This window comes from Sphingomonas sp. P4_D12 (assembly GCF_056401895.1).
The window spans coordinates 56,909-167,483 of the sequence record NZ_JBFUIL010000005.1; the positions used below are offsets into that span (position 1 = coordinate 56,909).

Below are 110,575 nucleotides of genomic sequence, written 5' to 3' on the forward strand. Positions count from 1 at the left end.
CCGACTCTTTCGATCTCGGCGAGCCGCCGCAGCCCAAGGAAACCGCGTACCGCGTGCTCGCGCGCAAGTACCGGCCGCAGAATTTCGATCAGCTGATCGGCCAGGACGCGATGGTCCAGACGCTGGGCAATGCGATCCGGCGCGGGCGGTTGGCGCATGCCTTCCTGCTGACCGGCGTGCGCGGAGTCGGGAAGACGTCGACCGCGCGGCTGATCGCCAAGGCGCTCAACTGCATAGGTCCGGACGGGCAGGGTGGTCCGACGATCGACCCGTGCGGTGTCTGCGACCCTTGCGTGTCGATCGCCGAGGGGCGCAATATCGACGTGATCGAGATGGACGCGGCCAGCCATACCGGCGTCGACGACATGCGCGCGGTGATCGACGCGGCGCGGCTCGCCGCGTTCGGCGCGCGGTTCAAGATCTACATCATCGACGAAGTCCATATGCTGTCGAAGAATGCGTTCAATGCGCTTCTGAAGACATTGGAAGAACCCCCTGAACATGTGAAGTTTCTGCTGGCGACGACCGAGGTGCAGAAGGTGCCGGTGACGGTCCTGTCGCGATGCCAGCGATTCGATCTCAGGCGCATTCCCGCGGACAAATTGGCGGCGCATTTCGCCCACATCGTCGAGTTGGAGAGCGCGGAAGCGGAGCCCGAGGCATTGGCGCTGATCGCGCGCGCCGCGGACGGATCGGCGCGCGATGGCCTGTCGATCCTCGACCAGGCGATCGCGCATGCCGGCATGGAAGGCGGCGGCGTCACGGCGCCTGCCGTGCGTGCGATGCTCGGCCTGTCCGATCGCGCCGCGATTCGCGACTTGTTCGCGCTGTTGCTCGACAGCGACGCGCCCGGCGCGCTCGCGGCGTTGCGCCGGCAATATGATCTCGGCGTCGATCCGCAATCGGTGCTGCGTGGCTTGCTCGAGACCGTGCACGCGGTGACCTTGGCCAAGTTGGGTGGCGATGCCGATCCGGCGCAATCGGCGGAGGAACGCGAGGCCTATCAGGGCTGGGCGCGGCTGCTGTCGTTTCCGGCGCTCCATCGATTGTGGCAATTGATGCTCAAGGGGTATGAGGAAGTTGCGCGCGCCGCGTTGCCGATCGAGGCCGGCGAAATGGCGTTGCTCCGCGTCGTCCATGCCTCCAGCCTGCCAGACCCTGGCGAACTCGCGCGTCAGATCGCGGCGGGCTCCGCACCATCGATCGCACCGCCCTCGACGAGCGCCGCTCCGTCCTCCGCTCCAGCCACGGTCCAGGCGCTGCCCGCCAGTTTCGATGCGATGGTCGAACTGGTCCGCGCCAATGGCGGCGGCGCATTGCTGTCGCACCTGACCGCCAATGCCCGGGTGGTACGCTATGAGGCGCCCGAACTGGTGCTCAGCACCTCGCGGCCCTTGCCCGCCGACTTGCCGACGACCCTTGCCGCACGGTTGGGCGAACTGACCGGCGCGAAATGGAAAGTGACGACCGAGGACGCCGAGGGCGAGGCAACGCTTGCCGAACGCCGCAAGGCCGAGGAAGAGGCCGAACGCGCCGCGGTCATGGAAACCCCCATCGTGAAGGCAGCGTTGGAGACATTCCCCGACGCGGTGCTCGAACGCATCAACAAGGAAGCACTGGGATGAAGAGTCTCGAAGACATTATGGCCATGGCGCAGAACGTCCAGGCCGAACTGGCCAAGGCGCAGGACGGGCTCGACCAGATCGAGGTCGAAGGCGCGTCAGGCGGCGGCATGGTCAAGGTGAAGGCGTCGGCCAAGGGTCGGATCATCGGCGTCGACATCGATCCATCGCTGCTCCAGCCGTCGGAAAAGCAGATGCTGGAAGATCTGATCGTCGCCGCGTTCAACGACGCGCGGGCGAAGGCGGATGCGGCATCGAACGCGGAAATGGCCAAGATGACGCAAGGCCTGCCGCTGCCGCCGGGGTTCAAGCTGCCGTTCTGAGCCGATCGGAGCGGGCTGCCGCCACGGACCCAGCTGTGGCTCGGATGCGTTTTCCCGATCATGACGCCAAGCGGAATAGAAGGATTCGTCACCCGGGAAGTGACGACCGATCGCGGCATGGTCTTCTGCTACCAAGGCGGGAGCGGCCCCCCGGTTCTGCTCCTCCACGGCTTTCCGGAAACGAGCCTGATGTGGCACCGCATCGCGCCATTGCTGGCGAGCGATTTCGCCATCGTGGCAGCCGATCTGCCGGGCTATGGCCGCAGTGATTGCCCGGTCGATGGCGAAGGCCATAGCGCGATGTCCAAGCGGGCGCTTGCCGCGACTCTCGTCGAGGCGATGAAGGCGCTGGGGCATGAAGCCTTCGCGATCATCGGCCATGATCGTGGCGGCCGCGTCGCCTATCGCGCGGCACTGGATCATCCCGACAGAGTGACCGCCGTCGCGGTGCTCGACGTCATCCCCACCTACGAGGTCTGGGAAAGGGCCGATGCGCGGCTCGCTTTGTCCTTCTGGCCGTTCTCCCTGCTCGCTCAACCCGCTCCCTTGCCTGAGCGGCTGTTGCTTGCAGCGCCGGAGGCGATCATCGACAATGCCTTGTCCGAATGGGGTTCCCCGCCCGAGACTTTTCCGTCGTGGTTGCGCGAAGCCTATGTCGCTGCACTCAGCGATCCCGCCCACGTCCATGCGATCTGCGAGGAATATCGAGCCGCGGCCGGGATCGATCGCGACATCGATCGTGCCGACCTGGAAACGGGGCGCCGCATTCGATGTCCGTTACTGGCATTGTGGAGCGACAAGGGCGGATTGGCCACCTGGTACGACGACGCCGGTGGGCCACTCGGCATTTGGCGCCGTTGGGCGGAGGACGTTCGCGGACACGCCGTATCGGGCGGACACTTCTTTCCCGAGGAACAATCTGAGGCGACTGCACGCGCTCTAAGCGCGTTCCTGAGCGACCGCGCTACGGACCATTAAGCGGCGGTTACCTTGGTCCGTTCCGGAGGGGCAGGTCTCTCCGCGCTACCGCACGCAGCTGTCGAGCCCGTTGCCGCGCACGACATTGACGTACTTCGCCAGCGCATTGCCGTGGCGGCGCACGAAGCCGCGCGGATCGATCGCGGCGCGCTTCTTGGGGAGCGGCAGGACCGCCGCGATCCGTCCAGCCTCGGTTGATGACATGCGTGATGCGTCGTGGCCGAAATAGCGGATCGACCCGGCATTGGCACCATAGGTGCCGATTCCCGTCTCGGCGACGTTGAGATAGACCTCCATGATGCGTCGCTTGCCCCACAGATGTTCGATCAGGAAGGTGAACCACGCCTCGAACCCCTTGCGGACGTAGCCGCCGCTTTGGATGAGGAAGACATTCTTGGCGGTCTGCTGGCTGATCGTCGATCCGCCGCGGATGCGGCCGCCTTTCTGGTTGCGCTGATAAGCCTGGCGCAGCGCACCGAAATCGAACCCGTCGTGCAGGCAGAAGCGCGCATCCTCCCCGGCGATCGCGGCGCGCGGCATGTTGGGATCCATGCGGTCGATCGACATCCACTGTTTGGTGATCAACTGACCATGCAGCACATCACCCAGCATCGTGAAGGTGAAAGGCGGATTGATGAAGCGGTAGATGCCGACCCACAGCACGCTGACGACCACGAAGGCGAGCGCACCTTTCCAGATCCAGCTGAACAGGCGGCGGAGGAAAGGGCGGCGGGGTTTGGCTCTGGCGGGCATGGAGTCGGGATCGGCCTGTGTCGTCGCGATATCGGTCGGGTTGGGCGAGGGCGCCGTCATCAACGGCATGCTTGCCACTATCCGCGGTCGGCGGTCGGCGGCAAGAGCTTCTTCGGCGGCGGCGATGCCGGTCTCGTAGGCGCCATGCGCGGTCGAGAAATCGCTCGCCGAACAAGCCTCGCCGGCAAAGAAGATGCGGTCGTCGTGCGGCTGGGCAAGCACGCGGCGCTGGCCGGATTGCCCGATCCGGGCATGCGAATAGCTGCCGCGAATGAAGCGTTCGGCGCGCCAGCGCGTCCGCGCGAGCGGCTGGAGCCGCAACCGCCAGTCGTTGCCGAGCAGGCGGGCGAGTTCGCCGATCGCAAAATCGGCGGCGCCGAGGTCGCTTTCGCGCTCGATCGCCTCGGCGCAATCGCCGCCGAAGAATGCCTCGACCACTGGGCGACCGAGATAGCCGATCTGATAGCTTGCGGTGCACGCATTGCGCGGATTGCCGATCAGATGCGCATTGTGCGGATAATCGTCGCCGCGAATGCCGAGGAAGATCTTGTCGGCCAGCCCGAGCGGGAGTGCGACGGCGGCCTCGCGCTTGGCATCGATCGGCGGGTCGAATGCCAGGTCGCCATCGGCGATGATCGGGGTCGGCACCGCGACGATCACGCGGTCGGCCTCGATTAGCCCGTGCGGCGTCACGAGGCGCATGCGCGGGCCGCGATGGTCGATCAGCGAAACGGGACAATCGAGCCGGACGGGCAGGCGCTTGCCATGAGCGGCGATGAGCGTGCCATAGCCCTCGACCAGCCGCCAATTGTCGTCGCCCGCGGCGTCTTCATACGCCGCCCAGTCGTGCAGCGAGACGGCGCCGAGGTTGGCACCATTGGCATAGCCCGAAATCGCGTCGATCAGCGGGCGCCACGGATTGTCGGGCGGGATGAAGTCCGACAGCGGCCGGTCGGGGCCGCTGCGATAGGCCAAAGCGCGCTCGCTGAATTGCTGATATGCAGCCTGGAACGCCTCTTGGTCGGCGGCGGGGAAACCGAGATCGCGCCATTGTTCGCGCCAGTGCGCGGGCGTGCGATCAATCTGGAACCCCTCGGCGAGCGCGATCCGCGTCCAGGGGTTGCGGTCGGCCGAATGCAGCCAGGAACAGCCAAGATCGAGCGTTTCGCGGCCAACGCGGACGCTATGCGCCCGCCCGCCGATCCGCCCGCTCGCTTCGAGCAACAATGTATCGGCGCCCGAATCGACAAGGCGCCGCGCGGCAGCGATGCCGGCGGCGCCTCCTCCGATGACGACGAACTTGCTGCTCATCCGCCCTGTATAGGGCGAATCGGGCGGCGGTCAGCCCGCAACGCGAGCGCAGGGCGTCAGAATTTCAGGCCGGCGACATTGAAGGTCATCTGAATGTTGCCACGCTGGAACACCTCAGCCTCGATCATAACCTTTTTGGCGGCCTTCAGCTTGCTGACAATCCGCGAACCCGGATTGATGAACGCAGTACCAAATTCATCGCCCACCGCTCCGGTGCAGCCGAACCGTTCGATTGGGCCATCGTCGAATTTGACAGACACCTGTTTGCTAGTGAGCGAATTACAGGTGAACTGCAGATTGGGGTTGATGATAACGACGTCGTATCCCTTGGCGGCAGTTTGAACCTGTAACGAGGTGGTTTGTTCGTCCGTGCCGAGAACGTTCTGATATTTCTCTTCGCTTCGCGTGGCAGCGTACTTCGTCGATGTGCCCCGCATCGCATCCTTGTTCTCGCCATAGGTCCAGGGTGACGCAGGCGCCGCCGCCGCGCTCTGGCTGTTGCCATCGGCAGCAGAGCCGGAATCGACCGTTGCCGTCGACGTCGATTTGGTCTGGCTTGGCGCCAAGCTCGAGATACCGATGATGGCGCCCACGATCGGCAGGCCGACGAAGATCGCTGCCCCAGTCGCAATGGCGCGGCCCCGCGTGGCATACATTGGCAGAGACGATGACGGCCGAATGATGAACCAGATCGATGCGACGGTTCCGACAAGCCAGATAATTGTAATTAGCGTACCCATGCTACCCCTCCGTTATTCAAGGGGAATATTCTTCAGTACAGGGAACGCGTCAAGAACATCGATCGATTTTGGCGCAATCGCCCCGGCCGCCGCGCACCGCGGCAGCCGGGGGTTGGACAATCAAGCCGCGATCAGCCGCTTTTCGCCGGCCAGCCGCATCATTACCTTCTGCAGCTTCTCGAACGCGCGGACCTCGATCTGGCGAACGCGCTCACGCGACACGCCATAGACCTGGCTCAGCTCTTCGAGCGTCTTGGGGTCGTCGGTCAGCCGGCGCTCGGTCAGAATGTGACGCTCACGCTCGTTGAGACCGTCCATCGCTTCGGTCAGCAGGCTGTGGCGGACATCCGCTTCCTGCGCTTCGGCGACGACCGAATCCTGCAACGGTGCATCGTCCTGCAGCCAATCCTGCCACTGACCCTCGCCATCCTCACGCATCGAGACGTTGAGCGACGTGTCGCCGCCCATCGCCATGCGACGGTTCATCGACGTGACCTCGTCCTCGGTGACGCCGAGATCCTTGGCGATCTTGGCGACATTCTCGGGGCTCAGGTCGCCGTCCTCGAACGCGTCGAGCTTCGACTTCATCCGGCGCAGGTTGAAGAACAGCTTCTTCTGCGCGGCGGTGGTGCCCATCTTGACCAGGCTCCACGAGCGCAGGATGAATTCCTGGATCGAGGCGCGGATCCACCACATCGCATAAGTGGCGAGACGGAAGCCGCGATCGGGCTCGAACTTCTTCACGCCCTGCATCAGGCCGATATTGCCTTCGCTGATCAGTTCCGAGACGGGCAGACCGTAGCCGCGATAGCCCATCGCGATCTTGGCCACGAGACGCAGGTGCGAAGTGACGAGCTGCGCCGCCGCCTCGGTATCGCCATGCTCCGAAAAGCGCTTGGCGAGCATATATTCCTGTTCCGGGGTCAGGATCGGGAACTTCTTGATCTCGGCCAGATAGCGGTTGAGGCTTGCCTCTCCACCGAGAGCAGGAATCGTCGCGGGGACGTTGCTGCGATTTGCCATGACCTAGTCTCCCTTACCTTTCAGCCGGCCTGCCCCTTCAAAAGGCGGCATGCCGCACTGCAACAAAACTCAATCGCTGAGTGTATCGAAGAGTTCCCGCATGTCCGCTGGGATTTCGCTATCGAACGACAAAGCGTTTCTTGTGATGGGGTGGATGAACCCGAGATGCGCCGCGTGCAATGCCTGGCGGCGGAAATTCAGGGTTTCCAGAACCTTCCTGTGAACCTGTTTTGTTCTACCATAAACCGGGTCTCCAATCAAGGGGTGACCGATCGACGCCATGTGCACGCGCACCTGATGGGTGCGGCCGGTCTCGAGCTTGCACTCGACCAGATCGGCTTCGTGCAAGCTCTTGAGCTTGCACCAATGCGTCACCGCGCGCTTGCCGGTGCGAACGATCGCGACCTTCTTGCGGTTCTGTGGACTGCGCGCGAGCGGCGCGTCAATCGTGCCGCTGGCGGTCGTCAGATGACCCGAGACCAACGCGCGATAGCGTCGATCGATCGAATGGTCGGCGAACTGCTTGGCGAGGCCTTCATGGGCGCGATCGGTCTTGGCCGCGACCATCAGCCCCGACGTGTCCTTGTCGATGCGATGGACGATCCCGGGCCGCGCGACGCCGCCGATCCCCGACAGGCTGCCACCGCAATGATGGAGCAGGGCATTGACCAACGTGCCGTCGAAATTGCCGGCCGCGGGATGGACGACAAGCCCGGCAGGCTTGTCGATCACGATCAGATGCTCGTCCTCGAACGCGATTTCGAGCGGGATGTCCTGGGCTTCGTTATGCGCCGGTCGGGGAATGGGCACGGTGACGGTGAAGGTTTCGCCACCAAGGAGCTTGCGGGCGGGGTCGCGCATCAACACGCCCGACGGATCGCTGACCGCGCCCGACGAGATGAGCGCTTTCAGCCGCTCGCGTGACAATGTGGGCACGGCATCTGCCAGCGCCCGATCGAGCCGCCAGCCTTTGGCCGCGCCCGAAACCACTGCTTCGAAGATGGAAACCCCCGGAACCATTCGTGTAGGAAGATGGGAATGAGGTTGGAAATTTCAAGAGAAGTGCTCGCCGGAATCCGGGCTGCGGCCGCTGGCGCGCATCCTAACGAGGCGTGCGGGCTGCTGTTCGGTGATGCGGACCGGATCACCGGCTGGCAGGGAACGCAAAATGTCGCCGAGCGTCCGGACATTGAATTCGAGATCGATCCAGCCGCGCTTTTTGCAGCGCTTCGCGCCGAGCGGGCGGGCGGGCCGCGATTGATCGGCTATTGGCATTCACATCCGAACGGGGTGGTAAAACCGTCACGGCGTGACGCTGAGATGGCGGATATCGACGGCAAGATTTGGGTCATCGTCGCCGGCGACGATGTAGCTGCATGGCTAGCTGTCGAGGAGCCGGTCTATAGCTGGGCCGAGCATTCAGTTGAGCAGCGTGACGGGCAGTGTGTGGCGATACCGACCGTGAGCCATACAATCAGGGGCTTCCAGCACGTCCCAATGGCGACTGGCGAGGTGCGACACCTGATCCCCCGTGACAAGACCGACGAGGACATGGTGCCGCTGATCGCCGCTGCGGGCTATCCCGCAATCGCGCCGATCCTAGATGATTTGATGCGCTGGACCGCCGATGGCAATTGGCCAGTCGCGGGCCCATTGATCGACTATCTGGCGACAATTGGCGAACCGATGCTAGAACCGGTCCGCCGGGTGCTGCGCGGTGATGATGGCGGGCACAAATGGATGTGCATGCGCTTTATCGTCCGTCGGTTGCCGCGGTCAGCTCAGCTTGAGTTGACGAATGATCTGCGCATTCTTGCCGAAGACCCGAGCCAAGATGATTTGCTCGAAGAGGCGGATGTCGAGGCGCGCGAAATCTTGGCCGGACTTGCCGAATCGAGCGCTTAGCAGGTTGCGGGTCGCGTCTCCCTACGCCAGAAGACAGGCAACGATAGGAAAGAAACGTCCGTAATGACCATGACCTCGGTCGATTTCGCCAGCTTGCTCTGCTCGCGTTTGTGCCATGACCTGCTCAGCCCGGTGGGTGCGCTCAATAACGGGCTCGAATTGCTCGCCGACGAGCATGACCCGGAAATGCGTGCGCGTTGCCTCGAATTGCTCAACGAAAGCGCTCGGGCGTCGGCCAACAAGCTCAAATTCTTCCGCCTCGCGTTCGGCGCGGCGGGCGGTTTCGGCGAAAAGGTCGATACGCGGGAGACGCGCTCGGCGATCGAAGGGTTGTTCGGCGACAATGCCAAGCTGACGATCGGCTGGATGGTCGAGGAAGCGACCTTGCCCAAGCCCGCGACCAAGGTGCTGCTCAACCTCGCGCTGATCGCCGGCGACGCCCTGGTGCGCGGTGGGCAACTCGATATCGGCGCCGAGGAGAATGCGGGCAATATCGAGATCGTGGTGCGCGCCGAAGGGCCGCGGCTGGTGCTCGATCAGGAATTGCGCACGACGTTGCTCGGCGAACAGGGCGACACGGCCATCACGCCACGCGCCGCAGCGGCCTATCTGATCCATTCGTTGGTCAGCGAGGGTGACGGTAGTGTGCAGATCTCCGAGCCCGATGCTCCGGTGTTGCTGTTCGGCGTGACAATTCGCGCCGGGTAAACGTCTCTTTTACCACTGCTCGTCCAAGGTCGAACCGCGCATCATGCTCGGGGACCCATGGACGACCTGCTCCAGGAATTCATTGCCGAAACGCGCGAGACGCTAGACGCGCTCTCGGGCGAGATCGTCGCGTGGGAAGCCGACCCGGCCGACCGTGCGCGGCTCGATGCCATTTTCCGTTTCGTCCACACGGTGAAGGGAAGCTGCGGCTTTCTCGACCTGCCGCGCCTGGCGCGCCTGAGTCACGCCGCGGAGGACGTGCTGGCCGCTGTACGGTCGGGCGAGCGGAGCCCCGACCAGAAATTGGTCACCGCGGTGCTGGCGATCGTTGACCGCATCGGCGAGATCGTCGAGGCGATCGATGCCGGTGCCGCGCTCGACGATAGCGGCGAAGAATTGCTGATCGCCGCGCTCAATGCCGGTGCCGAGGCGGTCGCCCCGGCGGCGCAGCAGGCGCCGACGGCTCAGCGCGTCGGCAATCGCAGCGTACGGCTGTCGACCGATCTGCTCGACCGCATGATGTCGGGCATGTCGGACATGGTGTTGGCGCGCAACGAACTCGCGCGCCGCATGCGCGACCAGAATGTCGACCCGACGATCGAAGCCGCGCTCGACCGCCTGTCGCTGACCGTGGCGGAGATGCGCGACACCGTGACGCGGACGCGTATGCAAAAGGTCGACGCCTTGTTCTCGGCCTTGCCGCGCATGGTCCGCGACACTGCGGCCGAAGTCGGCAAATCGGTGCAGCTCCAGATCGAGGGATCCGACGTCGAACTCGATCGCGAGATGATCGAGATGATGCGCGATCCGCTCGTCCACATCATCCGCAATTCGATCGACCACGGCATCGAAAGCGCCGCGGAACGCCGCGCGCTCGGCAAACGCGAAGTCGGCCGACTGGTCGTTTCGGCGCGCCAGTCGGGTAATCAGATCATCCTCGAAGTCGCGGACGACGGCCGTGGGATCGATACCGATCGCCTGGTTCAGAAACTCACGTCGTCGGGCCAGTCGCGCGGCCGCGATCTGTCGATGCTGAGCGAGCGCGCCAAGCTCGACCTGATCTTCGAACCCGGACTGTCGACCAAGGACGAAGTTACCGCGATTTCCGGCCGGGGCGTCGGGATGGACGTCGTCCGCGCCAATATCGAACAGATCGGCGGACGAATCGATCTGGTCAACGCCAAGGACCGCGGACTGCGGATCCTGATCCACGTGCCGCTGACATTGTCGATCATCCCGGCGATCGTCATCGGCATCGCCGGCCAGCGTTTTGCGGTCACGCGCCAGGCGATCGAGGAAATCGTCCATGTCTCCGGTGATGCGATCCGCGTCGATCTGCTGGGCGATACGCCGGCGGCGACGGTGCGCGATCGCCGTATGCCGCTGGTCGATCTCGCAGCGTTGCTCGGCCTGCGCGCCATCGATCCGATGTCGGTCGACATGCTGGCGATCATCAGTGCCAGCGGCGGCAGTTTCGCGGTCGCAGTCGATTCGGTGCTCGATCACGAGGAATTGGTGATCAAGCCCGCGTCGCCTGCAGTGATGGCGACAGGCATCTATGCTGGCCAGACCTTGCCCGACAGCGGCTCGCCGATGCTGTTGCTCGATTGCGCCGGGGTCGCCGCGGCGGCCGGGATCAATTTTACCCGCGATACGGCGGTCGAAGAGGAGGAGGCGATCGAGCCGGAGGCGGTCCTGGCCGACGCGCTGTTGTTCGACGACCTCGATGGCCGTCGCCGCGCGGTGCCGCTGGCAATTATCGACCGTGTCGAAACCGTCGACGCGTCCAATGTGCGGTTCAGCGGTGGCCGGATGCGCTTGTTGGTCGACGATCGCATCGTGCCGCTTGCCGCGCTCGGAGAGATCGAAGGCCATGCCCAACTCGCCGTGCTGAGGATCAAGGATGGCGATGCCGAAATCGCCTATGCGATTGCCGAACCGGTCGACATCGTCGCCATTCCGACCGACATCTCCCCGTCGGCGCAGCCTGGGCCAATCCTGGGGGTCGTCGTGATCGGCGACGAACAGGTGGAACTGATCGATCCGCAATGGCTGCTCGGTCCCGATGCCCTGGATATCGTCCGGGCGGGCGCGCCGCTCTGCCTGATCGACAGCCAGTCGGACAGCTGGATCGCGACTTTCCTGAAGCCGGTGCTCGAACAAGCAGGATATCGTGTTTCGACCAAGGCGAGCGCGGACGAACAGCCGGCGGTGATCCTGACCACCGATGCCGCTCCGGCCGCGGCACGCGACGGCCGCGTGCTTCGTCTCAGCAATGATCGGTGCGATACCGGCGGCGACGATCGCGTCTATCGCTATGACCGCGCCGGATTGCTCGCCGCCGTCGCCAAACGGGTGAATGTGGCATGAGCGAACAGCTTTTCCTAATCGCGCATATCGCCGGCCGCGGAGTCGCGATCGATTCGGCGCAAGTCGAGTCGGTGGTCGATATTGGCGCGGTCATCCCGACGCCGCGCGCGGCGCCGCACATTCGCGGGCTGGCCGCGCTGCGCAGCCGGGTGGTGACGGTCATCGACACGCATGCCGCACTCGGCCTGCCCAAGCTCGCGATTGCCGGATCGCGTGCGGTCATCACGGTCGTCGACGGGCATCATTATGCCGTGCTGGTCGACAGCTTGGAGGATGTCGCGCCGTTCGTCGCCGCGCCGCTGCCGCCGGGGATCGGGCTCGACGCCGGATGGCGCCAGGCCGGTTGCGGCGCGATCGAGCGCGATGGCGAGCCCATTTTGGCGATCGATCTCACCGCGCTGGTCCACGGACCATCAAACGACACGAATGCAATCAATTAACCGGGTGATCACGGTTTGGCGGGTAAGCCCTTCGATGGGCCTAGTAACGGGGTGTTTCGGTCATGAAGACGTGTCTGGTTGTCGATGATTCCAAGGTGATCCGCAAGGTCGCCCGCCATATCCTCGAGACGTTGAATTTCGAGGTGAGCGAGGCCGCCGACGGTAAGGAGGCGCTGGACAGCTGCATGGCGTCGGTCCCCGACGTGATCCTGCTCGACTGGAACATGCCGGTGATGAGCGGGATGGATTTCCTGCGTGCGCTCCGCGACACCGCGCTGTCGAGCCGGCCCAAGGTTGTATTCTGCACCACCGAGAACGGCATGGCCTATATCCGCGCCGCGATCGAAGCGGGTGCCGACGAATATGTGATGAAGCCATTCGATCGCGAAACGCTGGAATCGAAGCTCCAAATCGTCGGCCTGGCATAAGCGCACCGGTGCCGTGGTGGCGAGCAAGCCTTTTCCCGATTTCGAAGCGCCGCCCTCGGTCCTGATCGTCGACGATTCGGTCGTTGCACGCGCGGTGATCGCGCGAGCGATCGACGGCGGCGACCGTTTCCTGGTGGCTGGCGCGGTACAGGACGTCAAGGCGGCGCTGGCGTTCCTGGCGCGGCATCGCGTCGACGTGATCCTGCTCGACATCGAAATGCCGGGGGTCGATGGCCTGACCGCCTTGCCCGACCTGATCGCGGCGGGGCAGGGCGCCCGCGTGCTGATCGTGTCCTCTGCGTGCGCCGATGGCGCCGCGTCGACGGTCCAAGCATTGGCGCTGGGCGCGGCGGACACCCTGGTCAAACCCGAAGTCGGCGCCTTTGCCGGGCGCTTCGGCGATCAACTCAACGAACGACTCGTCCGACTGGTCGAGGCTGATGAGATCGTCGCACCGCGGACGCCGGCGGCGGCCAGCGCGCCGGGGAACGACTATGATATCGTCGCGATCGGCGCCTCGACCGGGGGCATCCACGCGCTCAGCCAATTGCTCCGGGCAATCCCCGCCGAGTTCCGCTTGCCGATCCTGATCACCCAGCACCTGCCCGAATCGTTCATGCCCTATTTCGCCGCGCAGGTCGCGGTGCTGGCCAATAGACCATGCGAAGTGGCGGAGGACCGCGTCCGCGTGCGTCCCGGCCGCATCCTGATCGCGCCGGGTCGCGCGCATATGCGTTGCGTGGCGATGGGCGATGGCGTGGCGATCCGTCTATCGACCGCGGCATCAGTCAGTGGCTGTCTGCCGTCGGTCGACCCGATGCTGCAATCGGTGGCTGAGGTGTATGGCGCGCGCGCGCTCGGCGTGATGCTGAGCGGGATGGGCCGCGATGGCGCCATCGGGGCTGGGCAGTTGTCCGCCGCCGGTGGCAGTGTCGTCGTCCAGGATCGTGCGTCCTCGGTGGTCTGGGGTATGCCCGGTGCCGTGGTTGCCGGTGGAGTCGCCGACGCGATCCTGCCGCCGGACGAGATCGGCCAATTGATCGCGCGCCGTCGGCGGCCTTCATGCTGACCCCGCGCCCCGCCGGCGCGGTCGCGGAATTCATCGCGCTGCTAGAGGCGCGCACCGGGCAGCAGATGGGCGCCAACCGTAACTGGCGCATCGAAACCGCGCTGAAGCCAGTGATGCGTGATACGGGTCACGATACGCTGGAGAAGCTTGCCGAAGCGACCCGGGCGGATCGCGGCGGACCGCTCGCCGACCGCGTGGTCGACGAATTGCTCAACCAGGAGAGCTCGTTCTTCCGCGACGCAGCGGTGTTCGACATCGTCGAGCAGGCAGTGTCGGCGATCCCCGATACGCGCCGCCCGCGAATCTGGTCGGCGGGCTGCTCGACCGGGCAAGAGCCGCTCAGCTTGGCGATGCTGTTCGCCGAAAAGCTCGATCATCAAATGCCGGAGATACTGGCCACCGATGTCTCCGAATCGGCGCTGCATAAGGCACGCGCTGGACGTTACACCCAGTTCGAAATCCAGCGCGGCCTGCCGATCCGCCGGATGATGCAATGGTTCGATTCGGTCGACGGCGACTGGATCGCCAATCCGGGGCTGACCCGGATGGTCTCGTTCCGCCGGATGAACCTGGTCGCAGACTCGCTGCCGATCGGCCGATTCGATGTCATCCTGTGCCGCAACGTGCTGTTGTATTTCTCGCTCGACATGCGCCGCGCGGTCCTCGGTCGGCTCGCGCAAGTGCTGCGGCCCGATGGGGTATTGGTGCTTGGCGCCGGCGAGACCGTGATCGGCCAGACCGACGCGTTCCGCCCCAGCCAGCGCTATCGTGGACTGTACGAGCCGAACTGGGCCGCCGCCGCGGCTGCGTGATTCCGGAAGCAGCGGGACGGTTTACTTTCGCCGCGCTTCGCCGCAATCCAGCGGGCGTGAGCATCGTCGAAACCCCGTCGCCCAATTTCAACGAGCGGCAGCTGCCGGTTTCGATGATCGTGCTGCATTATACCGGCATGCAAAGCGCGGGGGCCGCGCTGGCGCGCCTGACCGATCCAGCGGCGGAGGTGTCGGCGCATTATCTGATCGACGAGGATGGCACGATTCATCGTCTGGTGGCCGAGGACAAGCGTGCCTGGCACGCCGGGCAATCGCATTGGCGCGGGATCACCGACGTCAATTCGGCCTCGATCGGGATCGAATTGGTCAATCCCGGCCACGAATTCGGCTATCGCGAGTTCGCGCCCGCGCAGATCGAGGCGCTGGTCCCGCTGCTGGCCGAGATCAAGGATCGCTACGAGATCACCCGCGGCAACATTGTCGGCCACTCCGACATCGCGCCGACCAGGAAGCAGGATCCCGGCGAGCTTTTCCCCTGGGCCCAGCTGGCGCGCCTGCGTCTCGCGCTGCCGCGCCCAACCAAGAATCTGATGGACCCGTTGTGGACCGACGCCGGCTTCCTGCTCGCGCTCGAACGGTTCGGGTATGAGGTCACCGACAAGCTCGCCGCCGTCGTGGCGTTTCAGCGCCGCTTCCGCCCTGAACTGATCGACGGCGAGATCGACGGCGAATGCCGCTGCCTGCTGCTGGCGCTGCTGCTGCCGAAGCCGCAGGGGGATGAGTAAGCGATCGATCGAGCGCGTGCTCGACGAGTACGCCACCGCAACGACCGGTTCGTTCGTCGAGCGATCCGAAGCGGTATCGAGCGAAAAGCTGCTCGGACCGTTCCTCGATATGTTTCCCCCACCGCCCGCGCGCATCGTCGATATCGCCGCTGGCACCGGCCGGGATGCGGCGTGGCTCAGCCGGCGAGGATATGAGGTGACCGCGGTCGAACCCGTCGCGGCGCTGCGCGAGGTCGGGATGCACCTGCACGGGACCGCCAGGATCGACTGGTGCGACGGCATGCTGCCGGACCTTGCCATTTCGCCGCCACCGGCACGCGGATTCGACGTCACCCTCCTATCCGCGGTGTGGCAGCACCTCGACGATCGCGATCGTGCGCGATCGATGCCCAATATCGTCGAGCTGACGGTGGCTGGAGGCCTGATCCTGATCTCGCTGCGACAGGGGCCGAGCACGCCGAGCCAGACCCTGCACGAGGCATCGGTGCCTGCGACCGTCGATCTGGCGAGCGCGAACGGCTTGCAGATGGAACGCGAAGTGCGGATCGAATCGATGCAGGCGGCGGATCGTGCCGCGGGCATTTATTGGACGTGGCTGGCCTTTCGGCGATTGGCGCGCTAGGCCGCGCCTGCCAGAGGGTCGGGCGGCCGCGTGGATGCTTGCATCCCCGAGGAAAGTCCGGGCTCCGCGGAACGACGGTGGCGGGTAACGCCCGCCGGGGGTGACCCCAGGGAAAGTGCCACAGAGAGCAGACCGCCAACCCGGTTCGCCGGGAGGTAAGGGTGAAAGGGTGCGGCAAGAGCGCACCGCGCTTCTGGTAACAGCGGCGGCATGGCAAACCCCACCGGGAGCAAGACCGAATAGGGGCGGCATATGGGTGTGTTCCCACCCGTCGCCCGGGTTGGTTGCTTGAGGCGGCGCGCAAGCGTCGTCCTAGAGGAATGGTCGCCCATCCGCGCGAGCGGTGGACAGAACCCGGCTTACAGACCCTCTGGCGCTCATGCACGGCGATTAGCGGAAGCTAATCGCCGGCACGCGAAGCGTGCGCATGAGCGCGGCCGGCCTCGCACAGCGAGGACCGACGGCATGCGATTTACTCGCATGCCGCGACACCCGCATTTGTACGGAACGCTCAATTTCCAACCTATGCCGGTGGCAATCCGCGGCGCGTCTGCCTATGTCGCGCACATGGCGCGTCCGACCCGATCCGATAACTGGGGCTTTCCCCGCTGGGGCAGCTACGGCTCGACGCGCGAGGCGACACGGGTGCGGATGTGCGACCGCCATGGGTGCGATCAGCCCGGCAATTGCCCGGCGCCCAAATCGCCCAATAGCCCCGAGCGCTGGTATTTCTGCCAGGACCACGCCGCCGAGTATAATCGCGGCTGGAATTATTTTGAGGGCCTGAGCGCAGAAGAAGCGGCCGAGCGCGAAGCGGCCGAGACGCGCACGGCGAACGGTTATGCCGAGGCACGGCATTATGGTTGGGGCGGATCGGGCGACGGCAGCCGATCGCGCGACGAAATGCGCGCGCTCGACGTGCTCGAACTCGATTCGGACGCCGATTTCGATGCCGTCCGTGCCGCATGGCGCAAGCTAGCCAAGGAATGGCACCCGGACGTGCGCCAAGGGGACGAGGAAGCGGCAAAGCGCTTTCAGGCGATCCAGGCTGCCTATGACGTCTTGCGTGCCGCCGAGGAAAACCGCGCGTGGCGACCGACGAGCTAGTTACCCCCCAACTCGGCGCGCTGGGTCGGGGGATCGAGAGTCGCTGGTCGGGGGCGATCCTGGTCTGCTCGAAATGTTCCAAGAAGCTCGACGGCGGGTTTGGGCGCAAGGGCAGGACCAGTCTCTGCAAAGCGTTGCGCAAGCGTTTTGGGCTCAAAAAGGGACGCAAATCGCCGGTGGGGCTGATCGAGGTCAAATGCCTGGGCGTCTGTCCCAAAGGCGCAGTGACGCTGGTCGATACCAGCCGTCCTGGCACGTGGCGGCTGGTGCCCGCCGGCGCCGATGTCGAGGCGATCGGCCGCGACCTCGGACTCGAGCCGGGGGCTCAGGCGCCGCGCCGCGCCATCACGTCGAGATAGGTCTGCAGCACCTTTTCGTTGACCGGACCCCAGACATAGGCCTGCGCCTTGGCATGTCCCGATGCGCCGGCCGAGGCGCGCAGCGGATCGTCCTCGATCAGCCGCTGGATCGCGTCGGCATAGGCGTTGACGTCGCGCGGCGGGACGAGAAATCCGTTGACGCCCTCTTCGACCAGATCGACCGCGCCGGTCGCGCGCGCGGCAACCACCGCGACCCCCGCCGCCATCGCTTCCGAGGTGACATTGCCGAACGTCTCGGTGACGGAAGGATTGAAGAATACGTCCATCCCCGCCACCGCTCGGCCGAGATCGTCGCCGCTCTGGAAACCGGCGAACACCGCGCCGGGCACGCGATCGGCGAACCAGTCGCGCGCTGGGCCGTCGCCGACCACCAGCACCTTGTGACGGATGCCGCGCCGGGCCAGCTCGTTGACCACGTCGGCGAAGATGTCGAGGCCCTTTTCGAGCACCAGCCGGCCGAGAAAGCCGACCGCCACTTCGTCATCGGCGATGCCCAGCGAGCGGCGCCAGGCGAGGTCGCGCCGGCCGGGATTGAAACGCTCGTGATTGACGCCGCGCGACCAGATGCTGACCGGAACCGTCACGCCCCATGACTTGATCAGATCGGCGACCGAGGGTGAGGGCACGACCACTTCGTCGACCCGATTGTAGAAGCGCTTCAGCATGCCGATCAGCAACGGCTCGACGAAGCCGATGCGATAATAACGCGGATAGGTTTCGAACCGCGTGTGGAAAGAGGCGACCGAGGCGAGGTTGTTCCGTCGCGCCCAGGTCACCGCGCGGTGACCAAGGATCTCCGGCGCGGATACGTGGACGAGGTTGGGGGCGAACGCCTCCAGGTCGGCGCGCACCTTTTTCGGCAAGCCGCGGGCCAATTTATACTCCGCACGGCCGGCCGGCATCGGGATTGCCGGCACGCTCACCAGGTCTCCGGTCGGCGGAAAGGCGGGTTCGTCGACTGTCGGCGAATAGACACGCACCTTCACCCCGCGATCGAGCAAATGCCCGACCAGCAGATTGAGCGCCTGATTGGCGCCGTCCCGCGTGTAATTGTAGTTACCGCTGAACAGCGCGACACGAAGATCGCCTGGTTGCATCCAACGCCCATAGCGGTGCGCGGGCGGCTTGCCTATCTACTCCCCAGACCCAAGCCCAGGGAGATGCCGTGTGGCCGATCTGTCGTCCTTTCCGATCACCAAGAAGTGGCCTGCGGCCGATCCGAATGTCCTCCAATATTACGGCCTGCCAACGCCCAACGGGGTGAAGGTGACGATCATGCTCGAAGAAATCGGGCTGCCTTATGAGGCGCATCTGGTCGATTTCGCGACCGACGATCAAAAGTCGCCCGAGTTCGAGAGCCTCAATCCCAACGGCAAAATCCCCGCGATCATCGATCCAGATGGACCCGGCGGCAAACCGATGGGGCTGTTCGAAACCGGCGCGATCCTGCTCTATCTCGCCGACAAGAGCGGCAAGTTCATCCCCGCCGACGCCGCTGCGCGGTGGGAGACGATCGCCTGGTTGATGTGGCAGATGGGCGGCGTCGGACCGATGTTCGGCCAGCTCGGCTTCTTCAACAAATTCGCCGGCAAGGACTATGAGGACAAGCGTCCGCGCGACCGCTACGTGGCGGAAAGCAAGCGGCTGCTCGGCGTGCTCGACGGACGGCTGGATTGCCGCACCTGGATCATGGGCGACGAGTACACGATCGCCGATATCGCGACCTTGGGCTGGGTGCGGAACCTGATCGGCTTCTACGAAGCGCGCGACCTCGTCGAGTTCGACACGTTCAAGAATGTCGCGGCCTGGCTGGAGCGTGGTCTGGCGCGACCGGCGGTGCAGAAGGGGCTGACGATCCCGGCGCGGCCGGCAAGCTAATCGTCCGGCGACGATCCCTTTAACGGCAAGGGAATATCGATGTTCCCTAATCGTTCCGTTTCGGATAAACACCGCGCCATGGCCAAACCTCAGAAACGGTACGTCTGTCAGGCTTGCGGATCGGTCGCGACCCGGTGGCAGGGGCAGTGCGTTGATTGTAGCGAATGGAACACGTTGGTCGAGGAGGTCGGCGGCAATGTCACGCCGTTCCAGGCCAAGCATAATCTGCAATCGGGCGGGCGGGCGATCGCGCTGATCGGGCTCGATGCCGAAGTGACGCTGCCCGATCGCCTGGTGACGGGGATCGCCGAACTCGATCGTGCGCTGGGTGGCGGATTCGTCGAAGGATCGGCGACCTTGATCGGCGGCGATCCGGGGATCGGTAAGTCGACGCTGTTGCTGCAGGCGGCGGCGTGTCTGGCGCGGCGCGGCGAGCGTGTCGTCTATGTGTCGGGTGAGGAAGCGGCCGATCAGGTGCGGCTGCGCGCGCGCCGCCTCGGGCTGGGCGACGCTCCGGTCGAACTGGGCGCCGCGACATCGACTCGCGATATCCTGACGACCCTGGGGCAGGGGCCGCGGCCGGCGTTGCTGGTGATCGATTCGATCCAGACGATGCATTCGGACTTGATCGAGGGCGCGCCGGGGACGGTCAGTCAGGTGCGCGCGTCGGCCCAGGAATTGATTCGCTTCGCCAAGGAACGCGGCAGCGCGGTGGTGCTGGTCGGGCATGTCACCAAGGACGGCAGCATCGCCGGCCCGCGCGTGCTCGAGCACATGGTCGACACCGTGCTCAGCTTCGAGGGCGAGCGCAGCCACCAATATCGCATCCTGCGCGCGATCAAGAACCGTTTCGGTGGGACGGACGAGATCGGTGTATTTTCGATGGAGACGTCGGGCCTGAACGAGGTCGCCAACCCGTCGGCCTTGTTCCTGACCCATCGCGAGGACGGAATGACCGGCGCGACCGTCTTCCCCGCGCTGGAGGGCACGCGCCCGGTCCTGGTCGAGATCCAGGCGCTGGTCGTCCGGCTCGCTTCGGGCGCGACGCCGCGGCGCGCGGTGGTCGGCTGGGATTCGGGCCGGCTGGCGATGATCCTGGCAGTGCTCGAGGCGCGGTGCGGGCTCAGCTTCTCGACCTGCGAAGTCTATCTCAACATTGCCGGCGGTTATCGCGTGCAGGATCCGGCGGCGGACCTTGCCGTCGCGGCGGCGTTGATCTCGGCCCTGAGCGAGCGGCCGGTGCCGGCCGATGCGGTCGCGTTCGGCGAGATCGCGCTGTCGGGCGAAGTCCGCCCGGTCGCGCATGCGCCGCTCAGGATGAAGGAGGCCGCCAAGCTGGGGTTCGACCGCGCGCTGGGGCCCGCATCGACCAAGAGCGAGAGCGGAATCAAGATCAGTGGTTTCCGCACGCTCGGTCAACTCGTTGACCATATGCTGGGTCGGGGCTAGCTGTCGGACCGGGTATGGGGCTGACTGGATTAGATATCGCCGTCCTTCTGGGCGTTGGCGCAGCCGCGGCGCTCGGCTGGTGGCGCGGTTTCGTGACCGAGGTTCTGTCGCTGCTCGCCTGGGTGCTCGTGGTGTTCGCGCTCAAGGCGCTGCACACGCCCGCGACCGCCGCATTGACCGGTATTGTCGGGACGAGTTCGGGCGCCGCTATCCTCGCCTTCGCGTTGATCGCGGGAATTGCCTATTTCGGCGGGCGGATGCTCGCGCGTGCGATGGGCCAGCGCACCAAGCAATCGATCCTGGGGCCGCTCGACCGCGCGATGGGATTCGGGTTCGGCGCGCTCAAGGGCCTGATTCTCGCCAGCCTCGCCTTCCTGCTGCTGGTCTTGGTCTACGATACGATCGACGGCGGCCCGAAGCTGCGCCCGGCCTGGCTGACCAAGTCCCGCACCTATCCGTTGCTCAATGCGACCAGTGCGTTCGTCGCCGACTTCGTCGCCAAGCGGCGCAAGGGGCAGCCGATGTTCGGCAGCGACAATGCGAGCGACACCACCGCCAACGCCGACGATGCAGCGGAGCCGGGTAATACGGGCGGTGCCATCGTCACCAACAAGGCCGGCAAGGCGGGGCCGCATCGTTCACATTCTGCGCGCTAATTGGGCCGAAGGGGTCGCGCTTTTCGTTACGCTCGCCTACATGGCCGTCAGGATGAACGCGCCGCTCTACAACACTGAAATCCTGCGGCTCGCGGCGTCGATTCCGCATCATCGGCGCCTCGCCGATCCGATGGGATCGAGCGAGAAACGCTCTCCGATCTGCGGCAGCCGCGTGACCGTCGACGTCAATCTGGCCGCTGGTCGCGTCAGTGAGGTCGGGATGCTGGTGCGTGCCTGCGCGCTGGGCCAAGCCTCGTCCTCGCTACTTGCCGCCAATATCCTCGGCAAGAGCCCGGCCGAACTCGCAACGGCGCGCGACGAGCTGACGGCATGGCTGGCGGGAGAAGGCCCGGCGCCGGGCTGGCCCGATCTCGACATCTTCACCCCCGCGCTGACGGTCACCGCGCGCCATCCCTCGATTCGCCTGGCGTTCGAGGCGGCGGCGGAAGCGGCGGCGATCGCGGCCGCTTCGACCACCGGAAACGACTCCTGATGCACGGCGCATCGATGCTCCGCGACGGCGTCGTCATGCTCGGCGTCGGGATGGTGTTCGTTCTGTTGTTCCGCCGTCTCGGCCTGGGCGCGACCTTGGGCTTCCTCGTCGCCGGCGCGTTGATCGGACCACAAGCGCTCAATTTGATCGGGGACGCCCAAGGGAAGATCAGCGTCGCCGAGCTCGGCATCACGCTGCTGCTGTTCATCGTCGGGCTCGAACTCAATTTGTCGCGCCTGTGGAAGATGAAGCAGGACATTTTCGCGATCGGCCTGATCCAGGTGCTGACCTGCGGTCTGGCGATCACTTTGATCGTCCACGGCATCGCCGGCTTTTCATGGCAGGCCGCTTTGGTCCTCGGCCTGCCGCTAGCCCTGTCGTCGACCGCGCAGGTGCTGCCGATGCTGCAATCGGCCGGGCGGTTGCGCACCCCGTTCGGCGAACGCGCCTTCGCGGTCCTGCTGTTCCAGGACTTGTCGATCGTCCCGCTGATCACGCTGGTGACGATCCTGTCGCGCAACCCGGCGGATCAGCAGGGGCCGCCGGGCTATCTGCTGTTCATTTACACTGTGCTGGCGATTACCGGGCTGGTGCTGGCGGGCCGGTATCTGTTGCGGCCCTTGTTCCGAGTGATCGGCAATCTCGGCGAGCGCGAGATGTTCGTCTTCGCCGCCTTGTTCACGGTCACCGCATCGGCGGCGGTGATGGAATATCTGCATTTGTCGACTGCCCTGGGCGCGTTCGTCGCGGGCGTAATGCTGGCCGATTCGCCGTATCGCCATGAGCTGGAAGCGGACGTCGAGCCGTTCCGCTCGATCCTGCTCGGGCTGTTCTTCCTGGCGGTCGGCATGTTGCTCGATCTCCAGGTGATTGCCGATCGCCCGTTCTTCGTCATCGGTATGGCGCTGGCGCTAATCGCGACCAAGGCGGCGATCATCTTCGCGATCGGCATGGCGTTCCGCATGAACTGGCGCGGGGCGTTGGCGCTCGGCCTGTTGCTCAGCCAGGGCGGCGAGTTCGGCTTCGTCTTATTCGCGCAGGCGCAACGCGCGTTCCTGATCGAGCCCGCGGCGGTCAGCGTCTTCAGCGCGGTGGTCACCTTGTCGATGGCGACGACGCCGTTCCTGATGATGGTGACCGCGCGATTCCGCGAGGCGCCCCAGGTCACGGGCGATCGCGAGGGGCCGCGCGCCGACGGCGCCAACGCGCTGGTCGTGGGTTATGGACGGTTCGGCCAGACCGTGTCGCAGATGCTGATCGCCGCCGGCGTGCCGGTGACGCTGATCGATACCGATATCGAGATGATCGACGTCGCCGCCGATTTCGGCGCCAAAGTCTATTATGGCGATGGGACCCGGCTCGACCTGCTGCGCCAGGCCGGCGCGAGCGAGGCCGAGCTGATCCTGTTCTGTATCGACGGCGACCAGCTCGACGGCGATTTGATCGAGGGCGTGCATGAAGCTTTTCCCAAGGCTGCGATCTTCGCACGCACCTATGACCGGCGCGCGCTGATCAAACTCAAAGGCTCGCCGATCGCCGGTGTTGTGCGTGAAGTAATGGAATCGGCGATCAAGATGGGCCGCATGGCGATGGCGGCGATCGACATCGATCCGGCCGAAGCCGAGCGCGCCGAGGACATGTATCGTGCCCGCGACAAGGAACGACTGAAGGCGCAATATGAAACCGGCGACGTGCGCGCCGCGCGCGACCGCATCATCACGAGCGACGAGCGCGAGGAGATTTTCGCCGCGACTCGCCGCGAGCTTGCGGTCGACGCCGACGCCGCGTCAGAGCCGGTGGGTGCCGAGGAATTGGGGCGAGGGCAGGAACCATGAACTGGATCGCGATCCTGGCCGCGTTGTCGGGTGCATTGGCGGTCGGTGCGGGCGCTTTCGGCGCCCATGGCGCCTCCGGGCAGGCGGCCGAATGGCTCAAGACCGGCGGGCAATATCAGCTGATCCACGCCGTAGCCGCACTGGTCGCGTTGAAGATGGCGGCGAAAGGTCCGGCGGCATTGTTCGTAATCGGCGGGCTAATCTTTGCCGGGACGCTCTACCTGATGGCGCTGGGCGCTCCGCGCTGGTTCGGTGCGATCACGCCGATCGGCGGGCTGGCCCTGATTGCGGGCTGGCTATGGTTGGCGTGGAGCGTTGCGCGCAGCGGCATGTGATACCGCTCGTCGTGCGGTCTATCTCTAATGCGGCATATCCCTATGGGCGCTCAATCGTCATGCCGGGCTCGTCCCGGCATCCACTGCGCAGCAATACCCATCGGCAATTGGGTTTACGGCACGGTGGATGCCGGGACGAGCCCGGCATGACGGTAAGCCTGATCGTACAGCTCATCTATCGCCGCGTGTCGATCTTCGGCGATGGAGCGGGTGGCGCATAAACGGGGCGAAGTCGCCCCTGACGATCGCGGTACAGATAGCGATCCCCGTCTTCGTCGATCGCATGGGGCGAGATGCGATCGGGCGCCGTTGCGAAATGGTCGGCGATCGCCTCAGCCTCGCGGTCGGAACGCCGGCCGCGACGTACCCAGATGATTCCGATCCAGGCCAACACCGGTCCGGTGACAACGATCGGCGCAATCTGGATTGCCGTCGCCAGCACGTTCCAGCCGTTGCAATCGCTGGCGCACCGCCCGGCCAGCCAGTCGAACAACGCCTGGAGTTCGATTGGTCCGGCAACGCGAATGATCATCAAGACCATCGCCGGCAGATAGACCACGCACCCGAGCGTCAGCAGCGCGATGCGAACGAGGTGCTTCCTGGTCACTGCTCGGCGTCGAGGAATGCCTCGACGTCGGCAAGGTCGACCGAATGGTCGAGATAGGTTCGTCCGATTCCGTGCGCGAGCAGGAAGGGCAGGGTGCCCGCGTCCATCTTCTTGTCGTGGCGCATATGGTCGACCAACGTCGCGCCGCTTGCGGTTATTCCTGCGGCCTTGATCCCGTCGGGCAGGCCGACGGTGCGCAGATGGGCGGCGACGCGCCCGGCATCCTGGCTCGGGCAAAGTCCGCGCCGTGCCGAATAGGCGAAGGCCAGCGCCATGCCCGCTGCGACGCCTTCGCCATGGAGCAAGCGGTCGGAAAACCCCGTCTCCGCTTCCAGCGCATGGCCGAACGTATGGCCAAGATTGAGCAAGGCGCGCTTGCCGGTCGTCTCGCGTTCGTCCTCGGCGACGATCCGCGCCTTGGCACCGACCGAATGCGCGATGGCATGTTCGCGCGCCTCTGGGTCGCCGGCAAGCAGCTTTTCGCCATTCGCCTCGCACCATTCGAAGAAGGCGAAATCGTCGATCAGGCCGTATTTGACCACCTCGGCATAGCCGGCTCGGGTCTCGCGTGTGGGCAAGGTGTCGAGAACGTCGGGATCGATCAGCACCAATCCGGGCTGGTGGAACGCGCCGATCAGATTCTTGCCGGCGTGCGTGTTGATCGCGGTCTTGCCGCCGACCGAACTGTCGACCTGGGAAAGCAAGGTGGTCGGTATCTGGACGAAGCCGCAGCCGCGCTTGACGATCGAACAGGCAAACCCGACCAGATCGCCAATCACGCCACCGCCCAGCGCAATGACATGATCGCCGCGCTCGACGCCGTGCGCGAGCAATTGGTCGGTCACTGCCTCAAGTTGCATCCAGCTTTTGGTCGCTTCCCCGGGGGGTAGCACGATCGCTTCGCTCGCGATGCCGGCGGCGGCGAGCGTGGCCTGCAGCGTGGCGAGATGCGGCGCGACATTGGCGTCACTGACGATCGCCATCGACCTGCCGCGCGACAGCGGCTTCAAATGTTCGGCGGCGCGGCCGAGCAGTCCGCGCTCGATCACGATGTCGTAGCTGCGCGAACCGAGCGAAACGGGAACGATGGTCACAGGCCGAGGGCTTTCAGGATGGCGTTGACGGCCGATTCGTGCGGCGCTTGGTCGCTGGCGATGCGAATCGGTGCCTGCGCATAGATCGGATTGCGCACGGCGGCGAGTTCGTCGAGCACCTCGCGCGGGTTGCGGTTGCGCAGCAAGGGGCGTGTGTCGCGGCGGCCGACGCGTTCGGCCAGGATCCGCGTCGGAGCGTCGAGCCAGATCGCGATCGATTGATCGAGGATCAGCGCGCGCGTCTCATCGTTGATGAACGCGCCGCCGCCGGTGGCGATCACCTTGGGTTTGCCGTCGACCAGGCGAGCGATGACGCGGCGTTCGCCGTCGCGGAAATACGCTTCACCGAATTTTTCGAAAATTTCGCTGACGGACATGCCCGCGGCTTCCTCGATCTCGGTATCGGCGTCCGCGAAGGGCAAATGCAGCCGCGCCGCGAGGCGGCGGCCGACGGTCGACTTGCCGACGCCCATCAACCCGACGAGCACGATCGGCTTGCCGGTCCAGGAAAGAAAAGGAGGAGCGCTTTGCAACATGGGTTTGGGGGCTATACAGCGCACCGCACGCTCGGGCACAAGCGCCGAGCCGGGCGGCGTGCCGGTTTGAACGCCGAAAGACTGTAGAGGTTATTGTCGCATGTCGCGAATGTTGGTGGTGCTGATCGTCGTGCTGGTGCTGTTGGTGGGCGGAATGTTCTTCTTGTCGAGCCGAGCGCACGACACGCAGCAGACCCGGGTGGAAAAGGCTGTCTCGCTTGCGAATCTCCAAGGCTAGCGCCGGCGCGTCAGCGCTGGCGATAGCGCTGCTCGCCGCGGGCGGCGTCGCGCTCGCGCAGAAAAAGCCCGAATCGATCCTGCCGCCAGGGTTCGACCAGCCGGTCGCGCCTGCTCCCGCGCCGCGCCCATCGCCGCGCGCCTCGACTCCCGCGCCGACACCGGCGCCCGCGCCCGCGCCGACGACGGCTCCCGCTGTGGGCGCCGCACCGACGGCCAGCCCGGCCGCTCCGGCGATGCCATTACCCACGCCTGCTGCCACCGATCCGGTGACCGGGCTGTCGATCGCGGCGCCGACGCCGACCGCGACCCCTGGCCCAGTGCGTTACACCTTGCCTGAATCGTCGCGCCGCAATCTGGCGATGATCGGCATCCTGCCGACCGCCGAGCGGATGATGGATCCCGCCGCGTTCGGTAATGCCGATGGCCGGTACATCGAGCGGCTGATGCGCGACACGCGCGCGCCGATCGCCTCGCGTTGGGTGTCGATCGCCCTGCGCCGGCTGTTGCTGCAGCCGATCAGTACACCGCGCAACGTCAACGGCGCCGATTTCGCGGCCGAGCGTGCCTGGCTGTTGCTGCGGATGGGCGAATCGGTCGGCGCGCGCGCGATGGTTCAGTCGGTCGACCCGCAGGATTACACGCCCAAACTCTATCAGGTCGCGATGCAGGCCGCGTTGGCGACCGGCGATGTCGGTGCGATGTGTCCCTTGGCCAATGATGCGATCAAGGTGTCGAGCGAGCCGAGCTGGGTGCTGGCGCGCGCGATGTGCGCTTCTCTATCCTCGACGCCGAGCCAGGCGACGCCGCTGATGAACCAGGCCAAGCGCGTCGCCGCGGGTATTGATCTGGCATTGGCGCAGAAGATCGCCGGGCGCGGGTCGAGCAAGGGCGACGTGGTGATCGAATGGGACGGCGTCAGCAATATCAATACGTGGCGCTACGGACTTGCGATGGCTGCGGGCGAAAAAATTCCCGACGCGCTGTTTGAGGGGACCGGCCCGCAGATGCGCTATTGGCAAGTGTTGGCGCCTCAGGAAACGCCGGTCGAACGGTCGCAATTTGCCGATCAGGCGGCTGCCCAGGGTGTCCTCTCCAACCTCGCCTTGGTCGATCTCTACGGTCTGATCGATGCGGGCGACGATCAGGGCAATCCGGCCAACGGCGTCGCCAGCGATTTGCGCACCGCCTATACGGGCGGATCGCGCGATGCCCGGCTCGGCGCGCTGCGTGGGCTATGGGGCCAGAATGTTGACGGCCTGGCGGGCTATGGCCGGCTGGTGCTGACGGCGCGCGCGGCAAAACGCATTCCGGTCGCAGCCAAGACCGATGGCAGCGATCAGCTGGTCGCCTCGATGCTCAGCGCCGGGCTCGATCGCTCGGCGGCGCGCTGGCGTGGCGCGGTGGCGCGTGGCAGCCTGGGCTGGGCGCTGATCCTGGTGTCCAATCCCGACAATAACGCACGATACGGATCGGGAGAGGTCGGCGCGTTTTCGGGCGACGCCGACAAGCAGCGAATGTTCGCGGCCGGGTTGGCTGGGCTCGCCAGGCTCGATCCAGCGGTGGCGCAAAGCTATGGGGCCGATGTGCAGGGGGACAACAAATGGACCCGCGCGATCGACCGTGCCGCGGCGGAAGGCCGCCCTGGTGAGGTGTTAGTGCTGAGCGCTGTCGGGCTGCAGACGCCGGATTGGCGCGGCGTATCCCCCGCGGCCTTGTTCCATATCGTCAATGCGTTGCGGGTCGTGGGTCTGGGAAGCACCGCGCGGATGGTTGCGGCCGAGGCCGTGACGCGGGCCTAGGGTGCAGACCCATTACTAATGAGGATCGAGACAGTCATGTCCGGGATGCTGTGGGAGGAGGAGTGCGAAGAACGGGGGGTTTCCCCCGTTCGAGCGCCCCGACGCGCCACAGGGCCCGGACATGACTGCCGCGAAGCGGTGGGACGAAAAGGGCCGCTGGAGCGGTCGGACGCTTGCCAGATAGGCACCGCTATCTGGCTGCGCGCCCTCTCTCCCAGCGGCCCTTTTCGTCTCCATCTCGACCTCATTAGTAATGGGTCTGCACCCTAATGGCCGCCATCGGCCTTGATGACCGTGCGCTGATCGAGCGCTTTCTCGAGATGCTGGTGGCGGAAGTCGGCGCCGCCAGGAACACCGTTGCTGCCTATGCCAGCGACTTGCGGCTGGCCTCCGAGGCCCTGGACGGACGATTGGTCTCCGCGGAGGTCAAGGACGTCGAACGGCTGGGCAACGGCTGGCGCGATCTTTCGCACGCGACGGTCGCGCGCAAGGCGGCGGCGCTGCGTCGGTTCTTCGCCTTCCTGGCCGATGAGGGCCACCGCGCCGACGACCCTGGCGCCGCCTTGCCGCGACCCGGCGCGCGGCGGCCGCTGCCCAAGGTGCTGAGTCACCAGGATATCGACCGGCTGTTCGCCGCGATCGCCGAGCGGCAAGCGCGAATGCCGCCGGATCCCAACGACCTGCGCCTCTCGGCCTTGATCGAATTGCTTTACGGGTCCGGACTGCGCGCGACCGAACTCGTCTCGCTGCCGCGCAACGCCATCCAGCCCGATCGGCCCTATATCATCCTCAAGGGCAAAGGCGGGCGCGAGCGGCTGGCGCCGGTTTCCGATCGCGCGCGTGCGGCCGTAGCGGCGTGGCGCGCGCATGTCGCGAGCGACCGGCCGTGGTTGTTTCCCTCCGGCAAGACGCATCTGTCGCGCATCCGCCTCTATCAATTGATCAAGGCGCTCGCCGCCGATGCGGGCATCCCGCCTGATCGCGTCAGCCCGCACGTGCTGCGCCACGCCTTCGCCACTCATCTGCTCGAAGGCGGCGCCGACCTGCGCGCGCTCCAGGCGATGCTCGGTCACGCCGATATCGCGACGACCGAAATCTACACGCATGTCGACAGCAAACGGCTGATCGAGCTGGTCAACACTCGCCACCCGCTCGTTGACGTTGCCCCGAGGCGGCCTTAACCCGCCCGGCCATGGCTACCTTCCTTGATTTCGAAAAGCCGATCGCTGAGTTGCAGGGTCGGATCGATGAACTTCGCGATACCGCTTCGGACGGCGCGATCGACATCGATTCCGAGGTCAAGCGGCTGCAGACCAAGTCCGACGCCTTGCTCAAGGCGACCTATGCCAAACTCACCCCGTGGCAGAAGACGCAGGTCGCGCGCCACCAGGATCGCCCGCATTTCGGGGATTATATCGCCGGCCTGTTCGAGGATTTCATGCCGCTGGCCGGCGATCGCGCCTTCGCCGACGATCAGGCGATTCTAGGCGGTTTCGCCACCTTCCGTGGGCAGAAGGTAATGGTGATCGGCCACGAAAAGGGCGACGACACCGCCAGCAGGCTCAAGCACAATTTCGGCATGGGCAAGCCAGAAGGCTATCGCAAGGCGATCCGCCTGATGGAACTCGCCGACCGGTTCGGGCTGCCGGTGCTGACTTTGGTCGACACGTCGGGTGCCTTTCCCGGCGTCCAGGCCGAGGAGCGCGGCCAGGCCGAAGCCATTGCGCGCTCGACCGAGGCATGCCTGAAGCTCGGCGTGCCGATGATCGCGGCGGTGGTCGGGGAAGGCGGATCGGGCGGCGCGATCGCGCTCGCTGCGGGCAATCGCGTGCTGATGTTCGAACACGCGGTCTATTCGGTGATCTCACCCGAAGGCTGCGCGTCGATTCTGTGGCGCACCGCCGACAAGGCGCCCGACGCCGCCGAGGCGATGAAGGTCACCGCGCAGGATTTGAAGGGGCTGGGCGTGATCGACACGATCGTGTCCGAGCCGTTAGGCGGCGCGCATCGCGATCCAGACAAGGCGATTGCGGCGCTGGGCGACGCGATGGCGGACGCGCTGGGCGGGTTGCACAATCTCGGTCCGGACGATCTGCGGCGCGATCGCCGTGACAAATTCCTGGCGATGGGCCGACTCTAAGACTCCGCCTCTCCCGCGCGCGGGAGAGGGAGGGGCCCGCCGCCGAAGGCGGTGGGAGGGTGAGGGTCTTCTTTCTTCTTTTGTGGTTGCGAGCCGCCTGGAAGAAGAAAGAAGACCCTCACCCGGCCTCTCCCGCAAGCGGGAGAGGAGTTCATAACAAAGAAAGGGCGGCGGGACCGAAGTTCCGCCGCCCCTCTTTTCAGCTGTAAGCGTTGGAGCTTACGAAGCCTTCATGTTCGAAGACACGTTGGTGAACGTGGTCTTCAGCTGGTTGCCCAGGCCCTGCATCGCGGCAATCGCAGCGACAGCGATGAGCGCGGCGATCAGGCCGTACTCGATGGCGGTGGCACCCTTCTTGTTGGTGAAAATCTTGCGAACGGTCTTCATATCCGGTCTCCAGTGGTTCGAACTACTTCAGTCACCCGGCTGAACCAGGATATGCCCCCGTCCAGCAGTCCGAATCAGTAGGCCAGGGCGGTTGAGAAAAGCTTAAAGCCGGAATGAAATGTTCCGGATGTCCGAATTAATGTGGGTTCTGGACCTTGTCGGCCACATTATTCCACATGCCGGTTGTCGTGCTGGCCAGCCCTTGCAAAGCGGCGAGCATCGTCAGGACGACCAGCGACAGGATCAGTCCGTACTCGACGGCGGTCGCGCCTCTTCGACTCCTGGCCAGTTGGCGTAGGACATGGATCATCGCTTTTTGCCGCGTACGGCTCCCCAATCTACGTATGATGGTAGGCACGTTTCGTTAACGAATGACCAACGGCGCGGAGGGACGGCACCAAAATGGACTTATTGCCCGTGGTTGCCGTCGCGCTGACCGATGCTCAGGGGCGCGTGCTGATCGCCCAGCGTCCGTTCGACAAGGAGCATGCCGGTTTATGGGAATTTCCCGGCGGCAAGATCGAGCCCGGCGAGTCGCCAGAGGCGGCGCTGGTCCGCGAATTGCGTGAGGAACTGGGCGTTACGGTCGTGGCAGAGCAGCTCGAACCGCTGACGTTCAGCAGCGCCGGTCGGGGAGCGCGCCATCTGCTCCTGCTGCTTTACCGTTGCACAGCCTGGCAAGGTGAGGCGCGCGCGCTAGACGCCGCGGCGATCCGGTGGGTGCTGCCAGCCGCGCTGGCGGATTATGATATGCCGCCAGCGGACCGCCCGTTCGTGTCAGTCCTTGCGGCCGAGCGCGGCGGCTAGTGAGACGGTGGCACTGCCGCGCCGCGCTGGCTTGGGCTGGTCGGGCGAGGGAGCCCAGCCGGTCAGGAAGATCAGGTCGAACCGCTCCGCCGTGCGGCCGTCGGGATCGGCGCGCTCGCCAAACGCTCCGGCGGCCGCGGCCAGCGTGGCCCGAGCGAGCGGCACGCGGCCCCGCAGCACGTTGGTCGCCGCCATGCCGCGCAGATCGCCGATCAGCCGGAACAGGTCGGGATAGCGGACGCTGAGCGTTTCGCTGTCCGCGACCGGCAAAGCGAAGCCGGCTCGGACCAGCAGGTCGCCGGCCGACCGCACGTCGATCATCGGATGAAAGCGGGCGGCGGGACGATCGGCCTCTGCCTGCAGGAAGCTGGCACGCATTGTTGGCAGTGATGTGCCGCCGATGAACGCGCCGAGGAACAAGCCGTCGGGCTTAAGCGCGCGGCGGATCTGGGCCAGCGCGCCGGGCACGTCATTGACATTGTCGAGGACGCCCGCCGAAACGACCAGGTCGAAGCTCTCCGGATCGACTGGCAACAAATCCTCATCCCCCTGGATGCCGCCCGCCTGCGCGGCGAACAGGCGCCCCGCATCGATCCGCGTCACCGCGCTGTTCGGCGGCGGCACGAATGCTCCATCGAAGCAACCGAGATCGAGCACGCGACTGAAGCTGCGCTTTACGCCATTCAACCGTTCAGCAATGCCGTCGAGCATCGCCTCGCGCAGGAAAGCGTGGCTGGCATAGACCGGCGCGGCACGATCTCGGTGGAGGCGCCGTGCCGCGCGATCGAAGATTTCGGGGGAGTCCATCGGCCGCGCTTGTGCCGCCGCGGCGACCGCGCGACAAGAGCGGGATGGGGGTCAAAGAGGTCTTCGCAGATACCGTGTCGCTGGCGCTGCCGCCGCGCTGTCCGGGTTGCGGCGCGGTGGTGAGGGGCGACCACAATTTCTGCGCGGCGTGTTGGGATTCGCTCGATTTCCTCGGCGAACCGTGGTGCGCGACGTGCTGCGCGCCGTTCGAGGTCGACCGCGGGCCCGACGCGCAATGCGGAGCGTGCCTCGCCAAGCCACCAGCGCATGCCGGCGCGCGCGCCGCGGTCGCTTATGGCCCGGTGGCAAAGACCGTCGCGTTACGGCTCAAATATGGCGGCCGGCTCGCCTTCGCGACAACGGCGGCGCGGCTGATGGCGCGACACATGCCTAAGGACGCGACCCTGTTGGTGCCGGTTCCGCTGCATCGCTGGCGGTTATGGGGCAGGGGGTTCAACCAGGCCGCGCTGATCGCCGACGCCTTGTCGGCGGCAAGCGGCGTCCCGCATGATCCGTTGTTGTTGCGCCGCCCGAAGCGAACGCCCGCACTGCGCGGAATGAACCCCCGCCAGCGTCGCGCCGCGGTTCGCGCCGCATTCACTGTCGAACGCCGGATAGAGGAGGGGCACGTCATATTGGTCGATGATGTCTATACTAGCGGCGCGACCGCCGACGCCTGCACGCGCGCGCTGCTCAAGGCGGGTGCCGGCAAAGTCACCATTCTGTGTTGGGCGCGGGTGCTCAGCGACACGTCCGATTGACAAGCCGCCCGACGCTCTCCACCTCTCTCGGACTATGGCCAAGGTAGAAGTCTACACCAAGGCGTGGTGCCCTTATTGCGTGCGAGCGATGAAGTTGCTCGAATCGAAGGGCATCGAGCCGATCGAATATGATGTCACGATGGGTGGCCCCAAAAAGGCCGAGATGATCGACCGCTCCGATGGTCGCATGACGATGCCCCAGATATTCATCGACGGAAAGCATATCGGTGGGTCGGACGATCTCGCCGCGCTCGACGCGCGCGGGGGGCTCGACCCGCTGCTCGCGGCATGACCGCCGCCGGAAAGATCGCGGTCCTTCAGATGACGAGCGGGATCGATCCCGCCGCGAATCGGGCGACGATGGTCGATGCGGTCGCGACCGCCGCGGCGGGTGGCGCGACGATGCTGTTCACGCCGGAAGTGTCCGGACTGGTCGACCGAAATCGCGAGCGTGCGGCGCCGAACCTGTTCAGTGAAGCGGACGACCCCGTGCTGGCGGCGATGCGCATGGCGGCTGCCGATCGCGGCATCTGGGTGCATATCGGGTCGCTGCTGATCCGCCGCGACGACGGCAAGCTGGCCAATCGCGGCTTCGTGATCGATGCGGCGGGCGAGATCCGAGCCCGATACGACAAGCTTCATATGTTCGACGTCGACCTGCCGACCGGCGAGAGCTGGCGCGAATCCGCATCCTATACGCCGGGCGAGGGTGCCGTGGTGGTGACGACGCCGGTCGGCCGCCTGGGCATGTCGATCTGTTACGACATGCGCTTTCCCGATCTCTATCGCGCGCTGACCAACGCCGGGGCGACGATCCTTGCGATGCCCGCGGCGTTCACCCGACCCACCGGCGCGGCGCATTGGCATGTGCTGCTGCGCGCGCGCGCGATCGAGGGCGCCTGTTTCGTCGTCGCCGCCGCGCAAACCGGCGTGCACGAGGATGGCCGCGCGACTTATGGCCATTCGCTCGTGATCGATCCCTGGGGAGAAGTGCTGCTCGACATGGGAGAGGCGCCCGGACTGGGCTTTGCCGAAATCGATCCGGCCTTGCAGGAAGACGTGCGGGCGCGCGTCCCCGCGCTCAAGCATCGGCGTTCGATTCCCGAGGTGGTGCGGGCATGATCGTGTTCGACCTCAAATGCGGCGGCGGGCACGTGTTCGAAGCATGGTTTGGCTCATCGTCGGACTATGACGATCAGCGAGCGCGCGGCCTGGTCAGCTGTCCGATGTGTGGCAATAGCGGGATCGAAAAGGCAGTGATGGCGCCCAATGTCGCGGCCAAGGGCAATCGCCAGGCCGATGCCACTCCTGCCGCGGTGAAGGCGGCGATGGCGACGTTGGCCAAGGCGCAGCAACAGGCGCTGGCCAATTCCGAATGGGTCGGCACCGCCTTCGCCTCGCGAGCCCGGGCGATGCATTCGGGCGAGGAGGACCATGCGGCGATCCACGGCCAGGCCTCGATCGAGGAAGCGAAGGCGCTCGCCGACGAGGGCGTCCCGGTCGCGCCTTTGCCCTTTCCGGTCGTCCCGCCCGAAGCCTGCAATTGACCGGTCCGCATGCGCTCGGTACCAGACCGGGCGTGGTTCCGTAGCTCAGCCGGATAGAGCGCCACTTTCCTAAAGTGGGCGTCGGGGGTTCGAGTCCCTCCGGGACCACCAATCACTTTCGAGTTCGGTTTGTGAGGCTCTGCAGGTTTGCCGATGGTCTGAACAATCAGACGACTCAGTTGTGGACGTGTACCGCAAACGGCATGTCGGGAGCCGATATATGAGAATGGTCTTGTGCTTGCTGCTTGGCCTGATCGCGATGTTCTTCGCATTTATCGGTACAACGATGCCATTGAGGCTCCCCGCGCAGGCTGCGAACGACCGGGCGTACTACGAGCAGTTCAAAGATGCGGCAGCCTCGATTGAAAAAAATCAGCAGGTATCTGCGGAGGAGGTCCTTCGTAGGATTCAGCCGTTCCAAAGCTACCCTTATATTCAATCGTCACCCACGATACCTCTCGATTGTAACCCGTCGTTTAGGAAGGCTCCGACTGACCGCCTGATACTGTCGTTTTGGCGCGGCGAGTGGACGGAGTGCTATGCGATACCCTCAGGACGAACTACCTTGCCCATGAGTGTTTCGGCATATCTGCTATCCGGTCTGGGCATCAGTCTTGCCCTTTACTGGTTGTTTGCTGTGGCCGCGGCTTGGGGAGCGATTCGCTTGCGCCCAAGAAGAAGCGGTTAAATGTTGCCTAGGCCGAACGGCAGCTAAGACCCGAACTCGGACATTCACCAGGGCGAAAAGGTTTGGCCACGTTTCGGGGGTTATCCCGGCGCAATCGTCCGAAGACAAGCCATGCTGGCTACGGCCGCTGCCGCTGCGCGAGCCCGCGCTTCCAGCGCGATCGCAATTCGCCGGGGCGCGCGGGATAGCGTTCGTCGAGAAACTGGGCGGCGACGATGCGGTCGGTGCGGAAGTGGCGGAAATCCTGGCGCAGTTCGCACCAGGCGGCGATCACCCGCGCCTGGTCGAAGAAACCGATGATGACCGGCCAGATCACCCGATCGCTGACCGCTCCGCGTTCGTCACGATAGTCGATGCGGATCTTGCGGCCCTCGCGGATCCAGCTGCGGGCAATTCCCAGGTCGATCGCGTCGGGCGCGGCCTTTAATCGCGGTGGTGTGCCGATCGAGGGATCAGCGATGAACGGCCGCAGGCGCTCGGGCACCACCGACGTAATCTTGGCGATCAAGTCGCGCGCGGCTGCTGCCAGCGCCGGATCGCCGCGTCCGGCCACCCATTGTGCGCCGAGCACGGCGGCCTCGATCTCGTCCGGCGTGAGCATCAGCGGCGGCATGTCGAACGCATCGTCGAGGATATAGCCGAAGCCCGCTTCGCCGCGGATCGGCACGCGCTGGCCGATCAGGTCGGCGACGTCGCGATAGATCGTTCGGACAGAGACTTCGATCTCGGCCGCGATGTCCTGCGCGGTGATCGGGCGTGATGACCGCCGGAGGATCTGGATGATCTGGAACAGCCGATCGGCACGACGCATGACGAAATCTACACCTCCCACTTCCTACTGACAGGATGCTGTCAGGAGGGTGCACTTACAAGCCTTTTCATCGGGCGCGGCGATTTGGCCGCTGCTTCGAAGCGAAGGAGCCGCCGTTATGATTACTCTCTACCACGCCCCGCAATCGCGATCGTCGCGCATGATCTGGCTGCTCGAGGAATTGGGCGTGCCCTATGAGATCCGCCCGGTATCGATCTTTCGGCCGATGACCGGCGAAGGCGTTGGCGATCCCGCCAATCCGCACCCCGACAAGCGCGTGCCCGCGATCGAGCATGACGGTGCATTGGTCGCCGAATCGGTCGCGATCCTGCAATATCTCACCGATGCTTTTCCGAACGCCGGGCTCGGACCGCGTATCGGGACGCCGGAACGCGGCGCTTACCTCACCTGGCTCGCCTGGTATGCCGCCGAAATGGAGCCGGCGATGTTCGCCGCCATGCTGGGCGAACTGGTCGGCGCGCCACGCAAGCAGCGCAGCTATGATGCTGTCCTCGCCAGGCTGGAGCGAGCGCTCGCCAACGGCCCTTACGTGATGGGCAATGATTTCTCGGGTGCGGACTTGCTGATCGGCAGCGCGCTGGCTTTCGCTCGCCACGCTTTCCCGCCGAATGCGGCTATCGACGCCTATATCGAACGCTGTCAGGCACGACCGGCGGCGGAGCGGGCCGGGCTGCTGGACGATGCGTCGGGCATTCAGATCGTGATGACGGCGGAGCCTGTCGCGGCCTGAACGCCTTGCCGACAGCAAAAAGGGCGTCGCACGGTCTCCCGCGCGGCGCCCTTCAGGTCTTTCCGACTTACGCCTTGACGTGCTTCGAGATGTACTTGTTCATCTCGAACATCGTGCACTTGTCGGTGCCGAACACCTTCTTCAGCTTGTCGTCGGCCAGAATCTCACGCTTGTTGGCGGGATTCTGAAGGTTGTTCTTCTTGATGTGGTCCCACACCTTGCTGATCACCTGGCTGCGCGGCAGCGGCGCCGTCCCCACGATCGCGCCCAGCTCGGGCGACGGGGTGACGGGCGCGTGAATTCCGCCGGTCTTGGGTGCAGTAGCCATTGCATTCCTTCCTGTTCATTTGGCCGGTGTTCCGGCCCCAGACTCGTTACGCCTCATGGAGCGCGCGCCTCTTGTGCGCTGCCTTTTTGCGCTTGTCACGCCTTAGGATAGAGCGCGGAGCGACTTTTGACGCCGATATGACATGACCACGATCGGCAGGGCGCTGGTTTGTGCCGGCTCGGCGGGGCGATGAGGGGTGCCGGTGCCAGATCCCGGAACGCGCGATAGTCGGTGTCCGATGCTGTCTCCGCGTATCGTTTCCCGACCCTCCCAACCGCTCGCGCGGCGGCTCGCGCGCGGGCAACGCATACGGTCGTCGAATTCAGGGTATGCTGAAGGTTGCCCCCGCCGCGCGAGCGGTTAGAAGCGGGCGCGACAATTAGGGAGCCGATACCGATGAAGACCCGCGCCGCCGTCGCCTTCGAAGCGAAGAAACCGCTGGAGATTGTCGAGGTCGACCTGGACGGTCCCAAAGCGGGCGAAGTGCTGGTCGAGATCATGGCGACCGGCATCTGCCACACCGACGCTTACACGCTAGATGGTCTTGATTCTGAAGGGATTTTTCCGTCGATTCTCGGTCACGAAGGCGCCGGCATCGTGCGCGAGGTCGGCCCTGGCGTGACCAGCGTGAAGCCCGGCGACCACGTCATTCCGCTGTACACGCCCGAATGCCGGCAGTGCAAAAGCTGCCTGTCGGGCAAGACCAACCTGTGCACGGCGATCCGCGCGACCCAGGGCAAGGGGCTGATGCCCGACGGCACGACGCGCTTTTCGTATAAGGGGCAGCCGATCTTTCATTATATGGGTTGCTCTACCTTTTCGAATTTCACGGTGCTGCCCGAGATCGCCGTGGCGAAGATTCGCGAGGACGCGCCGTTCCAGACGAGCTGCTACATTGGCTGCGGCGTGACCACCGGCGTGGGCGCCGTGGTGAAGACGGCGAAGGTCCAGGCGGGTGACAATGTAATCGTGTTCGGATTGGGTGGAATCGGCCTCAACGTCATCCAGGGCGCCAAAATGGTCGGCGCGGACAAGATTATCGGCGTCGATGTCAACGACTCGAAAGAGGGATGGGGCCGGCGATTCGGCATGACCGACTTCGTCAATCCGAAGAAAGTGGAGGGCGACCTGGTCGCGCACCTGGTCGCGATGACCGATGGCGGTGCCGATTATACGTTCGATGCGACCGGCAATACCGACGTCATGCGCGTCGCGCTCGAGGCGTGCCATCGCGGCTGGGGCACCAGCATCATCATCGGCGTGGCTGAGGCCGGCAAGGAAATCTCGACGCGTCCATTCCAGTTGGTCACCGGACGCAACTGGCGCGGCACCGCGTTCGGCGGCGCCAAGGGCCGCACCGACGTGCCCAAGATCGTCGACTGGTACATGCAGGGCAAGATCGCGATCGATCCGATGATCACGCATGTCCTGAAGCTCGACGAGATCAACAAGGGGTTTGACCTGATGCATGCCGGCGAGAGCATCCGCGCCGTTGTGGTCTTCTGACAAAAAACGTATTCATCTGGGGAGGATAAAGCCATGTTTTCGCACATGATGGTCGGTAGCAACGACCTCGACCGATCGAAGAAATTCTACGACGCGCTGTTCGGCGCGGTCGGTGGGAAAGAGGCCATCGTCGATCCCAAGGGCCGGCTGATGTATTTGCACAATGGCGGCATCTTCATGGTCACCGCGCCGATCGACGGCGCGCCGGCCTGTCACGCCAATGGCGGTACGATCGGCTTTGCGATGGAAACGCCCGAACAGGCGGATGCTTGGCATGCCGCTGGCGTCGCCAATGGCGGCGTCGCGATCGAGGAGGATCCTGGCGTTCGCGAAGGGGCCGGCATGAAATTATACCTCGCCTATCTGCGCGATCCCGACGGCAACAAGCTGTGCGGGCTTCACCGGCTAGGCTAATTGCATGTCGTTGACCGTCAAATCGACCAATCGCGCCTTCGGTGGCGTCCAGGGCGTGTATGAACACGCGTCGGCCGCCACCGGCACGCCGATGGCCTTTTCGGTGTTCGTGCCGGAGCATGAGGCAGGCGCGCGGCTGCCGGTGCTCTGGTATCTGTCGGGGCTGACCTGCACGCACGCCAATGTCACCGAAAAGGGCGAGTTTCGCCGCGCCTGTGCCGAACATGGCGTGATTTTCATCGCCCCCGACACCAGCCCGCGCGGTGACGACGTGCCCGATGACGAGGCTTATGATTTCGGCAAGGGCGCCGGCTTCTATGTCGACGCGACCGAGGCGCCCTGGTCGGCCAATTTCCGGATGCGGTCCTATATCGAGGACGAGCTCCCCGCGCTGATCGCCGCCGAGTTTGCGATGGCCGACATGACACGCCAGGGCATCACCGGCCATTCGATGGGCGGCCACGGCGCGCTGACGATCGCCTTGCGCAACCCGGGGCGCTTCCGCAGCGTGTCGGCCTTCTCGCCGATCGTGTCGCCGCTTCATTGCCCTTGGGGTGCAAAGGCGCTGAGCGGTTATCTCGGTGCCGATCGCGCCGATTGGCGGCCCTATGATGCCTGTGCGCTGATCGACGACGGCGCGCGCCTGTCCGACGTCCTGGTCGATCAGGGCGATGCCGATGCGTTCCTCGCCGATCAGCTCAAACCCGAATTGCTGGCGGACGCCTGCCATCGCGCCGGGATCGACCTCACGCTGCGGATGCAGCCGGGTTATGATCACAGCTATTATTTCATCTCGACCTTCATGGCCGATCATATCGCCTGGCACGCCGCCCGGCTGGGCTAAGCCTTTCCGGCGAAGCAGATTGCCGTCGGGTCGGCAGCGACGACGGCGCGTCTGTTCGCGGTTCCTCGGTCATGATAGCGATCAGGCAAGAAAAAGGCTCCGGGGATGAACCCCGGAGCCTTTGAAATGTGAGGCTGGCGCCTCCGGCGTCAGAACTTGAAGCCGGCAGCGAGACCATAGCGGCGTGGTTCCAGCGTGAAGGCGTTGGTGAACAGACCCGACGACTGGTCGGTCACGTAGAGACCGGTGATCGCGTTGTTATTGGCCACGTTCTGGACGAAGGCGCGAACGTAGAACTTCTCGCTCGGACCGTTCAGCTGAACCTGGGCGTTGATCACTTCATAGCCCTGGATGCGGTTGACGTTGTTGTTGAAGATGCTGCCATAATAGCCGCCGGTATAGGCCAGGTCGACGCGCGGAGTGATGTTCCAGTCGTTGCCGAGTTGACCGGTCCACTGAATGCCCGCCGAGAATTTGTAGTGCGGCGATTGCGGCAGCTCGTTGCCCTTGATGTTCACCGCCACGCCCGACGGCAGCACGGTTACCGGCGCCGCGGTGGCGGCGGCAAAGCCAGTCAGAAGGTCGCAGACGCTGAACGCACCGGTCGTATTGGTGCCGGGGATCGGCGTCGTGCCCTGGAAGTTGCCCGGCTGGGCCGGGATGCCCTGGGCCGCAAAGGCGCCGGCGTTGATCGCCGAGTTCGCCGCGTTGACGAAACCATTCGAGATCGCTGCGTTGCCCGAATTCGATACCACGGCGCAGTTCGAACCGTTGGTGACATCCTTGATGATCACCGCGTCGGCGCGGCCGCCCGACGGATCCTGCGGGTTGCTGAGGAACTTGTCGTTGGAAACCTTGGTGTGCAGGTAGCTCGCCGTCAGGTTGATCAGCACCGAATTGCTCGGCTTGATGATCGCTTCCGCCTCGGCGCCGTAGATATCGGCGTCGACATTGTCGTTGACCGAGGTGCGCGCGACGATGCGGCTCAGCTGGAGCTGCTTGTACTGGTAATAGAAAGCAGTGAGGTTGAGGCGGAGCGTGCCGCCCAGGAAGGTATTTTTCGACCCGATTTCGAACGCGTTGACCGTTTCCGGCCCGAAGGTCAGCGGGACGCTGAACCCAGCCGCCAGCGACGGATTGAGGCCGCCCGATTTATAGCCGCGCGAATAGGATGCGTAGAGCAGGTTGCGCGAGGTGATCTGCCAATCGAGGACCGCGCGGCCGGTCAGGCGCCCGAAGCTGACATTGTTGATTGCCAGTGGCTGGTTGCCCGCGCGTGCAGGATCGGCGTCGTAACAGGCAAAGCCCGGCGCCGAATAGGCGCTCGCCGCGCCCACTGGAACCGGGCAGTTCAGCAGGTTGGTGCGCGACTGATAGTCCTTCTCGTCATGGTTGTAGCGCAGACCGCCGGTCAGCTTCACCTTGCTGCTGAAGTTCACATAGGCTTCCCCAAAGAAGCCGTAGCTCTTCAGATGGTAGAATTCGGAGTCGTTGCGATAGAACGGCGTGCCGAGCACATTGCCGGCTCCCCCGCCGAGCAGACCCGCCGCATAGTCGAGCGCGAACGAGTTCACATAATAGCTGTTGTCAGTGACCTTATAGTCGAGATAGCCGGCACCGGCCAGGAAGTTGAACGGCCCGTCGAGCTTCGACGAGATGATACCTTCTGCGAACCATTGTTTGCCGCGCGCGGTCGAACGGTCGAAGTCGAGGCTGGTCGAAGCGCAGACCTTGTGACCGCTATAGACGCCGGTGCCGGTCGGTTCGGCAAGCGACTGGCAAAGAGTCGAGGTGTTGCCGTTGGGCAGCAGGATGTTGCGGATCGCCAAGTAACCCGGGCCTAGGAGGCCGGCGCCAGCGGCTGCGTTGAAGAGGTTGAGGCCGGGGTTGGTCGCGTAGGAGCGCTCGATGCCGACGTTATAGTCGACCGACGAGTCGGTCATGCCTTCGGTATAGCCGCCATCCAGCTTGAACAGCGCCTTTCCGAAATCCTGCGAGAAGTTGACCAGGACCTGCTTCTCATTGGTTTTGAACGTCGGCAGCGAGTCGATGTTGACCGTGCGCATGTCGGCCGGGTTGACGTAGCCGGTGTAGCTGTCGCCGTCCGAACCATAGACACTGCCCAGCGCGAAACCGGCGAGCGGCGCGGTCGAGGTGCGCAGCCTGAGGAACTGGCTCGACGTCAGTACCGAGGCTAAAGTCGCGTCGCCATTGACCTGCTCGAACCCGAGCCGGTCGGGCAAGCAGCCCAGCACGCCGGTCGGGTCGCGATGGCAGAGTTGTTTCTGGATGCGCGAGCGATCGTCGTTTTCCTTGAAATAATGGGCGACGATGTCGAGCGTCGTGTTCGCGGTCGGCTGGAAGCGCAGCGATACACGGACGTCATACTGGTCGCGGCCATCGATGTTGCTGTTCGTGGACAGGTTCTTGGTGAAACCATCGCGGTTCAGGTAGTAACCCGCGACGCGGACACCGAAGATGTCGCCCAACGGTATGTTGAGCATGCCTTTGACGCGGACGCTGTTGTAATTGCCATATTCGACATCGCCCGAGGCGTGGATGCCCGACAGATCGGGCTTGGCAGTGATGAAATTGATCACGCCACCAGTCGCGTTGCGGCCGAACAGCGTGCCCTGCGGTCCGCGCAGCACTTCGATGCGCTCGACGTCGAAATATTCGTTCTGGAAGATCGGCGAGCCGAGCACTGGCACATCGTTCACGTGGATCGCGGTCGCGGCGTCGCAGGTGACGCCGACGCAGAGGTCGCCGATGCCGCGGATGTTGAACGACGATGACGAGGTGAAGTTGCCCTTGGTGAAGGTAATGTTCGGCAGCGTCAGCTGAAGATCGCTCGTCGTGTTGATCTGCTGTTCTCTCAGCGCCTCGGCGCTGAACGCCGACACCGCGATCGGCACGGTCTGCAGCGTCTCGGACTGGCGCTGGGCAGTGATGACGATGTCGGCGATCTGGTCCTGATCGTCAGCCTGCGGCGCAGCGACCGGCGCTGCGGGTGTGGGTGCATTTTGCGCCATGGCCGGCGTGGCTGCGATCAGCGCGATAGCCGACGCGGCAAGCAGTTCGAATTTCTTCATGGTACATCCCCTCATGCATTCGCCCCGATCTTATGCCGGTTGGCGTGGTTTCCGACGAACTGGCAAGAGCCTAGGTAGCTTGGTCTTGCGGCGTCAATGGGCTTCGGGCACGGAAAACGGCGGGTTTCCTAGTCTGTTGCTTAAAAGAAACAGTATGGACCATACCCAAGGCTCGATTTTGCGGCCCTGCCGTAACGTCACCCAGGTTTGAAAGACCGGATCGACAACCATGAATGACCATGACGATGATTTGAATGACGGCGACCTGGTGGCGGCCGCGCCGAAAATTCCGGTGCCTGACGAGGTGGCCGACGCGGTTCGCACCCTGATTCGCTGGGCCGGCGACAAACCCGATCGCGAAGGGCTGCTCGATACGCCGTTGCGCGTGGCGCGCGCGTGGAAGGAATATTGCGCAGGATACCAGGACGATCCCGCCTTGCATCTGAAGCGCGTGTTCGAGGAAGTCGGCGGCTATGACGACATCGTTTTGCTGAAGGACATTCCGTTCCAATCGCATTGCGAGCACCACATGGCGCCGATCATCGGCAAGGCGCATATCGCTTACCTGCCCAAGAACCATGTCGTGGGCATTTCCAAGCTGGCGCGCGTCCTGCACGGCTTCGCGCGGCGGCTGCAGGTTCAGGAACGGCTGACTGCCGAAGTCGCCGACTGCATCTGGGACAATCTGAAACCTCAGGGCGTCGCCGTGGTGATCGAGGCGAGCCATGCCTGCATGACCGCGCGCGGCGTCCGCACACCCGGCGTATCGATGGTGACCAGCCGGATGATGGGCGTGTTCCGCGATGATGAACGTAGCCGTCGCGAGATTCTGGCGCTGATGGACATGCAGGGCAGGGCGTGATCCGCACGGTCCTCGTCACCGGCGGCTCCCGGCGGATCGGGGCAGCGATCGTCCGCGCGCTGGCGGCGGCGGGGCACCGCGTGGTGATCCACCACCATCATCCGCACGACGAAGATGCCGTGTCGCTGGCGCAGGAACTCGATCCGTCGGGCGACCGCGTCGCGACGGTGGTCGGGGACCTCGCCGCGCCCGATGCCGCCTCGGCGATCCTCCGCGCCGCGCGCAACGCGACGGGCGGGCCGATCGACGGGTTGGTCAATTGCGCGTCGGTGTTCGAGTTCGACCGGCCGCCGTATTTCGATCCTGCCTTGCTGGCCCGGCTGACCGCGGTGAACCTCGCAGCCCCCGCGGCGCTGGCCTGTGCGCTGGCCGAACAGAACGAGTTGGAGGACGGTGCGGTGGTCAATCTGCTCGACCAGAAGGTCGCCAATCTCAATCCCGATTTCTTCAGCTACACGCTGACCAAGATCGCGCTGGAAGGCGCGACGACGATGCTCGCCCAGGCGCTGGCGCCGCGGGTGCGGGTCAACGCCATCTCGCCCGGCCTGACCTTGCCGAGCGGCGACCAGAGCGACGCGGAGTTCGAGAGCGTCGCTGACGAGAATCTGCTGCGTCGACCAGTGCCGATCGAGGAGATCGCGCGCGCGGTCGACTATCTGCTCACCACGCCGGCGGTGACCGGGCACAATCTTTTCCTCGATAACGGCCAGCGCTTTCTCAAGCGGCAGGGCGATGTGATGTTCTCGACACCGGGCCGCCGCGATGGCTGAAGCGACCTACACGATCCGGCTCGACGGGCTTGAAGTGCAGATGGGGCTGGGCATCCACGAGGTGGAGTTGGCCGGCCCGCAGCGTGTCTTGGTGTCGGTGGCGATGACCTGCGCCTATCCGACGGTGCCCGAGGATCGCATCGAGGCGGTGGTCGATTACGACCATATCCGCGAAGGCGTGCTGGCGATCGCGGCCGGCGGGCACGTAATGCTGCAGGAAGTCCTGTGCGAGCGCATCGCGACGCTATGCTTTGCCGATCCGCGTGTCGTCGCAGTGACCGTGCAGTCGGCGAAACCCGACATTTATCCTGACGCGCGGATCGGCTGCGAGATCACCCGGACGCGCTGACCTGCTCACATGAGTCATCCCGGCCCCGTGCCGGGATCCAAACCTCCCCAACGGAATCCAGCCGTTGTTGCGCGATGGATGCCGGGACAAGCCCGGCATGACGGGAGGTCAGGCAGCCCGGTTCGCCGCGCTCAGCACCGCGCGGACGCTCGCGGTCGCGACGTCCTCGTCGATGCCGACGCCCCAGACCGTTCCGCCATCCGCCGCGCGGCACTCGACATAGGCGGCTGCCTGAACGTCGCTGCCATGGCCGATCGCGTGCTCGACATAGTCGACGACATCCAGTTCGATCCCGAACCCGTCGCGGATTCCCGCGAGCACGCTCGAGATCAGTCCGTTGCCGCGTCCGCTCACCGACTTGACGCTGCCGGTTTCGGCGATGCTGCCGGCGAAGATGCGTTCGCCATTGGGCGCGCGCGTCTCGTCATAGGCCTGGAGCTGCAGCCGCTCGCCGCCATAGGGCAGGTAGGTGCGCTGGAAGAGCTGCCAGATATCGTCGGCATCGAGCTCGCGGCTGGTCTGATCGGCCAGGGCCTGGACATGCTTCGAGAAATCGGCCTGCAGGCGCTTGGGCAGCTTCAGTCCCTTGTCCTGTTCCAGGATCCAGGCAACGCCGCCCTTGCCGGATTGCGAATTGACCCGGATCACCGCTTCGTAGCTGCGGCCGAGATCGGCCGGGTCGATCGGCAGATAGGGGACTTCCCAGACATCGTCATTCTGGCGTTCGCGCGCGGTGAAGCCTTTCTTGATCGCGTCCTGATGCGAGCCCGAGAAGGACGTATAGACCAGCTCACCGGCATAAGCATGGCGCGGGTGCACCGGCAAATTGGTGCAATAGGTCACCGTGTTGATGATCTGGTCGATATCGGAGAGGTCGAGCTTCGGATCGACGCCCTGCGTGTACATGTTGAGCGCGACCGTCACCAAGTCACAATTGCCGGTCCGCTCGCCATTACCGAGCAGGCAGCCCTCGACGCGGTCGGCACCGGCCATCAATCCAAGTTCCGCCGCGGCGACGCCAGTGCCGCGATCGTTATGGGTGTGCAGGCTGATAATCACGCTGTCGCGATTGGGGATGGTTCGCCCGAACAGCTCGATCTGGTCGGCATAGACGTTGGGCGTCGCGCATTCGACCGTTGCGGGCAGGTTGAAGATGATCGGTTTATCCGGCGTCGGCTGGAGCACGTCCATCACCGCCGCGCAGACCTCGACCGAGAAATCGAGTTCGGCGGTCGAGAAGGTCTCCGGGCTGTATTCGAACCGCCAGTCGGTGCCCGGCCGCGCCGCGGCGCAGTCGCGCAGCATCTTCGCGCCCTCGACCGCGATCGCCTTGATCTCGTCCCTGGTCATGCCGAACACGATCTTGCGCCAGGCCGGCGAGACCGCGTTGTACAAGTGGACGATCGCTTTGGGCGCGCCGATCAGGCTGTCGAAGGTGGTCTCGATCAGGTCGCGGCGCGCCTGGGTCAGCACCTGCAGCGTGACGTCATCGGGAACGCGGCCCGATCGAACCAGATCCTGGATATAGTCGAAATCGGTCGCGCCGCTCGCGGGGAACCCGACCTCGATCTCCTTGATCCCGGTCTTGACGATGAGATCGAAGAAGCGGGTCTTCTTCTCGGCGTCCATCGGATCGATCAGCGCCTGGTTGCCGTCGCGCATGTCGGTCGACAGCCAGATCGGCGCCTGGGTGATCGTCCGCGACGGCCATTGCCGGTCGGGCAGGTTGATGGGGGGAAAGGGGCGGTATTTGGTCGATGGGTCGCGCAACATGGCTATGGCTCTTCTCGTCGTCAGGAGCGGCGGGGAGGGTCAGGCCCTTAGGCGCGGTGCGCGCCGTCGCCGGCACGCGGGATGAACTACGCGCCTAAGGGCGCGTAAGTCGAAGCAGGGTAAGGCCGAGTCCGATCGTCATCTCAGGTTCAGCCCTAGCCCCCGATGGTTAAGAAAGTCCAGCCCGAAAGACTGATCCACGGCAAGGAAAGGCTGGACGCGTTGTGGCAGCTTTACTGCCCTGTAAGGAGTAGCGTGTGCGTCAAATCATCTATCGCAGCCTCACCACATCGAAAAGCGGCCACGCGGCTGACGACATTCCGGACATCGTTCGCGATGCAGCGGCGCGCAACGGATTGGAGGGAATTACGGGTCTGCTCTACACAGAGGACGACGCTTTCCTGCAGGCGATCGAGGGACCCATCGATAGCGTGTCCGACTTGATGGAGCGGCTGAAAAACGACGCTCGTCATCGCGATCTGACGATTCTCGTCGACCGCCCGATCGAGGAACGCGAGTTCGGGGACTGGACGATGATCTATCGCGACCGCCGGGAATCGATCGACGCGTTCGATGATCGTCTGCGGGTGTTGCTTGCCGGGGTTTCTGACGAAACCGTCCGTCACTTCAGGGCATTGCAGCCCGCCTGACAGTTGGACCCTCTCCCGCTTGCGGGAGAGGGCAGGGTGAGGGTCTTCTTTCTTCTTCCAAACGTGTGCCGAAGCAGAAGTAGAAAGAAGACCCTCACCCTCCCACCGCTTCGCGGCGGGCCCCTCCCTCTCCCGCAGGCGGGAGAGGGCAAGAAAAACGCGAGATTGCGGTTCCTACTTAATCCCCGAACAACGCGTCGAACGGGCTTTTGGGCAGGCACCAGAGGAAGGCGACGAGCGCTGCGGCGGCGATGCCGAGCCATGGCGACACAAAGCTGAGCGCGGCGCCGGCGAGATAGATCAGCACCGCGGCGACGCCCTTGCGCGAGGTCTGGCGGTGATAGGTCTCTGCCTCGGCCCCGTGGACGCCGGTCCGCCGGATTTCGCCCTGTAGCGGAACGTAAACTATGCCCGGCAGGACCATCGACGCCAGGTAAACCAATGTCGCGTCGCGGCTGAAATGCTGCTCGCCGAGATAGGCGGCGGTGAACGGGATCAGCGACAGCGTGAACAGCAAACCCAGGTTCAGCCAGATCAGCAGGTTGGTCACCCGCGAGGCATGGCTGAACAAGCGGTGGTGGTTCGCCCAATAGATGCCGACATAGGCAAAGCTCAGCACATAAGCGAGGAAGACCGGCCAGAGGTGCACGAGCCTGTCGAGCCCCGGCAGTTCGGGCGCGTGCAACTCGAGCACCATGATGGTGACGATAATCGCCAGCACGCCGTCCGAAAAAGCCTCGACGCGCCCGATCCCCGGTCTGCCTTCCCCATCTTCGCTCATTCCGTGTCTAACCCCGCCTTGACGACGGGGGCGACGGTATCAGAAACCAGCGGCACGTCAGTTCTTTTCCTTGTCCACCAGCTTGTTGGCACCGATCCACGGCATCATCGCGCGCAGCTCGCTGCCGATCTTCTCGATCGGATGCGCTGCCGCCGCCTTGCGCGCCGCCTTGAGCTCGGGCTGGCCGGCGCGGTTGTCGAGGACGAAGTTCTTGACGAAGCGGCCCGACTGGATGTCGGCGAGCACGCGCTTCATCTCGGCCTTGGTCTCGTCGGTGATGATCCGCGGACCAGTGACGATGTCGCCATATTCGGCGGTGTTGGAGATCGAGTAGCGCATGTTGGCGATGCCGCCTTCATAGAGCAGGTCGACGATCAGCTTGGTCTCGTGGAGGCATTCGAAATAGGCCATTTCGGGGGCATAGCCCGCCTCGACCAAGGTCTCGAATCCGGCCTGGATCAAATGGGTGATGCCGCCACACAGAACGGCCTGCTCACCGAACAAGTCGGTCTCGCATTCTTCCTTGAAATTGGTCTCGATGATGCCCGACCGGCCGCCGCCGACGCCCGAGGCATAGGCCAGCGCGATGTCATGCGCGTTGCCGCTCGCATCCTGGTGGATCGCGATCAGGCAGGGGACGCCGCCGCCGCGGACATATTCGCTGCGGACCGTGTGGCCGGGGCCCTTGGGCGCGATCATGATCACGTCGATGTCCGACGGCGCTTCGATCAGCCCGAAATGGACGTTGAGCCCGTGCGCGAAGGCGATCGCCGAGCCGGGGCGCATATTGCCCTTGAGGTCGTTTTCCCAGATCGCGGCCTGATGCTCGTCGGGGGCGAGAATCATCAGGATATCGGCCCAGGCGGCCGCATCCCTGTTCGACATGACCTTGAACCCGGCGCCTTCGGCCTTCTTCGCGGTGGCCGAGCCCTCGCGGAGCGCAATGGCGACTTGCTTGACGCCCGAATCGCGCAAATTCTGGGCATGGGCATGGCCCTGCGAGCCATAGCCGACGATGGCGATCTTCTTGTCGGTGATCAGGTTCAGATCGGCGTCGCGATCGTAATAGACACGCATTTCAATCCCTTTCGAAACGTAACCGTCATGCCAGCGGAAGCTGGCATCTCATGAGTTGATTCCCTGGTGGCGCAAGATCCCGGCTTTCGCTGGGATGACGCGATCTGCCGATCGCTACGCCGCGTCTTTCCCCCGCGAAATGGCGACGATGCCGGTGCGCGCAACCTCGATCAGGCCGACCTCGTTCATCAATTCGACGAACTTGTCGATCTTCTCGGTTCCGCCGGTCACTTCGAACACGAAGCTCGATATCGTCGCGTCGACCACGCGCGCGCGGTACACTTCGGCCAGGCGCAACGCCTCGATCCGCGCTTCACCGGTGCCGCGTACCTTGACCAGCGCCAGCTCGCGCTCGACATGCGCGCCCTCGGCGGTGAGGTCGCGGACCTTGTGCACCGGCACCAATCGGTCGAGTTGCGCCACGATCTGTTCGAGGACATGCGGGCTGGCCGAGGTCACGATGGTGATGCGGCTGACCTGCTTGTCCTCGGTGATCTCGCTCACCGTCAGGCTCTCGATATTATAGCCCCGTGCGGTGAACAGACCGGCGATCCGTGCCAGGATACCCGGCTCGTTGTCGACGATCACCGCGAGCGTATGCCGCTCGGCTTTCTCTTCCTTGATGTGCACCTTTGGATCGTCACCCCAGCGAAAGCTGGGGTCTCCCTGTTATAATGGTGTGCGCTTGCGGCACGAGATCCCAGCTTTCGCTGGGATGACGGTAAATACTAGACCAAAGCTTTGGCTTCGTCGTTGAGCGTGCCCGCCACCTTGTCGGTTTGCAGGATCATCTCAACGTGCGACGCGCCTGACGGGATCATCGGGAAGCAATTCGCCAGCTTGGCGACGCGGCAGTCGACGATCACCGGGCCGTCGTGCGCGAGCATGTCGGCGATGCCGCCGTCGAGCTGCGACATTTCCTCGATCAAGATGCCCTTCCAGCCATAGGCTTCGCCGAGCTTCACGAAATCGGGCAGGCTGTCCGAATAGCTTTCCGAATAACGGCTTTCATAGGTCAGTTCCTGCCATTGCCGGACCATGCCCATATATTCGTTGTTGAGGATGAAGATCTTGACCGGCAGCCGGTATTGCGTGGCCGTCGCCAGTTCCTGAATGTTCATCTGGATCGAGGCTTCGCCGGCAATGTCGATGACCAGCGCCTTGGGATTGCCGAGCTGCGCGCCGATCGCGGCGGGCAGGCCATAGCCCATCGTGCCCAGGCCGCCCGAGGTCAGCCATTTGTTCGGCGCCTCGAAATCGAAATGCTGCGCCGCCCACATCTGGTGCTGACCGACTTCGGTGGTGATGATCGGGGCCTGATCCTTGGTCGCTTCCCACAAGGCGCGGATCGCGCGTTGCGGCATAATCTCCTTGCCATTGCCTTCGGGGAAATCGAGGCTCTTGACCGCGCGCCAGCCTTCGATCCGACGCCACCATTCGCGGGTGTCGGGCTTGGGATGCTGGCGCGCTTTCCACACGCGGATCATGTCCTCGAGCACATGGCCAACATCGGCGACGATGCCGAGGTCGATGCGCACGGTCTTGTTGATGCTCGACCGGTCGATATCGACATGGACCTTGCGCGCATTGGGCGCGAAGGCGTCGAGCCGGCCGGTGACGCGGTCATCGAACCGCGAGCCAAGCGCGAGGATCAGGTCGGCCTGATTCATCGCCCAGTTCGCTTCATAAGTCCCATGCATGCCGAGCATGCCGAGCCATTGTGGGCTGGAGGCAGGGAAGGCGCCCAGGCCCATCAAGGTCGAGGTGACCGGCGCGCCGGTGATCTTGGCCAATTCGCGCAGCAACAACGACGCTGCGGGCCCGGAATTGATGATCCCGCCGCCGGTATAGAGGATCGGGCGCTCCGCCGCGGCCAGCATGTCGACGAGCTGCTCGATCACCGCGGGATCGGCCTTGATCTGCGGGCGATAGGTCTTGTGCTGGATCGGCCCGGGCCGGCTGTATTTGGCGGTGGCGACCTGGACGTCCTTGGGAATATCGATGACGACCGGTCCCGGACGGCCCGACGTGGCGATATGGAACGCCTCGTGGATCGTCGCGCCCAGCCGTGCCGGGTCCTTCACCAGATAATTGTGCTTGGTGCAGTGCCGCGTGATGCCGACCGTATCGGCCTCCTGGAACGCGTCCGACCCGATCAGATGCGTCGCGACCTGGCCGGTGATGACCACCATCGGGATCGAATCCATCAGCGCATCGGTGATACCGGTGACCGCGTTGGTCGCGCCGGGTCCCGAGGTGACGAGCACGACGCCGGGCTTGCCGGTCGAGCGCGCATAACCTTCCGCCGCATGGGTCGCGGCCTGTTCGTGCCGAACCAGAATATGCCGCAGTCGCTTCTGCTTGAAGATCGCGTCATAGATCGGGAGCACCGCGCCGCCGGGATAGCCGAACACGACTTCCACGCCGAGATCGCACAGCGCCTCGACCAGGATATCGGCTCCACTTTTTTCGGCCACGACAATGTCCTCCTTCTTCGCATACGCAACATGATTGCAGACGGGCGGCTCTACGTGCATGAAAACTACGCGTCAACCGTCAATGCTGTAATCTTATTGCTATTTCACTAACTAGATTGAAACTATCTGTCTCTTCGGTGCGTGTCCAGTCCGCAGGCGGTTGATTGCGGAACCATGTATATTGGCGTTTGGCATATTGGCGAGTGGCAAGGCTGGCGCGCGCGATCGCGTCATCTAGGCTGATTTCGCTCAGCGCGGCCGCAGCGAGCTCGGGCATGCCGATCGCGCGGCGGATAGGGGCGTCGAGTGGGACGTCCTCGCGGGCGATCAGCGTGGCCACTTCCGCCATGGCGCCGGCGTCGACCATCGCCGCGAAGCGTCGGTCGATACGCTCGTTGAGCCAGTCGCGCGGCGGCAGCAGAATTGTCGCGACCAGGCCGATACGCTCGCCGATCCCGCCGACGCGCTCGCGCCGCCAATCGGCGATCGGGCGCCCGGTCGAGCGGACGACTTCGAGCGCGCGGCAGATGCGGCTGGTGTCGGCCGGGTTGAGCCTTGCCGCTTCCGCCCGGTCGACAGCGGTAAGTGCCGCATTGGCGTCGGAGAGGTTCATCGCGCGAACCTCGGCGCGGATCGCGGGATCGATCTCCGGCACCGGCGCGATCCCGTCGATCAGCGTGCGGAGATAGAGTCCGGTGCCGCCGACCAGGATCGGCAAGTTACCGGCCGCGACAGCGCGATCGATCTCGACCCGCGCTTCGGCCGCCCAGCGCGCGGCGGAATAGTCGGTATCGGCGGCATCGACATGGCCGAACAGGCGATGCGGCGCGCGTGCTTCTTCCTCGGGCGACGGACGCGCCGTGACGATACGCAGGTCGCGATAGACCTGCGCGCTGTCGGCGTTGATGATTGCACCGTGGATTTTCTCGGCAAGCGCAAGCGCGAGCGCAGACTTGCCACTCGCAGTCGGGCCGGCGACGATCGCCACCTTCGGCAGCTCAGTCTTGCTCATCTCCGTTCGCTTCGAACGAAGTAGAGAAGCGCATCCCCACAACCAAAGGTGTCTCGACTTCGCGCGACACGAACGGGTAGGGCGGCGACTTCAAGGAGACCCGGCTTGTTCATCGCGACCCTGATAGCTCCCGATCTGCCCCAGGGCGAGATCACCGCCGCGCGCGACCGGCTCGATGCCGCGGGGTGCCTGCCCGTCGCGCAAGTCTGGGTCGAGAAAGGCGAGGCGATCGATCTCCAGTTCGGCCGCGATCCCGAGGCCGCGCGGGTAGCGCTGGAAGAGCAGGGCTATGACGTCGTCGTCCAGCCGGCTGAGGACCGGCGCAAGAAACTGATCGTCGCCGATATGGATTCGACGATGATCACGGTCGAATGCATCGACGAGCTCGCCGATTACGCCGGGATCAAGGCGCAGATCGCAGCCGTGACCGAAGCGGCGATGCGCGGCGAGCTCGATTTCGGCGAAGCCCTCGACGCGCGCGTTGCGCTGCTCAAGGGGCTCGACGAAAGCGTGATCGCGCGCTGCCTTGCCGAGCGCGTCGAGATCATGCCGGGCGCACGCGAGTTGGTCCGCACGATGCGCGGCTGGGGAGCGACCGCGATCCTGGTGTCGGGCGGCTTCACCCGCTTCGCCGAGCCGGTCGCCGCCGAGATAGGCTTCACCCGCGCCATCGCCAATGTGCTCGAAATCGCTGACGGCAAGCTCGCCGGTACCGTGACCAAGCCGATCGTCGACGCATCGACCAAGCTGGCCACCTTGTCGGAGGCGGTGCTCGACCTCGGCCTGTCGCGAGCCGGAACCCTGGCGGTCGGCGATGGCGCCAACGACCTGGCGATGATCACCCAGGCAGGGCTGGGCGTCGCCTATCATGCGAAGCCGGTGGTCGCTGCAGCGGCGGGTGCGCGCATCGACCACGGCGACCTGACGACGCTTTTGTTCGCGCAGGGTGTTGCGCGCAAGGAATGGATTAGCGAATAGTGAGCGTTAACAAAACTTGAGGGAGAGGGCGATGGACCGACGTAGTGCACTTGCGGTGATGGCGTCGGGGCTGGCCTTGCCGGCATTCGCGGCCGAGCGTCGTCTTTCTCCCGTTACCGGCGGATTGGCGATCGATCGCAACCGCATCGACGCCGCGCTCAAGCAGATGGTCTCCGCCAACCGCGCCGCGGGCGCCTCGTGCCTGGTCTGGCAGCGCGGGGCCGAGCGCTATTTCGGCGCGGCGGGGTTTGCCGATCGCGAGGCCAAGCGGCCAATGGCGCGCGATACGCTGGTGCAGATTTTCTCGATGACCAAGCCGGTGACAGGCATCGCGCTGATGCAGCTTTGGGAACAGGGAAAATTCGGGCTCGACGACCCGCTCGCGAATTACCTGCCCGCTTTCGGCAAAGTGAAGGTGCTGGCGGGTGGCACCGACGCCGACGGCAAGCCGCTGTTGCGCGATCCGGCGCGGCCGATCGTCATTCGCGACATCCTGCGGCACACCGCCGGCTTCTCGTACGGGATGCGCGATACCGTTGCCGACAAGATCTTCCACGAGGTGGATCCGCTGGCGCTCACCAACAGCCTCGACGAGTTTGGCGACAAGCTTGCGAGCGTCCCGTTGCTGTTCGATCCGGGCGCAGAGTGGAGCTACAGCACTGGGGTCGATGTCCAGGCGTTGCTGGTCGAGCATCTGACCGGTGAGAAGTTCGAGCCTTATGTCCGTCGCACGATCCTCGAGCCGCTGGGCATGAAGGACACCGCCTGGACCCAACCGCCGGAACGCCTCGCGCGATTCGCCGCTACTTATGCGCAGGCCGCAGGCGGCAAGCTTGATCGCGTTCCCGACGAGAAAGCGCGTGCGCTCAATTTCGGCCCCCGCAAACTGACGATGGGCGGCGCGGGGCTTGCCTCGACGCTCGACGATTATATGCGGTTCGCGCGGATGTTGCTCGGACGCGGCACGCTCGAAGGGACCCGGATTGTCTCGCCCGACACGATCCGCGTGATGTCGACGGATCAGCTCGATCCGCGGATCACCAAACGCTTCTTCCTGCCCGGCAAGGGGTCGGTCGGGTTCGGTATCGATTTCGCGGTGCGGGTCGCGCCGCCCAAGGACGCGAAGGAGAATCGCGGGGCTGTCGGCGAATTCTTCTGGGACGGCGCGGAAACGACCTTGTTCTGGGTCGATCCCGTCAACGATCTTGCCGCGGTATTCTTCGTCCAGGTTCTCCCGTTCGACGGGACATTGCACCACGACATCCGCCAGGCAGTGTACGGGCCGGACTATACCGGCCCGGCCGCCTGAGGCGGTTGCGGCCAGACGTTACGGATTGACCGGTACGCACTCCGACCCGGCGCGCTTGACCGCGCCGCACAGCCGCACCGCATCGGCCTGCGAGCGGATCGGTCCAGCCTGGAGCTTGGTGATCGGCCCGACGCGACGCAGATAAGGCTGCATGCCGGCAAGTCCGCCGACCTGTCCCTTGAGCCGCGTCCACAGAGCCTTGGCATTGCCCTCGTCGCGGAAGGCGCCGAACTGGACGCGCCAGCCGCCGCCGCTCGCAACCGCTACGGGTTCCGGTGCAGGCCGGACGGGCGCCGGCTTCGGTCGAGGGGCAGGCGGGACTGCATAAACAGGAGGCGGATTGCCGGCCGGCCCGGGATTATAGGCAGGTGACGGATTGTAGCTCTGCGGCGGATTGGCCGTGAGGACCGGCGGCTTGTTCTTGCCCGGCCTGGGTGCCTTGCCGGGCGCCGGATAGCTGGTACCGGGCAGACCATAAACTGGCCCCGGCGCCGAAGACGGTGGAACGTCGGTCGATGCGATGCCGGGGCCAGCCGGGCCGCCGCCGGTAATCTCGGACGCATAATTGCCGTTGTTCGCGACCTGCGTGTCCATCTTGCGCGCGAGTTCGATGCCGCGCTGGCGCTGGTCGGCGGGAATATATTTGTCCATTTCGGCGAGCGTCTGCGATCCCTGCGGCAAGCCGGCGCCCGACGAGCGCGTCATCAGCGCATAAGCGCGTACCCAGTCGCGCTCGATCCCGTCGCCGTTGAACAGCATCGTGCCGAGTACCAGTTCGGCCCGCGGCKCGCCGCGGCCGACCGATTTCTCGAGCCATGGCACGGCATCGGCGCGCTTGCCGTCCTGGAACAGCGCAAGACCGTAATTGTCTTCGGCCTGCGCATGGCCCTGCAGCGCGGCTTTGCGATACCAGCTTTCCGCCATCTGCAAGTCGACCGGCACGCCGCGTCCGAGCTTATAGGCCTGGCCCAGATTGAATTGCGCGTCGGCGTCGCCGGCGATCGCGGCCTTGCGCCATTCGTCGACTGCGGCCTTATAGTCGCCGCGGTTCCAGGCATCGACCCCGGTCTTGGTGTCGGCCATGGCCGGCGCGCCGATGGCGATGGTCGCGGCGATTGTCGCAAGGGAAAGCGCCGCAGCGCCGATCAGCGTTCGCATGTTTACTCGTGTCCCGCCCAACTGCACCGGTAATGAATATCACGCTCTAGCGGTTGAATGGCAAAGAAAAGGTTAGCCACGAGTCTGTTTGAAAACTCGCGGAAGAGCGGGCTGGTGCCGCGAAACGCACTCTCGGCGCGTTTTCAAACAGACTCCACGATCGTTCCAGGTCCCAACTGAATATCACGCCGTTAACCTGTTCTTAGCTCGCACCGTGGCACCTCGCTTCCCGAATAGCGGGGAGTAATAGGATCAATGCGCGTTCTCGCGATGGCATCGCAGAAGGGCGGATCGGGCAAGACGACGCTGTCTGGGCACCTTGCGGTGCAGGCACAGCTCGCCGGAGCCGGCCCTGTCGTGCTGATCGACATCGACCCCCAGGGATCGCTGTCGGATTGGTGGAACGAGCGGGAAACGGAATTTCCCGCCTTTGCCCAGACCACTGTTGCGCGGCTTGCCGCCGATCTCGAAGTGCTGCGCCAGCAGGGCTTCAAGATGGCGGTGATCGATACGCCGCCCGCCATTACCATGGCGATCCAGAGCGTCATCCAGGTGGCCGAGCTGATCGTCATTCCGACGCGTCCGTCGCCGCATGACTTGCGCGCCGTCGGCGCCACGGTCGATTTGTGCGAGCGCGCGGGCAAGCCGCTGATCTTCGTGGTCAACGGCGCGACGCCCAAAGCCAAGATCACCTCGGAAGCCGCGGTCGCGCTGTCGCAGCACGGTACGGTCGCGCCGATCACGATCCACCATCGCACCGATTTCGCCGCCTCGATGATCGACGGCCGCACGGTGATGGAAGTCGATCCCAAGGGCCGCTCGGCTGCCGAAATCACCGAGCTCTGGGCCTATATCTCCGACCGTCTCGAAAAGAATTTCCGTCGCACGGTATTTGCCGCGCCGACGGCGATGCAGCATCCCGGCTTCGGCGCGCGTCCGCAGGCCGGCGGTGGTGGCTTCGGCCGCCGAGTGATGAGCTGAGGGCGGCGCGATGATGAGCGAACCCAAGCCTTTTGCCTCTTTGTCTTCCGGCCTGCTCGCCCGCAAGGGTCAGGCGCGTCCGGCGATGCGTCCGCAAGGTTTCACCGGCGGCTATGCCTCGCTGGCCGGGATCGAGGATCTCGGCTGGAACGACATGGGTCATATCCCCGAGCCGATGGCCGACATCCATCCGCTGCACGAGGATGACCAGATCCAGCCGCCGCCCGAGGGCGTGCCGCCTGTCCTGGCGCAACGCCATGCGCTGAAGCAGGAATTCGAGCCGGTCCTCGAGGAATTGGCGGGCGAGGAGGCTGAGGTTTCAGTCGAAGCGCCGGTCGAGACGCTGGTCACCGCGCCTGTCCCCGTGCTCGAGACGTTCGAACCCCGCCCGATCTCGGTCGCGGCGGCGGGCCGGATCGCCCGCGCCACGCAGCATAAGCACAAGGCGGCCTTCACCTTGCGTCTGGACGAGGAGCGCCATTTGCGGCTGCGCCTCGCCAGCGCGGTCAGCGGTCGTTCGGCCCAACAGATTGTTACCGGGGCGCTCGACGCCTTTTTGGAATCGCTGCCCGAAGTCGCCGAGCTGGCACGCCAGCTCCCGACGCGGGTCAAGGGGTGAATTGGGGGACGTTGCGATGAAGTCGAAGCGATTGACGATGGGCCTCTCGGCGGTCGCGCTTTGCGCTGCTTTGGGTGGCATCTATCAGGGCGCCGCGCTGGCCGGCTCGAAGTCGAGCCAGGTCGATGACAATGCGGCGGCAGCGGATATTGCCAAGGCACGCAAGGCGCTTGCGGACCGCCAGGGCAACAACGCGGTACGCTGGGCCGAGGCCGCGGTGGAACTCCGACCGCAAATCGCCGACTACCGCGCCGTGCTCGGTCAGGCCTATTTGCTGGCTGGTCGCTTCGCCTCGGCTCGCACTACCTTCAATGATGCGCTGACGCTGTCGCCGGGCGATGGCAAGGTCGCGCTCAACATGGCACTCGCCCAGATCGCCGAGGGCGATTGGACGGGCGCGCGCCAGACGCTCGACAGCAATTCGGGATCGATTCCGGTCAGCGATCGCGGTCTCGCCATGGCGCTCGCGGGCGATCCGACAAGCGCAGTCAATCTGTTGTTGCCGGTCGCGCGCCAGCCCGGTGCCGACGCCAAGCTGCGGCAGAACCTGGCCTTGAGCCTGGCGCTGGCCGGCCGCTGGCAAGATGCTCGCGTCGTTGCGGCGATGGATCTGTCCCCGACCGATGCCGACAAGCGCATCGTCGAATGGGCCGCCTTCGCGCGTCCCGCGTCGCGCTACGACCAGGTCGCGGCGCTGCTCGGTGTCACGCCGGCGGCCGATCCGGGCCAGCCGGTCGCGCTCGCGCTCAACGCCAGCACGTCGGTTGTCGCCAGCGCTCCGGCGCCGGTAGATGCCTATATGCCCAAGTCGTCAGCCGAGATCGCGGTCGTTGCCGCGCCGGTCGAGCCCGGTACGATCACGCCCGCTCCCGTCGTCGCGGCCGCGCCAGCGGTCAGCACCGTCGTGTTCGGCCCGCGTGCCGAAGTCGTTCAGCCGCTGCCGGTGCAACCGGCGGTCGGCAGCAAGGCGCCGCTGATCAAGGCGCCGAAATCGGCCATCAAGGCCGCAGCATTTATGAAACCCATGGTTGCTCCTACCACCCCGGGCGCTTCCAAGGTCAGCGTGAGCAAGGGCAATTTCTATGTCCAGCTCGGTGCCTATGACAGCGCGGGCGTTGCCCGTGATGCCTGGGGCCGAGCCTCACGTGCTTATTCCGGCTTCGCTGGCCATGCCCCGACGGGCATGTCGGTGACGGTCAACGGCAAGAACTTCTATCGCCTGTCGGTCGGCGGGTTCGACCGCGCCGGCGCGGCGCAGCTCTGCGCGAATTATCGTGCGAAAGGCGGCACCTGCTTCGTCCGCGAGAATGCCGGCGATCAGGCGGTGAGCTGGAAGAAGTAAAATAGATCCCTCTCCCGCTTGCGGGAGAGGAGGGGCCCGCCGCGTAGCGGTGGGAGGTGAGGGTCTTCTTACTTCCTTTTGGCGTCGACCGCCTAGAAGAAGGAAGAAGACCCTCACCCAACCTGCACCGGGTGAACAGCGCCCCGCGCTGTTCAGGTCATGCCGGGGGCATGACCGACCCGGTGCACCCGCAAGCGGGAGAGGGCTTTTTCTTAAGCGCTGATCTCCTTCCCGCCCTTCCACAGGCGGAGCACCTTTCCCTGGGTCGGTAATCCGTCGAACGGCGTGTTGCCGGCCCTTGCTGTCATGGCCTCCCCGCGAATCTGCCAAGATGCTTGCGGATCGAGCAGCATCAGGTCGGCAGGTTGGCCGGACATTAGCCTGCCGGTATCGACGCCCAGCACCTTGGCCGGATTGACTGCCAGCATCTCGAACAGCCGCTCGATCGGCAGGCCGAATCCCAGACTGAGCGCGAGCAGCGTCTCCGCGCCCGACGCTCCGGGAGAGGCATCGGCGAACGGCAGCCGCTTTTCCTCGGGTCCACGCGGATCGTGGCCCGAGCATAGTATGTCGATCGTCCCGTCCGCCAGCGCGACCAGAGCGGCCTTACGGTCTTCCTCCGAGCGGAGCGGCGGCGATAAATGCGCGAAGGTGCGGAAATCGCTCATCGCATTGTCGGACAGCAACAGATGGGCAGGCGTGATCCCGCACGTCACCCGAACGCCGCGACGCTTCGCCGCGCGCACCAGGTCGAGCCCGGCCGCGGTCGTCACCTGACGGAAATGCAGCCGCGCACCGGTATCCTCCGCCAACGCGATGTCGCGCGCGATCGCCAGTGCCTCGGCCACGGCCGGCGCGGCGGGCAGGCCGAGCCGCGTCGCGGTCTCGCTCTCGGTCGCGACGGCATTGCCGGTCAGGCCGCCATCTTCCGCATGCGTTACAACGGTCAGGTCGAGGTCGCGCGCATAAGCCAGCACTTTGCGCATCACGCCCGAATCGGCGATCCAGCGCCGTCCGGTGCCGACCGCCTTGGCGCCCGCGCCTTTCATGATCGCCATTTCGGCTAGGTCTGTGCCCAGCAATTCCTTGGTTGCCGCCGCGATGGGGTGGATCCACAACAAAGGCTTGCCGACCAGCGACGAGCGCTGGACGATGCCCGGGCCGTCGAGCACCGGCGACTGATCGGGCATCAGCCCGACGCGGACGATGCCGCCGGCGCGGAACGCCTCGCGGTCGATCGCGAACACGCCGAGATCGACGATCCCCGGCGCAAGCAACTTGCCGCGGCAATCAATGGTCTCCGCGTCGGGGGCAGTGTCGACGATGCGGTCGCCGACGACGTGCAATTCGCCTTCCGCGACGCCGTCGGGCCGCACGATCCGGGCATTGACGAAGCGGAGCGCGGTCATGCCCAGCCCTCCACCTTGCGCGCCCGCCGGGTCAGCACGTCCAGGCACGCCATTCGCACGGCAACGCCCATCTCGACCTGCTCGGTGATCGCCGAGCGCTCGATATGATCGGCGACGTTCGAATCGATCTCGACCCCGCGATTCATCGGTCCGGGGTGCATCACCAGCGCATCGGGCTTGGCGAGCGCCAGCCGATCGAGCGTCAGGCCGTAGCGCAGATGGAATTCGCGGGTGGAAGGAATGAACGCCCCCGCCATCCGCTCGTTCTGGAGGCGCAGCATCATCACCACATCGGCACCCTCGAGCGCGGAGTCGAAATCGGCGTACGGCGTCACCCCCATCCGCTCGATGGCCGCGGGCATCAAAGTTGCCGGCGCCACGACGCGGACTTCGGCAGCGAGTGCGGTCAGCGCCAGGATATTCGACCGCGCGACGCGGCTGTGCAGGATATCGCCGCAGATCACCACGCGCTGTCCGGCGATGCTGCCACGCCGCCGCCGGATCGTCAGCGCGTCGAGCAGCGCCTGGGTCGGGTGTTCGTGGCTGCCGTCGCCGGCGTTGAGCACCGGGCAATCGACCTTGCCGGCGATCAGCCGGACCGCGCCGGAGCTCGAATGGCGAATGACGATGACGTCGGCGCGCATTGCGTTCAGCGTCATCGCGGTGTCGATCAGCGTCTCGCCTTTTTTCACGCTCGATTGCGCGACCGCCATGTTGACGACATCGGCGCCCAGCCGCTTTCCGGCGATTTCGAACGAGAGAAGCGTTCGCGTCGAATTTTCGAAGAACGCATTGATCAGGGTGAGACCCGCGAGGCGCTTGTCGGGCTTGGCGCGATTGCGGTTCGCCTCGACCCATTGCTCCGCTTCGTCGAGCAGGAAGGCGATCTCATGGGGCTGGAGGCCGGAGATACCGGTCAGATGCCCGTGCGGAAAGACGGCGCCGCCCTCGATAAGGGCCGCGGGACGATGATCGGAAGGTTGCATTAAAGCCGTCGCCTAGACCCGCTTGGGCAGGGGCGCAAGCGCGCAACCAAGGTTGATCTGCATCAGCCCATTATGGGCTTTCGCTGTTGCCGACTTTTGGACAGAATGGACTGGAAGGAGACACATGACCGGTCCGTCAGCGACCAGCACGCCACCGGGCGCGCCGGAAATCCGCTTCTACCTGCCTGCGGAAGGGCTGCGTCCGCTCGTCACCTCTTATTATTTCCTCGAGTCGGCCGGACCGCTGGTCGATTTCACCCATCCGGAATGGGCCAATATCCGATTCGCGCTCAACGGCGTGTGGCGATTTGAAGGCGACGAGGCTCGAGAAACGATCGACCCGCCCAGAGCGGTATTGTTCGGGCCGACCGACCGCGCACGACGGTTCGCGACCGATAGCGGACTGGTGCTTGGCGTCGGCCTGACGCCGCTCGGCTGGTTGACGCTGATCGGCGAGGATGCGTCGGACTTCGCGAACCTCGCCGTCCCGCTCGACCGCCAATTGGGTCCGTCGGGCTCGGCCATTCGTGCGCGGCTGCTCGAAGCGCGCACCGACGCCGAGCGCATCGCGATCCTCGATTCGATCCTCGGCGCGCAGCGGGAGTCGCAGAGCGCCTATTGCGCGCTCGCCGTCCAGGTGCAGCAGGCGCTGCTGTCGGGCACAGTCGACCATGTCGGGGATCTTGCCGAGCAGCTCGGGATCGAGCAGCGCACGCTGCATCGCGTCTGTACCGCGGTGTTCGGGTTTCCGCCGGTGCGGTTGCTGCGCCGTCAGCGCTTCCTGCGGACTCTGGCCAAGGTGCGCGACCAACTCGACCAGCCGCTCGGCGAACTGATCGATCCGGGCTATTACGACCAGGCGCATTTCAATCGCGACTTCAAGGCCTGCATGGGGATGACCCCGCTCGCCTATTTCCGCTTGCCGCGCGAGGCGCTGCGCCGGGCGGGAGAGGAACGCCAACGCGTGCTCGGCGCACCGGTGCAGGGGCTGCACATTGAGCAGGACGAGGCCGGGCAGGGGGATTAGGTTTAGAAACTAAATAAGCCGTTGTTCTTAAATCGATCCGTTTTCCAAATTCGTCATCCCAGCGAAAGCTGGGATCTCAAGCGGCATCGCGTCACCGCCAGAGACCAACATCGGGTCGGATCGTCCCCCGGACGATCCTTGAGCATGCGGGGCATGCTCAACCCGATGTTCTTTCGCTGGGGTGACGGGAGGTGCGCTGGGGTGACTCGACCAGCGCTCGTCCCAGAGCAGGATCGGCAGGCCGAGATCGGCGATGTTGCGCGCGAATGCCCGGGTCGATTGGGTGCGCGGCGAATCGGTGCCGTCGAGATTGAGCGGCAGGCCGACGACGATGCCCTTGACCGACTGCGCCGCCGCCAGCGCCGCGAGCACCGCCTTGTCCGCGGTGAACTTGGTGCGGCGGATCAGTTCGGCCGGACTGGCGAAGCTCCAGCCCGCATCGCACAAGGCGGTGCCGATCGTCTTCGTCCCGACATCGAGCCCGAGCAGGCGCCCGCCATCGGGCAAAGCGGCACGGAACGCGACTCGATCCTCGGTGATCATCGGGTCTTCGCGGTTGGGACAGGGGTGGAGGCCGTCACGGGCTTGCCACCAGTGAAGGTCGCGAAGCGCCGCGCAGCGTCGTTTCGGACGTTCACCCAGAACATCGAATAATCGAACACATGGTAATTGTTGCCGGGCAGGACATAGCCGCCGAGGTTGACCGGCTCGCCGATCGACAGGAAGCCGCGTCCGAAACATTTGGCGGGCACGCCCGGCACGCCCAGGGTCGCGCTGCCCAAATCCTTGGATGGGATCAGCGTCCCGAGATTGTCTTTCCCTTCCGCGGTCGCCCCAGGCGTGCCGGTGATCGGATTGGTGCAGACCATGTCGGTGTCCTTGCGCGGCTTGCCGTCGAACCCGATGGTCGCGTCGTAGACATCGGTAATCATCGACGGATCGGCGGGCTCGGCGAAGCTCTGCCACGACAGGATGCACCCGGCCTGCTCGGCTGTCGCGCATTCGGGCAGGCCGAGGGCTGGGAGGTCATTGGCCTTCGAGATCGGCCAGCCGACGACATACGCCGCGACGATCCGCTTCGCGAGCGGCTGACCCGCGACGCGCTCACGCAGCAGGCGTTCGAGGTGGAGGGCGCCCTGGCTATGCCCGGCCAGGATGATCGGACGATCTGGGCCGACCTCTTTGAGGAATTCGTCGAACGCCGCGAGTACGTCGCGATAGGCGAAATCCAGCGCCTTCTGCGCCTCGGCCTGGCTCGTCAGGAAGGCGCCGAACGTGGCCTGGCGATAACGCGGCGCCCAAATCTCGCCGATCTCGTTGAACGCCGACGCCTGACCACGCAGGAAGACCGCGGCGGTGTTGTTGGCCTGGGCGTCGTCGAGCGGTGCATTCCAATGCGCGCGGTCGATGTACGAGGTAGGATGGATGAAGAAGACCGCGGCTGTCGGTTTCTCGCCCGGCTTGAAATCGGCTGGAGTCCACAAAGCCGGATTATTCGGAATGTCGGGCCGCGCGAACCACATGTCGGCCTTTTCGTAGGCCTGTTCGGGCGTGATTGGTCCGCCTTCGAATTGTGCGCTGGGGATCAGCGCCGCTTTCATCACCTGGCCGGGATAGAGCCGATAAATGAAGAGGCACGCGACCGCGACCAGGATAAGGAAGAGGACCAGATAGACGAATTTGCGGGCCAAGAACGTGCTCCGATTGCCGTCCGGGTCCCGTGCCTGATCGTCGCGGCGGTTGCAATCGTGGCGGCCGCTCTGCTAGCCGCGCGGCCATGTCCGTAGACGCTGCAACCGTAAAGAAGATCGCGAGCCTCGCTCGCATCGCGATCACCGACGAGGAAGTCGCGAAGATCGCGCCCGAACTCGACAACATCCTGGGCTGGATCGAGCAATTGGGTGAGGTCGACACGTCGTCGGTCGAGCCGATGACCGCGGTTATCGCCAATACGCTGCGCCTGCGCGACGACATCGTCACCGATGGCGGCAAGCGCGACGCGGTGCTGGCCAATGCGCCCCAGGCCGAACACGGCTTCTTCACCGTGCCCAAGGTGATCGAATAATGACCAATCTCACCGATCTTGGCGTCCGCGAGCTTCGCAACGGCATCCGCGCGGGCACTTTCTCGGCGCGCGAAGTGGCGGATTCGTTCATCGTCGCGGTCAGCAAGGCGAAGCAGCTCAACGCCTTTCTGGTCGAAACCCCCGATCATGCCATCGCCGCGGCCAACGAAGCCGATGCGGCGCGCGCGGCGGGCGAAGCGCTGAAGCCCTTGGCCGGCGTGCCGATCGGCATGAAGGACCTGTTCTGCACCAAGGGCGTGCAGTCGGCGGCGGCGAGCCATATCCTCGAAGGGTTCAAGCCCGAATACGAATCGACCGTCTCGCAGAAGCTCTGGGACGCGGGCGCGGGCATGTTGGGCAAGCTCAACATGGACCAGTTCGCGATGGGATCGTCGAACGAGACCAGCTATTTCGGCAACGTCATCTCGCCCTGGCGGCGTGCCGATGGCGGCAATGCACCGCTGGCTCCCGGTGGATCGTCGGGCGGCAGTTCAGCCTCGATCGCGGCGCGGCTCTGCCCCGCAGCGACCGGTACCGACACCGGCGGCTCGATCCGCCAGCCCGCCGCGTTCACCGGGATCGCCGGCATCAAGCCGACTTATGGCCGCTGCTCGCGCTGGGGCATCATTGCCTTCGCCTCGAGCCTCGACCAGGCCGGGCCGATGGCGCGCGACGTGCGCGATTGCGCGATCATGCTCGAGACGATGAGCGGGTTCGACGCCAAGGATTCGACCAGCCTCCAGCTCGACGTGCCGAAGTGGGAAGCTGGGCTCAATGCCAGCCTGGCGGGCAAGCGCATCGGTATCCCCAAGGAATATCGCGTCGACGGCATGCCGGCCGAGATCGAGGCTTTGTGGCAGCAGGGCATCGACTGGGTGAAGGATGCCGGCGCCGAGGTGGTCGAGGTGTCGCTGCCGCACACCAAATACGCGCTGCCGGCTTATTACATTATCGCGCCCGCCGAGGCGTCGTCCAACCTCGCGCGCTATGACGGCGTACGATACGGGCTACGCGACCTGCCGGAGGGCGCGAACCTCCAGGAAATGTACGCCGCGACCCGCGCCGCCGGCTTCGGGGCGGAGGTCAAGCGCCGCATCCTGATCGGGACCTATGTGCTGTCGGCGGGCTTCTACGACGCTTACTACACCCAGGCGCAGAAGGTCCGCACGCTGATCGCGCGCGATTTCGACCGGGCCTGGGAGACGTGCGACCTGCTACTCACCCCGACCGCGCCGTCGGCGGCGTTCGCGCTGGGCGAGAAGTCAGCCGATCCGATCGCGATGTACCTCAACGACGTCTTCACCGTGCCGTCGAGCCTCGCCGGCCTACCGGCGATGTCGGTGCCGGGCGGTCTCGACAAGGCCGGGCTGCCGCTGGGGCTCCAGGTGATCGGCAAGGCGCTCGACGAGCAAGGCGTGCTCGACGCGTGCCTCGCGATCGAGGAGCGCGCGGGGTTCAGGGCACGGCCTGGAGCTTGGTGGTAAACCGAGAAGGGGAGAGCTGCCCGGTGCGGCTTTGCTCTCGATTACCCGACCGCCGCGGACATTATTCGCCTTGGCGCTTGGGTAGCCGGGCCTTGTCGATCCGGGCCGCGACCCCGACGCTGCGGCCCGCCAGGTTGGGCACGCTGAAGCGGACCGACGTGCCGATCACCTGCGCGGCCTCGGAGAGCGTCAGGCCGTAATCCTGCTGCAGCCACTGGATCAGGCCGCCGCTTGCCGCCTTGAGTGCTTCGTCGAGTGATCCCGCCTGGCCGAGCACCATTAATTCGGTGGGCGACTCGACCCGGGGCATCGCGATTGCCTTGCTTTTGATCAGCTCGACGCGCACGACGACATCCATCGATGTCTCCAGCGCGTATTGGCTAGTCTCGCCATCGCCTTGTGCCGCATGAGCGTCGCCCAGATACAGAAGCGCGCCCGGTTGCTGGACCGGCAGATAGACGACGTTACCCGCGACCACTTCGGGAAAGTCCATATTGCCGCCAGCGCGGCCGGTATCGCCGGTCGACAGGGGCGATGAGCCAAAGCCGTTTGCCAATGCCATTCCTCCCAGCATTGGCCTCAACGGCACGCGGTACTCCGCCAGTTTGCCACTTGCGCTTTCGGGTGTTGCGAACCCTTGGCTGCGGTCCAGCCGCCACCGAATGGGTTTGCCCAACGCGCCGGCTTTCGAAGCTAGGCCCGGCGGCAAAGCGCGCGCGACGATCGTGTCCAGGCTGTCGGCCCAATCGCGATTGGGCGTCAGCTTGATGATATGGACCGCAAGCGTGTCGCCTTGGGTGGCGCCCGCAATGAAGAACGGTCCGGTCTGCGGATTGCCGAACAAGGCGCGCGTTTTGCCTGCCGCGTCGATGCCGCCGGAATCGATGGTCGAGGTGCGGATCGTGTCGCCCGGCCACACGGTCAGAACGGGCGCGCGTTCGGCCGAGAAGCTGTTAGCGTAATCCGAGGGCGTAAAATCGATGATGCGCGGACCCCCGGGCGGGCGATCGGGAACGCGGCGGCCCGTCAGGGCGAATCGCAGGCGTTTGTCGGGAAAGTTGTTGTCGGGATAATCGGCAATGCCGCGCAGTGTTCCGTTCACGAGTTGCGCTTCGAAACGATAATGCGCGCCGCGCCCGTCGGTGACCATCAGCGCCAGAGCATTGGCCGAAGAGCTGCCCGTTACCGCATCCCCGTCCCAATCGCCGGTAACCGACGAACCGCTTATGTGAAGGTTGAGGGTGGAATATTCGAGATTGCCGAACCGGTCTACGATGAGAATCCATTGTCCGTCGACTGGCGCCGCGACAGCGGCGGGTGCGGCGATGACGAAAGCAGCGGCGAGCCCGGCGTAGCTGAACATTTATCGTGCCCTCACATACTGACTACACTTGTAATCGTTAAAGTGGGGGGCGCAAGCACTTAGTGGCGGCGTGCCAGCGGTTATGGCAAAATTGCAGGATCCGTTTGTCCCGTTTTGCCACTCATCTTCATTCCGGGCATTTGAGCTTTCTTCGGGCTCAGTTCCGCTCGACCGAATCCAAAATCCGCGCCCCGGCCATGAACACCGCGATCGGGCAGACCGAGAACAGCATCCAGCCGCCGAAACCGGGATATTGCTGGAGATAATGGACCCCGCGCTCGACCGCGCCCAGACCCAGGCCATAGATCACCATGAAGGCCTCGAACTTGGTCTTGATGACGAACAGGCGGGCGATCTTGGCGAACATGCAGGTAGTGAAGCATGAGCTGTGCCAATGGCGGAAATGCGCGGTTTCGGATTAACGAAGATGGTTACCTGTAAATTTACCCGACATCGCTGGCGCTAAATCTCGGTCAGCGCGGCGATCAGCCGGTCGACTTCCTCGGCGGTGTTGTAATGGCATAGACCGACGCGGAGGAGCCCGCCTTTGTCGGCAAGGCCGAGTCGGGCGGCGACTTCGACCGCATAGAAATGCCCCGCCCAGGCGAAGATGCCGCGTTTCGCCAGATGCTGCGCGATCGCCGGCGCGGCATGGCCGGAAAGCGTGAAGGAGAAGGTCGGGACGCGGGCCTCCATCGTCGGCGGGCCCCAGAGCTTGAGGCCGGGGATCGCCGCGAACCCGGCGAGCAGGCGGTCGCCGAGGTCGACCTCATAGGCGGTGGCGGCGGTCATCGCCGCGACCAGCCGCGAGCGCCGGCTGTTCGCGCTGGGATCGGCGAGTTCGCCCAGCCATTCGAGATACGAGATCGTGCCGAGCACGCCGGCCTGGCCCTCGAACGACGGCGTCCCCGTCTCGAAGCGATGCGCGCCGTCATTCCCGGCGGGTCGAACCTTATAGGCACGGACGCGATCGTCGAGGCGCGGGTTCATCCACAGCACGCCCTGGTGCGGGCCGAAGAATTTGTACGGCGAACAGGCGACGAAATCGGCGCCGATCGCGGCCACGTCAGTAACCAAATGAGGAACCGATTGCACTGCGTCGACATAGACGAGGGCGTCGCTCCGCCCACGAACCAGCTTCACCGCCTCGGCGATAGGATTGACCGTGCCGAGCGCGTTGCTCGCGACGCCGAGCGCCACCAATCGCGTCTTCGGTCCCAGCAACCCCGCAAAATCCTCGAGCGTCCAGCGGCCGGTCGCCGGATCGAAATCGAGCCAGCGCACCGTCATCCCGCGATCTTCAGCGACCTGCAGCCATGGCGCGACATTGGCGTCGTGGTCGAGGCGCGTGACGACAAGTTCGTCGCCTTCGCGCCAGTCGCGGGCGAGCGCGCGAGAGACGGCGAAGGTGAGGGTCGTCATGTTCGGCCCGAATGCGATCTCTTCGGGCTGGGCACCAAGCAGGTCGGCGATTGCCGCATGCGCATCGTCAGACAAACGGTCGGTCTCGACCGACGTTGCGAACGGACCGCCGGCATTGGCGGTGCCCTCGCGTAGATGCGTGGTCATTGCAGCGATCGCCGCGTCACATGCCTGGGTGCCGCCGGGGGCGTCGAAATAAGCTGCGGGCTGACCCTCGACGTCGCGCGACAGAGCGGGAAAGCGTGAGCGGATACGGTCGATCGGGAAATTCTGCATCAAGCTGACCTTGGCTGGGTATCAAGAAATTGCGCGCTTCCATTCTCTCGGCTGGGGCCTAAAGAGCAAGCGCCGCCCGATATGGCGGGCATGAAAATGGGATCGATGTGATGGGTTACCGTGTGGTCGTCGCCGGCGCGACCGGCAATGTCGGGCGCGAGATGCTGAATATCCTGGCCGAACGCGAGTTTCCGGCCGACGAGATCGCGGTCGTCGCCTCGGCGCGCTCGACCGGCAACCAGGTCGAATATGGCGACACCGGCCGTATGCTGACCATTAAAAACATCGAACATTTCGACCCGACCGGCTGGGATATGGCGCTGTTCGCAATCGGCAGTGACGCGACCGCGATCCACGCGCCCCGGTTCGCCGCGGCGGGCTGCACAGTGATCGACAATTCGTCGCTCTATCGGATGGACCCGGACGTGCCGCTGATCGTGCCCGAGGTGAACCCGGACGCGATCAACGGCTATATCCGCAAGAACATCATCGCCAATCCGAATTGCTCGACCGCGCAGATGGTCGTTGCGCTGAAGCCGCTGCACGACGCCGCGACGATCAAGCGCGTCGTCGTCGCGACCTATCAATCGGTCTCGGGTGCCGGCAAGGCCGGGATGGACGAACTGTTCGAGCAGTCGCGCAACATCTTCGTCGGCGACCAGGCCGAGGCCAAGAAGTTCACCAAGCAGATCGCCTTCAACGTCATCCCGCATATCGACAAGTTCCTCGAGGACGGGTCGACCAAGGAAGAGTGGAAGATGGTGGTCGAGACCAAGAAGATCCTCGACCCCAAGATCAAGGTCACCGCGACCTGCGTCCGCGTGCCGGTGTTCGTCGGCCATTCGGAAGCGATCAATATCGAGTTCGAGCACGAAATCTCGGCGGCCAAGGCCAAGTCGATCCTGCGCGAGGCCCCTGGCATCATGCTGGTCGATAAGCATGAGGATGGCGGCTACGTCACCCCGGTCGAGTGCGTCGGCGAATATGCCACCTTCGTCAGCCGCGTCCGCGAGGATTCTACCGTCGATAACGGCCTGTCGCTGTGGTGCGTATCGGACAATCTCCGCAAGGGCGCGGCGTTGAACGCGGTACAGATAGCCGAACTGCTCGGGCGCAGGTACCTCAAGAAAGCGGCTTGAGTCTGCTGATAGCAGTGTGATATCATCGAGGCATGGGACAGGTTCTGATCCGCAGCCTCGATGACGAAGTGATCGCCGCCTATCGCGCGGCGGCCGTCGCTAACGATCGCTCGCTGGAAGCTGAATTGCGTGAGGCACTGAAACGTGCCAAGCCGGTCGGCGCGGGCGACCGGCGTGCGTTGGCGATGCGGGTTCGCGACTTGCTCCCCGCCAATATGCCCGGCGAGGATGGCGCGGATATCATTCGTCGGTATCGCGATACGAACGGGGACCGCGAGCCCGATCGTTCCTGATGGCAGTGATCGTTGATGCCAGCGTCGCGTTCAAATGGTTCGTGCCTGAACCCGACAGCGATCGCGCACTGGCATTGTTCGAGACGCCCGAACCGCTGTACGCGCCGGATTTGCTGCTAACGGAAGTCTCGAATGCGATGTGGGCGCGGCTTCGTAAGCTTGACGGCGACCACGGGCCCGTGGTCAAGGCCGCCGCGAGCGCGCTCCCACGCATGCTGACCTTCCTGGTGCCGGTGGTTGAGCTGTTGCCTCGGGCCATCGAACTCGCGTTCGACCTTCAACACCCGATCTACGACTGCGTCTACCTCGCCCTCGCCGAGCGGGAGAAGGCGGCGCTGATAACAGCTGACCGGCGTCTGATCGCAACAGCGGGAAGCGGCAGGCATTCCGCATTGGTGAAGGCATTGGCGTGACTTTGCGCGCGGACCTCTATTTCTCCTTTCGCAGCCCCTATTCGTATCTCGCGCTACCGAAATGGCGCGCGATCGTCCGCGATTATGACCTCTCGATCGATCTCAAGCCGGTCTATCCGCTCGCGATCCGCCAGCCCGATTTCTTCGAGCGCAGTCACCCCAATTGGCTGCGCTACACGATCCGCGACGTGATGCGGGTCGCGCAGCATGAGGGCATTCCGTTCGGGCCGCCCCGCCCAGACCCGATCGTCCAGAATATCGCCACGCGCGAGATCGCAGCCGAGCAGCCGCATATCCGTCGGCTCGTGCGAACTGGCCAGGTGGCCGCGCGACGGGGCAGGGGGTTCGCTTATGCCGATGAAGTGGCGCAACTTGTCTGGGGCGGTGCCGTCGACTGGCACCTGGGCGATCATCTTGCCGGTGCGGCAATGCGCGCCGGGCTCGACATGGCCGACCTCGATGCCGAAGCCGGACGCGACGCAGACGCACTCGACGCCGAAGTCGCCGCCAACCAGGAGGCGCTCGAAGCGGCGGGGCATTGGGGCGTGCCGACCCTGGTCTTCAACGACGAACCCTTTTTCGGACAGGATCGCATCGACCTCGCTATGTGGCGGATGAGGCAGGCCGGGCTGGAGAAACGCGGATGACATTCACCGGGGGCTGTCGCTGCGGCGCGGCGCGCTATGAGCTGGCGGTCGACGCCCTGACCGCGATCTATTGCTGCCACTGCACCGACTGCCAGCGTTGGTCGGGAAGCGCGTTCAGCGAGCAGGCGGTGGTGCCCGAAACCGCGATCATCGCGACTGGCCCGATCGTCGAGTTCACCGTCACCAACGAGAGCGGCGCATTGTCCCACCAGCGCGCCTGCGGCGTGTGTCATAACCGGCTGTGGAACACGAACAGCTCGCGGCCCGGAATCGCGGTCGTCCGCGCGGGCACGCTTGACCACAACCGCGCGCTCGAGCCGCTTGTGCATATCTGGGTCAAAAGCAAGCAGCCCTGGGTGACGATCGCCGAGGACATTCCCTGTTTCGACGAAACCCCTCCGATGGCTGAGTTCGCCGCTATCTTGTCGCGGTGAACCTTGCGCGCGCTATTCGGCGTGCACCACCTCGACCTTGCCCCTGGGCGTCTGTAGCAGCAGGACCAGCGGCAGCACCGCGATCGTGAGCCACGACATCAGGTAGAAATCGTCGATATAGGCGATCATCGCGGCTTGTTGGTTGACCATGTTGTCGACCATCCCGAACACTGCGTCGGACATCTCGCCGAGCTGAAATAGCTGGCCGATGTTGAAACCAGGAACGGCATGATCGGTAATGTGCTGGGCGAGATCGGCATGGCTGGTCTGGATGTTGCGCGCCAGGAACACCGTCACCATCGAAATGCCCGCCGATTGGCCGATCGACCGCATCAGGTTGAGCAGACTCGATCCATCGGTGCGGTAATTCTGCTCGAGCGTCGCAAAGGCCAGGCTGTTGAGCGGCATGAACACCAGGCCCATGCCTAGCCCCTGGATGAAGCCTGACGTAATGACCGGCCAGGAATCCATCTCGAGCGACCAGCTCGCCATCGAGTGTAGCGACCAGGCGAACAATACCAGCCCGATCGCGATGACGATCCGCGTATCGACCTTGCCGATCAAGCGGCCGGCCAGCCACATTGTGAACAACACGCCGACGCCGCGCGGCGCCATCATCATGCCGGTCTGGACCACCGAATAGCCGAACAATTGCTGCAGCATCGGTGGTAGCAATGCCATCGGCGCCATGGTCGAGATCCCGATGATGATCATGAAGAACATCGCCGTCACGAGATTGCGGTTCTTGAACAGATGCCGGTCGAACAGCGGCTTGGCAGCGGTGGCGAGATGGATCAGCGCGATCCACGCCGCGGCGATCGCGATCAGCCCTTCGGTGATGATTTCCCAGCTCGAGAACCAATCCTGGTTCTGACCGCGATCGAGCATCAGCTGGAAGCTCGCCACCGCCAGGCCGACGAACGCGAAACCGGTGAAATCGAACGAGCGCGTCGCCTTCGGCCGCGACGGCAGCAGGAACCACAGGATGGCGAAGGTTAAGGCGCCGACCGGCACGTTGACATAGAACACCCAGCGCCAGTTGAAATTGTCGGTCAGATAGCCGCCGAGCACCGGCCCCAGGATCGGCCCGACCATCACGCCCATGCCCCAGACCGACATGGCCTGGGCCTGGCGTTCCTTGGGATTGATGTCGATCATCGCGGTTTGCGACAATGGGTTGATGAAGGCGGCAAAAATGCCCTGAAAGGCACGGAAGACGACCATCTCACTCAGATTGACTGCGGTCCCGCACAACGCCGAGGCGAGGACGAAGCCCGCGACCGAGATCAGGAACAGATTGCGGCTGCCAAGCCGATCGCTCAGCCAGCCGGTCGCGGGCAGGGCGATCGCGGTCGCGACGATATAGCTGGTCAGCACCCAGGTTATGGTGTCGGTGGTCGCGCCGAGCGCCGCTGTCATGTGCGGCAGCGCGACGTTGGCGATCGTCGTATCGAGGATCTGCATCACCATCGCGCCCATGACGCCGACGGTCAGGAGCGGGCGGTTCGAGGTCGCCAGCAGCGGCGGGCTGAGCGCGGGCTGGGCCGTGCGGGCCGCACTTGGGCCGGCGGGGATCGCCGCACTAGCCATTGGGTTTGGTATCGACCGAGACGTCGGTCGACAGTCCGGTGATCAACGGGCGGTCGGCTTTACAGGCGATCGTGATGCGCACCGGTACGCGCTGCGTTACCTTGACCCAGTTGCCGTTGGCATTCTGCGCTGGGAGGATCGACGCGGACGAGCCGGTACCGGCGCCGATGCTCTGGACCTTGCCGCACAATTTCATGCCCGGATAGGCATCGAACTTCAGCTCGACCGGCTGGCCGACACGCATGTTGGCGAGCTGCGTCTCCTTGAAGTTCGCCGTGACCCAGGGCGACGTCACGACGAGGCTGAGCGCGGGCACGCCCGAAGGGGTGATGTTGCCCACCTGCAACCGGCTGGTCTGCGTGATGATGCCGTCATGCGGCGCGCGCACCACGGTGCGGGTGAGGTTCATCTGGGCCTTGTCGCGATCGGCCATCGCGGCCTGGACCGCGGCGGGAACGCCCGATCCCGCGACGCCGCTGCCAAGCTGGACTTGCGCCTTCTGCGCCGCGGCACGGGCCGTTGCGAGCCGCGCTTTGGCGGCAAGGACCTCGTGCTGCGCGGCGTCGAGCGACGCCTTGGTCGTGAACCCCTTCTTCCACAGGGCATCCTGGCGCTGCCATGTCGCCTGGGCGAGCGCGATGTCGGCATCGGCGCTCTCGATATCGGCGGCGGCGCTTCCGGTGTCGGTTGCCTTGGTCGAGACGTCGACCTTCGCGCTGGCGATCGCGGCATTCGCCTGTTCGAGCGCGATGCGGTACGGCTCGGGGTCGATCACGAACAGGACATCGCCGGCCTTTACCCGCTGGTTCTCCTTTACGCGCACGTCGACGATGCGACCCGACACGTCGGGACTGATCGATACCGTATCCTGCTCGACATAGGCGTTATCGGTGGTCTGATATCGCCCGCCAGTGAGGTAGAAATACCCCGCGACCGCCGCGATCAATAACGGGACGCTGACCATCAGCGCGATCCGCACCCAGCTGCGCTTCTTGGCGACTGGCTGCGGCGCCTCGACCGTTTCGATGACGTTGGCGGCGGCGATCTTTTCGCCCTTCGTTTCTATTTTCGGATCGGCATCAGCCATGGGCGGTCTCGGTCGTACGGGGGGAAGGAAGGATGAGGAGGTTGGCGCGCATGCGCTGAAGCGTCTTGCCGAGCGCCGCTCGATCGGGTTCGTCGATGCCCTGCAGAACCTGATCGAACAGGTCTTCGGCCATGGAACGCAGATCGTCGAGGATCGGTTTCGACTTGTCGGTCAGGAACAATTGCCAGGCGCGGCGATCGGACGGATCGCGACGACGCTCGACCAGTCCCGATTCCTCGAGCCGGTCGATCATCCGGCACAAGGTAATCGGCTCGACTTCGAGCAGATCGGCCAGCGCGCCCTGGTTGAGACCTTCGTGGCGGCTGAGCGTCGTCAGCGTGCGCCATTGCGCGCGCGTTGCGCCGACCTCGCGCGCGCGTTCGTCGAAACGACGGCGCATCAGGCGCGAGACATCGCTAATCAGGAAACCGAGTGAGTCGCTCATAGCGACACATATAATGAGTATGCTTATATAAAATAGTAGCTGACGCAAAATTTTTTTGCGCAGTGCAGCATAGGAGGGATCGGTGGCGAACAGGATGACCGGCGGGTGCCAGTGCGGTCGCATACGCTATGTGGCTGAGATCGATGGCGATGATGCCTATTTGTGCCATTGCCGGATGTGCCAGCGCGCGACTGGCGGGGTATCGATCGCGTTCCGCAACGTGCCCAAGGCCGCGGTGGCCTGGGAGCACGAACCCGACCGCTATCGCTCGTCGCCCTTCGCGCAACGCGGTTTCTGTTCGAACTGCGGGACGCCGCTCACGTTCGAATTCGACGATGGCAACAATCTCGATCTGACCGTCGGCAGTTTCGACGATCCCGGTCGGTTCAAACCGACCAGCCATTTCGGCAAGGAGAGCTGGCATGAGGCATGGCTTGACACCAGCACGCTTCCCGCCAAGCGGAGCGACGAGCATCAGGCTTTGGTCGACAAATGGATGAACAGCGTTGGCAAACTCCCCGATTGAGCCGCAATATTTCGACAGTTTCGACGGCCAGCGCATGGCCTGGCGAGAGGTTGGAGATGGGCGGCCGGTCGTCCTGATCCACGGCTTCTTCTCCGATGCCGAAACCAACTGGATCCGCTACGGCCACGCCGCCGCTATCGCCGGCAAGGGTTTCAGGGTGATCATGCCCGATCTGCGTGGTCACGGGTCGAGCGCGCGGCCGCACGATCCCGCCGCCTATCCGCCCGACGCCTTGGCGCGGGATGGGCACGCACTGATCGCGCACCTTGGCCTCGTCGACTTCGATCTTGGCGGCTATTCGCTCGGCGCGCGGACGACGAGCCGGATGTTGGCGACCGGCGCCGATCCGCGCCGCGTGATCTTTTCGGGAATGGGGCTGGACGGCCTGACTTCGGCCGACCGGCGCGGCGGGCATTTCCGCAATATCCTGACCAACCTCGGCAAGCACGAGCGCAACAGCCCCGAATGGTTTGCCGAGGCGTTCCTCAAGACAACCGGCGGCGATCCGCAGGCGTTGCTGGGGGTGATCGATACGTTCGTCAGCACGCCGATCGAGCAGATCGAGCATTTCGACTGGCCCACACTCTGCGTGAACGGTGCCGATGACGACGACAATGGCAGTGCCGCAGCGCTCGCCGACGCCTTGCCTCACGCCCGCTATGTCGAAGTGCCGGGCAATCACATGAGCGCGGTGGTCAAACCCGAGCTCGGTCAGGCGATCGCCGATTTTCTCGCCGCTTGACCGCGGGCTTCCGGCGGGATCAGTGTCGCTCCGATAAGTTCAGGGAGTCGTTGAACATGATCCGTACCGCGATGGCGTCGGGCCTTGCGCTCGCGCTGGTTCTTTCTGGGGCCGTGGTTCTCGCCACCGCGCCCGACAAGAATGCTCCGGCGACCGCGGCGGATGCGGATACTTTCGTCGCCCGGGCCGAAAAGGATCTCGCCGACATTTCGGTCGATACCAACCGCGCCGGCTGGATCAACGCGACCTATATCACCGACGATACCGATGCGATGGCGGCGGAAGTCAGTGCCCGCCAAACCGAGCTCGCGGTCAAATATGCCGGCGAGGCGGCCAAATATCTCAACGTCCAGGGCCTGTCGCCCGACACGAAGCGCAAGCTCGACCTGATCCGCAACGGCATCACCTTGCCCGCGCCGTCGCGGCCCGGCGCGGCCGATGAGCTGTCGACGATCGCGACGAAGCTCCAGTCCGAATATGGCAAGGGCAAAGGCACGCTCGACGGCAAGCCGATCAACGGATCGGATATCGAGGCAGCGATGGGCACGACCCGCGACCCGGCCAAGCTGAAAGAGATGTGGGTCAGCTGGAACGACAATGTCGGCGTGCCGATGAAGGCCGATTACGCGCACATGGTCGACATCTCGAACCAGGGCGCCAAGGAACTCGGCTATGCCGATGTCGGCGCGATGTGGCGGTCGGGCTACGACATGCCGCCCGACGATTTCGCCAAGATGACCGACCGCCTGTGGAAGCAGGTCGAGCCGCTCTACCTCTCGCTCCACACCTATGTCCGCTGGAAGCTCAACGAGAAATATGGCGATGCGGTGCAGGCCAGGACGGGTCCGATCCGCGCCGACCTGCTCGGCAATATGTGGGCGCAGGAATGGGGCAATATCTACGACGTCGTCGCTCCCAAGGGATCGGGCGATATCGGCTACGATACCGAGGCGTTGCTCAAGGCCAAGGGATATGATCCGATCAAGATGGTGAAGACGGGGGAGGGCTTCTATTCCTCGCTCGGCTTTGCGCCGTTGCCTGACACATTCTGGGCACGCTCGATGATCGTCAAACCTGCCGATCGCGAGGTCGTCTGCCATGCCTCGGCCTGGGACATCGACAATAAGCAGGACGTGCGCATCAAGATGTGCACCAAGGTCAATGCCGACGACTTCGTCACGGTCCATCACGAGCTTGGGCATAATTATTATCAGCGCGCGTATATGAACCAGCCGTTCCTGTACGAAAATGGCGCCAATGACGGCTTCCACGAAGCAATCGGCGATTTCGTCGCCTTGTCGATCACCCCGAACTACCTCGTCCAGATCGGCCTGCTCGACAAATCGCGCGTGCCGAGCGCGGACAAGGACACCGGTTTGCTGCTGCGCCAGGCGATGGACAAGGTCGCATTCCTGCCGTTCGGGCTGCTGGTCGACAAATGGCGCTGGGGCGTGTTCAACGGCTCGATCAAGCCCGATCAATATCAGTCGGCCTGGGACGCGCTGCGGCTGCAATATCAGGGCATCAAGCCGCCGGTCGCGCGCGATGCGTCACGGTTCGATGCGGGCGCCAAATACCATATTCCCGCCAACACGCCGTATATGCGTTATTTCCTGGCGCGACTGCTCCAGTTCCAATTCTACCAGGCGGCGTGCAAGCAGGCTGGCTGGACCGGGCCGCTTCATCGTTGCTCGTTCTACGGCAACAAGGAGGTCGGCGCGAAGCTGCAGAAGATGCTCGAGATGGGGCAATCCAAGCCTTGGCCAGACGCGTTGCAGGCATTCACCGGCAGCCGCGAGATTTCGGGGCAGGCGCTGGTCGACTATTTCGCGCCGCTCAAGAAGTGGCTCGACGAGCAGAATAAGGGGAAACCGAGCGGATGGTGAGCGGGCGCGGTCGCTGAAGGGTATCAGCGCGCGCGCCAACCACAGCCGTCACCCCAGCGAACTCCAGCCGTCACCCCACCGAAAGCTGGGGTCTCAGGCGAAGGTGCGATGCGGCTTGAGACCCCAGCTTTCGCTGGGGTGACGGTTGCGGGAGATGTCCGGAGTGAGACTGAGTTAACCGATCCGCCGTCGGCCCGGTCAGGAATCCGAGTCCTTCGGCTCGCCCTGCCGGCTGCTGCCACGCAAGGTGAACAGCGCCGCTACAGCGCCGATCGCGCCGGCAATGCCGGCAGCGATCCCGCTGCGCTTGGCGATCGTCGCGGCGCGGCTGGGCGTCGATGGCGTGGGAGCGGCCGGCGCCGGCGTTGGAGCGGGCTTTGCCGCAGCCGGCTTCGGTGCCGGTTTCGGCGCCGTCGCCTTGGGCGCAACCGGGGTCTTGGGCTTGGCCGCAGCCTTCGCCGTGGTTGTCTTCGGCGCGGTAGCCTTGGCCGCCGGTTTTGGTGTCGTCGCAGCTGTTGCGCCGGCTGCCTTCGCGACCGGCTTAGCCGTAGCTTTCGGCTTCGCAGCGGCTTTAGCCGGAGCCTTCGAGGCCGCTACGGGCTTGGTTTCCGCTTCTGCTGCAGGCGCCGCCGTCTTCGGCTTGGCCGCAGCCCTCGGCTTTGCGGACGCCTTGGGTTTGGCGGTCGCCTTTGCAGCGGCGGGCTTGGCAGGCGTCTTTTTCGGCGTCGTGGCCATGAGAGATAATCCCCTGTTCTCTTTGGTCGCTAACGTCCGCGCATACCAGATTGTTTCAGGGTCGTGATAGCCCCGTGACAGATCAGCGGAATGGCGGTTCGTTGAAGGCGCGCAATTTGCGGCTGTGGAGCTTGGCGCCTTCCTGGCGGAGCTCCTCGCAGGTCTGGATGCCGATCCGCATATGCTCGTTGATCGCGCGTTCGTAGAAGCGGTTGGCCTGGCCGGGCAGCTTGAGCTCGCCATGGAGCGGCTTGTCCGAGACGCAGAGCAAGGTGCCGTAGGGGACGCGGAAACGATACCCCTGCGCCGCGATCGTCGCCGATTCCATATCGATCCCGACCGCGCGGCTGAGCGAGAAGCGCAGCGCCGATTTGGTGTAGCTCAATTCCCAATTGCGATCGTCGGTGGTGACGATCGTGCCGGTACGCAACCGGCGCTTGAGCTCTTCGCCCGACTGGCCGCTGATCTTCTCCGCCGCCCGCGCCATTGCGACCTGGACTTCGGCGATCGCCGGGACTGGGATTTCGGGTGGCAGCACGTCGTCGAGGACATGGTCGTCGCGCAGATAAGCGTGCGCGAGGACATAATCGCCGATCCGCTGGCTGGGCCGGAGCCCACCGCAATGCCCGATCATCAGCCAAGCTTCGGGGCGGAGCACCGCAAGGTGATCGCAGATCGTCTTGGCGTTGGACGGTCCGACGCCGATATTGACCAGCGTGATCCCCGTGCGATCGTCGGCCATCAGATGGTAAGCGGGCATCTGGTGCCGCCGCCATGCGCTGGTATCGGCCAGCACCGCTTCGATATCGTCGCCCGCGCGCAACAGCACGCCGCCAGCGCCTGAAACTCCGGTGAAGCGGCTGCCCTCGCCGAGCTGGTCGAATGCCCAGCGGACGAATTCGTCGACATAGCGGTGGTAATTGGTGAACAGCACGTAGCGCTGGACATGCTCGGGCGGGGTCCCAGTATAATGCCGCAGCCGCGCGAGACTGAAATCGGTACGCAGCCCGTCGAACAAGGCCAGCGGCCGCGCTTCGCCCGGCGTCGGCAGCCCGTCGGCGATCTCGTCACCGATATGCGCCAACTCGGTCGCCGGGAACCAGCGCGCGAGTTCTACCGCCGATACCTCTTCGAGGTTAAGTGCGTGACTCGGGTCGAGCACGTAAGGGAAGGGGATTTCCTGCCGCCCGGGGACCGCGGAGACCTCGACATCGTAATCCTCGATCAGCAGCGTGAGCTGTTCGGTCAGATAATCGGCATAGATGCGCGGCTTGGTGACGCTGATGCGATAGTCGCCTGCTTCCGACAGCCGGCCGAACGAGCGCAACGGGGTCGGGCGATCATGCTCGCCGCGATAAATCAGGCGGATTTCGGGATAGGCGAACGACCCGTCAGTGCGCGACTTGGGGTCGGGCGTCTTGCCGGTGGTGAGATAGGCGGTCAGCGCGTCCTGGAGGCGTTCGACCGAGGCGGAATAGAGCCGATCAAGTTCGGCGACGATATCGGAAGCCTGCGTCATCCGCTGCAGCTAAAGTACAGGGATGACGCTGGCAAGTCGTGGTCGTTACGCGGGCGCGTCAGTTCTTCTTCGTGGCGCCCTTGGATCCCGTCGTCGCCGTGTCGTCGTCCGACAGGAGTTTCGACGCGCCATAAGCCGCGCCGGCTACTGCCGCGGCAGCACCGGCAGCGATCCCGGCAGCCGCGATCGGATGCTCCTTGGCCGCCGCGACCGCGCTTTCAGCGGCATTGGTCAGCGTCTCCTGCGCCTTGGACAGGAATGATTTGGATTCGGTGAGGGCGGTGTCGAGTGCGCTTTTGGCGGTCTCGATCGCGCCGTCGACAAGCGACGAGTCGGCGGCTGCCGCCTTGGTGTCGGCTGCGGTGATGGTATCGTCGGCCATGGGGATCTCCACAAAAACAGAAAAACAGAACGCCGCGAGAACGCAGGGCGATCCCCTAGCGTTCCCGCGGCCGTGTTCATTTGTTTCGGTTACGCGACGATCCGAGTTGATCCGAGTTGATCAGAGTTGATCAGAGTTGATCAGAGTTGTTCGAGCAAATGCTCCGCCGAGCTGACCTTGAACTCGCCCGGCGCTTCGACGTTGAGCTCTTCGACGACGCCATCGTTGACGATCATCGAATAACGCTGGCTGCGCTCGCCCATGCCGAATTTGGAACCATCGAACGTGAGGCCGACCGACTTGGCGAAATCGGCATTGCCGTCGGCCAGCATGGTGACCTTGCCGGCGGCGTCATTGGCTTTGCCCCAGGCGCCCATCACGAAGGCGTCGTTGACCGAGGTGAAGGCGATTTCGTCCACGCCCTTGGCCTTGATGTCCTCGGCCTTGTCGAGAAAACCGGGCAGGTGGCGCGCCGAGCAGGTCGGGGTGAAAGCACCCGGGACAGCGACAAGAGCGACCTTGCGGCCGGCGAAGAAATCGTCCGAGCTGACCTGCTCGGGACCATTCTCGGTCGCCTTGACGATGGTGGTGGAAGGAAGCTTGTCGCCAACGGCAATGGTCATGTCGTTCTCTCCTCATAGGCGCGTCAACGCGCCGCGCGCCCGGCACTTGGCATCGCTGCCAGGAAATTCAAGCCGTGACGGCGGCGGTCCAACCGGCTTAGGGCCTGTGTTCGATTACTGCGAGGTCGTGACGGAGCCGATTTTGGTGTCCGGCTAGGAGCAAGGAGGGAGCGATGCTTTTAGCATCGTGACCGACGCGCGACGACGTCCGGGCGGCAAAATCGGCCCGCCGCTACGCGGTTGCCCGCAGGAGTCCGCCGAGCGTCGTCGCTTGCTTGCGCGTAGCTGAAGCTACGCGTCTGCGCTGCGCTCCTCGTCGGCGGGCTCCTGCGGGCAATCACGATCCTCGCCTTAATCGAATACAGACCCTAAAGTGTCGACGATGGAATCGGCAGCCCCTTTTCTGACCGGACAGTTTCTTCTCGCATTGCCAGGCATCGGCGATCCGCGTTTCGAGCACGCGGTAATCGCGATGTGCGGGCACGATACGGAAGGCGCGATCGGCATCGGCATCGGCGCGACGATCAATGGGCTCGGGCTGCACGACGTGCTCGACCAGTTCGATATCGAGCCCGGCGAGGCGCCGGACGCGCCGGTTCATTTCGGCGGACCGGTCGAACCGCGCCGCGGGTTCGTGCTTCACTCGACCGACTGGTCCGGGCAGGACACGATCGACGTTGCCGGGCGCTGGGCATTGTCGGGCACGATCGACATATTGAAAGCGATCGCCGATGGGCAGGGCCCTAGCCGCTGGCTGGTGGCGCTCGGCTATGCCGGCTGGGGCGCCGGGCAGCTCGATGGCGAGATGCTGCGCCATGGCTGGTTCAATATCGCCGGCGACGAGCGGTTGCTGTTCGACACCGAAGCGGACGACCGCTGGACGGAAGGATTCGAGCGCGCCGGGATCGACCCGCGCCTGCTCGCGAGCCAGACGGGCACGGCCTGACGTTCGTTCGCTCTTGGCGGCCGCCGGAACAATGATTAGCGCCGATCATATGGGGTATGAGCAACTCGCCCGACCGGTTTGGAACGCATTGACGACGCGCTGGGCAGCGATCGCGGAAGGGGATGCGCGCGCCTGGCGGATCGACCGCGACTATGGGGTATTCGGTGCGGCTGCCGACCGCTCGCCGGAAAGCCTCGCCGCGCTGGCTGCCCTGGTGCCCGAACAAGGCGAATTGTGGATGGTCGAGCGCGAGGACTGGCCCGCGCCGCCCGGCACGCGCTTCGTGCGGCAAGCCGAATGCGTGCAAATGGTCTGCGAGAGACTGGCAGCGAGAAAGCCGCCGGCGTTCGAGATCGTCGACCTCAAGGAGGACGATGCGTCTGCCATGTATGATCTCGCGATGCTGACCCGACCGGGTCCCTATGCCGCGCATACCAATCGGCTCGGCGACTTCATCGGCGTGAAGCAGCATGGCGCGCTGATCGCAATGGCGGGCGAGCGGATGAAGATGCCCGGCCTCAGCGAGGTGAGCGGCGTGTGCACGCATCCCGACCGTCGCGGCCGCGGTTATGCCGGGGCGTTGATGCGCGTCGTGGCGGAGCGCATGCTGGCGAAGGGCGAGACGCCCTGGCTGCACGCCTATGCCAGTAATGCGGGCGCAATCGCGCTCTACGAGACCCTGGGCTTCCGCCTTCACGGCACGGTGACCGCGAGCACGCTTGTCCGCGCTTAGGGTCGCGGGTGCGCCGCGCTAGCAAATGGTGCTGCGGAAGAACCTGACCTCGCTGATGTCGCGATTGACGAATGCGTGGGGCACCGCGCTGTCGAACAGATGGCTGCCGGGTTCGATCCGTTTCGCCTCGCCTGCATATTCCAGGGTCAAGCATCCCGAAACCACCACCAGCAGGACGTGCCAGCCCGGGGGGTCGGCGCCCGCATCGTAGCGATCGCCGGGAGCCAGCCGCCATTCCCAGGTCTCGACCTCCCGCCGGGCCTCGACGCTGGACAACAGGATACCCTGGCCGCCGTGCCGTCCGGCCCAGCCCGGTTTGTTGAGGATCTGCGAGCGGGGCAAAGCGGGATCGCTGACGAGTTCCGCCAGCGTGACGTTCAACGCGGCGCCGATTCGGTCGAGCGTCGCCGTGCTGACGCTGGTCGAGCCGCTTTCAACGCCGCCGATCATCCGTGGGCTGACTCCGGACGCCCGCGCCAGCGCCAATTGACTCATGCCCGCCGCGACACGCCGCGCGCGCACATTCTCGGCGACGTGCTGAAGGAATGAAGGGAGCGGTTGACTCGGCAATATTTTGCTGACCTATATGGCAATATATTGCCGATTATCAGGAAATCACGATCCATGCGAGCCTTTGCCCGCCGCGCCGCACGCGGCCTCGCGTTATGGAGTGCGATAGCCTTATGCGTGTCGGCGCTTCCGGCCGGTGGGCAAGCGCAACCGGCCGGCGAGTCATCGGGCCAATTGACGTCGGCGCAGGCGCGCGAGGATTTCGATCTGGTGATCGCAGCAGTCGAAGCCGGGCTGCCGAACATCTATTGGCATCAATCGGCCGAGCATTGGCGTACGGCGAAGGCGCGGGCGAGCGCGGCGCTGGCCCAGGTTCGCGACGATTGGAGCCTCTACCGCCTTCTCATTCCCCTGATGAGCGGGATCGGCGAAGGGCATCTGAGTTTCCAGCCGAGCGAGGCAATGCTTCTTGCCGGCAGGAATTCGCGTCGCTTTCCGCTCGATCTGCACTGGAATACCGAGGGCGTGTTCGTCGTCGCAGGCCATGGCGATGCCGCCGATATCGCCCGTGGTACGCGGCTGCTGTCGATCGATGGCGAAGGGTTCGATACGCTCGTGCGCGAGATCATGATCGCCTACGGTACCGACGGCTCGATCCCGACCCAGGCGATGCGCGCTGCCGGGGGTGCCGGCTATGCGAGTTTTCGGTACCGGCTGCGCGGTGAAGAACCGGTCTTTCACCTGCGCCTGCGGGTCGCCGATGGATCGACGGTCGAGCGCGACGTCCATCCGATCCCTTATAGCGGTCGCCCGGCTCTTCCCGAAACGACCACGTCGACCCTAGCGACGCTCGAATGGGTCAATCCCGTGACCGCCTATCTTTCGGTGCCGACCTTCAGCAACAAGAGATATCGCGCCGCGGGAGCGAAGTTTCCGGATACGATCAAGGCGCGGTTCACCGAAATCGCGCGCGGCGGGGCGAGGAACCTGATCCTCGATCTGCGCGAGAATGGCGGCGGATCGGAGCCGAATGAGAGTATACTCTTTTCCTATCTGACGTCACGGCTGCTGCACAAATATGCTGCGGTGGAAGCGCGCGGTAGCGCGGTGTCGATCACGAGCAATTCCGGGAAGCACTTCGAGACGACGGTGTTCGACGACGAGGAATTGCGTGGACAGCGCAGGATCAACGGCGGTCGGTTGTTGCGGCTGAACAAGGCACCGGAGGGCCTGATGTCGCGCTGGGCCGTGTTCGCACCGGTCTTTCACGGTCGATTGGTGGTCCTGGCCGGTGGCAGGACCTTCTCGGGCGGCGCCGAGCTCGCGTCGATGCTCTGGCACACCCATCGCGGCGTTTTCGTCGGCGAGGAAGTGGGTGGCAGCGATCAGGGCAATACCAGCGGCTATAGCTGGAACGTCGTGCTGCCCAATTCGGGGTTGCGCTTGTCGGTTCCGCTCCTGCAATTTCGGCTCAACTGGCGTCCGATGCAGGCCGATCGCGGGGTGTTTCCCCAATGCGATGTGCCGCCGGAGGTGATGGAGATCGGCAACCGCAAGGACAAGGCATGGCGCGTCGCGCTGACCCTGCTCGACCAGAATTGGGTGAAGCCAGCAAACGCGGTTTGCCCCCGATAGCGGCAGTCATGCCGGCAGGGTCGGGCAGGCGCGGCGTGCTCAGTGCAACGCGCCCTCCAGGTGCCGCAGCTTGTCCGGATTGCGCATCACGTAGATCGCCTTGATGCGGCCGTTCTCGATCAGTAGCGCGGTGGTCTGGAGTACGCCATCGGCCTCGCGGGTGACGAAGCCAGGCAGGCCGTTGATCCAGGCGAAGCGGATCAGCTCGCCGAAACGGCCCTGGAGCAGGCGCTGGATCGCTGCATAGGTGCGCGTGACCTCTTCCGAGCCGAGCATGATGCGCGCCGCGGCGGGCCGCTTGCCGCCGCCATCCGAATAAAGGCTCACATCGTCCGCCAGCATAGCGCCCAGGACGCCGATCTCGCCGCGCGTCGCCGCGAAAAAGGCCTGGGCGATCTCCAGGCCATGTTCGCGCTCGACCGGGAAGCGGGGCTTTTCCGCCCGGACATGCTCGCGGGCCCTGCTGGCGAGCTGACGGCAGGCCGCTGCGTCGCGGCCGAGGCTTTCGGCGACGTCGTCGAAGCTTTCACCAAATACATCGTGGAGCAGGAAGGCCGCGCGTTCGAGCGGGGACAGCCGCTCGAGCGCGAGCATGAGGGGGAGAGTGACATCCTCCACTTCCTCGGCCTCGACCACCGGTTCGGGCAGCCAGGGGCCGATATATTCCTCGCGCCGCACCCGCGCCGACTTGAGCTGGTCCAAACATAGCCGCGTGACCACGCGGCGCAGGAACGCCTCGGGCACGCGGACCGCGTCGCGATCAGTGTCGGCCCAGCGCAGCCAGGCGTCCTGCACCACATCCTCGGCATCGGCGACCGAGCCGAGCATGCGGTAGGCGACGCGCATCAGCCGAGGCCGAAGCGCGTCGAATTGGGCAGCGGCGTCGCTCACGCCTTCCATCCGAGGCTCGGCTCGAACAGGTGGAAAGCGACCGCCAGGCGGTTCCAGCCATTGATCACGTTGATCATCATCGTGAGCTTGATCTGCTCCTCCTTGCTGAATTGCGCATCAAGCGCGGCATAGACATCGTCCGGGGCGCCCTTGTCCGCGATCAGCGTCAGCGCCTCGGTCCAACCCAGCGCCGCGCGCTCGCGGTCGGTATAGCACGGCGCCTCGCGCCATGCCGAGGTCAGATAGATGCGCTGTTCGGTCTCGCCGGCCTGGCGCGCCTCGAACGTGTGCATGTTGATGCAATTTGCACAGCCGTTGATCTGCGACGAGCGGATCTTGACCAGTTCGAGCAACGGCTTTTCGAGGCCGCTTTCGGCGACCTGGTTCGAATAAGCGAGAAACGCCTGCGTGACCTCGGGGGCGGCGGTCCAGGCATTGAGGCGGGGAGTCATCATGATCGGGTCCTTTTCATCAGGGTTGCGTAGACCTGACGAGACAGCGTGGGCCGATGTGACATGGGCCGAAGATTTTTTCCGGCGCACTGATTTTTCGACCGCCATTTAACCACTTGGGAGTGATCCGCGTGGCAAGCATCGTCCCATGCGCTTCGCCGAACTCCTGTTCACATATTTACCGGCCGCGACGCCCTGGCTTTTCTCCTTCGCGTTGATGACCGCGCTTGAATTGCTGTTGCCGCGCGACCGCCATTCGCTGCGCGGCCGTCTGCCGGGGATTCTGTTCTGGGCGATCTGGCTGCCGGTGATGGCGGCAACCTATACGGCGTTCCGCGCGATATGGCATTGGCTGGGGTTGGAGCCGATCCTGATCCTGCCGCTCGAATTCCGCTGGGCCGGACCGTTCGCCATGATCCTGGCACCGGTCGCCGGCGCGGCGGTCTATGACTTCTTCTTCTACTGGTGCCACCGCGCTCAGCATCGATGGTTCTGGCGCTATCACGCAGTCCATCATTCGATGCGCGAGATGAACGCGGTCAACGCCTATCACCATATTACCGAACCGTTCTTCCAGGCCGTGCTCCTGCTGTTGCCGGCCAGCTTGTTCGGCAGCGACACGGGGTATCTGGCGCCGGCGATGGCGGTGCTACTACACCTCCATTCCTCGTTCATCCACTCGCCGACCAGCGTCCATCTCGGGCCGCTCCGGGTGTTTTTCTGCGACAACCGCTTTCATCGCATCCACCATTCGCTCGAGGAGCGTCATTTTGATCGCAACTTCGGGGCATTCACGACCCTGTGGGATCGCCTGTTCGGCACCGCGCATTTTCCCGCGGCGGACGAATGGCCCGATGTCGGACTTGCCGAGATCGACCAGCCACGCGACGTGATCGCCTGGGCGACCTTGCCCTATCGCCTTGGCCGGCAGGACGATCCGGCGCGCGCAACGACCGCTCCGGCGAACATATAAAGAAATCTTTATATCGAGATTGCAATCGGGCCGCCGGTTAGGTAGGGGAGCCGCATCAACCGACTTTTCCGGAGATTTTTGACGTGGCCACCGTGCTCGACCGTACGACCGATTATGTCGTCAAGGACCTTTCCCTCGCCGATTTCGGCCGTGCGGAGATCAACATCGCCGAGACCGAGATGCCGGGCCTGATGGCGCTGCGTCAGGAGTTCGGCGCGTCGCAGCCCCTCAAGGGTGCGCGCATCACCGGCTCGCTGCACATGACGATTCAGACCGCGGTGCTGATCGAGACGCTCACCGCGCTGGGCGCGAAGGTGCGCTGGGCGACCTGCAACATCTATTCGACCCAGGACCATGCCGCCGCCGCGATCGCCGCGTCGGGCGTGCCGGTGTTCGCGATCAAGGGCGAGACCCTCGCCGAATATTGGGACTATGTCGGCTCGATCTTCGATTGGGGCGACGAGACCTGCAACATGATCCTCGACGATGGCGGCGATGCGACGATGTTCGCTTTGTGGGGCGCCAAGCTCGAGGCCGGTGAAACCTTTGCCGAGCCCGAGAATGAGGAAGAGATCGAGATGCAGCGCGCGGTGAAGGAATTCATCAAGCGCAAGCCCGGCTACCTCACCGAGACGGTCAAGAACATCAAGGGCGTGTCGGAAGAGACCACCACCGGCGTCCATCGTCTGTACGCGATCGCCAAGAAGGGCGAGCTGCCGTTCCCGGCGATCAACGTCAACGACAGCGTGACCAAGTCGAAGTTCGACAACCTCTATGGCTGCAAGGAATCGCTGGTCGACGCGATCCGTCGCGGCACCGACGTAATGCTCGCCGGCAAGGTCGCCTGCGTCGCCGGCTTCGGTGACGTCGGCAAGGGTTCGGCGGCGTCGCTGCGCAATGGCGGCGCCCGCGTGCTGGTGACCGAGGTCGATCCGATCTGCGCGCTGCAGGCGGCGATGGAAGGCTATGAAGTGGTGACGATGGAGGAAGCGGTGACCCGCGCCGACATCTTCTGCACCGCGACCGGCAATGCCGATGTGATCACCGCCGATCACATGAAGGGCATGAAGAACATGGCGATCGTCTGCAACATCGGCCATTTCGACAGCGAGATCCAGATTTCGGCGCTGTCCAACTACAAGTGGACCGAAGTGAAGCCGCAGGTCGACCTGGTCGAGTTCCCCGACGGCAAGCAGATCATCATCCTGTCCAAGGGCCGGCTGGTGAACCTGGGCAACGCGACCGGCCATCCGTCGTTCGTGATGTCGTCGTCATTCACCAACCAGACGCTGGCGCAGATCGAACTGTTCACCAAGGCCGGCGAATATAAGAACGACGTCTTCGTCCTGCCGAAGCATCTCGACGAGAAGGTCGCTGAACTCCACCTCGAAAAGCTGGGCGTGAAGCTGACCAAGCTCACCCAGAAGCAGGCCGACTATATCGGCGTGCCGGTCGAGGGGCCGTTCAAGCCGGATCATTATCGGTACTGAGTGGCCAACGCCGATTAGGTAAAGGAGAGGGCGGTCCTGCGGGGTCGCCCTTTTCGGTTCAGGCAATGTCGTCAGCGTCAAGACCTCGCTGACCATTCGTACGTCGAAGAACCAGCCGGGCTCCCGGTCGGCGAGGAATCGGCGCCAACCGGATTTGGGGGGATGCAAGTGGGTAGCCCCGAACCTCTGGGCTATTTAGGGATTGTTACACGTGGCACCGGAATTCCATAATCCCATCGACAGTGCCTCCTTGGCCCTGCCATTGAATCAATCAATCGCGTCTCGTACAAGCAATTGATAGGTCCTGCGCCTAGGTACTCCTTCCAAAAATTAGTAGGAACGCCCCTAAAACAAAAAAAATAACGAAAGCAATGCCAAAGCGGCGGCAGTAATTTAATGCCACCCCGCCTGGGTAGTGCTCCTTGTATTTCGCCATTACATAGAAACCGCTGAAAGGCGGCACGATTTTTCCGAGGATACTGATCTTCTGCAGGGACTTTACCATAGAATAGAAATGATAGTTCGCCGCAATCATGCAACCTGCGGCGACGGCGAGGAGGACACCGGTGGCGGAAAGCTGCAGAGTTAGCGGCATGGCGCCCTCAGGCTCATCATCACATCGTCCATAGCCGAGGCCGCGGGCGCCCTACCTAATTGGAGTGGTTGCGAATAATAGGTCGTGTTGACGTTGCCCGTCACAGCCCCAATTCCGACCAACTGGCCAATGTTGGCACCTAGTGTCACGTTCGCAACAGTAACGCCGTTGCGGTCGGGCACAAGTCCGCTAAGTTCGCGACCGCCGCCCGTGCAACTATTGCCTGACGCGATCGAGCCACCGATCAGTGGGCCGGACAGCGCGGCGCCTGTAAATCCTTTCGAATAATTGGAATTGTCCGCATTGAGGTTCCATGCCATCCCGGCATAGACATTGCCGGACAAACCGGCGTTCCAACCCGCATGGACGCCGCCATAGGCGGCGGCCCTTTTCGTATCAAGCGGCGAGGTCGCCCAGCGTATCGCGCAGTGGGCCGAGCCATTCGGCATAAGGCTCCCACACACCCAGACCGTCGCGGTTGAGCGGGCGACGGACCTGCTCGCTCGATGGCGTGCGTACGACTCGTTCGTTCCTGTGAAAGTCGAGAATCGCCGGGTCCCAGGGCAGGCCGAGAGAGTCGAGTGCCGCGCGCAATTCGGGCTCGGGATCGGCGATCAGCCGCTCGTAATCGACGTGGTGCACAAGGCTCGGCGCCACCGCGTCGAGGTGCCGCATCATCCGGATATAGTCGATATAGCAGCGCCCGATATCGGTGAGCGCGAATGACGAGGCGTGCGCGTTCGAGAAGGATTGGGTGAAGTTGGAAAAGCAACAATCCATGGCGGGCCGTCGGATATCGAGAAAGCGCGCCTGGGGAAGAATTCGCTTCACGAACAGGATGTTGCTCCAATTGTGGGGCAGTTTGTCGAGGAAGAATCGCGTGCCCGCGCGCCGGTGCAGCGCCGCGCGCGCGAGATAGTCTCGGCCCATTGCCGCCGCTGTCGCGCCATCGAGTTGCGCGATGAGTTGCGGTACGGTGACGCGCCCACGCCGCGTCGCCAGCTCCATCGCAGTCCGCAGCAGGGCAGGGACATAGGGCAGCTCTCCGACCGGCTCGATCTCCGCATGGCTACCCAGCATCTGTTCGAGCAGGGTCGAACCCGACCGCGGCAGGCTGACGATGAATACCGGCACGATATCGGCATCGGGTGCCTCACCGAGTTTTGCGACGAAGTGCGTATCGACCAGTTGGGCGATTTCGTCGATTTCGGCGGTCAGTTCGCTGGCGTCATAGCCGATCCATTCGGCGCGTTCGGCGTTGCCCTGCGCATAATGGCGGAACGCCTCGGCGTAGAGGCCCCGATCATGAAGCGCGCGGCCGAGTGCGAAATGCAGCGGAGCGCTGTTCCGAACATCGACCGCGTCCGCGGCGCCACGCTGCATCGTCGCGACGTCGTCGTCGGTAAGCACTCGGCTCTTGATGCTGGCCAGCGCCCACCAGGCTTCACCGCACTCATAGTCGTCGGCCAGCGGCGTTCGATAAGCCGTGATCGCTTCGGGAACGCGGCCGGCGGCGCGTAGCGCGTGGCCATACTGGATCCAGAAACGAGTCTTGTCGGGATAGTCGCGCGTCAGCTGCTCGTAGATCGTGATCGATTCGGTGTTACGGCCGAGTTTGTCGAGTATCGCCGCTCGCAGCGCGCGGATTTCGGGATCGGTCGTTTCGCGCTCGAGCTGGGCGAACATCGCATCGGATTCGGCGATGCGCTCCTGCTGATTGACGACCAGCGCGAGGAGACGACGCGTGCCGAAATCGTCGCCGCCGCGCGTGATTGCCTGGCGCAGGAAGTGCTCGGCCTGACCGAGCGCGCCCAGCGCGTTGGCGATCTCGCCCAGCATCGTCAGACCGCGCGGTTCGCCCGGATGCTGCCGCAGATGCGTCATCACGCATTCCGCGGCCTGGTCGAACCGAGCACCGCTCATCAGCCTGCGGGCCTGCGCCAGCTGCGGGAAGCCGGAAATCGTGGAGCGAAGCCCGGTCATGTCACGCATAGCCCAGCAGCGCACGCAGACCGGGCGCGTGATAATCGACCAGCGCGCGATGGCGCGGTCCAAGCGTGTCAGGCAGTTCGCGCGCAATGCCTGTCAGGTTCTCGCGCGCGGTTCCGCTCTGGCGGCGGTCGGCACCAACCCGTACGCGCTCGCGCCAGTCGTCTGGCCGGTCGATCGCGCAAGCAGCGAGCAGATCGGCGAAGAACGTCTCCGATGCCGCTGAATCGAGGTCGGTGAGGGCCGCAGACAAATCCTCCAGCCTGACCGGCCAGACGCGCGCGCCGAGCCAAGCAGCGGCATTGAGCTCGTAGGTATCGTTGAGCGAGGGCTCGCGGCCCGGCAGGCCGAAGATCATCATCGTCAGCAGCTCGTCGAGGCTGAGTGACTCCGACTTCAAATGGTCGACATTGCCGACGAATTGCTCGGACAAGAAGAATCGCGCCCGGGCGATCACCCAGTCATAGGGATCGCGGTAGAGCAGGATGCGGCGTGCTGCCGCGGTTTCTATCAGCGAGGCGTCGGCGAGGAACAGATGTCCCCAGCTCAGCATCGGCTTGGCGGGGTCGAAAGCGGCCCGATGCTGCTGCAGGGTCGGCCATTGGACGAAGTCGCGATTCCATTGCTGGTCGACAGGGACGAACATGCGCAAGATATTGCGCAGCAGGTGACTGCCGCTCTTGGGTATGCTGTTGAGGAATACCGGACTGCGCAAGCGAGCCTGCGCGAAACGGCCATTCTCAGCGTCGAGCGTGTCAGCCAGGACGAACACATTGGGCATCACGCTATCCTAGAAGCGACGGCGGGCAGAGACAAACCGGGCGGCATGTCGCCACGCCGCCCAGCCAGTTTCCGGTGTCGGATCAGAACTTCGTCGAAACGTTCACGAAGCCCTTACGACCGACGAAGCTGTATTGCGACGCAGCCACTACCGGACCGAGCATCGAAATCTCGCCGCCGTTCAGGACTGACACGCGCGGTGGACGCTTGTCGAAGATGTTGCTGAGACCGAGCGTGATCGAGAACTTGCCATCGGCGATATCCTGCGTGATCGACATGTTGTGGTAGAACACCGCCGAGGTGGTGAGCACTGGGCAATAGGTGCCCCGTATCGATGAATTGATGCACCGCTGGCCGCCATTGTCCCGCAGGAAGTCCTTCAAATTGGACGTGCCACCGATCACGTTGATTCCGTAGAACAGGCTGAGGCTCTTATTGGGTTGCCAGTTGAAGCGGAAATCGCCCACCCAACGTGGCGACCCCGCCTCGCCATTGTCTGATTCAATCGGAGAACTTGACAATAACTGTTTGTTGTCAATGAACTGCCACGTCATGTCGGCGGTGAAGTTGAACGTGCCCAGCTTGCCCAGATCCTGACGCGCGTTGAAGGTGACGTCGAGGCCGCTATTGTGCTGGCTGGCCACGTTGATGAATTTGTCCTCGACCGTCGAGATGGTCAGCGGCGCGCTGGGAATGCCGCCGCGTTGGAAGAGGCTGCACAGTGGGTCGGTTGGGAAGGTTAGCGAATTGTAGCAGCCCCGGACGATGGTCGACGCCCCGAGTTGGGAGATCTCGCCCTTCACCTTGATGTCGAAATAGTCGACCGCGAGGCTCAATCGCGTGCTTTCCCCGAAGAACGAGAATTTGGGTGTCAAAATCCCGCCGAAGACCATTGCCTTGGAGGTTTCGGAGACGAGGTCGCCAATACCGCCCTGTGCGATCGCGGTCGCCGTGATACTGCCGCCCGGATAGTTGGTCGGGATGCCATCGGCCACGCAATTGTTGTAAGTGCGCTGGTTGATGAGACCCGCCGCCAGATTGGCGGCGATCTGGATGCAGGGATCGATGGCACGCTGGCTTGGGAAGCTGGTTTCATTCGCGAGGAACTGCTCGAACAGCGCCGGCGCGCGGAACGAGGTGCCATAGCTGCCGCGGAAACGGAGCCAGTCGGTCAATGCCCAGTTGGCGCCCAGCTTGTAGGTAAAATTACCATTGTCGCTAAATGATTTGCCGTCGGATGCTCGCACCGATTTGACATTGGTGACGCGCCCTGCGAGCGAAAAAGTCAGCTCCTTGATGAGCGTGACGTCCTTCAGCAGCGGCACGTTGAGTTCGCCGAACGCCTCGTAAGTTTCCTGGCGGCCCTTGGTGATGCCCGAAGTAGACGCCCCCCATGCATTACCCGCGAGGGTGATCGCGCCCGGTACGTCGTTGATCTTGTCCTGGCGTCCGGTGACGCCGAAAGCGATGCCGAGTGGGCCGCCCGGCAGCTTGAACAATTCGCCCGACACCGACGCTTCGCCACTCAACTGGGTATAGGTCGTCTTGCCTTCCTCCCAGGAGAACAGGAAGTCGATCTGCTGTTGCGTCATCTGCCCGGCGAGGAAGTTGGGATCGGTCCACGGTAAGTCGATGCATTGCTTCTTCGAGATCGGCGTGATCATGCCGACGCACGAGCCCAGCGAACCGAAGCCCTGCTGCGTGCTGATGTCGTAGACATCTTGCAGGATCTGCTGCGTGCGGTAGCGCCCGACGCTCTTGCTATACTGGCCGTAAGCTTCGTAATGCCATTTGCCGCCGGCACCGAAATCGCCGCGCAAGCCGCCGACGGCACGCCAGTAATCGACCTTCTGGCTGCTGTCGGCCTGGTTGGTGATGCCGGTCGGGCTCAGCAGGTTGACGCCGGTCCAGCCGGGAGCCCAGAAATTGTAGGTGGTGCCAGTCCCGTAAAGGTCGCCGGTAAAGCCGAAACTCCAGAACTGGCGCCAGCCGTTCTGGTAGGTTTTGCGCCGGTTGGCAAGGAATTCGCCGAACAACTCGACCGAGTCAGAGAATTTGTACGCGCCCTCCGCATAGACCGTGTAGAGATCGGTCTTCGGGATGATCGTCTGTTCCTCGACGAACGGGTGATAGGCGTTCTGCGGCGCCAGCGAGGCGGTGTTGTAGCCCGTCGGGTACCAGCCGGGGGGCGTACCAAGGTCGCCAGAATATGCCGGGGCACCATAGGCTGGGATGCCGAGATTCTCGCCGGGATATTGATATTGCAGCAGTACCGTTTCGCCGTTGGGCGAGGTATCGAGGCCGGTGTTCGGACCGCCCGGCCCGTCGAGCTGCATATTGCCGATCAGGTTGTACGTCCAAACATGGCCCCAGCGCAGGTCCTCGCACTTGTACTTGCCGGTGCGCGGATCGATCAGATCGGCGCGGCCGCCGCCATTGGGCTTGAATGTGTACGCTTCGGGGCAGGCGAGGTAACTGCGGTCGCCGCGCCTGAGTTCGTTGGTGTGCTGATAGTCGGCCGCGATCATGAAATGGGCCTTGTTGCCCCAACTTTTTCCCCAGATCGCATTGATGCGATATTCCTCGCCACCGCCGTCGAACGGCTTCGAGACATTACCGTCGAGCTGGAGGCCGTTGGTATCGGTCTTGGTGATGATATTGACCACGCCCGCGACGGCGTCCGAGCCGTAAACCGACGACGCGCCCGTCTTGAGCACTTCGATACTGGAGACGATCGATTGCGGTAGAACGTTCAGGTCGAACGCCGATACCGCTCCGCGTGTACCCGCCGGACCGGCGCGCCGTCCGTTCAGCAACACGAGAGTGCGATTGGCACCGAGCCCGCGCAAGTCGATGGTCTGCGCACCCGGGCCGCCCGCGGTAACGAAATTGGAGGACAAGGCCGACGTAATCTGCGTCGAGCCGGCCGCGATCGGCGAACTCTGCAGCATATTGGCGACATCAAATTTGCCCTCGCGCATGGCGACCTGCGGGCTGATCACCGTGACCGGGTCAGGGCTGTTGAAAGGGGTGACCGTCTTGATGCGCGATCCCGTGACGATAATTTCGTTGGTGCCGTCTTTATCCTTCTGCGCGTCGGCGAGTGGGTCCTTTAAGGTATCCGGAGCCGTTGCACTGATCGACTGATCGTCGGGCGGGGTTGTTTGACCCCAAGCAGCCGACGCTTGGAACAACGCTATGAACGCGACAGAACACAGCGCGCTGGACGCGCGCAGAGACGTTTTTCGCATCGAGGCCCCCTTTTTTTGACCTATTTATGCGAGTGAGACTGCATTGCTGCGCTGCGGCGATCAAGTCCCTAAATTAACGCTACATGAATACATGGTTCATTCAGAAAATATTAGCCGAATTCAGGTGCTAAAGCCCGAAATCGACAAAAATTGTCACGCCGGTGCAGTCAAGCGTTGCCCGCAAGCAACAGCGTCCCAGGAAAGTGGGAGAGGAGCTTGGAAACCGATCAAGCTCGGCCCGAAGCACGTCGATATATTGGCGTGTCGGTCGAGGGGCCGAACGAGCTGGATCATTATCGGTATTGATCCCGCCTGGCAGGATCGACGGACAGGGCTGGCTTTGTCGGCCCTTTTTCGTTCGCGCTTCAGCCGGCCAGCGCAGCCTTCAGATCGTCGAGCCACGGCTCATAGTGGCGCCAGAGATCGAACGCGTCGCGGCTGATTGGCTTGCGGACCTGTTCCGAGCTTGCCGTACGGACTGGCCGCGCATTTTCATGGGGGCGCAAACACGCTTCCTCGAACGGCAAGTCGAGATAGTTGAGCAGGGCACGGATTTCCCGCTCGGGATCGGCCGCCAGCGATTCGTGCTGAACGCGATGTACCAGGCCGGGCAGGATCCTGTCGAAATGGTCCATCGCCCGGATGTAATCGCGATAATAGCTTCCGAGATCCTGCATCGAATAAGCGAAGGTTTGCCCGCGCGAGAAATGCTGACGGAAGTTCGAGAAGCAGCAAGCCATCGCATCGCGCCGCGCGTCGATGATTTTCGCGTTGGGCAGGATCAGATGGATCAGGCCGAGGTAGCGCCAGTTATTGGGCAGCTTGTCGACGAAGAACGGCCGGGAAGTCTTTCGTTTGGAAGCCGAATTCGCGATGTAGCGCTCGCCGAGCTCGCGTAGGTTGGTTGGAGTGAGGCGCTTTATGACGGCCGGGTAGGCTGCCGCACGGTTCTGCCAGTCCTTGGCGACCAACGATTGAACGATGAGCGGGATATCGGGCAGTTCCGACGTGCCCTCGATCTGCGAATGGCTCGCCAGAATCTGTTCGACGAGCGTGGAGCCGGCGCGGGGCATGCCGATGACGAAGATCGGGTCGGGCAGGGGGCAGCCCATTCCGCCATGTTCGGCGAAGAATGCGCGATCGAACAAGGCAATCGAGGCGTCGACCTCATCGGAAATCGCAGCGCGATCATGCGGCTCCTGCTCGAGCCGAAGCCGGTTGCCGTCGGTATAATGGCGGAACGAGGCTTCCCATTCCTTGCGGTCCTCGAACGCCTTGCCCAGGGCGAAATGCAGATAGAGTTGCTTGGTCGGCGCGGTGGCACGCCGCAGCGCGGCCTCCATCTTCGAAAGGTCATCCGCCTCGACCTTGTTGGCCTTCAATTCGGCCAGCGACCACCAGGCCTCGGCGAGCTCGGGCTCGAGCGTCGTGGCACGACGATAGGCAGCGACCGAGTCGGATTGCCGGCCGATCGTCTTCAGGAGGTGGCCGTACCGTAGCCAGACTTCCGGATGGTCGCCGACCGTGTCGAGGAGACCGGCATAGGTCTGTGCCGCCTCGTCATAGCTTCCGGTTTGGGCCAGGATATCGGCCTTGGATGCCGCCGCGCCGACATGCCCGGGATTGTCGGCGATGACGTGGTCGAGCGATGCCAGCGCTTCGTCCAAGCGGCCCTGGGAGAAGAAGACCAGCGCCAGGCTGACGCGCGCGTCGGGATAGTCCGGTGCCACCGACGCAGCGTGCGTCAACAGTCGCTCCGCTTCCGGAAAAATACCCAGGGCGGACGCGATCTCGGCCAGCATCATCGTGGCGACGACGTCGTCGGGCGACCGCGACAATTGCGCTCGCAACAGACGCTCCGCGGAAGCGAGGTCGTTCCCGGCGATCGCGATGCGGGCAGAACGGATGTCGGGCAATCGCAGCGTCGCGTTGATCGCCGCCAGATCGGCCTTGGCGGCCCTCTCTCTTTGACCAAGCTTTCGCAACGCTTGCCCGAGCAAGCGCAGCGCGTCGGGCTGGCCCGGGGTGACTTCAAGGATTGCTGTCGCCTGTTCGGCGGCGCCGACGGGATTGCGATCAAGCAGCCGCATCCCGTTTTCGAGCGCGGCCCGAAGAGAGCCGATATCCTCAGGCATGGCCGAGCGATGCCAGCAAAGTCCGCAATCCGCTACAAAAAAGGGGCCGGGAAAGTCCCGGCCCCTCCACTATTCGATAGAAGCGATGATCAGAACTTGGCGATGACGCCGGCGTAGAAGAAGCGACCGACATTGTCATAAATCGCGCTGCCGAAACCGGCGCCCGTCGTTCCGAGCGGCGGCTGCGTATTCAACAGGTTATCGACGCCGATATAGAAATTGTATTTCTTGGTGACGTCTACCTGAAGGCGCACGTTATGATAGTATTGAGCCGGGTAGTATGTGATATTCGAATAATCCGTCTCTTGCGGCGCTTGCCCATTGACGCTGTGCAGGGCATCCCAGGGCGCGACCGTCATCTTGCCGACATAGCGCAGCTTGTAGCCCAGCGTGACCGGCCCCTTGTTGACGTCCAGATTCCAGCTGAACTCGTCGAACGGGAAGCCCAACGTACCCAATTGCTGCGTTCTGAACGTGGGATCAGTCGCGTCCAGATAAGTGTCGTTCCGGAAATTGTGGGTATAGATCAACCGGGTCGACACACCTGCGATATTGGCGAACTGATGCTGGTAGTTCAGCTCGACGTCGATGCCACGCACACGCAGCTTCGCGTAGTTCAGCGGTATGACGTGGAGGCTGTTCTCCAGGATCTGACCAGGCTCTTCGCCGGCCGGTCCAGTAGTACCCGGCGCGCCGTTGTAGCGCTGGAACAGACCGCAATATTGGTTGTTGATGCTCGACTGCGAATAGCAAGCGTCGAGCACGGCCTGGGCGTCCAGGGTGGCGATCGAATTGTTGACGTTGATGTCGAACCAGTCGACCGTCAACGACAAGCCAGGCACCCAATGCGGGGTGATGACGGTACCGATCGTGTACGAGTCGGAGGTCTCGACCTTCAGGTTGACGTTACCGCCAGACTGATAGCCCAGCGAGTTGATATACTGGTGGTTGAACGTCGCGGGAATCCCTGCCGCGGCGCAGTTGGTTGCGATCTGCGTACCCGGATTAGCCGCATAATTGGCGCACGGATCGGTGACCAGTTCATAGTTCTGACCGAACGGTGTGTAGAGATCGACCAGAGTCGGCGCCCGCACCGCGCGCGAGTAATTGGCGCGCAGACGGATGTCGCGGGTCGGCGCCCATTCGAGATTGCCGTTATAGGCCCAGACCGAACCGGCATCGCCCTTGTAATCGGCGAACCGGACCGCGCCGCTCAGCGTCAGTTCGTGGAAGAACGGCTTGTCCTTGATGATCGGCAGGCGGAGCTCGCCGAATATTTCCTTCACCTCGAACGCCGGCGCGCTGAAATCCGGGATCGCGTTATAGAAGGTCAGGCCAGCCTTGGTGAAATCATCCTCATGGTATGACGCGGTTTCCCGCCGATATTCCGCACCGATCGCGATCCCGATTGGGCCGCCCGGCAGGTTGAGGAAATTGCGGGTGTCGCCGCTCAGGAAGGCATTGGCGACGAACTGGGTGATGCGGCCGTTGGCGACCGAGTTTTGCAACAGATAGTTGCGTGCCGCGTCGCTGACATTGCCGACGCCGAACAGATTGACCGGCTGGCACGCCGCGACATCGGCGGCCAGCTGGCTGGCGGCAAAGCCCGGATTGGCGGCATTTTCATAAGCGATGCGCGCCGCCGGATCGACCGTCGCGCGGCAGACGATATTGCCGTTCGCGACACCGGTCGTGTACTTGCCCTGGTCGACGGGATCGATCGCCAGCAGGAAGCGCTGCAGATTGACGTTGCCGAGTATCTCGTTCTTCTCGTCGAACTGGCCGTAATTGCCCGAGAGCTCGTAGGACCAGCCGTCACCCAGTTCGCCGCGGATACCTGCGACGATGCGATAGGTTTCGCGCCGCAGCCTTTCCTGGCGGTTGGTCAGGCTGGTGGCATTCTCGTCGAAATAGAAGGGCTGGTGAGCGTCGTTGGCCACGCCATAGTAGTTCGTCAGGAAGCCGCGAGCCTGCGAACTGAGGTAGGGATTGTCGGTGTAGAAAACCTCGCGCGGGGAGCCTGTCACGCCGCCGTTGAAGAAGAACGGACCGCTGGCGCTGCCGAGAACGTCGGTCCGGACATATTTGGCTTCGATGAACGGCACGAACGCCGGCGAGATTTCGAAATGGCCGATCAGATTGGCGCTGTAGCGATCCTGGTTCGGCATCAGGCCGAGCTGTGTTCCGTCGCGGAAATTGTCGCCGTTACCGCCGATGAAGCTGCCGTACGGCGCGATTCCGACACGTTGACCGGTGACCGGGCTCAGCGAGCCATCGGGTTGGAAGCCGTAGGAACAATAATAGCCACCGCAATTGTTCCCGAGAAATAGACCGCCATTTGAATAGGTCGCGCTACGAATGTTGTTGTAGAAGATGCGATTGGGTTTTCCGTCATTGACGACGTTATCGACCGTAACGAAGCCGCTGGAAATGCTGTAGTTATTACGGTCGCTAGCGTAGAAAGCTCCCTGATGCGCATATTCAAGATCGACCGCGATGTTGCCGCGCCCACCGGCGAAGTTCTTGCCGGCCAATAGGCTCGCGAAATAGGACGGCGCATCGCCATATTGGCTGGTGCCGCCCTGCGAACGGAATTGAAGGCCATCGTAATGGTCCTTCAACACGAAGTTCACGACGCCGGCGACCGCGTCGGAACCATAGACCGCCGAGTCGCCGCCGGTGACGACGTCGACGCGTTCGATGAGATCGGCGGGAATCGTGTTGATGTCAGGTGACGAGGCTTCGTTCAGGATGTCGCCGGCGACGTGGCGGCGACCGTTTACGAGGACCAGCGTACGCTGCGTGCCGAGGCCGCGAAGGTCGAGCAGGCTCAACCCTGACGTGCCGAGGAAGCGAGTCGAGTTCGATTGGCTGAACGTGCTGGTCAGCGCCGGCAGTTCGTTGAGCACGTCGCCAACAGAGGTCGTACCCGTCTTGAAGAACTCTTCGCCCGAAATGCTGGTAACCGGAACCGGCGAATCCAGATTGGGCCGTCGAATGCGCGAGCCCGTAACGACGATCTCGCCCGATTGATCGGGAGCCGTCGAACCCGTCGCGGTCGGAGGGCACGGCGCTTCCGGCGTCGGCGTGCTGCCGTCCGGGCATGCTTTTTGACCATCTGTAGCCGCCGTCTGCGCGGAAGCCTGACCGGCATACAGCAAACCAAACGCGAAGACGGCGGAGGTGAGTGCCGTCGACGCGCGAAGACCATTGATGCGCATATAAGCCCCTTTTTGCCCTTTATGACAGGCGTCTTGCCACAAAAAATATGGGATTCAAGAGTAGGGGGAGTTGAGTGTCATCAAAGTGACGAACTGTTTCAAATTGGCCACACTAATCATGCGCGTTACAATTTACGACAGACTGATACAATTTGCGACAGACTGATACAATTTGTTACAATTTGAGATAGAACCTCTGATGATCTACAAAAGTGCGTAACGTTACGTTTAAGTAACGGTAAGAATCTGCCATCTATTCTTACGGATATTGCTCATCAACTGAGTGATCAGGTGGTATATTTGTCGCAGGTCATCCGCGTCGCGCCCGTCCCCGGATTGAAAATCTGGCTGAAGTCGCGCCGGTCGCGGACGATGAACGACGCGACATAATGGATGCGCGCCGGGCTGGTCAGCCAGTTGCCGAACAATGGCTTGGTCAGGTAGTTGACTTCGACGAACATCACGCCCGATCCGCCCGGCGCATCGACCTGGGCGCTGGCGTCGCCCATGCCGGTGGAGGTGGTCCCAGCATTGGTCAGGGTGGCGGTGGTGCCCGCGGCCGTGGTGGTCGTGCCGTAGGTCGAATCGTAGCCGGTGCCGCTCTTGGCGCCCAGACATCGTTGCCAGTGGATGCGCTGGACGGCAGCGGTGTCGTAACTCTGCTGGACGTTTTCCAGGCTCGACAGGATGATGCGGCCATTGGTCGTCAGATTGATGCCATTGCCCTGATAGCGGGCGGCGGCGAAGATGTCGTTGACGTCGACCTCGCGCAGCTGCTGCGAGGTAAGCCCGCTATAGGTGCCGACGCGCGACGCATTGTCCGCCAGCGCCAGCGCGATCTGGCTGATGCGCAGGTTGATCAGCGCCAGATTGGCAGTCTCGAGGCCGTAGCAACCGACGCCGAGGACCAGTGGCATCGCCATGGCGAATTCGATCATCGCGACGCCGCTGCGGTCGCGCATCAGGCGGCGATACAGACGGTGGGCGACGGCGCGCGGACGGGCAAGGATCATGTGCACACCGTGACGTTGGCGGTGGTAGTCTGGGTTGCGTAGGGTTGGTTCTTGAGCAACGTAGTCGCGCTCACCGTCTGGGTAGTCGGCCAGCCGAACAAGCCTGCGACCGGGAACAAGCGGGGATAGGTCGCGGTCATGGTATAGACCGTCACCGCGCTGGCGCCGCCCTGTCCGGCCGCGCCGGGATCCTGGTCCCACGTTCCGTTGCCGTTTTCGTCGGTGAAGCATTCCCCTGGATCGCGGACGCCGTTGCCATTAGTGTCGGTGAACGGCTCGGGCGCTACCTCGGAGAAGCTGTCATAGCTCTTGCGCGTCGAGGAGAACGTCGCGCCGGGCGCGATCTTCTTGACCATCGTCTGCACCTTGGCGTCGATCGTCGAGGTGCTGGCCGCGCCTCCTTCGATGCCCGAATCGCGCGCCGCCTTCTGCAACTCGCCATTCAGGATCGACTGGGTGTAGACCTGATAGAGCATGTCGCCCAAGCCCATCAGTATGAGCAGCATGAGGGGCGTCAGCAGTGCGAATTCGACGAGCACGGCGCCGCGCCGATCGTCCCGCAGACCTGGGATGAACCGCGCGCGCATCAGTGCGTCAGCCGGAGCATGGCGAGATGTTGGGCGATGTTCGCGAAGGCGGCGGACAGACCGGTGCCGCTGGTCGTCGCGAGCGCTTGCGCAGAGGTCGTGGCACAGCTCTGCATCTGGCTCGTCGCGCTGGGCTGGATCGACACCGTCCAGACGTCGATGTTCCGCGCCTTCGCCGCCGAGCAGGCGGCCAAAAACCGCGCATTGTGATAGGCAGTGATGTTGCTGTAGTCGCCGCCGGTTACGCGCTTGTCGAAATACTCGACGCCGTACATGCTGTAAGTGTCCGTGGTCGGCGCCATGAAACCGTCGGTCAGCAGGACGATGACACGGTTGGGCGGCAAGGCGCCGGGACCGGATCCCCAGGGCGCGGTATCCGCCTTGAACAGGCCGGTCGGCGAGATCATCCGCACGCCCCAGATCATGCCGGTATCGTGATAGGTGCCGCCGATTGGCTTGAAATCGGCCGCGTAGAGGTAATTGTAGACGTCGGTACGCTGCCAGGTCGTCAGTCGCCGAACCGGCTTGCCGCACGACAGATAGCCCCATTTGATCATCTGCGCGCTGCCGTAGTTCGGCGCGTTGTTGCTGTCGTCACCGTTGCTGGTGCCGTTGCCGGTGCCGCCATAGTTGTTACGGCCATATTCGACGTCACCCCATTGCGGCGCCCAGCGCGTAGCGTCGCTGTTAGGCACGAAATCGGGGTCGATATCCTTGGGCAGGCTGGCGGTATTGAATACTGTCTGGCCCGCCGAGGTCGAATCGATCCGTTCCTCGAGACAACCCGCCCATTTTGTGGTCGACGAGTCGACCTTGGTCGGGTCGTCGATCGTGTTGCCCGCGACATACTGGCTAACGTCCCACGGGTAGCGCGAATAGGTATATTGTGGGCCCAGCGTCTTGGTCGTGACCACGCATCTCAAGGTGCCGGAGTTCCACGCATAGCTGACCTGCGTTGCCGTTCCGGAGGTCGTATAGGTCAGCGCCGTTGCCGGCGATCGTGTCGTCGTCTGGGCGTTGCACGTCGCCTGGTTCATCGAGTTGTTCGCGGTCGCCGTGCTGATCGTGTAATCGTTCGTGACCTTGCGAGACTGATAATTGTAGTTCGTCGCCGCGCCGCTGCCACCGAGGACATAGGTCGGATCGAGCGACATCACGGCCTTGCCCGAATTGACCGCCGACGTGTAGGTCACGAAGCCATAACGGACGTGGGTCGACGGGTCGGCATTCGCCGCGAAGGTATCGTAGAAGCTCAGCACGGCCTGGCGCAGTGCCTCGATGCGCGAACCGCTCTTCTCCGGCACGGAGTAACCGGTCGATCCCGAATAGCCCGCGGTTGAATAGGTCGTGTCGGTCGGCCGGGTGTACGTGCTATTGCCGGCCGAGCCGACATAGCTGTTGCAGGTAGAGTCGCTGTCGCTTGGCGCACAGGCCATCGAGCCGGTCGTGTCGAGCACGAACAGCACGTCGGTATCGGCCACGTCGTAGCGCGCCGTGCAGGTGACCTGGACGGTGGTGTCGGGCGCCGCGAACATCTTCATCACGGTCATCGGGACGACGGCGCTCGCGGTAGCGGAGACCTGACTGTCGCTGGTCTTGGTGGGGACGAATGTGACCGTATTGGTCTTCATCCAGCCCGGGGTGAAATTGTTGTTGAAAAAGGTCGTCGCCTGGGTCGCCGCATTGCTGTCGAGAGTCGTCCCTGACGACTGGATCATGAACTTGCGCCCGGCGAGCACACCGGCGTCGCAGGCCTGTTGCAGACGGACCTTGACGACGTAAAGTCGCGCCATGTCGACACCCGAACCAGCCAAAGCCGCGAGGGGGATGAGCGCGATCGCCATCATAGCGAGCGTGTTACCACGCACATCGCGGCGTAACCGTCCCAGGAAGGTGCGCGCGTCCCCCCGCTTTGCGCCGAATGGTCCGAACATCTGCCCCGATCTGCCCGATATGATCCTACGAACATGCCTCATGCATCTAGAAGGGCTAACCGGCTCTCAATCGGTATGGTTAATGTTACGGTGACGATGGTTACCGATCCCTGGCTTGACCTCGCGCTGAGCTACGCTCCGGGCAGGTCGCGCGGGGCGCTGGACGCGCTGTTCGCGCTCGATGCTGCACTGGGCAATGTGTTGCGCACGACCCGCGAGCCGTTGGTCGGGCAGATGCGGCTCGCCTGGTGGCGCGAGGCGTTGCAGGGGCTCGACGCGTCCGACGCGCCCGCCGAACCCGTGTTGCAGTCCCTGACTGGCGTGGTCCTGCCGCTGGGGATTACCGGGCGCGCGCTCAGTGAGATGGTGGAGGCATGGGAGCCTTTGCTCGGCGATATCCGTACTCAGTCGATCGACGATCACGCGCGCCTGCGCGGCCGCGCGCTGTTCACGATAGCCGGGATGGCGGTCGGCGCGGCCCCGGAAGACCCGGTTGGAGACGCGGGCGAGGGTTGGGCGCTGGCCGATCTTGCCGCCAATCTCAGCGACGCGGCGCTGGCGAGCCAGGCGCGAGAGCGTGCCGCAACCATATTCACTCAAGCCCGCAGGTCGCGTTGGAGCAGGAACGGGCGGGCGCTGGGTGCGCTGGCGCTGATCGCGGACCGGCGGTTGGGCGGACCGATCCCGCGGACCTTCGTCCTTCGGCTCGCGCGATTCCGGCTGACTGGCAGATAGCACCATGATGGAGGGATTCGGTTTTCTCCGTCTTTCGTGCGCGCTAGCGTGAGGTCAAAAGGAGGATCGAGCGATGTGGCGATATCTTGCGGGGGCGGCGGCCGGCATCTTGTTGGTAGTGGCGGGAATGACGTTGCAGGCGATGCGATCGCCGCCCGCGACGACGCTTGCCGCCATGCCGGTCGCTGCGGCTGAAACCGCGACGCCGGACGGGCAGACGACCAGCCCCGCCGTGCCCGAGGCATTGCCGGCCACGCGCGAGCAGAAGCGGTTCGATCGCTACGACAAGGATCGCAACGGTTCGGTCACCCGCGACGAATATCTGATGGCGCGGCGCAAGGCTTTCTCCAAGCTCGACGTCGATAACAACGGTACCTTGTCGTTCGACGAATGGGCGGTGAAAGCCGAAACCAAATTCGCGCTGGCCGACAAGGACAAGTCCGGCGCAATGAACGCGACCGAATTCGCCACGACGGCGGTCAAGCGCAAGTCCAAGCCGCGGCCCAATTGCCGGCCGGCGTCACTCGCTCCGGCTGCGGCTCCGGCGGAGGATAACCGCGAGGACGATACCTAAGGTGAGAACTCAAATAAGCCGTTGTCCTTGAAGGGATGCGTTTCCAAAACTCGTCATCCCAGCGAAAGCTGGGATCTCAAGCCGCATCGCGTCGCCGCGAGAGACCCCAGCTTTCGCTGGGGTGACGGGAGGGTGCGATGGGATGACGGGAGGATTTCGCTGGGGCGACGACAGGAATATGAGTCTCCAAGCTAAGCGGCTAGCCAGCCGGCGAGCGCAGTGCGGGCGCGTTCGGTGTACATCTTCTTGCGATCCGCCTTTTTCGTGCGGCCGGTAATGGGTGGGAACAGGCCGAAATTGACGTTCATCGGCTGATAGGTCTCGGCCTCGGCCGCGCCGGTGATGTGGTTGAGCAGCGCGCCCAGCGCGGTTTCGATCGGCGGCGGCGCGACGGCATTGCCGCTCAGTTCTGCCGCCGCGAAACGGCCCGCGAGCAAACCGATCGCCGCGCTTTCGACATAGCCTTCGCATCCCGTGATCTGACCGGCAAAGCGAATATTGGGCCGCGCCTTCAGCCGCAGTGTCGGATCGAGCAATTCGGGTGAGCGGATGAAAGTATTGCGATGAAGCCCGCCTAGCCGGGCGAACTCGGCATTCTCCAGCCCCGGAATAGTGCGGAACAGGCGTACTTGTTCGGCGTGTTTCAGCTTGGTCTGGAACCCGACGATGTTCCACAAGGTGCCGATGGCATTGTCCTGGCGCAGCTGGACCACGGCATAGGGCCAGCGCCCGGTGCGCGGGTCGTCGAGCCCGACGCCCTTCATCGGTCCGAAGCGCAGCGTCTCCGGCCCGCGCTCCGCCATCACCTCGATCGGCATGCAGCCCTCGAAATAGGGCGTATCCTTCTCCCATTCGCGGAATTCGGTCTTTTCGCCATCGACCAACGCCTGGACGAAAGCGTGATATTGATCCTTGTCGAGCGGGCAGTTGATATAGTCTTTCCCGTCACCCTTGTTCCAGCGCGACTGGAACCAGGCGGTCTCCATGTCGATACTGTCGCGATGCACGATCGGCGCAATCGCGTCGAAAAAGGCAAGCGCGTCGCTGCCGGTCGCCGCGCCGATACTGGCCGCGAGTCCGGGCGCGGTGAGGGGGCCCGTCGCGATGATCGCGAGACCATCGTCGGGAAGCGCGTCGACGCGTTCGCGAACGATCGTGATGTTGGGATGCGCCGCCAACCGTGCGGTGACACCGGCGGAAAAACCGTCGCGATCGACCGCCAGCGCCGACCCCGCAGGCACCTTGTGGCGGTCGCCTTCGCTCATGATGATCGAGCCCAAGGCACGCATCTCGGCATGGAGCAGGCCGACCGCGTTGTTCTCGGCATCGTCCGAGCGAAAGCTGTTCGAACAGACCAGTTCGGCCAGGCCGTCGGTGTGATGCGCCGGCGTCATGTCGCCGCTGCCGCGCATTTCGGAGAGTTTCACGCGCACGCCGGCTTCCGCGAGCTGCCACGCTGCCTCGGATCCGGCGAGGCCGCCGCCGATGATGTGGATGTCATGAGTCATGGGGGCCGGCGATAGCCGCGCCGCGAGCGGATGACAAAGCATGTTGCCGATATCGAATCGCGGGGCCATCACATCGCCATGACCGCGATCCCATTGAGACCCCGCGCGACGTGGCTGCTGATCCTGGCATTACTGGCCGGCGCCAGCTTCTGGTTCTGGCTCTTGTTCGTCTGGTTCGTCGGGCAGCACACCGTTCCGACGCTGCCCTGGATCGCGTGGAAAGGGGCAGGGGTCGGTCTGCTGACGATCTGGGCGGCGCTCAACGCTCGCGGACGCGACGGCTGGCTGGTCGCCGCGGTGCTGGCGCTGGGGACGCTGGGAGATGTGCTGCTCGAGCGCAGTCAGACCGGCGGCGCGCTGGCGTTTCTCGCAGGTCATCTGACCGCGACCGCGCTCTATCTGCTCCATCGCCGCAGCAGATCCTCGCCGAGCCAGATGATGCTGTCCGTACTGCTACTACTGAGCGTGCCGGTGATAGCTTTCCTGCTTCCCGCGGATCGCGCTGCCGCGCCTGGTATCGCGCTTTATGCCGCGGGGCTCGGCATGATGGCGGCAAGCGCGTGGATCAGTCGCTTTCCGCGCTATCGGGTCGGGCTCGGCGCGGTCATGTTCGTTGCCTCAGACCTGCTGATCTTTGCCAAGATGGGGCCCCTGGCCGGCTCGCTGATCCCCGTGTTCCTGATCTGGCCGCTCTATTTCGCCGGTCAGGCGCTGATCGCCTGGGGTGCCGTCACCACCTTGCTGCGTTGGAAAGACGATGAAGATCTTCACCATCGGTTATGAAGGCACGACGATGGACTCTTTCCTCGCCACTTTGCGCGAGGCGGGCGTCGAGCAAGTGATCGACGTCCGCGCACTGCCGCTATCCCGCCGCCCGGGGTTCTCGAAGAACATCCTGGCGGCGACGCTGAAGGACAGCGGGATCGGTTATGTCCACCTCAAGGCGCTCGGCACGCCCAAGCCGGGGCGGGACGCAGCGAAGAAGGGCGACTGGCGGACGATGGAACGCGTCTATGCCGGGCAGCTCCATTTGCCCGAGGCGCAGGCTCAGGCGGCGCAACTCCGCGGCCTCGCCGCTGAAAAGCCGTCGGCGCTGCTGTGCTTCGAGCATGACCCCAAACATTGTCACCGCACGATGCTGCTGCGCGAAGAAGGCGAAGGGTTCGAGGTCGTCGACCTGCTGCCCTGAATTGCCGTCAACCAGCGACGGGCAGCTTCACCGTCCCATCATCGTCCCGCTCGAGTTCGCCATAGGCGATCACGACGTCGAGCGGCATGGCGCCATAGATGTGCGGGAACAGCGCGCCACCGCGCGATTCTTCCCACCGAATGCTGTCGCCCAGCGCCGCGAGGTCGATCGCCGCGACCCACAGGTCCGATTGGCCGGTAAAATGCTTGTCCACCGTCTCGGTCAGCTGATCGCGGGTCGACAGGTGGATATAGCCATCGGCCAGGTCGATCGGCGCGCCCTCGAAAGCATCGGCTTCCAGGGCGCGCATCTGATCGGCGGTCAGCACCTTATAGGCAATGTCCGGACGCTCACTCATTCGCCGTCGGCCGGTCCCGCCGCGCTGTCATCGGCGGTATCGGCGCCGGGATCGGGCGCGACCTCGCGCTCTTCTCCCGCGGTCAGGTCCGCCTCGGCGTCGCCTTCGGTCTCCTCGATCCGCGCGGCGGAGACGACATGTTCGTTCTCGGCCACGTTGAACAAGCGGACGCCTGCCGAACCGCGGCCGATCACGCGCAAATCGCCAAGCGACATGCGGATCAGCTTGGCCTGGTCGGTGACCAGCATCAGCTGATGGCCCTTGGTTGCCGGGAAACTGGCGACGACCGGGCCGTTGCGGGCGATATTGTCGATATTGGTGATGCCCTGACCGCCACGGCCGGTGCGGCGATATTCATAGGCTGAGGACAATTTGCCATAGCCGTTGGCGCAGACGGTCAGGATGAACTGCTCCTTGGCCATCAGTTCTTCGTAACGGCTATCGTCCATCTCGCGCGGCTTGCGCGTGCCCTCGATGTCCTCACCCTTCCAGGGTGCGTGGCGCAGATAATCCTCGCGCTCGTCCTGGTCCCTGACTCCGACCTTATGCAGGATCGACAGCGAGATCACTTCGTCGCCATCGGCCAGGCGCATGCCGCGCACCCCGGTCGAATTGCGGCTCTGGAACTCGCGCACCTCATCGCCGGCGAAGCGGATCGCCTTGCCCTGGCGCGTGGCGAGCAGCACGTCGTCGCTCTCGTCGAGCAACGCGACGCCGATCAGCCGATCGTCCTCATCCTCGCCCTCGAACTTCATCGCGATCTTGCCGTTCGACGGCACGTTGGTGAACGCGTCCATCGAGTTGCGGCGCGCCGAGCCTTTGGCGGTGGCGAACATGACGTGGAGCTTGCCCCACTCGTTCTCGTCCTCGGGCAGCGGGAGCACGGTCGAGATCGTTTCGCCCTCGGCCAACGGCAGCAAGTTGATCATCGGTCGCCCGCGCGTATTCGCGCCGCCTTCGGGCAAGCGCCATACCTTCATCCGGTAGACGCGGCCAAGCGTCGAGAAGAACAGCACCGGCGTGTGCGTCGAGGTGACGAACAATTCGGTGACGACGTCTTCGTCCTTGGTCGCCATGCCGGCACGGCCCTTGCCGCCGCGCGCCTGAGAACGGAACGTGTCGAGGCTGGTGCGCTTGATATAACCCTGCATGGTCACGGTCACGACCATGTCCTCGCGCTCGATCAGGTCCTCGTCCTCGATACCGTCGGCGGCACCGGCGATCTCGGTCCGGCGCGGCGTGGCGAATTCGGCGCGCACCGCGGCCAGTTCCTCGCGCATCACTTCGTAGAGGCGCGCGCGAT

The 110,575-nt window shown here is 64.2% G+C and carries 113 protein-coding genes, 1 tRNA gene, 1 other RNA gene and 1 pseudogene (2 of these 116 cut by a window edge); 65 read left to right on the forward strand and 51 right to left on the reverse strand.

Translation table 11 applies throughout. The annotated features are described in order from the left end of the window. The 3 genes from AC1DSD_RS10325 to AC1DSD_RS10335 form a co-directional block, all read left to right on the forward strand. Window positions 1-1,625: the 3' portion of a DNA polymerase III subunit gamma/tau gene (locus AC1DSD_RS10325; protein WP_478029946.1), read on the forward strand. 4 nt of this gene lie to the left of the window's left edge; 1,625 of the gene's 1,629 nt are visible here — the last part of the coding sequence; its start codon lies off the left edge, out of view; the stop codon is at window positions 1,623-1,625. Beyond that, a complete protein-coding gene (locus AC1DSD_RS10330) occupies window positions 1,622-1,945 on the forward strand; it encodes a YbaB/EbfC family nucleoid-associated protein (RefSeq protein ID WP_066589895.1) in 324 nt (107 codons plus the stop codon). Before AC1DSD_RS10325 ends, AC1DSD_RS10330 begins: the two co-directional genes overlap by 4 nt. A 99-nt stretch (window positions 1,946-2,044) precedes the next feature. Next, window positions 2,045-2,923: an alpha/beta fold hydrolase gene (locus AC1DSD_RS10335; RefSeq protein ID WP_478029947.1), complete on the forward strand. Its 879-nt coding sequence runs from the start codon at window positions 2,045-2,047 to the stop codon at window positions 2,921-2,923. A 45-nt stretch (window positions 2,924-2,968) separates the two neighbouring features. Here the strand turns inward: AC1DSD_RS10335 and mtgA are convergent, their stop codons facing one another. The 5 genes and pseudogenes from mtgA to AC1DSD_RS10360 form a co-directional block, all read right to left on the reverse strand. Continuing rightward, on the reverse strand, window positions 2,969-3,676 hold the full coding sequence (mtgA, locus tag AC1DSD_RS10340; RefSeq protein ID WP_478030458.1) for a monofunctional biosynthetic peptidoglycan transglycosylase: 708 nt from the start codon (window positions 3,674-3,676) through the stop codon (window positions 2,969-2,971). A gap of 117 nt (window positions 3,677-3,793) precedes the next feature. Next, window positions 3,794-4,987, reverse strand: a pseudogene (locus AC1DSD_RS10345) (flavin monoamine oxidase family protein); the annotation flags it as partial. Window positions 4,988-5,043: 56 nt separating this feature from the next. Continuing rightward, window positions 5,044-5,727 (reverse strand): hypothetical protein, encoded by a 684-nt coding sequence (locus AC1DSD_RS10350; protein ID WP_478029948.1) that lies wholly within the window; start codon window positions 5,725-5,727, stop codon window positions 5,044-5,046. 120 nt (window positions 5,728-5,847) lie between these two features. After that, entirely contained in the window at window positions 5,848-6,750 is a 903-nt protein-coding gene (gene rpoH / locus AC1DSD_RS10355) for an RNA polymerase sigma factor RpoH (RefSeq protein WP_066809596.1), read from the reverse strand. 69 nt (window positions 6,751-6,819) lie between these two features. Continuing rightward, a complete protein-coding gene (locus tag AC1DSD_RS10360) occupies window positions 6,820-7,770 on the reverse strand; it encodes an RluA family pseudouridine synthase (RefSeq protein ID WP_478029949.1) in 951 nt (316 codons plus the stop codon). Window positions 7,771-7,788: 18 nt separating this feature from the next. Here AC1DSD_RS10360 and AC1DSD_RS10365 point away from each other — a divergent pair, with 18 nt between their 5' ends. From AC1DSD_RS10365 to AC1DSD_RS10420, 12 genes are all read left to right on the forward strand, one after another. Further along, window positions 7,789-8,655, forward strand: coding sequence for a DUF5071 domain-containing protein (locus tag AC1DSD_RS10365; protein WP_478029950.1), 867 nt, complete (start codon window positions 7,789-7,791; stop codon window positions 8,653-8,655). 63 nt (window positions 8,656-8,718) lie between these two features. Next, window positions 8,719-9,363, forward strand: coding sequence for a histidine phosphotransferase family protein (locus tag AC1DSD_RS10370; RefSeq protein ID WP_478029951.1), 645 nt, complete (start codon window positions 8,719-8,721; stop codon window positions 9,361-9,363). Between the two features lie 57 nt (window positions 9,364-9,420). After that, window positions 9,421-11,733 carry a chemotaxis protein CheA gene (locus AC1DSD_RS10375; RefSeq protein WP_478029952.1) on the forward strand — a complete coding sequence of 771 codons (2,313 nt, stop codon included), beginning with the start codon at window positions 9,421-9,423 and terminating at the stop codon, window positions 11,731-11,733. Continuing rightward, a complete protein-coding gene (locus tag AC1DSD_RS10380) occupies window positions 11,730-12,173 on the forward strand; it encodes a chemotaxis protein CheW (protein ID WP_478029953.1) in 444 nt (147 codons plus the stop codon). Before AC1DSD_RS10375 ends, AC1DSD_RS10380 begins: the two co-directional genes overlap by 4 nt. 62 nt (window positions 12,174-12,235) lie before the next feature. Then, a complete protein-coding gene (locus AC1DSD_RS10385; RefSeq protein WP_066589882.1) occupies window positions 12,236-12,601 on the forward strand; it encodes a response regulator in 366 nt (121 codons plus the stop codon). A 16-nt stretch (window positions 12,602-12,617) separates the two neighbouring features. Next, entirely contained in the window at window positions 12,618-13,670 is a 1,053-nt protein-coding gene (locus tag AC1DSD_RS10390) for a chemotaxis protein CheB (RefSeq protein ID WP_478029954.1), read from the forward strand. Then, window positions 13,664-14,482, forward strand: a complete 819-nt coding sequence (locus tag AC1DSD_RS10395) for a CheR family methyltransferase (RefSeq protein ID WP_478029955.1) — start codon at window positions 13,664-13,666, stop codon at window positions 14,480-14,482. Before AC1DSD_RS10390 ends, AC1DSD_RS10395 begins: the two co-directional genes overlap by 7 nt. Before the next feature lie 56 nt (window positions 14,483-14,538). After that, complete coding sequence (locus AC1DSD_RS10400; protein WP_478029956.1) at window positions 14,539-15,228, forward strand: N-acetylmuramoyl-L-alanine amidase; 690 nt, start codon at window positions 14,539-14,541, stop codon at window positions 15,226-15,228. Further along, on the forward strand, window positions 15,221-15,850 hold the full coding sequence (locus tag AC1DSD_RS10405; protein WP_478029957.1) for a class I SAM-dependent methyltransferase: 630 nt from the start codon (window positions 15,221-15,223) through the stop codon (window positions 15,848-15,850). Before AC1DSD_RS10400 ends, AC1DSD_RS10405 begins: the two co-directional genes overlap by 8 nt. Before the next feature lie 10 nt (window positions 15,851-15,860). Beyond that, window positions 15,861-16,228, forward strand: an RNA gene (gene rnpB / locus AC1DSD_RS10410) — RNase P RNA component class A. 189 nt (window positions 16,229-16,417) lie between these two features. Continuing rightward, window positions 16,418-16,957, forward strand: a complete 540-nt coding sequence (locus AC1DSD_RS10415) for a J domain-containing protein (RefSeq protein WP_478030459.1) — start codon at window positions 16,418-16,420, stop codon at window positions 16,955-16,957. Further along, the gene (locus AC1DSD_RS10420) at window positions 16,939-17,316 is read left to right on the forward strand and encodes a (2Fe-2S) ferredoxin domain-containing protein (RefSeq protein WP_478029958.1); all 378 of its coding nucleotides are present in this window, start codon (window positions 16,939-16,941) and stop codon (window positions 17,314-17,316) included. The genes AC1DSD_RS10415 and AC1DSD_RS10420 overlap by 19 nt, the downstream gene beginning before the upstream one ends. Here the strand turns inward: AC1DSD_RS10420 and AC1DSD_RS10425 are convergent. Beyond that, on the reverse strand, window positions 17,283-18,434 hold the full coding sequence (locus AC1DSD_RS10425; RefSeq protein WP_478029959.1) for a glycosyltransferase family 4 protein: 1,152 nt from the start codon (window positions 18,432-18,434) through the stop codon (window positions 17,283-17,285). The genes AC1DSD_RS10420 and AC1DSD_RS10425 overlap by 34 nt on opposite strands. A 70-nt stretch (window positions 18,435-18,504) precedes the next feature. On the opposite strand from AC1DSD_RS10425, the gene AC1DSD_RS10430 reads away from it, so the two are divergent. The 6 genes from AC1DSD_RS10430 (at window position 18,505) to AC1DSD_RS10455 (ending at window position 23,983) form a co-directional block, all read left to right on the forward strand. Then, on the forward strand, window positions 18,505-19,215 hold the full coding sequence (locus AC1DSD_RS10430; RefSeq protein WP_478029960.1) for a glutathione S-transferase N-terminal domain-containing protein: 711 nt from the start codon (window positions 18,505-18,507) through the stop codon (window positions 19,213-19,215). 78 nt (window positions 19,216-19,293) lie between these two features. After that, complete coding sequence (radA, locus tag AC1DSD_RS10435; protein ID WP_478029961.1) at window positions 19,294-20,664, forward strand: DNA repair protein RadA; 1,371 nt, start codon at window positions 19,294-19,296, stop codon at window positions 20,662-20,664. Between the two features lie 14 nt (window positions 20,665-20,678). After that, window positions 20,679-21,320 (forward strand): CvpA family protein, encoded by a 642-nt coding sequence (locus tag AC1DSD_RS10440; RefSeq protein WP_478029962.1) that lies wholly within the window; start codon window positions 20,679-20,681, stop codon window positions 21,318-21,320. Between the two features lie 52 nt (window positions 21,321-21,372). Beyond that, on the forward strand, window positions 21,373-21,813 hold the full coding sequence (locus AC1DSD_RS10445) for an iron-sulfur cluster assembly scaffold protein (protein WP_478030461.1): 441 nt from the start codon (window positions 21,373-21,375) through the stop codon (window positions 21,811-21,813). Continuing rightward, complete coding sequence (locus AC1DSD_RS10450) at window positions 21,813-23,648, forward strand: cation:proton antiporter domain-containing protein (RefSeq protein ID WP_478029963.1); 1,836 nt, start codon at window positions 21,813-21,815, stop codon at window positions 23,646-23,648. The genes AC1DSD_RS10445 and AC1DSD_RS10450 overlap by 1 nt, the downstream gene beginning before the upstream one ends. After that, a complete protein-coding gene (locus AC1DSD_RS10455; protein WP_478029964.1) occupies window positions 23,645-23,983 on the forward strand; it encodes a DUF423 domain-containing protein in 339 nt (112 codons plus the stop codon). Before AC1DSD_RS10450 ends, AC1DSD_RS10455 begins: the two co-directional genes overlap by 4 nt. 175 nt (window positions 23,984-24,158) lie before the next feature. Here the strand turns inward: AC1DSD_RS10455 and AC1DSD_RS10460 are convergent, their stop codons facing one another. Genes AC1DSD_RS10460 through AC1DSD_RS10470 form a run of 3 tightly spaced genes read right to left on the reverse strand, consistent with a single transcriptional unit; the run spans window position 24,159 to window position 26,220 of the window. After that, the gene (locus AC1DSD_RS10460; protein WP_478029965.1) at window positions 24,159-24,590 is read right to left on the reverse strand and encodes a hypothetical protein; all 432 of its coding nucleotides are present in this window, start codon (window positions 24,588-24,590) and stop codon (window positions 24,159-24,161) included. Beyond that, entirely contained in the window at window positions 24,587-25,684 is a 1,098-nt protein-coding gene (gene aroB / locus AC1DSD_RS10465) for a 3-dehydroquinate synthase (RefSeq protein ID WP_478029966.1), read from the reverse strand. Before aroB ends, AC1DSD_RS10460 begins: the two co-directional genes overlap by 4 nt. Next, window positions 25,681-26,220, reverse strand: coding sequence for a shikimate kinase (locus AC1DSD_RS10470; RefSeq protein WP_478029967.1), 540 nt, complete (start codon window positions 26,218-26,220; stop codon window positions 25,681-25,683). Before AC1DSD_RS10470 ends, aroB begins: the two co-directional genes overlap by 4 nt. Window positions 26,221-26,320: 100 nt before the next feature. Here AC1DSD_RS10470 and AC1DSD_RS10475 point away from each other — a divergent pair, with 100 nt between their 5' ends. From AC1DSD_RS10475 to AC1DSD_RS10490, 4 genes are all read left to right on the forward strand, one after another. Continuing rightward, window positions 26,321-26,458 carry a hypothetical protein gene (locus AC1DSD_RS10475; RefSeq protein WP_478029968.1) on the forward strand — a complete coding sequence of 46 codons (138 nt, stop codon included), beginning with the start codon at window positions 26,321-26,323 and terminating at the stop codon, window positions 26,456-26,458. Further along, complete coding sequence (locus tag AC1DSD_RS10480; RefSeq protein ID WP_478029969.1) at window positions 26,439-28,259, forward strand: hypothetical protein; 1,821 nt, start codon at window positions 26,439-26,441, stop codon at window positions 28,257-28,259. Before AC1DSD_RS10475 ends, AC1DSD_RS10480 begins: the two co-directional genes overlap by 20 nt. A 269-nt stretch (window positions 28,260-28,528) precedes the next feature. Then, entirely contained in the window at window positions 28,529-29,440 is a 912-nt protein-coding gene (locus tag AC1DSD_RS10485; RefSeq protein ID WP_478029970.1) for a tyrosine-type recombinase/integrase, read from the forward strand. Window positions 29,441-29,451: 11 nt separating this feature from the next. Further along, window positions 29,452-30,399, forward strand: a complete 948-nt coding sequence (locus AC1DSD_RS10490) for an acetyl-CoA carboxylase carboxyltransferase subunit alpha (protein WP_478029971.1) — start codon at window positions 29,452-29,454, stop codon at window positions 30,397-30,399. Window positions 30,400-30,618: 219 nt separating this feature from the next. Here the strand turns inward: AC1DSD_RS10490 and AC1DSD_RS10495 are convergent, their stop codons facing one another. Together AC1DSD_RS10495 and AC1DSD_RS10500 are read right to left on the reverse strand one after the other, a co-directional pair. After that, complete coding sequence (locus AC1DSD_RS10495; protein ID WP_066590201.1) at window positions 30,619-30,786, reverse strand: Flp family type IVb pilin; 168 nt, start codon at window positions 30,784-30,786, stop codon at window positions 30,619-30,621. A gap of 136 nt (window positions 30,787-30,922) precedes the next feature. Beyond that, entirely contained in the window at window positions 30,923-31,096 is a 174-nt protein-coding gene (locus AC1DSD_RS10500) for a Flp family type IVb pilin (protein WP_478029972.1), read from the reverse strand. Between the two features lie 92 nt (window positions 31,097-31,188). On the opposite strand from AC1DSD_RS10500, the gene AC1DSD_RS10505 reads away from it, so the two are divergent. Next, a complete protein-coding gene (locus AC1DSD_RS10505; RefSeq protein WP_478029973.1) occupies window positions 31,189-31,593 on the forward strand; it encodes a (deoxy)nucleoside triphosphate pyrophosphohydrolase in 405 nt (134 codons plus the stop codon). Here AC1DSD_RS10505 and AC1DSD_RS10510 read toward each other — a convergent pair. Then, complete coding sequence (locus tag AC1DSD_RS10510; protein ID WP_478029974.1) at window positions 31,564-32,400, reverse strand: methyltransferase domain-containing protein; 837 nt, start codon at window positions 32,398-32,400, stop codon at window positions 31,564-31,566. The two genes, AC1DSD_RS10505 and AC1DSD_RS10510, sit on opposite strands and share 30 nt — an antisense overlap. Window positions 32,401-32,444: 44 nt before the next feature. Between AC1DSD_RS10510 and AC1DSD_RS10515 the strand changes: the two genes are divergently transcribed. The 5 genes from AC1DSD_RS10515 to AC1DSD_RS10535 all read left to right on the forward strand — a co-directional run bounded on the left by AC1DSD_RS10515 (window position 32,445) and on the right by AC1DSD_RS10535 (window position 34,819). Then, window positions 32,445-33,161 carry a ComF family protein gene (locus AC1DSD_RS10515; RefSeq protein ID WP_478029975.1) on the forward strand — a complete coding sequence of 239 codons (717 nt, stop codon included), beginning with the start codon at window positions 32,445-32,447 and terminating at the stop codon, window positions 33,159-33,161. Between the two features lie 34 nt (window positions 33,162-33,195). Then, on the forward strand, window positions 33,196-33,453 hold the full coding sequence (grxC, locus tag AC1DSD_RS10520; protein WP_478029976.1) for a glutaredoxin 3: 258 nt from the start codon (window positions 33,196-33,198) through the stop codon (window positions 33,451-33,453). Continuing rightward, a complete protein-coding gene (locus tag AC1DSD_RS10525) occupies window positions 33,450-34,283 on the forward strand; it encodes a carbon-nitrogen hydrolase family protein (RefSeq protein WP_478029977.1) in 834 nt (277 codons plus the stop codon). Before grxC ends, AC1DSD_RS10525 begins: the two co-directional genes overlap by 4 nt. Further along, window positions 34,280-34,708 carry a DUF1178 family protein gene (locus AC1DSD_RS10530; protein ID WP_478029978.1) on the forward strand — a complete coding sequence of 143 codons (429 nt, stop codon included), beginning with the start codon at window positions 34,280-34,282 and terminating at the stop codon, window positions 34,706-34,708. Before AC1DSD_RS10525 ends, AC1DSD_RS10530 begins: the two co-directional genes overlap by 4 nt. A 34-nt stretch (window positions 34,709-34,742) precedes the next feature. Continuing rightward, window positions 34,743-34,819 (forward strand) — tRNA-Arg (locus tag AC1DSD_RS10535). 695 nt (window positions 34,820-35,514) lie between these two features. Here the strand turns inward: AC1DSD_RS10535 and AC1DSD_RS10540 are convergent. After that, a complete protein-coding gene (locus AC1DSD_RS10540) occupies window positions 35,515-36,207 on the reverse strand; it encodes a helix-turn-helix transcriptional regulator (RefSeq protein WP_478029979.1) in 693 nt (230 codons plus the stop codon). A 118-nt stretch (window positions 36,208-36,325) separates the two neighbouring features. On the opposite strand from AC1DSD_RS10540, the gene AC1DSD_RS10545 reads away from it, so the two are divergent. Beyond that, the gene (locus tag AC1DSD_RS10545) at window positions 36,326-36,958 is read left to right on the forward strand and encodes a glutathione S-transferase family protein (RefSeq protein WP_478029980.1); all 633 of its coding nucleotides are present in this window, start codon (window positions 36,326-36,328) and stop codon (window positions 36,956-36,958) included. A 67-nt stretch (window positions 36,959-37,025) separates the two neighbouring features. Here the strand turns inward: AC1DSD_RS10545 and AC1DSD_RS10550 are convergent, their stop codons facing one another. Then, the gene (locus tag AC1DSD_RS10550; protein ID WP_478029981.1) at window positions 37,026-37,286 is read right to left on the reverse strand and encodes an SWIB/MDM2 domain-containing protein; all 261 of its coding nucleotides are present in this window, start codon (window positions 37,284-37,286) and stop codon (window positions 37,026-37,028) included. 396 nt (window positions 37,287-37,682) lie between these two features. Between AC1DSD_RS10550 and AC1DSD_RS10555 the strand changes: the two genes are divergently transcribed. From AC1DSD_RS10555 to fghA, 3 genes are read left to right on the forward strand one after another with little or no spacing between them, the layout of a single operon-like run. Next, window positions 37,683-38,792: an S-(hydroxymethyl)glutathione dehydrogenase/class III alcohol dehydrogenase gene (locus tag AC1DSD_RS10555; RefSeq protein ID WP_478029982.1), complete on the forward strand. Its 1,110-nt coding sequence runs from the start codon at window positions 37,683-37,685 to the stop codon at window positions 38,790-38,792. A gap of 33 nt (window positions 38,793-38,825) precedes the next feature. Continuing rightward, window positions 38,826-39,206: a VOC family protein gene (locus AC1DSD_RS10560; RefSeq protein ID WP_478029983.1), complete on the forward strand. Its 381-nt coding sequence runs from the start codon at window positions 38,826-38,828 to the stop codon at window positions 39,204-39,206. Between the two features lie 4 nt (window positions 39,207-39,210). Next, entirely contained in the window at window positions 39,211-40,050 is an 840-nt protein-coding gene (gene fghA, locus AC1DSD_RS10565) for an S-formylglutathione hydrolase (RefSeq protein WP_478029984.1), read from the forward strand. 149 nt (window positions 40,051-40,199) lie between these two features. On the opposite strand, the gene AC1DSD_RS10570 is transcribed toward fghA, so the two are convergent. Beyond that, window positions 40,200-43,142, reverse strand: a complete 2,943-nt coding sequence (locus AC1DSD_RS10570; protein ID WP_478029985.1) for a TonB-dependent receptor — start codon at window positions 43,140-43,142, stop codon at window positions 40,200-40,202. A gap of 229 nt (window positions 43,143-43,371) precedes the next feature. Between AC1DSD_RS10570 and folE the strand changes: the two genes are divergently transcribed. Genes folE through AC1DSD_RS10585 form a run of 3 tightly spaced genes read left to right on the forward strand, consistent with a single transcriptional unit; the run spans window position 43,372 to window position 45,123 of the window. After that, a complete protein-coding gene (folE, locus tag AC1DSD_RS10575; RefSeq protein WP_478029986.1) occupies window positions 43,372-44,004 on the forward strand; it encodes a GTP cyclohydrolase I FolE in 633 nt (210 codons plus the stop codon). Continuing rightward, entirely contained in the window at window positions 44,001-44,774 is a 774-nt protein-coding gene (locus AC1DSD_RS10580) for an SDR family oxidoreductase (protein ID WP_478029987.1), read from the forward strand. The genes folE and AC1DSD_RS10580 overlap by 4 nt, the downstream gene beginning before the upstream one ends. Further along, entirely contained in the window at window positions 44,767-45,123 is a 357-nt protein-coding gene (locus AC1DSD_RS10585) for a dihydroneopterin aldolase (RefSeq protein ID WP_478029988.1), read from the forward strand. Before AC1DSD_RS10580 ends, AC1DSD_RS10585 begins: the two co-directional genes overlap by 8 nt. Before the next feature lie 108 nt (window positions 45,124-45,231). On the opposite strand, the gene leuA is transcribed toward AC1DSD_RS10585, so the two are convergent. After that, window positions 45,232-46,896, reverse strand: coding sequence for a 2-isopropylmalate synthase (gene leuA, locus AC1DSD_RS10590; RefSeq protein WP_478029989.1), 1,665 nt, complete (start codon window positions 46,894-46,896; stop codon window positions 45,232-45,234). Window positions 46,897-47,153: 257 nt separating this feature from the next. Between leuA and AC1DSD_RS10595 the strand changes: the two genes are divergently transcribed. Then, the gene (locus AC1DSD_RS10595) at window positions 47,154-47,546 is read left to right on the forward strand and encodes a BLUF domain-containing protein (RefSeq protein ID WP_478029990.1); all 393 of its coding nucleotides are present in this window, start codon (window positions 47,154-47,156) and stop codon (window positions 47,544-47,546) included. Between the two features lie 178 nt (window positions 47,547-47,724). On the opposite strand, the gene AC1DSD_RS10600 is transcribed toward AC1DSD_RS10595, so the two are convergent. From AC1DSD_RS10600 to miaA, 5 genes are all read right to left on the reverse strand, one after another. Next, on the reverse strand, window positions 47,725-48,327 hold the full coding sequence (locus AC1DSD_RS10600; RefSeq protein WP_478029991.1) for a TMEM175 family protein: 603 nt from the start codon (window positions 48,325-48,327) through the stop codon (window positions 47,725-47,727). Window positions 48,328-48,384: 57 nt separating this feature from the next. Then, window positions 48,385-49,404, reverse strand: coding sequence for a ketol-acid reductoisomerase (gene ilvC, locus AC1DSD_RS10605; RefSeq protein WP_478029992.1), 1,020 nt, complete (start codon window positions 49,402-49,404; stop codon window positions 48,385-48,387). A 114-nt stretch (window positions 49,405-49,518) separates the two neighbouring features. Further along, window positions 49,519-50,034, reverse strand: coding sequence for an acetolactate synthase small subunit (gene ilvN, locus AC1DSD_RS10610; RefSeq protein ID WP_066810648.1), 516 nt, complete (start codon window positions 50,032-50,034; stop codon window positions 49,519-49,521). A 98-nt stretch (window positions 50,035-50,132) separates the two neighbouring features. Then, window positions 50,133-51,881: an acetolactate synthase 3 large subunit gene (locus tag AC1DSD_RS10615; RefSeq protein WP_478029993.1), complete on the reverse strand. Its 1,749-nt coding sequence runs from the start codon at window positions 51,879-51,881 to the stop codon at window positions 50,133-50,135. 79 nt (window positions 51,882-51,960) lie between these two features. After that, entirely contained in the window at window positions 51,961-52,893 is a 933-nt protein-coding gene (miaA, locus tag AC1DSD_RS10620) for a tRNA (adenosine(37)-N6)-dimethylallyltransferase MiaA (protein WP_478029994.1), read from the reverse strand. Between the two features lie 105 nt (window positions 52,894-52,998). Between miaA and serB the strand changes: the two genes are divergently transcribed. Together serB and AC1DSD_RS10630 are read left to right on the forward strand one after the other, a co-directional pair. Further along, window positions 52,999-53,871 carry a phosphoserine phosphatase SerB gene (gene serB / locus AC1DSD_RS10625; protein WP_478029995.1) on the forward strand — a complete coding sequence of 291 codons (873 nt, stop codon included), beginning with the start codon at window positions 52,999-53,001 and terminating at the stop codon, window positions 53,869-53,871. A 31-nt stretch (window positions 53,872-53,902) separates the two neighbouring features. After that, a complete protein-coding gene (locus tag AC1DSD_RS10630; RefSeq protein WP_478029996.1) occupies window positions 53,903-55,180 on the forward strand; it encodes a serine hydrolase domain-containing protein in 1,278 nt (425 codons plus the stop codon). Between the two features lie 18 nt (window positions 55,181-55,198). Here AC1DSD_RS10630 and AC1DSD_RS10635 read toward each other — a convergent pair whose 3' ends face one another. Beyond that, the gene (locus AC1DSD_RS10635) at window positions 55,199-56,338 is read right to left on the reverse strand and encodes an SPOR domain-containing protein (protein WP_478029997.1); all 1,140 of its coding nucleotides are present in this window, start codon (window positions 56,336-56,338) and stop codon (window positions 55,199-55,201) included. 255 nt (window positions 56,339-56,593) lie between these two features. Here AC1DSD_RS10635 and AC1DSD_RS10640 point away from each other — a divergent pair, with 255 nt between their 5' ends. The 3 genes from AC1DSD_RS10640 to AC1DSD_RS10650 are packed head-to-tail and all read left to right on the forward strand — an operon-like array spanning window position 56,594 to window position 59,280. Beyond that, window positions 56,594-57,319, forward strand: coding sequence for an AAA family ATPase (locus AC1DSD_RS10640; protein WP_478029998.1), 726 nt, complete (start codon window positions 56,594-56,596; stop codon window positions 57,317-57,319). A gap of 13 nt (window positions 57,320-57,332) precedes the next feature. Continuing rightward, window positions 57,333-57,938, forward strand: coding sequence for a hypothetical protein (locus AC1DSD_RS10645; RefSeq protein ID WP_478029999.1), 606 nt, complete (start codon window positions 57,333-57,335; stop codon window positions 57,936-57,938). Between the two features lie 16 nt (window positions 57,939-57,954). Next, window positions 57,955-59,280, forward strand: coding sequence for an SPOR domain-containing protein (locus AC1DSD_RS10650; protein ID WP_478030000.1), 1,326 nt, complete (start codon window positions 57,955-57,957; stop codon window positions 59,278-59,280). 212 nt (window positions 59,281-59,492) lie between these two features. Here AC1DSD_RS10650 and AC1DSD_RS10655 read toward each other — a convergent pair whose 3' ends face one another. Together AC1DSD_RS10655 and AC1DSD_RS10660 are read right to left on the reverse strand one after the other, a co-directional pair. After that, window positions 59,493-60,689 (reverse strand): dihydroorotase, encoded by a 1,197-nt coding sequence (locus AC1DSD_RS10655; protein WP_478030001.1) that lies wholly within the window; start codon window positions 60,687-60,689, stop codon window positions 59,493-59,495. After that, on the reverse strand, window positions 60,686-61,675 hold the full coding sequence (locus tag AC1DSD_RS10660) for an aspartate carbamoyltransferase catalytic subunit (protein ID WP_478030002.1): 990 nt from the start codon (window positions 61,673-61,675) through the stop codon (window positions 60,686-60,688). The genes AC1DSD_RS10655 and AC1DSD_RS10660 overlap by 4 nt, the downstream gene beginning before the upstream one ends. Window positions 61,676-61,799: 124 nt before the next feature. Here AC1DSD_RS10660 and AC1DSD_RS10665 point away from each other — a divergent pair, with 124 nt between their 5' ends. Then, a complete protein-coding gene (locus AC1DSD_RS10665; protein WP_478030003.1) occupies window positions 61,800-62,702 on the forward strand; it encodes an AraC family transcriptional regulator in 903 nt (300 codons plus the stop codon). Window positions 62,703-62,729: 27 nt separating this feature from the next. Here the strand turns inward: AC1DSD_RS10665 and ruvX are convergent, their stop codons facing one another. After that, entirely contained in the window at window positions 62,730-63,245 is a 516-nt protein-coding gene (ruvX, locus tag AC1DSD_RS10670; RefSeq protein ID WP_478030004.1) for a Holliday junction resolvase RuvX, read from the reverse strand. Beyond that, window positions 63,242-64,393: a DUF3089 domain-containing protein gene (locus AC1DSD_RS10675; protein WP_478030005.1), complete on the reverse strand. Its 1,152-nt coding sequence runs from the start codon at window positions 64,391-64,393 to the stop codon at window positions 63,242-63,244. Before AC1DSD_RS10675 ends, ruvX begins: the two co-directional genes overlap by 4 nt. Window positions 64,394-64,479: 86 nt before the next feature. On the opposite strand from AC1DSD_RS10675, the gene gatC reads away from it, so the two are divergent. Together gatC and gatA are read left to right on the forward strand one after the other, a co-directional pair. After that, entirely contained in the window at window positions 64,480-64,767 is a 288-nt protein-coding gene (gene gatC, locus AC1DSD_RS10680; RefSeq protein WP_478030006.1) for an Asp-tRNA(Asn)/Glu-tRNA(Gln) amidotransferase subunit GatC, read from the forward strand. Beyond that, window positions 64,767-66,251 carry an Asp-tRNA(Asn)/Glu-tRNA(Gln) amidotransferase subunit GatA gene (gatA, locus tag AC1DSD_RS10685; protein WP_478030007.1) on the forward strand — a complete coding sequence of 495 codons (1,485 nt, stop codon included), beginning with the start codon at window positions 64,767-64,769 and terminating at the stop codon, window positions 66,249-66,251. Before gatC ends, gatA begins: the two co-directional genes overlap by 1 nt. A gap of 61 nt (window positions 66,252-66,312) precedes the next feature. Here the strand turns inward: gatA and AC1DSD_RS10690 are convergent, their stop codons facing one another. The 3 genes from AC1DSD_RS10690 to AC1DSD_RS10700 all read right to left on the reverse strand — a co-directional run bounded on the left by AC1DSD_RS10690 (window position 66,313) and on the right by AC1DSD_RS10700 (window position 69,312). Beyond that, window positions 66,313-67,614, reverse strand: a complete 1,302-nt coding sequence (locus AC1DSD_RS10690; RefSeq protein WP_478030008.1) for an acetamidase/formamidase family protein — start codon at window positions 67,612-67,614, stop codon at window positions 66,313-66,315. A 157-nt stretch (window positions 67,615-67,771) separates the two neighbouring features. After that, window positions 67,772-67,981 carry a hypothetical protein gene (locus AC1DSD_RS10695; protein ID WP_478030009.1) on the reverse strand — a complete coding sequence of 70 codons (210 nt, stop codon included), beginning with the start codon at window positions 67,979-67,981 and terminating at the stop codon, window positions 67,772-67,774. 95 nt (window positions 67,982-68,076) lie between these two features. Then, window positions 68,077-69,312, reverse strand: coding sequence for a cysteine desulfurase-like protein (locus AC1DSD_RS10700; RefSeq protein ID WP_478030010.1), 1,236 nt, complete (start codon window positions 69,310-69,312; stop codon window positions 68,077-68,079). A 110-nt stretch (window positions 69,313-69,422) separates the two neighbouring features. On the opposite strand from AC1DSD_RS10700, the gene AC1DSD_RS10705 reads away from it, so the two are divergent. From AC1DSD_RS10705 to AC1DSD_RS10725, 5 genes are read left to right on the forward strand one after another with little or no spacing between them, the layout of a single operon-like run. Continuing rightward, complete coding sequence (locus tag AC1DSD_RS10705; protein ID WP_478030011.1) at window positions 69,423-70,451, forward strand: aspartate-semialdehyde dehydrogenase; 1,029 nt, start codon at window positions 69,423-69,425, stop codon at window positions 70,449-70,451. A 32-nt stretch (window positions 70,452-70,483) separates the two neighbouring features. After that, the gene (locus AC1DSD_RS10710) at window positions 70,484-70,744 is read left to right on the forward strand and encodes a FitA-like ribbon-helix-helix domain-containing protein (RefSeq protein WP_478030012.1); all 261 of its coding nucleotides are present in this window, start codon (window positions 70,484-70,486) and stop codon (window positions 70,742-70,744) included. Beyond that, window positions 70,744-71,157: a type II toxin-antitoxin system VapC family toxin gene (locus AC1DSD_RS10715; RefSeq protein ID WP_478030013.1), complete on the forward strand. Its 414-nt coding sequence runs from the start codon at window positions 70,744-70,746 to the stop codon at window positions 71,155-71,157. The genes AC1DSD_RS10710 and AC1DSD_RS10715 overlap by 1 nt, the downstream gene beginning before the upstream one ends. Further along, on the forward strand, window positions 71,154-71,804 hold the full coding sequence (locus AC1DSD_RS10720; protein WP_478030014.1) for a DsbA family protein: 651 nt from the start codon (window positions 71,154-71,156) through the stop codon (window positions 71,802-71,804). Before AC1DSD_RS10715 ends, AC1DSD_RS10720 begins: the two co-directional genes overlap by 4 nt. Further along, window positions 71,801-72,238 carry a GFA family protein gene (locus AC1DSD_RS10725; protein ID WP_478030015.1) on the forward strand — a complete coding sequence of 146 codons (438 nt, stop codon included), beginning with the start codon at window positions 71,801-71,803 and terminating at the stop codon, window positions 72,236-72,238. The genes AC1DSD_RS10720 and AC1DSD_RS10725 overlap by 4 nt, the downstream gene beginning before the upstream one ends. A gap of 12 nt (window positions 72,239-72,250) precedes the next feature. Here AC1DSD_RS10725 and AC1DSD_RS10730 read toward each other — a convergent pair whose 3' ends face one another. From AC1DSD_RS10730 to AC1DSD_RS10740, 3 genes are read right to left on the reverse strand one after another with little or no spacing between them, the layout of a single operon-like run. After that, entirely contained in the window at window positions 72,251-73,828 is a 1,578-nt protein-coding gene (locus tag AC1DSD_RS10730; protein ID WP_478030016.1) for a DHA2 family efflux MFS transporter permease subunit, read from the reverse strand. Beyond that, entirely contained in the window at window positions 73,821-74,915 is a 1,095-nt protein-coding gene (locus AC1DSD_RS10735; protein ID WP_478030017.1) for an HlyD family secretion protein, read from the reverse strand. The genes AC1DSD_RS10730 and AC1DSD_RS10735 overlap by 8 nt, the downstream gene beginning before the upstream one ends. Further along, window positions 74,908-75,360 carry a MarR family winged helix-turn-helix transcriptional regulator gene (locus AC1DSD_RS10740; RefSeq protein ID WP_478030018.1) on the reverse strand — a complete coding sequence of 151 codons (453 nt, stop codon included), beginning with the start codon at window positions 75,358-75,360 and terminating at the stop codon, window positions 74,908-74,910. The genes AC1DSD_RS10735 and AC1DSD_RS10740 overlap by 8 nt, the downstream gene beginning before the upstream one ends. 82 nt (window positions 75,361-75,442) lie before the next feature. Between AC1DSD_RS10740 and AC1DSD_RS10745 the strand changes: the two genes are divergently transcribed. The 4 genes from AC1DSD_RS10745 to AC1DSD_RS10760 all read left to right on the forward strand — a co-directional run bounded on the left by AC1DSD_RS10745 (window position 75,443) and on the right by AC1DSD_RS10760 (window position 79,316). Next, window positions 75,443-75,886 (forward strand): GFA family protein, encoded by a 444-nt coding sequence (locus AC1DSD_RS10745; protein WP_478030019.1) that lies wholly within the window; start codon window positions 75,443-75,445, stop codon window positions 75,884-75,886. Then, window positions 75,867-76,628, forward strand: coding sequence for an alpha/beta fold hydrolase (locus tag AC1DSD_RS10750; RefSeq protein ID WP_478030020.1), 762 nt, complete (start codon window positions 75,867-75,869; stop codon window positions 76,626-76,628). Before AC1DSD_RS10745 ends, AC1DSD_RS10750 begins: the two co-directional genes overlap by 20 nt. A gap of 56 nt (window positions 76,629-76,684) precedes the next feature. Then, a complete protein-coding gene (locus tag AC1DSD_RS10755) occupies window positions 76,685-78,514 on the forward strand; it encodes a M2 family metallopeptidase (protein WP_478030021.1) in 1,830 nt (609 codons plus the stop codon). Between the two features lie 283 nt (window positions 78,515-78,797). Continuing rightward, complete coding sequence (locus AC1DSD_RS10760; protein ID WP_478030022.1) at window positions 78,798-79,316, forward strand: hypothetical protein; 519 nt, start codon at window positions 78,798-78,800, stop codon at window positions 79,314-79,316. 15 nt (window positions 79,317-79,331) lie between these two features. Here AC1DSD_RS10760 and AC1DSD_RS10765 read toward each other — a convergent pair whose 3' ends face one another. From AC1DSD_RS10765 to AC1DSD_RS10775, 3 genes are all read right to left on the reverse strand, one after another. Next, complete coding sequence (locus tag AC1DSD_RS10765; RefSeq protein WP_478030023.1) at window positions 79,332-80,768, reverse strand: AMP nucleosidase; 1,437 nt, start codon at window positions 80,766-80,768, stop codon at window positions 79,332-79,334. Window positions 80,769-80,826: 58 nt separating this feature from the next. Then, on the reverse strand, window positions 80,827-81,150 hold the full coding sequence (locus AC1DSD_RS10770; protein WP_478030024.1) for a hypothetical protein: 324 nt from the start codon (window positions 81,148-81,150) through the stop codon (window positions 80,827-80,829). 140 nt (window positions 81,151-81,290) lie between these two features. Beyond that, a complete protein-coding gene (locus AC1DSD_RS10775; RefSeq protein ID WP_478030025.1) occupies window positions 81,291-81,773 on the reverse strand; it encodes a redoxin family protein in 483 nt (160 codons plus the stop codon). 382 nt (window positions 81,774-82,155) lie between these two features. On the opposite strand from AC1DSD_RS10775, the gene AC1DSD_RS10780 reads away from it, so the two are divergent. Both AC1DSD_RS10780 and AC1DSD_RS10785 read left to right on the forward strand, forming a co-directional pair. Continuing rightward, window positions 82,156-82,719 carry a YqgE/AlgH family protein gene (locus AC1DSD_RS10780; RefSeq protein WP_478030026.1) on the forward strand — a complete coding sequence of 188 codons (564 nt, stop codon included), beginning with the start codon at window positions 82,156-82,158 and terminating at the stop codon, window positions 82,717-82,719. Window positions 82,720-82,750: 31 nt separating this feature from the next. After that, window positions 82,751-83,452 (forward strand): GNAT family N-acetyltransferase, encoded by a 702-nt coding sequence (locus tag AC1DSD_RS10785; RefSeq protein WP_478030027.1) that lies wholly within the window; start codon window positions 82,751-82,753, stop codon window positions 83,450-83,452. An 18-nt stretch (window positions 83,453-83,470) separates the two neighbouring features. Here the strand turns inward: AC1DSD_RS10785 and AC1DSD_RS10790 are convergent, their stop codons facing one another. Further along, window positions 83,471-83,974, reverse strand: coding sequence for a helix-turn-helix domain-containing protein (locus tag AC1DSD_RS10790; RefSeq protein WP_478030028.1), 504 nt, complete (start codon window positions 83,972-83,974; stop codon window positions 83,471-83,473). Window positions 83,975-84,139: 165 nt separating this feature from the next. Between AC1DSD_RS10790 and AC1DSD_RS10795 the strand changes: the two genes are divergently transcribed. Next, the gene (locus tag AC1DSD_RS10795) at window positions 84,140-85,597 is read left to right on the forward strand and encodes a S41 family peptidase (protein ID WP_478030029.1); all 1,458 of its coding nucleotides are present in this window, start codon (window positions 84,140-84,142) and stop codon (window positions 85,595-85,597) included. Window positions 85,598-85,636: 39 nt separating this feature from the next. On the opposite strand, the gene AC1DSD_RS10800 is transcribed toward AC1DSD_RS10795, so the two are convergent. Continuing rightward, window positions 85,637-86,497, reverse strand: coding sequence for a sigma-70 family RNA polymerase sigma factor (locus AC1DSD_RS10800; RefSeq protein WP_478030030.1), 861 nt, complete (start codon window positions 86,495-86,497; stop codon window positions 85,637-85,639). Continuing rightward, entirely contained in the window at window positions 86,485-86,940 is a 456-nt protein-coding gene (locus AC1DSD_RS10805) for a carboxymuconolactone decarboxylase family protein (protein ID WP_478030462.1), read from the reverse strand. Before AC1DSD_RS10805 ends, AC1DSD_RS10800 begins: the two co-directional genes overlap by 13 nt. 148 nt (window positions 86,941-87,088) lie before the next feature. Here AC1DSD_RS10805 and AC1DSD_RS10810 point away from each other — a divergent pair, with 148 nt between their 5' ends. Next, window positions 87,089-87,913 carry a sterol desaturase family protein gene (locus AC1DSD_RS10810; protein ID WP_478030031.1) on the forward strand — a complete coding sequence of 275 codons (825 nt, stop codon included), beginning with the start codon at window positions 87,089-87,091 and terminating at the stop codon, window positions 87,911-87,913. An 83-nt stretch (window positions 87,914-87,996) separates the two neighbouring features. After that, a complete protein-coding gene (ahcY, locus tag AC1DSD_RS10815; RefSeq protein WP_478030032.1) occupies window positions 87,997-89,403 on the forward strand; it encodes an adenosylhomocysteinase in 1,407 nt (468 codons plus the stop codon). Window positions 89,404-89,713: 310 nt separating this feature from the next. Here the strand turns inward: ahcY and AC1DSD_RS10820 are convergent, their stop codons facing one another. The 10 genes from AC1DSD_RS10820 to AC1DSD_RS10865 form a co-directional block, all read right to left on the reverse strand. Continuing rightward, complete coding sequence (locus tag AC1DSD_RS10820) at window positions 89,714-89,998, reverse strand: hypothetical protein (protein ID WP_478030033.1); 285 nt, start codon at window positions 89,996-89,998, stop codon at window positions 89,714-89,716. Next, window positions 89,989-90,447: a hypothetical protein gene (locus AC1DSD_RS10825; protein ID WP_478030480.1), complete on the reverse strand. Its 459-nt coding sequence runs from the start codon at window positions 90,445-90,447 to the stop codon at window positions 89,989-89,991. Before AC1DSD_RS10825 ends, AC1DSD_RS10820 begins: the two co-directional genes overlap by 10 nt. Next, window positions 90,395-91,981 (reverse strand): sulfotransferase family protein, encoded by a 1,587-nt coding sequence (locus AC1DSD_RS10830; RefSeq protein ID WP_478030034.1) that lies wholly within the window; start codon window positions 91,979-91,981, stop codon window positions 90,395-90,397. Before AC1DSD_RS10830 ends, AC1DSD_RS10825 begins: the two co-directional genes overlap by 53 nt. Before the next feature lies 1 nt (window position 91,982). Then, window positions 91,983-92,768: a hypothetical protein gene (locus AC1DSD_RS10835; RefSeq protein ID WP_478030035.1), complete on the reverse strand. Its 786-nt coding sequence runs from the start codon at window positions 92,766-92,768 to the stop codon at window positions 91,983-91,985. Between the two features lie 82 nt (window positions 92,769-92,850). Further along, a complete protein-coding gene (locus AC1DSD_RS10840; RefSeq protein ID WP_478030036.1) occupies window positions 92,851-96,018 on the reverse strand; it encodes a TonB-dependent receptor plug domain-containing protein in 3,168 nt (1,055 codons plus the stop codon). A 365-nt stretch (window positions 96,019-96,383) separates the two neighbouring features. Then, complete coding sequence (locus tag AC1DSD_RS10845) at window positions 96,384-98,108, reverse strand: tetratricopeptide repeat-containing sulfotransferase family protein (protein WP_478030037.1); 1,725 nt, start codon at window positions 98,106-98,108, stop codon at window positions 96,384-96,386. 134 nt (window positions 98,109-98,242) lie between these two features. Further along, on the reverse strand, window positions 98,243-101,374 hold the full coding sequence (locus AC1DSD_RS10850; RefSeq protein ID WP_478030038.1) for a TonB-dependent receptor domain-containing protein: 3,132 nt from the start codon (window positions 101,372-101,374) through the stop codon (window positions 98,243-98,245). A 287-nt stretch (window positions 101,375-101,661) separates the two neighbouring features. Continuing rightward, a complete protein-coding gene (locus tag AC1DSD_RS10855) occupies window positions 101,662-102,387 on the reverse strand; it encodes a TadE/TadG family type IV pilus assembly protein (RefSeq protein WP_478030039.1) in 726 nt (241 codons plus the stop codon). Continuing rightward, window positions 102,384-102,926, reverse strand: a complete 543-nt coding sequence (locus AC1DSD_RS10860) for a TadE/TadG family type IV pilus assembly protein (protein WP_478030040.1) — start codon at window positions 102,924-102,926, stop codon at window positions 102,384-102,386. The genes AC1DSD_RS10855 and AC1DSD_RS10860 overlap by 4 nt, the downstream gene beginning before the upstream one ends. 47 nt (window positions 102,927-102,973) lie before the next feature. Beyond that, the gene (locus AC1DSD_RS10865; protein WP_478030041.1) at window positions 102,974-104,950 is read right to left on the reverse strand and encodes a TadE/TadG family type IV pilus assembly protein; all 1,977 of its coding nucleotides are present in this window, start codon (window positions 104,948-104,950) and stop codon (window positions 102,974-102,976) included. A gap of 54 nt (window positions 104,951-105,004) precedes the next feature. Between AC1DSD_RS10865 and AC1DSD_RS10870 the strand changes: the two genes are divergently transcribed. Together AC1DSD_RS10870 and AC1DSD_RS10875 are read left to right on the forward strand one after the other, a co-directional pair. Then, a complete protein-coding gene (locus AC1DSD_RS10870) occupies window positions 105,005-105,643 on the forward strand; it encodes a squalene/phytoene synthase family protein (RefSeq protein WP_478030463.1) in 639 nt (212 codons plus the stop codon). 73 nt (window positions 105,644-105,716) lie between these two features. Continuing rightward, the gene (locus AC1DSD_RS10875; RefSeq protein ID WP_478030042.1) at window positions 105,717-106,217 is read left to right on the forward strand and encodes an EF-hand domain-containing protein; all 501 of its coding nucleotides are present in this window, start codon (window positions 105,717-105,719) and stop codon (window positions 106,215-106,217) included. A 191-nt stretch (window positions 106,218-106,408) separates the two neighbouring features. On the opposite strand, the gene trmFO is transcribed toward AC1DSD_RS10875, so the two are convergent. Beyond that, complete coding sequence (trmFO, locus tag AC1DSD_RS10880) at window positions 106,409-107,725, reverse strand: methylenetetrahydrofolate--tRNA-(uracil(54)-C(5))-methyltransferase (FADH(2)-oxidizing) TrmFO (RefSeq protein WP_478030043.1); 1,317 nt, start codon at window positions 107,723-107,725, stop codon at window positions 106,409-106,411. Between the two features lie 30 nt (window positions 107,726-107,755). On the opposite strand from trmFO, the gene AC1DSD_RS10885 reads away from it, so the two are divergent. Then, window positions 107,756-108,508, forward strand: a complete 753-nt coding sequence (locus tag AC1DSD_RS10885; protein WP_478030044.1) for a lysoplasmalogenase family protein — start codon at window positions 107,756-107,758, stop codon at window positions 108,506-108,508. Beyond that, on the forward strand, window positions 108,483-108,914 hold the full coding sequence (locus AC1DSD_RS10890; protein WP_478030045.1) for a DUF488 domain-containing protein: 432 nt from the start codon (window positions 108,483-108,485) through the stop codon (window positions 108,912-108,914). The genes AC1DSD_RS10885 and AC1DSD_RS10890 overlap by 26 nt, the downstream gene beginning before the upstream one ends. Before the next feature lie 7 nt (window positions 108,915-108,921). Here the strand turns inward: AC1DSD_RS10890 and AC1DSD_RS10895 are convergent, their stop codons facing one another. Next, entirely contained in the window at window positions 108,922-109,272 is a 351-nt protein-coding gene (locus tag AC1DSD_RS10895) for a DUF952 domain-containing protein (RefSeq protein WP_478030046.1), read from the reverse strand. Continuing rightward, window positions 109,269-110,575, reverse strand: the end of a protein-coding gene (gene gyrA, locus AC1DSD_RS10900; protein ID WP_478030047.1) for a DNA gyrase subunit A. It continues 1,465 nt past the right edge of the window; 1,307 of the gene's 2,772 nt are visible here — the last part of the coding sequence; the start codon falls outside the window, past its right edge — the gene reads right to left on this strand; the stop codon is at window positions 109,269-109,271. Before gyrA ends, AC1DSD_RS10895 begins: the two co-directional genes overlap by 4 nt.

Bases quoted from the DNA above. Each gene is read 5' to 3' on its own strand.
- AC1DSD_RS10505 (WP_478029973.1), top strand. From the start codon at position 31,189: ATGGACTTATTGCCCGTGGTTGCCGTCGCGCTGACCGATGCTCAGGGG.
- AC1DSD_RS10770 (WP_478030024.1), bottom strand. From the start codon at position 81,150: ATGGCCGACGATACCATCACCGCAGCCGACACCAAGGCGGCAGCCGCC.
- AC1DSD_RS10895 (WP_478030046.1), bottom strand. From the start codon at position 109,272: ATGAGTGAGCGTCCGGACATTGCCTATAAGGTGCTGACCGCCGATCAG.
- AC1DSD_RS10850 (WP_478030038.1), bottom strand. From the start codon at position 101,374: ATGCGCATCAATGGTCTTCGCGCGTCGACGGCACTCACCTCCGCCGTC.
- AC1DSD_RS10845 (WP_478030037.1), bottom strand. From the start codon at position 98,108: ATGCGGCTGCTTGATCGCAATCCCGTCGGCGCCGCCGAACAGGCGACA.
- AC1DSD_RS10560 (WP_478029983.1), top strand. From the start codon at position 38,826: ATGTTTTCGCACATGATGGTCGGTAGCAACGACCTCGACCGATCGAAG.
- AC1DSD_RS10415 (WP_478030459.1), top strand. From the start codon at position 16,418: ATGGCGCGTCCGACCCGATCCGATAACTGGGGCTTTCCCCGCTGGGGC.
- AC1DSD_RS10545 (WP_478029980.1), top strand. From the start codon at position 36,326: ATGATTACTCTCTACCACGCCCCGCAATCGCGATCGTCGCGCATGATC.
- AC1DSD_RS10665 (WP_478030003.1), top strand. From the start codon at position 61,800: ATGACCGGTCCGTCAGCGACCAGCACGCCACCGGGCGCGCCGGAAATC.
- AC1DSD_RS10630 (WP_478029996.1), top strand. From the start codon at position 53,903: ATGGACCGACGTAGTGCACTTGCGGTGATGGCGTCGGGGCTGGCCTTG.
- AC1DSD_RS10510 (WP_478029974.1), bottom strand. From the start codon at position 32,400: ATGGACTCCCCCGAAATCTTCGATCGCGCGGCACGGCGCCTCCACCGA.
- AC1DSD_RS10755 (WP_478030021.1), top strand. From the start codon at position 76,685: ATGATCCGTACCGCGATGGCGTCGGGCCTTGCGCTCGCGCTGGTTCTT.
- AC1DSD_RS10650 (WP_478030000.1), top strand. From the start codon at position 57,955: ATGAAGTCGAAGCGATTGACGATGGGCCTCTCGGCGGTCGCGCTTTGC.
- AC1DSD_RS10825 (WP_478030480.1), bottom strand. From the start codon at position 90,447: ATGCCGAATGGCTCGGCCCACTGCGCGATACGCTGGGCGACCTCGCCG.
- AC1DSD_RS10655 (WP_478030001.1), bottom strand. From the start codon at position 60,689: ATGACCGCGCTCCGCTTCGTCAATGCCCGGATCGTGCGGCCCGACGGC.
- AC1DSD_RS10760 (WP_478030022.1), top strand. From the start codon at position 78,798: ATGCCGGCAGCGATCCCGCTGCGCTTGGCGATCGTCGCGGCGCGGCTG.
- AC1DSD_RS10765 (WP_478030023.1), bottom strand. From the start codon at position 80,768: ATGACGCAGGCTTCCGATATCGTCGCCGAACTTGATCGGCTCTATTCC.
- AC1DSD_RS10570 (WP_478029985.1), bottom strand. From the start codon at position 43,142: ATGAAGAAATTCGAACTGCTTGCCGCGTCGGCTATCGCGCTGATCGCA.
- folE (WP_478029986.1), top strand. From the start codon at position 43,372: ATGAATGACCATGACGATGATTTGAATGACGGCGACCTGGTGGCGGCC.
- AC1DSD_RS10725 (WP_478030015.1), top strand. From the start codon at position 71,801: ATGACATTCACCGGGGGCTGTCGCTGCGGCGCGGCGCGCTATGAGCTG.
- AC1DSD_RS10475 (WP_478029968.1), top strand. From the start codon at position 26,321: ATGTCGCGAATGTTGGTGGTGCTGATCGTCGTGCTGGTGCTGTTGGTG.
- AC1DSD_RS10455 (WP_478029964.1), top strand. From the start codon at position 23,645: ATGAACTGGATCGCGATCCTGGCCGCGTTGTCGGGTGCATTGGCGGTC.
- trmFO (WP_478030043.1), bottom strand. From the start codon at position 107,725: ATGACTCATGACATCCACATCATCGGCGGCGGCCTCGCCGGATCCGAG.
- grxC (WP_478029976.1), top strand. From the start codon at position 33,196: ATGGCCAAGGTAGAAGTCTACACCAAGGCGTGGTGCCCTTATTGCGTG.
- AC1DSD_RS10855 (WP_478030039.1), bottom strand. From the start codon at position 102,387: ATGATCCTTGCCCGTCCGCGCGCCGTCGCCCACCGTCTGTATCGCCGC.
- AC1DSD_RS10360 (WP_478029949.1), bottom strand. From the start codon at position 7,770: ATGGTTCCGGGGGTTTCCATCTTCGAAGCAGTGGTTTCGGGCGCGGCC.
- AC1DSD_RS10350 (WP_478029948.1), bottom strand. From the start codon at position 5,727: ATGGGTACGCTAATTACAATTATCTGGCTTGTCGGAACCGTCGCATCG.
- AC1DSD_RS10730 (WP_478030016.1), bottom strand. From the start codon at position 73,828: ATGGCTAGTGCGGCGATCCCCGCCGGCCCAAGTGCGGCCCGCACGGCC.
- gatA (WP_478030007.1), top strand. From the start codon at position 64,767: ATGACCAATCTCACCGATCTTGGCGTCCGCGAGCTTCGCAACGGCATC.
- AC1DSD_RS10775 (WP_478030025.1), bottom strand. From the start codon at position 81,773: ATGACCATTGCCGTTGGCGACAAGCTTCCTTCCACCACCATCGTCAAG.
- AC1DSD_RS10405 (WP_478029957.1), top strand. From the start codon at position 15,221: ATGAGTAAGCGATCGATCGAGCGCGTGCTCGACGAGTACGCCACCGCA.
- AC1DSD_RS10640 (WP_478029998.1), top strand. From the start codon at position 56,594: ATGCGCGTTCTCGCGATGGCATCGCAGAAGGGCGGATCGGGCAAGACG.
- AC1DSD_RS10785 (WP_478030027.1), top strand. From the start codon at position 82,751: ATGATTAGCGCCGATCATATGGGGTATGAGCAACTCGCCCGACCGGTT.
- AC1DSD_RS10645 (WP_478029999.1), top strand. From the start codon at position 57,333: ATGAGCGAACCCAAGCCTTTTGCCTCTTTGTCTTCCGGCCTGCTCGCC.
- AC1DSD_RS10805 (WP_478030462.1), bottom strand. From the start codon at position 86,940: ATGACTCCCCGCCTCAATGCCTGGACCGCCGCCCCCGAGGTCACGCAG.
- AC1DSD_RS10800 (WP_478030030.1), bottom strand. From the start codon at position 86,497: ATGGAAGGCGTGAGCGACGCCGCTGCCCAATTCGACGCGCTTCGGCCT.
- AC1DSD_RS10515 (WP_478029975.1), top strand. From the start codon at position 32,445: ATGGGGGTCAAAGAGGTCTTCGCAGATACCGTGTCGCTGGCGCTGCCG.
- AC1DSD_RS10470 (WP_478029967.1), bottom strand. From the start codon at position 26,220: ATGTTGCAAAGCGCTCCTCCTTTTCTTTCCTGGACCGGCAAGCCGATC.
- AC1DSD_RS10875 (WP_478030042.1), top strand. From the start codon at position 105,717: ATGTGGCGATATCTTGCGGGGGCGGCGGCCGGCATCTTGTTGGTAGTG.
- AC1DSD_RS10440 (WP_478029962.1), top strand. From the start codon at position 20,679: ATGGGGCTGACTGGATTAGATATCGCCGTCCTTCTGGGCGTTGGCGCA.
- AC1DSD_RS10500 (WP_478029972.1), bottom strand. From the start codon at position 31,096: ATGATCCATGTCCTACGCCAACTGGCCAGGAGTCGAAGAGGCGCGACC.
- mtgA (WP_478030458.1), bottom strand. From the start codon at position 3,676: ATGCCCGCCAGAGCCAAACCCCGCCGCCCTTTCCTCCGCCGCCTGTTC.
- AC1DSD_RS10660 (WP_478030002.1), bottom strand. From the start codon at position 61,675: ATGCAACCTTCCGATCATCGTCCCGCGGCCCTTATCGAGGGCGGCGCC.
- AC1DSD_RS10585 (WP_478029988.1), top strand. From the start codon at position 44,767: ATGGCTGAAGCGACCTACACGATCCGGCTCGACGGGCTTGAAGTGCAG.
- AC1DSD_RS10555 (WP_478029982.1), top strand. From the start codon at position 37,683: ATGAAGACCCGCGCCGCCGTCGCCTTCGAAGCGAAGAAACCGCTGGAG.
- AC1DSD_RS10705 (WP_478030011.1), top strand. From the start codon at position 69,423: ATGGGTTACCGTGTGGTCGTCGCCGGCGCGACCGGCAATGTCGGGCGC.
- AC1DSD_RS10700 (WP_478030010.1), bottom strand. From the start codon at position 69,312: ATGCAGAATTTCCCGATCGACCGTATCCGCTCACGCTTTCCCGCTCTG.
- miaA (WP_478029994.1), bottom strand. From the start codon at position 52,893: ATGAGCAAGACTGAGCTGCCGAAGGTGGCGATCGTCGCCGGCCCGACT.
- AC1DSD_RS10370 (WP_478029951.1), top strand. From the start codon at position 8,719: ATGACCATGACCTCGGTCGATTTCGCCAGCTTGCTCTGCTCGCGTTTG.
- rpoH (WP_066809596.1), bottom strand. From the start codon at position 6,750: ATGGCAAATCGCAGCAACGTCCCCGCGACGATTCCTGCTCTCGGTGGA.
- AC1DSD_RS10710 (WP_478030012.1), top strand. From the start codon at position 70,484: ATGGGACAGGTTCTGATCCGCAGCCTCGATGACGAAGTGATCGCCGCC.
- leuA (WP_478029989.1), bottom strand. From the start codon at position 46,896: ATGTTGCGCGACCCATCGACCAAATACCGCCCCTTTCCCCCCATCAAC.
- AC1DSD_RS10495 (WP_066590201.1), bottom strand. From the start codon at position 30,786: ATGAAGACCGTTCGCAAGATTTTCACCAACAAGAAGGGTGCCACCGCC.
- gatC (WP_478030006.1), top strand. From the start codon at position 64,480: ATGTCCGTAGACGCTGCAACCGTAAAGAAGATCGCGAGCCTCGCTCGC.
- AC1DSD_RS10830 (WP_478030034.1), bottom strand. From the start codon at position 91,981: ATGACCGGGCTTCGCTCCACGATTTCCGGCTTCCCGCAGCTGGCGCAG.
- AC1DSD_RS10425 (WP_478029959.1), bottom strand. From the start codon at position 18,434: ATGCAACCAGGCGATCTTCGTGTCGCGCTGTTCAGCGGTAACTACAAT.
- ruvX (WP_478030004.1), bottom strand. From the start codon at position 63,245: ATGATCACCGAGGATCGAGTCGCGTTCCGTGCCGCTTTGCCCGATGGC.
- AC1DSD_RS10330 (WP_066589895.1), top strand. From the start codon at position 1,622: ATGAAGAGTCTCGAAGACATTATGGCCATGGCGCAGAACGTCCAGGCC.
- AC1DSD_RS10780 (WP_478030026.1), top strand. From the start codon at position 82,156: ATGGAATCGGCAGCCCCTTTTCTGACCGGACAGTTTCTTCTCGCATTG.
- AC1DSD_RS10385 (WP_066589882.1), top strand. From the start codon at position 12,236: ATGAAGACGTGTCTGGTTGTCGATGATTCCAAGGTGATCCGCAAGGTC.
- AC1DSD_RS10885 (WP_478030044.1), top strand. From the start codon at position 107,756: ATGACAAAGCATGTTGCCGATATCGAATCGCGGGGCCATCACATCGCC.
- AC1DSD_RS10865 (WP_478030041.1), bottom strand. From the start codon at position 104,950: ATGAGGCATGTTCGTAGGATCATATCGGGCAGATCGGGGCAGATGTTC.
- AC1DSD_RS10715 (WP_478030013.1), top strand. From the start codon at position 70,744: ATGGCAGTGATCGTTGATGCCAGCGTCGCGTTCAAATGGTTCGTGCCT.
- AC1DSD_RS10890 (WP_478030045.1), top strand. From the start codon at position 108,483: ATGAAGATCTTCACCATCGGTTATGAAGGCACGACGATGGACTCTTTC.
- AC1DSD_RS10550 (WP_478029981.1), bottom strand. From the start codon at position 37,286: ATGGCTACTGCACCCAAGACCGGCGGAATTCACGCGCCCGTCACCCCG.
- AC1DSD_RS10490 (WP_478029971.1), top strand. From the start codon at position 29,452: ATGGCTACCTTCCTTGATTTCGAAAAGCCGATCGCTGAGTTGCAGGGT.
- AC1DSD_RS10695 (WP_478030009.1), bottom strand. From the start codon at position 67,981: ATGTTCGCCAAGATCGCCCGCCTGTTCGTCATCAAGACCAAGTTCGAG.
- AC1DSD_RS10375 (WP_478029952.1), top strand. From the start codon at position 9,421: ATGGACGACCTGCTCCAGGAATTCATTGCCGAAACGCGCGAGACGCTA.
- ilvC (WP_478029992.1), bottom strand. From the start codon at position 49,404: ATGCGTGTCTATTACGATCGCGACGCCGATCTGAACCTGATCACCGAC.
- AC1DSD_RS10810 (WP_478030031.1), top strand. From the start codon at position 87,089: ATGCGCTTCGCCGAACTCCTGTTCACATATTTACCGGCCGCGACGCCC.
- AC1DSD_RS10870 (WP_478030463.1), top strand. From the start codon at position 105,005: ATGGTTACCGATCCCTGGCTTGACCTCGCGCTGAGCTACGCTCCGGGC.
- fghA (WP_478029984.1), top strand. From the start codon at position 39,211: ATGTCGTTGACCGTCAAATCGACCAATCGCGCCTTCGGTGGCGTCCAG.
- AC1DSD_RS10835 (WP_478030035.1), bottom strand. From the start codon at position 92,768: ATGCCCAATGTGTTCGTCCTGGCTGACACGCTCGACGCTGAGAATGGC.
- AC1DSD_RS10820 (WP_478030033.1), bottom strand. From the start codon at position 89,998: ATGCCGCTAACTCTGCAGCTTTCCGCCACCGGTGTCCTCCTCGCCGTC.
- AC1DSD_RS10380 (WP_478029953.1), top strand. From the start codon at position 11,730: ATGAGCGAACAGCTTTTCCTAATCGCGCATATCGCCGGCCGCGGAGTC.
- AC1DSD_RS10450 (WP_478029963.1), top strand. From the start codon at position 21,813: ATGCACGGCGCATCGATGCTCCGCGACGGCGTCGTCATGCTCGGCGTC.
- AC1DSD_RS10365 (WP_478029950.1), top strand. From the start codon at position 7,789: ATGAGGTTGGAAATTTCAAGAGAAGTGCTCGCCGGAATCCGGGCTGCG.
- AC1DSD_RS10540 (WP_478029979.1), bottom strand. From the start codon at position 36,207: ATGCGTCGTGCCGATCGGCTGTTCCAGATCATCCAGATCCTCCGGCGG.
- AC1DSD_RS10600 (WP_478029991.1), bottom strand. From the start codon at position 48,327: ATGAGCGAAGATGGGGAAGGCAGACCGGGGATCGGGCGCGTCGAGGCT.
- AC1DSD_RS10485 (WP_478029970.1), top strand. From the start codon at position 28,529: ATGGCCGCCATCGGCCTTGATGACCGTGCGCTGATCGAGCGCTTTCTC.
- AC1DSD_RS10840 (WP_478030036.1), bottom strand. From the start codon at position 96,018: ATGCGAAAAACGTCTCTGCGCGCGTCCAGCGCGCTGTGTTCTGTCGCG.
- AC1DSD_RS10690 (WP_478030008.1), bottom strand. From the start codon at position 67,614: ATGTTCAGCTACGCCGGGCTCGCCGCTGCTTTCGTCATCGCCGCACCC.
- AC1DSD_RS10525 (WP_478029977.1), top strand. From the start codon at position 33,450: ATGACCGCCGCCGGAAAGATCGCGGTCCTTCAGATGACGAGCGGGATC.
- radA (WP_478029961.1), top strand. From the start codon at position 19,294: ATGGCCAAACCTCAGAAACGGTACGTCTGTCAGGCTTGCGGATCGGTC.
- AC1DSD_RS10445 (WP_478030461.1), top strand. From the start codon at position 21,373: ATGAACGCGCCGCTCTACAACACTGAAATCCTGCGGCTCGCGGCGTCG.
- AC1DSD_RS10530 (WP_478029978.1), top strand. From the start codon at position 34,280: ATGATCGTGTTCGACCTCAAATGCGGCGGCGGGCACGTGTTCGAAGCA.
- AC1DSD_RS10735 (WP_478030017.1), bottom strand. From the start codon at position 74,915: ATGGCTGATGCCGATCCGAAAATAGAAACGAAGGGCGAAAAGATCGCC.
- AC1DSD_RS10740 (WP_478030018.1), bottom strand. From the start codon at position 75,360: ATGAGCGACTCACTCGGTTTCCTGATTAGCGATGTCTCGCGCCTGATG.
- AC1DSD_RS10395 (WP_478029955.1), top strand. From the start codon at position 13,664: ATGCTGACCCCGCGCCCCGCCGGCGCGGTCGCGGAATTCATCGCGCTG.